A 113518-nucleotide genomic window follows, 5' to 3' on the forward strand; every position below is an offset into this window, starting at 1 on the left:
CACAAGTTCCAGCAGATGGCCCGGGACGGACGGCTGCAGCTCTCCGCTCGTGATGTCGACGACTGGACCAACGCCGTCAACACGGTCAGCGCCGCGACCGACCGCCTCTTCGCTCTGCTCGTCAAGGACGACAATCTCAGGCGATGGATCAGCGTCGACTACTTCAGCGCCTTCACCCTCCACAACCTGCTGCTGGACAGCTGGTTCCCGGGGCGGAAGGAGGGCGAACGCCCGCCTGCGGCGGCCCGGGCGCTGGACGGTGCGCTCGGCCGGTTCCGCGACGACCCGCTGCACGAGCAGCAGAGCACGGGAGACAAGGACGAAGAGACAGCCTTGGTGAACACCTTCGTTCACCTCACCCTGGAGCTCCTGCACGCTCCCCAGGGAGCACGGACGCGTGAGAGGCTGCGCGACACGCTCACTGTCATCGTCGGAAACGACAGTACGGTGCTCGCGGACGCTGACCTCCAGGCCCGCCGCTTCGAGTTCACCCTGCTCCTTTCCGCCCTGCACAGCCGTCTCGACTTCATGACCACGCTGTGGCCGCGCGTCGAGGCCGCCCTCAATCTCGAGAGCGCCTCGAACGTGCTCTCCCGCAGGCCACCGAAGGACTACGAGGCGGTCATCCCCGAGTCGCCCATGGGCAACGTGCTCGGCTTCCAGTTCCGTCACGACGACCGTGAGCGCGATGGTGACCGCAGCGGTGAGCTCCGTTTCTTCCATTGCAACGGTGTGGGCCGCGAACTGCTCATGCGACTCGGTGACCTGTGCGCCGTGGACGGCCGTCCGGGCCCGCACGTTCTGCTCATGTCCGCAACGAGCTGGGCGGGCACCTCGAGCAGGTACCACGTGCACGCCGAGGTCGGTGCTGTTCTGCGGCCTCATGACGAGGAAGTCGAAGCCGTCCTGGGAAGCGAGTTCCGCAAGGAGTTCCTGTACTGGCCCGGGAACGACCGGCCCAAGCCGCTGCGCCTGTCCGGCTGCGATCCCGAGGAGCGGCCACAGGCCCTTCTCCACATGCTGCACCAGCTCGCGGTGCCCGACCGGAGCCTGCCCGACGCCGAGAGCATGCTGGACACCGAGCTGAAGGAGATCGACGATCCGGACCGCCGCCGCATCCTGCTGCTCGTCGGCAGCTACGACGAGGCACGCCGGGCCGCCGAGTACCTCAACCAGATCCCTGAGTGGAACGGCCGCGTCACCCGACTCGTGTCCGACGACGCGGACTCCGACACCGCTTGGACCCGGCTGCCGGAGGACTCCGCCGCACGAACGCTGCCGCGCGGTGACGTGAGGGCCTTTCCCTCGGTCGGCGGCGACATTCTCGTCGCTCCGCTGCTCGCCGTGGAGCGGGGACACAACATCGTGTTGCGTGGTGGTAAGGCGGCCATCGGCACGGTTTACTTCCTGGCACGCCCACACCCTCGGCCCGACGACATCTCACTCGCCATTCAGTCCATCAACGACTGGGCCGTACGCCAACTCCGCGACGCAGACGGGTCCTTCCGGCACAGCGCGCTCGCCGCTGCCACACCCGACCAGGCAGCCGTGGCGTTCCGCAGCCGCGCACGTCATCAGTGGAACCGCTTCCTCACCCGGCGACTGGCCTGGACCAGCCTGCGGGACGAGGAGAAGGCGGCATTCACCTGGGATCAGCTCGTCGTCATGTGGCAGGTCATCGGTCGTCTGGTGCGCGGCGGCGTGCCGGCCCGCGTCGTCTTCGTCGACGCGGCTTTCTCCCCCCGAGAAGCCGGATTCCAGGCCGCGGACACACCCGACACCAGCCTGCTGGTGAGTATGCGTGAGGTGCTCGCCCCCTACTTCGAGGACGGGACCGCAGCGGAGGGGAGCCCTGCCCCGATCGACAGGTCTCTCGTCCGTGAACTGTACGAACCGCTGTACCGCGCCTTGGTGGACATGGGCTGACGCTACCCGTCATCACACCGCCAACGCGCCCCCGCACCACGTACTCGAGCCCCTGCGCCTTGTTCCAAGGAGAACCAGACCCGTGGAGTACCAGTACAACCGGCCTGCGGCCTACGTGCTCAGCCCGACACAGGGATCCTTCGTCGTCCCGATGCACACCCTTTCGCTGCCCGCCCACTGGGAGGAACCACTCCTGCGCCAGTACCACGCCGGGATGACCGACCGGCAGGCGGAGCGGCGCCGCCGCGTACCGACGGCGGCCGTCAACCAGCTGATGCGCGCCACCGCACCGGACATCGTGACGGTCGACTCCACGGCGCGGTTCGGATCGGACCACCCCTGGCTGTACTGCCAGGACGCGTACCCGATGGCGGTGACGAACCTCTACATCGCCACCTGGCTCAAGAGCCTCCAGCAGGACGCCGACGATCCCGAGACGCCGTCCCTGCTGATGGACTGCTTCCACGACCTGGACACGGCAGCCCTCCGCTGGCGTCCTGGCATGGTCGACCTCCTCCAACAAGACGTGTCACCCGGGGGAACCGCCCTGCCCGCGCCTCACGTGTACCGGCTGCTCCCTGACGTCCTCGCGGCAAGGATCGCGCGTCAGGAGCCGTACGAACACAACGGACAGCAGTTGGTGTTCCGCCAGGTTGCCGGTCTTCCCGGGGCCAGGGGCCAGGGAAGCGGGGGCGCCGAGCTGATGTCGAACCCCATCGAGTACGTGCCCAGGCGGCGCGGTGGCGGTGACGGCAGGCCGGCGTACTACGCGGCGACCATCCGCGTCACCGTGCGTACTGTGCCCTTCTCGCCTGTCCCACGGATCCACCTGGCCGCCGGCGTGCGCCGGTTCGTCACCGGCAAGGTCTACATGCCGTACCGCAAGGGCGTGTCCGCGTATCTGCTGCCGGACAATTCCCTCGTGCACAACGGCCCACAGCCTCAGCGCTATGCGGTCGCCATGCTGGAGTGGAAGAACGGCAGCACGGACTGGCGCCAAGGCGGGGTGGAAGGAATGCTCGCACGGATCAGCGCGCTCGACGCCCTGCCGTCCCCGGACCGGGTGGTGAAGGAAGCCGACCACTGGCTGCACGGCCGGGACGGCATCCGGATCGCCGTCGGACATCAGGCGGCCATGGGCAAGCACACGATCGGTACCGGACTGATGCCAAGTGAGCGCCGTCGGCTCATCGAGTGGGCGGAACAGGCGATCGCACCCGAGTTCGTGCCCATTCCGAAACTTGAGCGCAGCGCATATGCCCGGCCTCCCAAAAAGCAACTTAAAAAGCTGCCGTCCATTCCCAAGAACAAGGAGGACAAGGATCCGGAAGACCTCGCGGTCATTCTGAACAAGCGCGAGCTGAATGCGGCCCACAATGCACAGGTACTGCGGGCACGCCTTGCCGAAGCCCTCGAAGGGGAAGACCTGGGAGCAGTCGTGCTCTACCAGAACGACACCATTCGTGATCGGCTGGTCGCCGCTGCGGAGAAGGGGCTGGGGCTGGCCGGGCACCGGCGCGAACAGGGGCCCGACACCTGGACGTGGGAGGCGGAGGAACTGACCGTCCGGCTGCACGCGCGACCCCTGGGAGATCTGGGAGCACCGCTGGGAGGTGACAGCGTGCCGCGTCGCGGCCAGGAACACGACAAGGCTATCGAGGAGCGTCGTACCCGCGTCGGCCGTGCCATGGCTGCGCTGCGCGCGACTGTTCCCAGCGTGCGGTTGGCCTTTGTGGAGCTCGACGGACAGGACGCCTTCCGCCATACCAAGCGGCGGAGCGACCCCAAGCACGCGATCCGCCTCGGCTGCGCGGACGCCGGCCTGGTGACCCAGTTCATCCGTCCGCCGGACACTGATCTGGAGACGGAGGAGGCCCTCACGGATGCCGGACTGCGTGCAGCTGCGGCCTGGTCGGACGGCCTGCGTCAGACTGGCATGCGGCTGGTACCCCAGCACACACTCGGCGACGCCCTCATCCCTGCGGAACTGAATCAAGTCGCCTTCCACCTCGTGGAACGTCGCCTTGACGGCCCCACGGGCAAGCAGCAGTTCACGCCGATCGCGGTGCTCATCCGCCCGGGTGCGAAGTGCGTCCTGGGCAAGTCCGCCGACATGAACGAATGGGTGCCGTACCCCGAGCTCCTCAAGGCATTGACGGGACGTGTCGAGGGCAGGAGGAACAGCACGGAGCAGTCGGCCCTTATGGCGGCCTTCGTCAAGAAGACGCTCGCGCAGCTGCGTAGCACCCCGACGCTGGTCCTGGCTCATGCCCAGGACGTCCGAAAGCGGTGGCCGTGGCTGAGGAACGACGGTCTGGAACGGGACAAGCTCGGCCTCGACGGAGGTCCCGTTCAGCGGATCGGTCTGTACGGCAAGCGGCTCCGTGTCGTCCGGATCGCGGACGGCAGCCGAGACGAGACGCCGGCGTGCTGGGCTGAGCGGGAGGAGCTCTCTCCCGAACTGGAGGGCAAGCAGCGCGGGGGCATCGCGATGGGGCTGTGGCGGTCCGGGGCACGGGGCGACTCCGACCGCGTCTTCTACAGCACGATCGGCAAGTCCAGCACCCAGACGAAGCTCACGAACGACGACGCCAAGCTGACTCCGCACACCAACGCCTCAGGCAACAGCGCTTATCGACCGACGGTGAACGCTTGGAACCCGGACCTCCTCGAACTGACCGTTGCGTGCCTCCAGCCGGGTGACGACGCGGAAGTATGGGCAGCCTTCGTCCACCAGCAGCGTTTCAGCGAGGACTACCGCGATGGTCGCGATGGGCTGGCTCTGCCTCTGATCCTTCATCTTGCGCAGCTCGCGGACGACTACGCTCTCCCTCACGAGATCGAGGACGTCCTGGACCCGACGGAGCCCCAGGCCGCGGCCGCGCCGGAGGATGTTCTGTCAGGCCAGTTGGCCTTCGACTTCGACCTGGATGACAGGGCTGACGACGAGTGACCTACACGCTGGGTGGGATAGGTGGTAGCCGTTCGGGGAGGGCGTTCGGGGCCGGAGTTCCGAGGCTAACGAACGCCGTGTCGTGGCGGTAGCGAGCACGATCTGCCGGGCGCTTGCGGGCGCTCCCGTGTGCGGGGTGTGATCCGGTGCGGGAAGGCGCGGCCCGGCATGACATCCATGGTGGGTAGTGGCCGTCACTCGTCGCCGTCCAGCGCGGCCACCGCCTCCTCGGCCGCCTGGATGGCGCCCTTGTTCATCGTGTCCGTCCCCGGGGCCTTCCTGGTCTCGAAGTCGCTGCCGTTGTACGTGACGACGACCAGGGCGTTGGACGCGCGCGCGATCACGACGGCCTCGCGTGTCTGCTGCCCGTCCTCGGTGCTCGTGTTCACGACGGAGTAGGCCTCGTCACCGAGTCCGGGCACCGCCCCGCCGCCCTCCTTCTCCCCGGTGCGCTCCGCGTAGGAGGCGCCGGCCTCGTCGTCGGACTCCTTGATCTCGTACGACACGTCGAGCCAGCGGTAGTCGTAGCCCTCGAGCGCGTTCCAGGAGCAGGTGCGGCGCACGGACTCGTCCGTGGACGGTATCTCCTCGCCCGCCGCGTCGGCGCCCGGCACGAGCGAGCCGAGCGTCTTCCCGGCGAGGCTGCCGCAGGGGTCGGGCGCGGTCGGGTACGTACGGGTCGCGGCCGTGGCCGTGGCCGTGGCCGACGGTGCCGGCGGGGAGGTGGAGGGCGAGGCGGCCGTCTCCGGTTTCCGTGCCGCGTCCTGTCCCGTGGGCTCTGCGGCGAACGGCCCGGACGTCATCGCCCAGCCCCCGCCGGCCAGCAGGGCGACCGGCAGCAGACGCGCGGTGAGGGCGAGCGGCAGAGGGAGATCACGCACGGCGCACTTCTCAGGGGAGTCGGTGCGGAGGGGTCCGCAGGCGGTGGGGACGACAGTGTCACATGACTCCCTGTGAGGCGGAAGGGAGAAGTTCTCGCGTCGCCCCGCGGTCACCGGAACTTCATCTCCGGCTCACAGCGGACGGGAGGATTCCGGTGCCGCGGTGCCATGATCGGCGCATGCATCCGATACGCCGCCGTACCGCTTCCCCGGCCCTGGCGTCCGTGGCCGTCGCCCTCGCCGTGGGCGGTTGCGCCGCCCCGGCCGAGCCGGACCCCGTCCGTACGAGCTCCGCGCCCCCGCCGTCCCCCTCCGCCGCCTGCCCCGCCTCCGGCGTGCGGATCCAGCCGGGCCCCGTCGAGGCCGCCATGGGCCTGCGCGCGATGGGCGTGACCCTCACCAACTGCGGTGAGCGGCCGTACTCCCTCAACGGCTACCCGGACCTCCAGGTGCTCGACGAGCAGCGCGAACCCCTGGACGTCGAGGTCCTCGAGGGCACGGACCCGATCACGTCCGGCCTCGGCGACCGGGGCCCGCACCCCGTCACCCTGGAGCCCGGCGAGTCGGCCCGGACCGTGCTGGCCTGGCGCAACACGGTCACCGATCCCACCACGGTCGCCGTGAACGGCCCCTACCTGCGGGTCACCCCCACAAAGGGCGGCCCCTCCGAGGTCATCGCGCCCGACGGCGGCCTCGACGTCGGCAACACCGGCCGCCTCGGGACCACCGCCTGGGACAAGGAGCAGGATGTCAGTGGGCCGTGATCTGATGGTGCCATGATCGGAGATCCGGCAACCGTCGACACCTTCCTCGCCCGGCACGCCCCCGACGTCGAGGAGGCCGTCCGCAAGGCCGCCGCCACCGAGATCATGCCCCGCTTCCGGCAGCTCGCCGCGCACGAGGTGCAGCAGAAGAGCGCGCCGCACGACCTGGTGACGGACGCCGACCGCAAGGCCGAGCTGTACCTGACCGAGGCGCTGCCCGCGCTGCTGCCCGGCTCGGTGGTGGTCGGCGAGGAGGCCGTGCACGCGAACCCGGCGTCGTACGAGGCGATCCGCGGCGACGCGCCGGTGTGGATCGTCGACCCGGTCGACGGCACCCGTCAGTTCGTCCACGGCAGCACCGGCTTCTGCACCCTGGTCGCGCTCGCCCGGCACGGCGTCGTGCACGCCTCCTGGACGTACGCCCCGGCCCTCGACCGGCTCGCGGTGGCGGTGCGGGGCCAGGGCGCCCTCCTCGACGGCGAGCCCCTGCGCGCGGGATCGCCCGAGCCGGGCCGCGACCTGGAGGTGGCCACCTCCCACCCGGACTACACCACCGAGGAACAGAAGCGCGCCCTGCTCGGCCTGCGCACCGACGGCGTCGCCCCGCGCCCGTGCGGCTCGGCCGGGCTGGAGTACCTGAACATCGCGCGCGGCGAACTCGACGCCACCGCCTTCACCTGGGAGGCGGCCTGGGACCACGCGGCCGGCCTGCTGCTGGTGGAGGAGGCGGGCGGCACGCACCTGACCCGCGCGGGCGAGCCGTTCGGCATCACCGGGGGAAACGCCCTGCCGTTCACCGCGGCCCGGGACGCGGCGACGGCCCGCCGGGTCGTGGACCTGCTCGCCGACGGCACCCGGTCCGGGCGGGCGGCCCCCGGCATATCCTGAGCCCGAGAGGCCACGGGCTGACGAAGGAGTCGAGAGGTGCCGGCGATGCTGGACGCTGTCGTGGTGGGTGCGGGCCCGAACGGACTGACGGCCGCCGTGGAACTGGCCCGCCGCGGCTTCTCCGTGGCCGTGTTCGAGGCGTGCGGCACCGTCGGCGGAGGAGCCCGCACCGAGGAGCTCACCCTGCCGGGCTTCCGGCACGACCCCTGCTCGGCCGCGCACCCGCTCGGCGTCAACTCACCCGTCTTCAGGACGATGCCGCTCGACCGGTACGGGCTTCGATGGCTGCACGCCGACCTGCCGATGGCGCACCCGTTCACCGACGGCACGGCCGCGGTGCTGTCCCGGTCGGTCGCCGAGACGGCGGCCTCGTTCGGGCCGCGTGACGCGGGCACCTACCGCAGGCTCGTCGAGCCCTTCGTGCCCCGGTGGGACACCCTGCTGCGGGACTTCATGTCGCTGCCGTCGACGGCGCTGCCCCGCGACCCGGTCACCCTCGCCCGCTTCGGCCTCGCCGGGCTGCCGCCCGCCACCTGGCTGCTGCGCCGCTTCCGCGACGAGCGCGCCAAGGCCCTCCTGTCCGGACTCGTCGCCCACGTCATCGCGCCCCTCGACGGACTCGCCACCGGCGCCGTCGGACTGGTCTTCGCACTGGCCGCGCACGCGCGCGGCTGGCCGGTCGTGCGCGGCGGCTCCCAGTCCCTCTCCGACGCGCTCGCCGCGTACCTGAAGGACCTCGGCGGCGCCGTCCACACCGACTACGAGGTCAAGCGGCTGGACGACCTGCCGCCCGCGCGCGCGTACGTCTTCGACACCTCACCCGCCGCCCTGGCCCGGATCGCGGGCTTCGGGCACCACTACGAGTCGTACCGCTACGGCGCCGGCGTCTTCAAGGTCGACTACGCGCTGGACGGTCCCGTGCCGTGGACGGCGAAGGAGGCGCGCGCCGCGGGCACCGTGCAGGTCGCCGCGGACCACGAGGAGATCGGCACCGCCCTGCACGCGGCCTCGCGCGCGGGCCGCGCCCCCGAGGTGCCCTTCCTGATCACCGTGCAGCCCAGCACCGTCGACCCCACCCGGGCCCCCGACGGCAAGCACGTCTTCTGGGCCTACGGCCACGTCCCGAACGGCTGGTCCGGCGACCTCACCGACGCGATCGAACGCCAGCTGGAGCGCTTCGCACCGGGTTTCCGCGACCGCGTCCTCGCCCGCGCCACCGCGGGACCGCCGCAGCTCGCCGCCCGCAACGCCAACTACGTCGGCGGCGACATCGCCTGCGGCGCCGCGTCGGGGCTGCAGCTCCTGCTCCGCCCCAAGCTCTCCCTCTTCCCCTACAACACCCCGCACCCGGCGGTCTTCCTCTGCTCGTCCGCCACCCCGCCGGGTCCCGGGGTGCACGGCATGCCGGGGCACAACGCGGCCAAGGCGGTGTGGCGGCACCTGCACCGGACACCCGCCGGCCGCGCGGCCGGGGAGCGGGTGGCCGGGGAGCGGACGGAGAAGCGCGCATGACCACCCTCACGTTGGTCCAGGGCGACATCACCCGGCAGTCCGCCGACGCCATCGTCAACGCGGCGAACTCCTCGCTCCTCGGCGGCGGGGGCGTCGACGGCGCCGTCCACCGCCGGGGCGGCCCCGCGATCCTCGCCGAGTGCCGTGCCCTGCGCGCATCGAGGTACGGCCGGGGCCTGCCCACCGGCCAGGCGGTCGCCACCACGGCCGGCGAGCTGGACGCACGCTGGGTCATCCACACCGTGGGCCCGGTGTTCTCGGCGGACGAGGACCGCTCCGCGCTGCTCGCCTCCTGCTACCGCGAGTCCCTCCGCGTCGCCGACGGACTCGGCGCCCGCACGGTCGCGTTCCCCGCCGTGTCCACGGGTGTCTACCGATGGCCGCTGGAGGACGCCGCGCGCATCGCGGTGGACACGGTGCGGGCCACGGAGACGGAGGTCGAACGGGTCACGTTCGTGCTCTTCGACGAGCGGGCCCACGCGGCGTTCGCCGCGCGGCTCTAAGCCCGGCCCGCGGGTCCGTCCGCGGCCGTGAGCCGGATCCCCGTGACCAGATCGGGACGGATGCGGACCGCGTAGTCCATGGTCCGCTCCACCCAGGGATGGAGCAGTGCCCGGTAGCGGGCCAGCTCCCGCGGGTCGGTGACCAGACGGGCGTACCCGGTGACGACCACGCTCCAGCCGAGGTGCGTGGCCGGGTCGATGGCGTCGGCCTCGTAGGCGACGACGACCCCGGAGCCCTCCCCGTGCCGGGTGTGCGACGTCAGGGCCGAGCCCTCGTGGGTGCGGATGACGATGCCGCCGTCGTCGAGGACGTGGTTGACCGGACGGACGGTCGGGAGCGCCTGCCGGGTGAAGACGATCCGCCCCAGGGAGACGCTGCCGAGCAGGCGCAGGGCTTCGCAGTCGTCGAGTGCCACGCTCCGCCGTGGTCCGACGGCGGGGGACGGGAAGCTGTTGACCTTCATGGTGTGTCCGTAGGGGTTCGTCGCGCGGTGCGGGACCGGTGGCCGAGGGGGCCGCCGCGGCCGTCGGAGGCGTCCGCCACGGGCCACGGGCAGGCTGGGTCAGCTCATTGGACGGCTCGCGGCGGCACCGGCGGTAGGGCCGTTCGGCCCTGGCCCCGCGGCCCGGGGACGGGAAGCATCTCGCACGACGGAGCCGGTCGGCGTGCGGGCGCTCGGTGCGACGGTGACCGTCCGGCCCGGGGAGGGAGAGCACGTGGAGACCGTCGCGTACGGCGTCCTCGCGGACGAGGAGGCCCTGCTCCGGGAGGCGTTCGGCCGGAGGTGCGCCGGCCGTCATGAGCTGCGCTGTCTGCGGCTGTTCCTGGACGCGGACACGGTGCCCACCGCCGCCGGCCACGAGGTCGTGCTCAGCGGCGTGAACGACCGCCTGGACGCGCGGGTGCTGCGGGCCCTGGCGGAGGGCGGGACCAGGATGATCTCCCAGCGCTCCACCGGCTACAACAGCATCGACCTGTCCGCCGCCGGGAAACTGGGCCTGACGGTGGCCCGGGTCTCGTACTCCTCACCGCACTCGGTCGCCGAGTTCGCCTGGGCGCTGGCGCTCGCCGTCGACCGCGGGATCGTCCGGGCCGCCCACCGCACCCGCGAGTTCGACTTCCGGCTGGACGGTCCGATGGGCCGTGACCTGCACGGCCGGACGGCCGGGGTGGTGGGCACCGGCAGGATCGGCGCCGCGTTCGCCCGGATCGCCCACGGCTTCGGAATGCGGCTGCTGGGCTGGGACATCACCGAGGACCCCGACTGCCTCGCCCTCGGCATGAAGTATGTGGGACGCGAGCGGCTGTTCGCGGAGTCCGACCTGGTCAGCCTGCACGTCCCGCTGGTGGCGGACACGCACCACATGGTGGACGCCGCCGCCCTCGCCCTGATGAAGGACGACGCCGTCCTGGTCAACTCCAGCCGCGGCGGCCTCGTCGACACCGACGCCCTGCTGGCCACCCTGCGCGCGGGGCGGCTGAGCGGGGTCGGCCTCGACGTGTACGAGGAGGAGGCGGGCGTGTTCCTCCTCGACAAGTCCCTGGAGGTGATGACCGACGAGCGGCTCGCCCGGCTCATGACCTTCCCCGACGTCCTGGTCACCTCGCACCAGGCGTACTTCACCCGCGACGCGGTCGGCCGGATCGCGGAGACGACGGCGGCCGACGTCGACGCCTACCTCGCGGGCCGTACGGGTGACGACAACGTCCTCGTGGGACGGCCCGAGGCGGACCCGGGAGCGGTCTGAGGCGGACCCGGTTGGCGGCCGAGGCAGGCGCGGGGTGCGCCGCCACCGGGTCCATGGGCGCGGCGGGGGCGGGCACGCGGCTCAGGTACCGGGACGTCGTCGCCGGAGAGCGCGCCGCACGAGCAGCGCGGCCGCCGAAGCGACGAGCAGCGTGCCGGCGGCCGACGCGGCGCGGCGGGCGGCGGGGCTGTCCACCGGTGCCAGGTCCCGCAGCCGGTCGAAGCCGCTCAGCGGCACCCCCAGCACGGCGTTGCCCGGCGGGCGCCGGGGGACGGCCGGGTGCGGGTGGGTGGGCGCGGTGCGGCGTACGGCTTCCCAGGCGGCGCCGACACGGCGCAGCCGCCGGTCGCTCAGGGTCTCGCGGAGACGCGGCAGGAGTTCGTCCTCCTCGTCGCGGATGTCCTCGCGTATGAGGGCGAAGGCCTCCTGGGCCCACGCCTCGCGCCGCGGGTCGTCCCGGCCGGCCCGCTCCATCTTCGCGATCAGGCCGTTGATGGCCTGGTGCTCCTCCTCCACCCGGGCGGTGAGCCGCTCGCCCGTGCGGGTGACGTGCCGCAGCAGGGGCCACAGGACGGTCTCCTCCGCGAAGGCGTGGCTGAAGACCAGCTGCACGATGTCCTGCCAGAGCCGCTCGCGGTGCGGGTCCGTCGCGTCGGCCGCGAGCCAGGCGTTCATCAGCCGGTCGAGCTCGACGTGGTCGCGGCGCTGCCTCAGCAGAATGCTGCCTTCGCCCCCCAGCTCGGCAGCACTCCGCCCGGCGATGGACAGGGTCATGACGTCTTTCCGGCCGCCGGGCCGTCACCCCGCGACTTGCCCTCGTCACCGCTCCGCGTCGGCTGTCCGCCGGGCTTCGGGCGGCCCTCCTCCTCCGGGTGGACGTCCCGCTCTCCCGTGACCTGCTCCAGGGGGTGGCTCTTGTCCTGGTCCTTCGCTTCGGACATGGCGGACTCCTTACCTGTGTCGGTGGTGCGTGGTGGCGAGTCACCACGGAAGCGGGAGGTCAATCCCCCCGGTCCCCTCGATCCCCTCGTCCCCTCGATCCGGAGGTCGTACGGTGCCCCTGCCGTCCCGGCTCCTCCGTGCCCCACGTCCCGGGCCGGGGGCCGCCCGGCCCCGGCGGGGGGAACACCCGGCCCCGCCCCGGTACCGTCCCCTTCCGGCGGACCGCTACCGTGACCGGGTCGGGAACGGCCGGTCGGGGCACGTCGAGGAAGTGCGGAGGATCACTGGTGGGAAGCTCCGGGGAGGCCCGCATACGGTTGCCCCAGCTGAGGCTGGACGAGCTGCTGGAAGAGCTGCAGGCCCGCCTGGACGCGGCCCGCGGCACGCGCGACCGGGTGCACAGCCTGCTGGAGGCGGTCCTCTCGGTGGGCCGGGAGCTGGACCTGGAGCAGGCGCTGCGCGGCATCGTGCAGGCCGCGGCGGTGCTGGTGGACGCCGAGTACGCCGCGCTGGGCGTCATCGGCCCGGACGGCAGGGGACTGTCGGACTTCCTCACGGTCGGCATCACCGAGGAGCAGATCGCCAGGATCGGCCCCTACCCGGAGGGGCACGGCATCCTGGGGGAGCTGATCCGCCACCCGGAGCCGCTGCGGCTGGCGAGACTCTCCGAGCACCCGTCCTCGTACGGCGTCCCGGCCCACCACCCGCCGATGCACACCTTCCTCGGCGTCCCGATCCGGGTGCGGGGCCAGGTCTTCGGCAACCTGTACCTGACCGAGAAACGCGGCGGGGCGCAGTTCGACGAAGAGGACGAGGCGGTGCTGTCCACCCTGGCGGTGGCGGCCGGTGTGGCGATCGACAACGCCCGGCTGTACGAGGAGTCCCGGCTGCGCGAGCGCTGGCTGCGGGCGAGCGCGGAGATCACCCACAGCCTGATGTCCGGCAGCGACCGCGGCGAGGTCCTCGCGCTGATCGCCGAACGGGCCAGGGAGATCACCGGGGCGGCGCTGGCCGTGGTGGCGGTGCCCATGGCGGACACCGGCTCCCTCACGGTGGAACTGGCCATCGGGCGGGAGGCCGAGGCCCACCGCGGGCTGGTACTGCCCGCGGACAGCGGCCTGATCGGCGAGGCGTTCTCCCGTGCGGTGCCCGTCTCCAGCACGGACGTCGCGCGCGACGGGCTCGTCCGCGCCGGGCCGCCGCGCTTCTCGGGGCTCGGTCCGGCCGTGGCCGTCCCCATCGGCACCGGCGACGGCGTACGGGGTGTCGTCCTGCTGGTCCGGGAGACGGGCCGGACGGCGTTCTCCGAGAAGGAGAACGAGCCGCTGCGGGGTTTCGCCGCGCAGGCCGCGGTGACGATGGAGCTGGCCGAGCGCCGCCGGGACGCGGAGCGGATCGCCGTGCTCCAGGACCGTGACCGGATCGCCCGGGACCTGCACGACCTGGCGATCCAGCGGCTCTTCGCGACCGGCATGACGCTGCAGAGCGCGGGCCGCTTCATCGACCACCCGGAGGCCTCGGAGCGCGTGCTGCGCGCGGTGGACGACCTGGACGAGACCATCAAGATCATCAGGTCGACCATCTTCGGGCTGCGCTCGCGTGACGAGTCCGCCGGGCCCGGCCTGCGGGCGCGGGCGGTGCGCGTGGTCGGCGAGGCCGCGCCCGTGCTGGGGTTCGCGGCCGGGCTGCGGATGGGCGGCCTGCTCGACACCCATGTGCCGAAGGAGACCGCCGACCACCTGGTGGCCGTCCTCTCCGAGGCCCTGACCAACGTCGCCCGGCACGCGCGGGCGAGCCGGGCCGAGGTCACGCTCGAGACCGACGGCCGCAGCGTGCGGCTGGAGGTGTCCGACGACGGCGTGGGCGTCCCGGCCGGCGGCCGCCGCAGCGGGCTGCGCAACATGGCCGAGAGGGCCCAGCAGCTCGGCGGCACACTGGAGCTGACCCGTCCGCCCGACGGGGGGACCACCTTGGTGTGGCGGGTGCCGGTCACGGACCGCTGACACCCTCGCCGCCCGCTCCACCCCTGGCCGGGACCTTCGGCCCCCGGAAGCGCGGGACCGTTCGGCCCTGTCGACGCCCAGCACCGCGGACGAGCATGAGTCGCAGCCGGGAAGGACCGCTTCCCCCGCGTGTCATCTGGTCCTTCCCGGCTGATCGAGTTCGGTACCAGAGGTGGAGGTCGCGTCCAGGTGGACGTCAATCACGCGTACGGCCAACAGCGCCCGGAGAGTGAACGGGGCGCCGTGGCGGTGGCCGGCGGCAGTGGAGCGGAGCCGGTCGTCCGGGCGCGGACCAGAGGCGTCGTGGTGGAGTGGCTGACGACCACCGACCACAAGAGGATCGGGACGATGTACCTGGTCTCGGCCTTCGCCTTCTTCCTGGTGGGCGGTGCGCTCGCCCTGGTGATGCGGGCCGAACTCGCCCGCCCCGGCACGCAGATCGTGTCCAACGAGCAGTTCAACCAGGCGTTCACGATGCACGGCTCGGTCATGCTGCTGCTGTTCGCGATGCCGTTGTTCACCGGTTTCGCCAACTGGCTGATGCCGCTGCAGATCGGCGCCCCGGACGTCGCCTTCCCCCGGCTGAACATGCTCGCCTACTGGCTGTTCCTGTTCGGTTCGCTCATCGCCGCGGGCGGCTTCCTCACCCCGCAGGGCGCCGCCGGCTTCGGCTGGTTCCTGTACGCGCCGCTGTCGAACGAGGTGTTCTCGCCGGGCATCGGCGCCGACATGTGGATCATGGGCGTGGCGCTCTCGGGCTTCGGCAGCATCCTCGGCGCGGTCAACTTCATCACCACGATCATCTGCATGCGCGCCCCCGGCATGACGATGTTCCGGATGCCGATCTTCACCTGGAACGTCCTGCTCACCGGCGTACTGGTCCTGATGATCTTCCCGGTGCTCGCCGCGGCCCTCTTCGCCCTGGAGTGCGACCGCCGGTTCGGCAGCCACGTCTTCGACGCGTCCAACGGCGGCGCCCTGCTGTGGCAGCACCTGTTCTGGTTCTTCGGCCATCCGGAGGTGTACGTCCTGGCGTTGCCGTTCTTCGGCGTCGTCAGCGAGGTCATCCCGGTCTTCGCCCGCAAGCCGATGTTCGGCTACATGGGACTGGTCGCGGCGACCATGGCCATCGCCGGTCTGTCGGTGACGGTGTGGGCGCACCACATGTACACCACCGGTGGCGTGCTGCTGCCCTTCTTCTCCTTCATGACGTTCCTGATCGGCGTCCCGACCGGGGTGAAGTTCTTCAACTGGATCGGCACGATGTGGCGGGGCTCGCTGTCCTTCGAGACACCGATGCTGTGGGCGGCCGGCTTCCTGGTGACGTTCCTGTTCGGCGGGCTCACGGGCGTGATCCTGGCCTCCCCGCCGCTGGACTTCCACGTCTCCGACTCGTACTTCGTCGTCGCCCACTTCCACTACACGCTCTTCGGCACGGTCGTGTACGCCATGTTCGCCGGCTTCCACTTCTGGTGGCCGAAGTGGACGGGCCGGATGCTCGACGAACGCCTCGGCAGGATCACCTTCTGGACGCTGACGGTCGGCTTCAACCTCACCTTCCTCGTCCAGCACTGGCTCGGCATCGAGGGCATGCCGCGCCGGTACGCGGACTACCTCGCCGCCGACGGCTTCACCGGCCTGAACATGCTGTCCACGATCGGCTCCTTCCTGCTCGGTCTGTCGATCCTGCCGTTCCTCTACAACGTCTGGCGGACCGCCAGGTACGGCAGGAAGGTCGACGCCGACGACCCGTGGGGCTACGGCCGGTCGCTGGAGTGGGCGACCTCCTGCCCGCCCCCGCGGCACAACTTCGTCCGCCTTCCCGTCATCCGCTCCGAGTCCCCGGCGTTCGACCTGCACCATCCGGAGGTCGCCGCACTCGACGCGGCACGGCACACCGAGCTCGACGGGGCACGGAACTGAGCGGGCGGAGCGGAACGGAAGGGGAAGGGGAGCGGATCATGCCCAACGGTGTCCTGGCCCTCGGAACCGCCGCGCTGTGCGCCTCCGGCAGCGTCTGGTACCTGCCCGCCGTGGCGGACGTCCGGGCGGGTGCCGACCGGCCCCGGTCGCAGCGGCTGGCGGCCCTCGCGTGCCTCGTCGCGTGGGGCACGGTCGCGGCCGTCGGTGTCCTGCTGCTCACGCCCGTGCCGTGGACCGGCACGGCCGTGACGGCGGCGGGCCTGACCGCCGCCGCCGGGCTGCGGGTGTGCTCCCGCCGGCAGCACGCACGCGAACAGGCCGAGGAGAGACGGCGGTGGGCGCACCTGGGACCGGTGGGGCGGGCGGTACCCGCACCGGCCCACGCCGCCGCGGTGTTCGTCGCCTGGGTCCTGTCGGCATCGTTCCTGGCCCTCACGGCCGCCGCGACCGTCCTGCTGGCCGGCGGCCCCGACTGACCCCCGCGGATCACGACCGCGGGCCCGGTCGTCGCCCTGGACTTCGTGGGGACTGTTCCAGGGCGGCAGAAAGGCCGGTCCGGGGGCGCTTACGGTCGAGCGTCCCCGGACCGGTCCCGTCCAGGCACCACCGGTCCCGTACGGCTACGCGGGTCCGTGCCGGATCTCTCCCGCGACGTAGGTACGGGTACGGGTGCGGGGAACGAACCCCAGGGACCCGTACAGCCGCTTCGGCACGGGACACGCGGCGTCCCGGCGGCACCGGACGACGGCGCGGCGCCCGCCCGCGTCGGCGAAGGCGTGCAGCACGGCGGTGCAGACGGCACGGGCCAGGCCCGGCCGTCGGTGGTCCGGACGGGTGCCGACCGGCTCGGACTCACCCACGCCGGCCGCCTCGTCGTACCGGCCCTGGCGGTAGGCGACGACGTCACCGCCGGGGGAGACGACGACGAGATCGGTTTCGGGACGGTAGGGCCAGATGCGCCTCATACGGGCACGACGCTCGGCGGTGACCCGCGCCGAACCGAACGCGCCGCGGTGCGCCGCCGCCCCTCCGGCCACGTCGTCCGCGTCCGGGGCCCGGTCCGGCCCCCGAGCGACCGCGCCTCAGCCGACCCGGTAGCCGTTCTCCAGCTCCACCGTCCCCGAGCCCTCCGCCAGCACCTCCAGCGCGGCGACGACCCGGCGGCCGAGCGAGCCCCGCAGCAGCTCGGCCAGCTCCTCGTGCGAGGCGAGCCGCCAGGACAGCAGCTCCTCCTCCTGCAGCCGGATCGCCGCGAGGTCGTCCTCGCCGAGGACACCGCCGTCGTACAGGTACGCCACCAGCGGCGGGCGCCCGGGACCGGTCACCCAGTCCACCGCGAGCAGCCGGCCCAGCTCGATGTCGAGGCCGATCTCCTCGGCGGTCTCGCGCCGCGCGCCCTGGCGCGGGCTCTCCCCGTCGTCCGACTCGACCGTGCCGCCGGGCAGCGCCCAGCCCTCCCGGTAGTTCGGCTCGACGAGCAGCACCCGCCCCTCGGCGTCCCGGAAGAGCGCGGCGGCGCCGGCGAGCACGCGGGGGAGGCCCGCGATGTAGGTGGCGAAGTCCTGGGTGGTGTTCGAGGTGGTCATCGGGAAAGGGTATCCAGCCACGGCGGCGGCCCACCTCCCGCTCACCGGCCGGTCCCGGCGGAGCCGGAGCGGCGCTCCCGGCCGGTATAGGCGCGCACGGCGTCCCACAGGTGCGTGCGGTCGGCGTCGGGCCACAGGGTGTCGAGGAAGACCAGCTCGGCGCAGGCGGCCTGCCAGGGCAGGAAGTCCGAGGTGCGCCGCTCCCCGGCCGTACGCACCAGCAGGTCGACGTCCGGCAGCTCGGGCTGGTGCAGATGGCGGCCCACGTGCCGGGCGGTGATCCGGTCGGGGGCGAGCTCACCGCGCACCGCCCGCCGGGCCAGCGCCCGGGCCGCGAGGGCGATCTCGTCGCGGCCCCCGTAGTTGAAGCACAGGTTGAGGGTGAGGCCGGCGCGGTCCCGGGTGGCGTGCACCGTCTCCCGCAGGTCCCGCACCACGTCGGCGGGCAGTCCGTCGGCCGAGCCGGACCACAGCAACCGCACGTCGCGCCGCCACAGTTCCTCGGTGCGCAGGTCCAGCCCGGTCCGCAGCGCGCGCAGGATGTTCTCGGTCTCCGCCGTGGTGCGGGACCAGTTCTCGGTGGACAGCGCGTACACGCTCAGGCAGGGCAGGCCGATCTCCAGCGCGCCGTGGACGATGTCGCGCAGGGCCCGCCCGCCGGCGCCGTGCCCCTCGCCGCGGGGCAGCCCGCGGTCGGCGGCCCAGCGTCCGTTGCCGTCCATGACGATCGCCACGTGCCGGGGCAGCCGGTGGGCGGGCAGCCGGGGCGGCCGGACGCCGTCCGGATGCGGCAGGGGCGGCAACGGGACGGCACGGGCGGCCGGGGGGTCCGCCGGGGCGGGCCGGGGCACGGGGAGCGGCGGGGGAGCGGGAGGTGCGACGGCCGCCGTCCGCGCGCGTCGCCAGGCCCGGGCGACACGCAGCCGGCCGCCCAGCAGCAGGCACTGGAAGCGGACGTGGTCCGCCGTGCGCCGCAGCCCTCGCGGACGGCGCCGCAGCCCGTCGAGTTCGAGCCGCTGCAGCGCCACGAGCGTGCGCCAGGCCGCCGCCGCCGGCGGGTGCTGGGCACCGAGGCGCGCGGCCTGCGCCAGCCACGCGTCGGCCCGGTCCGCCAGGGCGCGCACCAGGGCGGTGACCCGTTCGCTCCGCTGTGGCCGCCGCAGGTCGTCGGCGGTCACCCCGTACTCGTCCAGCACGTCGTGCGGCAGCTCGACGGAGCCCTGCCGGGCGTCCTCGCACAGCTCGCGCAGGGCGCCGACGAGGCGGTGGGCGTCGCCCCAGCGGCGCAGCGCGTCGGCGTCCGCGGCGGTGAGGGACAGCCCCGGGCCGGTGAGCAGGGCCAGCAGCCGGGAGATCCCGAAGGGGAACGACAGCCTGTCCCCGTACGCCTGCCAGTCCGCCCAGGTGAGCAGGCGGGTCTCGCGCGTCGTGTCGGTCCGGTGCCCGGCGGCCGTGACCGGCAGCCCGTCCCCCGGCAGGTCCCACCGCCAGACCGCGTCGACCAGCGCCGCGCGCACCGGGTCGGTGCTGTGGCCGCGCCGCAGCTCGGTCTCCAGGGCCCGGCTGTGCGCGGCCACCCGCTCCGCGCGCCGCCGCGGGGTGTCGTCCGGGGCGCCGGCGAGGGCGTCGACGGTCCGGGCGTGGCCGTGCACCGCCCACAGCAGCGGCCGCAGCCCCGCCGGGAGGAGCAGGCCGACCGCACGGTCCAGCCGGCCCGAATCCCGCACCAGCCGACGGCAGGCCTCGTACCCGGCGCGCACCGCCGGGTCGGTGATCCCGGCCGCCCGGTAGACCCGCCCCGGTCCCGGACGGCGCCACGGCACCCGTACGACGGCGGGCGGCGCCGGCGGCGGTTCGCTCACGGCGCGGACCTGCCCCGGCACGCCCCCGGCCCGCACCGAGCCGCCCCGCATCCGGTCGCCGGGCGAACGTTCCCGCGCACCGCCGTCACGTGCGCGTCCCCGCGTGGCCGGCGGACCCCCGCGGCCGCGGGCGCGCACGGCCGGGACGAGCAGCCCGGCCAGGGACAGCGCGGCCGCCCAGCCCATCCCCAGCAGCAGGTGCCGCCACGGGGTGCCGCCGGTACCGACGGCCGCGACGGCGGACTGCATCGCGCCGTACGCCGGCAGCAGGCTCAGCAGCGGGGCGTCCGCCCAGGGGCCGGCGACCGGGTTCTGCAGGGTCAGGTCGACGAACCCGACCGACGTCACCATGAACAGGCCCGCCGCCTCGCTGCGCGTCACCGAGGCCAGCAGGACGCCGGCGGCGCCGTAGACCAGGGCACCGACGCAGAGCGCGAGCGCGAGCGCCGGCACGTCGATCCGCTCCGGCCGCCCGAAGACGCACACCCACGCGGTGGCGTACCCGGCGGCCGACACCGCCCACAGCAGCAGCACGGAACCCTGGGCCGGCGCCAGGCAGGCACGTGGGCAGCCGGCCCTGGCCAGGTGCCCGTAGAAGACCGCGCACCGGCTGGTGGACAGGAACATCATGAAGCCGACGACCAGGGTGAGCGAGTGCAGCGCCCCCGACAGCCCGGCGACCTCGTTCGCGGCGAGCCGCACCGTGCGGTCCGCCGCGCGCAGCGGGAACCGCACCGGGTCCGCGGGCAGCACCAGATGGGCCAGTCCCAGCCACAGCGGCACGATCAGCACCGCCGGCACCAGCGCCGCACGGTTGCGCGCCTGCTCCCGCACCGCGTACCGGACCGCCGTACGCAGACACCGCCACCAGTGGCTCACGGCGCTCCCGTCGTCCCCTCGCAGCCGCCCGGCACCACCGCGCCACCGTTCCCGCTCCTCGGCCGTCACGGGCTGGCCAACGAAGTACGCGCACGGCGGTGTCGCGACGCCCGTGACGACCGCTCGAAACAGCGACGCGCCATCAGTTCGAGCCCGGACGGGAGCAGCCGCCCGGCCCCGGTCACCCCTCCGGCCCGGCCAGCCGCACCGTCCGCTCGGCCAGTTCGCTGATCCGTACCCCGTCGAAGCCGAACACCGCGCTGCGCACCGTGTCCCGCAACGGCTCCGTCCACTGCGGCGGTATCGCCCCCGCCCCGCACAGCACGCCGGCCACCGAGCCCGCCGTCGCGCCGTTGGAGTCGGTGTCGAGCCCGCCGCGCACGGTGAGGGCGACCGTCCTGGTGAAGTCCCCGTCGCCGTACAGGAGTCCGGCCGTCAGCACCGCGGCGTTCGGCACCGTGTGGATCCAGCCCAGCCCGGCGGTCTCCCCGGACAGGGTGTCCAGCGTCTCCGCCCAGCCGAGCCCGGCCTCGTGCAGGGAGAGCACCCGGCGCACGGCGCGGGCGAGGCGGCTGCCCGCCGGGATCACCATGAGGGCCGCCTCGACGGCGTGGCGCGCGTCCGGCGCGGTGAACGCGTCCGCGATCAGCGCCGCCGCCCACATCGCGCCGTACACCCCGTTCCCGGTGTGCGAGAGCACCGCGTCCCGGCGCGCCGACGCCGCCGCGCGCCGGGGGTCGCCGGGATGCGTCCAGCCGTGGATGTCGGCACGGATGAGGGCGCCGATCCACTCCTGGTACGGGTTGTCGTACGTGGCCGTGAGCGGGGGTTTGAGGCCGGCCGTGAGATTGCGGTACGCGGCCCGCTCCGCCGTGAACGTCTGGAGGTACGGCAGCCGCAGCAGCCACAGCTCGCCGACCTGCTCGGTGGTGAAGCCGAAGCCGTGCCTCTCCAGCAGGTCCAGGCCGAGGATCGCGTAGTCCACGTCGTCGTCGCGGCAACTGCCGTCGACCCGGCCGCGGACACAGGCGCGCCACTCGGGGCGCAAGCCGAGTTCGTCGCTCTCGTCGGCGGGTTCCGGGAGGTAGTCGGTGAGCGGCAGGGCGCCGGCCCGCCGCAGGTAACGGTCGATGCGCTCCCGCGTCCAGTGGTCGCCGCGCTCGACCGGTTTGCCGAGCATGTTGCCCGCGATCCGGCCCAGCCAGCCGCCGAGGACGCGGTCGGCGAGTTCGGTGCCCTCAAGGGTCATGTTCCAGTCATACCCCCGGCGCGCCCGTTCGGGGCGACCGCGTGCGCCCGCCCGGGCCGGAGGCCTCGCCCGCGTCAACCCACGGGCGACCGAGGCGTCAACCTTGGTCCGCTTCCGCACCAGCATGAGATGTTCGTCTGGTTTACTGCCGCACGTCCGCTTGGTTCCCCTCGCCTCCCCAGGAGAGTCATGAACAAGCTGCGCCGTGCGCTCGTGCTCGCCGCCTCGTGTTTCACCGTCCTCCTCCCCGCCGTCCACGCCGTCCCCGCGCACGCGAAGCCGCCCGCGCCCGTCGTCGAGACCGGTGACGTGACCGTCCTGACCGGGGACTACGACATCCTGGAGGACGTGCTGGAACACATCACCATCAGGCGTGGCAACGGTCCCACGGCGCATCAGATCTACGACCACTCCCGGGGCGAGGCCCTCCCGGAGTGAGCCCCGGGCCGGACGCGGCAGCCCTGGGCAGCGGCACCCCCCTGCGGTTAAGGTCGCAGCGGCGCGACTGCCTTGACGTGCGCAAGGCCCGAGGAGCGAGGGGATGCAAGGTGAGCGTGCTGATAGCCGCTGACAAGTTCAAGGGTTCGCTGACCGCCGTACAGGTCGCCGAGCGGATCACCGCGGGACTGCGCCGGGTCGTACCCGGGATCGCCGTCGAGGCGCTGCCCGTGGCCGACGGCGGCGACGGCACCGTGGCCGCGGCGGTCGCGGCCGGTTTCGAACGGCGCGAGACGACGGTCGCCGGGCCGCTCGGCGACCCCGTCACGGCGGCGTACGCCCTGCGCGACGGCACCGCCGTGGTGGAGATGGCCGAGGCCAGCGGCCTGCAGCGGCTGCCCGGGGGCGTCCTCGCACCGCTCACCGCGTCCACGTACGGATCGGGCGAGCTGCTGCGCGCCGCGCTCGACGCCGGGGCCACGACGATCGTCTTCGGCGTGGGCGGCAGCGCCACCACCGACGGCGGCGCCGGGATGCTCGCCGCGCTCGGGGCGCGCTTCCTGGACGCGGACGGGAAGCCGGTCGGGCCCGGGGGCGGCGGGCTGCGCGAGCTGGCGACCGCCGACCTGTCCGGGCTCGACCCCCGGCTCGCCGGCATCGGGTTCGTGCTCGCGAGCGACGTCGACAACCCGCTGACCGGTCCCAAGGGCGCGCCCGCCGTGTACGGGCCGCAGAAGGGGGCGGGCCCGGAGGACGTGGCGGTGCTCGACGCGGCGCTGTGCCGCTACGCGGAGGTCCTGGAGCGGGCGACGGGCCCCGAGGCCGCCGAGTACGCCCTCGCGCCCGGGGCCGGCGCCGCCGGCGGGATCGGCTACGGCGCGCTCGTCCTCGGTGCCCGCTTCCGGCCCGGCATCGAGGTCATGCTCGACGTCCTGGGCTTCGCGCCGGCGCTGGAGCGGGCCACGCTGGTGATCACCGGCGAGGGCTCCCTCGACGAGCAGACCCTGCACGGCAAGGCCCCCGCGGGGGTCGCAGCCGCCGCGCGGGCCGCCGGCAAGGAGGTCGTCGCGGTCTGCGGGCGTCTGGCACTGGCCCCGGACGCGCTCGCCCGGGCCGGCATCCGCCGCGCCTATCCGCTCACCGACGTCGAGCCGGACGTCGGGCGGTGCATCGCCGAGGCGGGCCCGATCCTGGAGGACGTGGCGGAACGGATCGCGCGGGACTTCCTGAGCTGAGCGGGGAACGGCCGGACACGGGTGTGGGCCCGAGCCGGAAGGCTCGGGCCCACACCCGTGTCTCGTTCCCGTCCGCGTTACGGCAGCTGCGCCGCGCGCGCCTCGCGCCGGTTGTCGCGGAAGTTGTTCACCCGCCGGGCCGTGGCGAAGAGCGGGATCACCGCGCCCAGCACGAGCTGCAGGGCGCAGCCGGTCTGCAGCAGCAGCTGGCCGCCGGGGGCGTCGAAGGCCCAGGCCGCCAGCAGGCCCATGGAGGTGACGATCCAGGAGAGCATCGCCACGGCGAGCGGGCCCCGCGGCTTCGGGTACTCCACCCGGCTCACCATCAGCCACGCCGTGCCGAGGATCGCCAGCAGCGTCGCCACGAAGGGCAGCTCGAGGAGCACGATCGAGACGACGGTGAGCGCGCCGAACGGCGAGGGCATGCCCTGGAAGGTGCCGTCCTTCACCGTCACGCAACTGAACCGCGCGAGCCGCAGCACCACCGCCAGCAGCACCACGATGGCCCCGACGGCCGCGACCCGCTGGTGCGCGTCGTCCGCGACCATGCCGTAGACCAGCACGAAGTACGCCGGCGCCAGACCGAAGCTGATCAGGTCGGAGAGGTTGTCGAGCTCCGCGCCCATCGGTGAGGAACGCAGCTTGCGCGCCACCAGGCCGTCGAAGAGGTCGAAGACCGCCGCGCAGAGCATCAGGATGACCGCCGTGGCCGCGCTGTGGCGGGCCATGCCGGTCTCCTGGCTGCCCTGGAGGTGCGGGATCAGGATGCCGGTGGTGGTGAAGTACACCGCCATGAAGCCGCACGTGGCGTTGCCGAGCGTGAGGGTGTCCGCTATCGAGAGACGGAGGGAGAGCGGCATCTCCTCCTCTTCTTCGTCCTCGACCGCCTCGGGCGCCCAGCCCGGCTTCGTATCGGGATCAATCACGGTCAATGCGAGTCACCCCAGCCACGGTCTTCTGACCGACCTCGACGGCGACCTCGACACCTTCGGGGAGGTAGATGTCGACTCGGGAACCGAAACGGATCAGGCCGATCCGGTCTCCCTGCTCCACCTTGGTGCCCTGAGGCACGTACGGAACGATACGGCGGGCGACGGCGCCGGCGATCTGTACCATCTCGATGTCACCGAGCTCGGTGTCGAAGTGCCAGACGACGCGCTCGTTGTTCTCGCTCTCCTTGTTGAAAGCCGGAACGAACCCGCCCGGGATGTGCTCGACTGAGGTGACCGTGCCGGAGAGCGGGGCGCGGTTCACGTGGACGTTGAGCGGGCTCATGAAGATGGCGACGCGGGTGCGCCCGTCCTTCCACGGCATGATGCTCTGCACCACGCCGTCGGCGGGCGAGATGACCCGACCCTGGGCGATCTCGCGCTCGGGGTCGCGGAAGAACCACAGCATGCCCGCCGCGAGCGCGGTGGTGGGCACGGCCACGGCCTTCGCGACGCCCGAGCGGCGGGCGCGGGCGAGGCTGAGGGCTGCGGTGGCCACGGTCGGGATGAGCCACGGCGATGCTCCGCGCGCAAGACGTACGCCGGCCTGGCGATCGCGAGGTGCAGGGGTTTGGCTGTGGGGCATGGATGACCTTCGTAGCGGATGATGCCGCGCATGAACGGGGGACGGCGGCTTTCTATCGGATCGTACCGGGCGCGGGCCACAACTGGGCAAGCCAGGAAGCCGAGTCGGCGCCCCGGAACGGTTGACGGGGTGTGATCTTCTTCTCGAAGAAAACACCCCTAAACCGCCACGAACGCGACATCTATCCTTCGAAGCGGTACTCCTCGAGCAGTCGCCGACCGATGATCATTTTCTGGATTTCGGCGGTACCTTCACCGATCAGCAGCATCGGCGCCTCCCGGTAGAGGCGCTCGATCTCGTACTCCTTCGAGAAACCGTAGCCGCCGTGGATGCGGAAGGCGTCCTCCACGACCTCCTTGCAGTACTCGGATGCGAGGTACTTCGCCATCCCCGCCTCCAGGTCGTTTCGTTCCCCGGAGTCCTTTTTGCGGGCCGCGTTCACCATCATCGCGTGGGCGGCCTCCACCTTGGTGGCCATCTCCGCGAGCTTGAACTGGATGGCCTGGTGCTGGGCGATCGGCTTGCCGAAGGTGTGCCGCTGCTGGGCGTACCGGATGCCGAGCTCGAACGCGCGCCGGGCCACGCCGCAGCCGCGCGCGGCCACGTTGACCCGGCCCACCTCCACGCCGTCCATCATTTGGTAAAACCCTCGGCCGGTGGTCCCGCCGAGCACCCGATCGGCCGGTACGCGCAGTCCGTCCATGATGAGCTCGGTGGTGTCGACGCCCTTGTAGCCCATCTTGTCGATCTTCCCGGGAACGGTGAGACCGGGGCGGACCTCCCCGAACCCGGGCTCCTTCTCGACCAGGAACGTCGTCATCGACCGGTGCGGGGGCGCATCCCGCGGGTGTCCTTCGTCACTCCGCACCAGAACGGCGACGAGCGTGGACGTTCCACCGTTGGTCAGCCACATCTTCTGACCGTTCAGGACGTAATCGTCACCGTCTTTGACTGCTTTCGACGTGATCGCGGACACGTCGGAGCCCAGCGCCGGCTCCGACATGGAGAAGGCGCCCCGCACCTCGCCGAGCGCCATCCGCGGCAGGAAGTGCTCCTTCTGTTCCTCCGTGCCGTGCTGCCTGAGCATGTAGGCCACGATGAAGTGGGTGTTGACGATGCCGGAGACGGACATCCAGCCGCGGGCGATCTCCTCCACGCACAGCGCGTACGTGAGCAGGGACTCGCCCAGACCGCCGTACTCCTCGGGGATCATCAGCCCGAACAGGCCCAGCTCCTTGAGCCCGTCGACGATGCGCTGCGGATACTCGTCGCGGTGCTCCAGCTCGGTCGCGACGGGGAGGATCTCCTTGTCCACGAAGTCCCGGACGGTCGCGAGGATCTCCTGCTGCACGTCCGTCAGTCCGTACGTCTGGGCGAGTCGGGCCATGGCTACCTCTCCTGCTGCTTCGGCTGAGGACGGCCCGGCTGCTCGCCGCCCCGCTCCTTGACGTACGACTCCGTCGGCACCATCACCTTGCGCCGGAACACGCAGACCAGCGTGCCGTCCTGCTTGTGGCCCCTGGTCTCCACGTACACGATCCCGCGGTCGCCCTTCGACTTCGACGGCCACTTGTCCAGCACGGTCGTCTCCCCGTACACCGTGTCGCCGTGGAAGGTCGGCGCCACGTGCCTCAGCGACTCGACCTCCAGGTTGGCGATGGCCTTGCCGGAGACGTCCGGGACGGACATGCCGAGCAGGAGGGAGTAGACGTAGTTCCCGACGACCACGTTCCTGCCGAAGTCCGTCGTCCGCTCCGCGTAGTTGGCGTCCAGGTGGAGCGGGTGGTGGTTCATGGTGAGGAGGCAGAACAGGTGGTCGTCGTACTCGGTGACCGTCTTCCCGGGCCAGTGCTTGTAGACGGCCCCGACCTCGAACTCCTCGTAGGTGCGTCCGAACTGCATGGCGGTCAGGCCTCCGGGGCTTCGAACCTGGACGTGCGCTGCATGCCGGCGGCCCGGCCCTTGCCCGCGACGACCAGCGCCATCTTCCGGCTGGCCTCGTCGATCATCTCGTCGCCGAGCATCGCGGAGCCCTTCTTGCCGCCCGCCTCGGACGTGTAGTACGCGTACGCGTCCAGGATCAGCTCCGCCCGGTCGTAGTCCTCCTGCGAGGGCGAGAAGATCTCGTTGGAGGCCTCGACCTGGCCGGGGTGCAGCACCCACTTGCCGTCGAAGCCGAGCGCGGCGGCACGGCCGGCGACCTCGCGGAAACCGTCGACGTTGCGGATCTGCAGGTAGGGGCCGTCGATCGCCTGGAGGTCGTTGGCACGGGCCGCCATCAGGATCTTCATCAGGATGTAGTGGTAGGCGTCCGCCGGGTAGCCGGGCGGCTGCTCGCCGACGACCAGCGACTTCATGTTGATGGAGGCCATGAAGTCGGCCGGGCCGAAGACGATCGTCTCCAGGCGCTGCGACGCCTCGGCGATCTCGTCGACGTTGTTCAGGCCCCGCGCGTTCTCGATCTGCGCCTCGATGCCGATCCGGCCGACCTCGAAGCCCATCGTCCTCTCGATCTGGGTGAGGAGCAGGTCGAGCGCCACGATCTGCTGCGCGTCCTGCACCTTCGGCAGCATGACGCAGTCCAGGTTCTGCCCGGCGCCCTCGACGACGGTGACGACGTCGCGGTACGTCCACTCCGTCGTCCAGTCGTTGACCCGCACGACCCGCGTCTTGCCGGTCCAGTCGCCCTCGTTGAGGAACTTCACGATCGTGTGCCGCGCCTCCGGCTTGGCGAGCGGGGCGCACGCGTCCTCCAGGTCGAGGAACACCTGGTCGGCCGGGAGACCCTGGGCCTTCTCCAGAAAGCGGGGGTTGCTGCCCGGCACGGCCAGGCACGAGCGGCGCGGGCGGAGCCGGTTCACCTGTGGAACAGGGCTGGTCATGCGGGGACCTCCAAGGGGTCGAGCTTGTTCGCCTTCCGGATCTCGTCGACGATACGGCCGATGATTCCGGTGATGTCGAAGTCCTTCGGGGTGAAGACGGCGGCCACTCCCGCGGCCCTGAGCCGCCGGGCGTCGCCGTTCGGGATGATCCCGCCGGCGATCACTGGGATGTCGCCCGCGCCGGCCTCGCGCAGCCGCTCCAGCACGTCCGGCACCAGCCGCGCGTGCGAGCCGGACAGGACGGACAGGCCCACCGCGTGCACGTCCTCGGCGAGGGCGGCGTCCACGATCTGCTCGGGCGTCAGCCGGATGCCCTGGTAGACCACCTCGAACCCGGCGTCACGGGCCCGCACGGCGATCTGCTCGGCGCCGTTGGAGTGCCCGTCCAGGCCCGGCTTGCCGACCAGGAAGCGCAGCTTGCCGACGCCCAGGTCACGGGCGGTGAGGCGCACCCGGCGGCGCACCTCCGCCAGCGCGGTGCCCTCCTCGGCGGCGACCGCGACCGGCGCGGACGAGACCCCGGTCGGCGCGCGGTACTCGCCGAACACCTCGCGCAGGGCCCCGGCCCACTCGCCGGTCGTGACCCCGGCGCGGGCGCACTCCAGGGTGGCCGCCATCAGGTTCTCCGTGCCCCGCGCCGTCTCCTTCAGCCGCTCCAGCGCGTCCCGGGAGCGCCGCCCGTCGCGGGTGTCCCGCCAGTCCCGCAGGCTCTGCACCACCCGGTCCTCGACCGCCGGGTCGACCGTGTGGACGGCGGTGTCCAGATCGGCCGTCAGCGGGTTCGGCTCGGTCGTCCCGTAGACGTTGACGCCGACGATCTTCTCCTCGCCGGACTCGATCCGGGCCCTGCGCTCGGCGTGCGAGGCGACCAGCCGCGACTTCAGGTAGCCCGACTCCACGGCGGCCAGCGCGCCGCCCATCTGCCGGATGCGGTCCATCTCGTCCCACGCGTCCCCGGCGAGCTCGGTCACCTTCGCCTCGACGACGTGCGAGCCGTCGAAGATGTCCTCGTACTCCAGCAGGTCGCTCTCGTGGGCGAGGACCTGCTGGATGCGCAGCGACCACTGCTGGTCCCAGGGCCGGGGCAGGCCCAGCGCCTCGTTCCAGGCGGGGAGCTGCACGGCACGCGCGCGTGCGTCCTTGGAGAGGGTGACCCCCAGCATCTCCAGCACGATGCGCTGGACGTTGTTCTCCGGCTGCGCCTCGGTCAGCCCGAGGGAGTTGACCTGGACGCCGTACCGGAACCGCCGCTGCCGCACGTCCGTGATGCCGTACCGCTCCCGCGTGACGCGGTCCCAGATGCGGCCGAAGGCGCGCATCTTGCACATCTCCTCGACGAAGCGGACGCCCGCGTTCACGAAGAAGGAGATCCGGGCGACGACGTCGCCCATCCGCTCCCGCGGCACCTGCCCGCCGTCGCGCACCGCGTCCAGGACGGCGATCGCGGTGGACATCGCGTACGCGATCTCCTGGACCGGGGTGGCCCCGGCCTCCTGCAGGTGGTAGCTGCAGATGTTGATCGGGTTCCACTTGGGGATGCGGGAGACCGTGTACGCGATCATGTCCGTGGTCAGCCGGAGCGAGGGCCCCGGCGGGAACACGTGCGTGCCCCGGGACAGGTACTCCTTCACGATGTCGTTCTGGGTCGTCCCCTGCAGCCGGGCGACGTCCGCGCCCTGTTCCTCGGCGACCACCTGGTAGAGCGCCAGCAGCCACATGGCCGTGGCGTTGATGGTCATCGAGGTGTTCATCCGCTCCAGCGGGATGTCCTCGAACAGCCGGCGCATGTCCCCGAGGTGCGAGACCGGCACCCCGACCCGGCCCACCTCCCCGCGCGCGAGGACGTGGTCGGGGTCGTACCCCGTCTGCGTCGGCAGGTCGAACGCGACGGACAGTCCGGTCTGGCCCTTGGCGAGGTTGCGCCGGTACAGCTCGTTGGAGGCCTCGGCGGTGGAGTGGCCGGCGTAGGTGCGCATGAGCCACGGACGGTCTTTCTGGCGGCCTGTCATCTGTGGCTCTCAGACGTTCCGGAAGCGGTTGATGGCGTCGATGTGCCGCGCGCGCTTCTCCGCGTCACGGACGCCGAGCCCCTCCTCGGGGGCGAGGCACAGGACGCCGACCTTGCCCTGGTGGGCGTTGCGGTGCACGTCGTGCGCCGCCTGGCCGGTCTCGTGCAGCGGGTACACCTTCGACAGCGTCGGGTGGATCTTCCCCTTGGCGATGAGCCGGTTGGCCTCCCAGGCCTCCCGGTAGTTGGCGAAGTGCGAGCCGATGATGCGCTTCAGCGACATCCACAGGTAGCGGTTGTCGTACTCGTGGCGGTAGCCGGAGGTCGAGGCACAGGTGACGACGGTGCCGCCCTTGCGGGTGACGTAGACGCTGGCGCCGAAGGTCTCGCGGCCCGGATGCTCGAAGACGATGTCGACGTCCTCGCCGCCGGTCAGCTCGCGGATGCGCTTGCCGAACCGCTTCCACTCGCGCGGGTCCTGGTGGTCCTCGTCCTTCCAGAACCGGTAGCCCTCGGCCGTGCGGTCGATGACCGCCTCGGCGCCCATGGCCCGGCAGATCTCGGCCTTCCGGTCGCTGCTCACGACACAGATGGGGGTGGCGCCGCCGGCGAGCGCGAACTGCGTGGCGTAACTGCCGAGGCCGCCGCTCGCGCCCCAGATGAGCACGTTGTCGCCCTGCTTCATGCCGGCGCCGTTCCGTGACACCAGCTGCCGGTACGCGGTGGAGTTCACCAGGCCCGGAGCGGCGGCCTCCTCCCAGCTCAGGTGGTCCGGCTTCGGCATCAGCTGGTTGGACTTCACGAGCGCCAGCTCCGCCAGGCCGCCGAAGTTCGTCTCGAACCCCCAGATCCGCTGCTCCGGGTCGAGCATCGTGTCGTTGTGCCCGTCGCTCGACTCCAGCTCCACGGACAGGCAGTGCGCGACCACCTCGTCACCGGGGTGCCAGGCGTGCACGCCCGGGCCGGTGCGCAGGACGACGCCCGCGAGGTCGGAGCCGATGATGTGGTACGGCAGGTCGTGGCGCGCGGCGAGTTCGCTGAGCCGGCCGTAGCGCTCCAGGAAACCGAAGGTCGGCAGCGGCTCGAAGATGGAGGTCCAGACCGAGTTGTAGTTGACCGAGGAGGCCATGACGGCCACCAGCGCCTCGCCCGGGCCGAGTTCCGGGACCGGCACCCGGTCCAGGTGGATCGACTTGCGGGGGTCCTTGTCGCGGGTGGCGAGGCCCGCGAACATCTCCGTCTCGTCCTTGTGCACGGTGACCGCGCGGTACGACTCGGGCAGCGGCAGGGCGGCGAAGTCGGCGGGCGTCGCGTCCGGCGACTGGATGGCGTCCAGGATGTCCTTCACGGTGGTGCCTTCCGGCGAGATGTGTGAGGGATGCCGTCGGTTCGGCGGGGGTGGTGCGGCAGCGCTTCGTGGCGCGGAGGGTGCCTGTGACGCAGGCGTCCGGGCGCGCTCGCCATGGGGGCTCGCGGGGACAGCCGACGTGCGGCGCGGGTTCGTGCACGCCGGCCGCCCGGACAACATCAACGTATGGCACGGCGTGACAGGTGACAAGGCACTGCGTGCCAAATAATGAGCTCAGATGAAATCTTTACTCGACAGATGAGCGATGATCGATCAGTGGCGGCCGGCTGGGACATGAAAAACGGCCACCCCACGGGGTGGCCGTCCGCACGACGACGCCTCAGCGGTCCCGCAGCGCCTGTTCGATCGTCCGCATGATGTCGTCGAGCGGGGCGTCCGTCCGGGCCACCGTCACCAGCACCTCGCCCTGCGAGGCGACGGACGCCGGGGACGGGGCGGCGGGCTGCGGCGCGGCCGTGCGGCCCGCGCCGATGCCCGTCCCGAACGTTCTGCGGACGATCGCGAAGGCGTGGTCGAGCTGGTTCTCCACGTCGCCCTGCCCGTCGGCCCGCAGCCAGCGCCGCAGCACGTGGTTGTGCGCGGTGACGACCGCCGACGCGGCGACCTCCGCCAGCAGCGGGTCGTCGTTGGCGTCGTCGTCGTGCGCGTGCTCGTCGAAGTGGCCCAGCAGGTACCGGGTGAAGAGCCGCTCGTAACGGGCCACCGAGGCGATCTCGGCCTCGCGCAGGGTGGGGACCTCCCGTGTGAGCCGGTAGCGCTGCACGGAGATCTCCGGCTGCGCCGCGTACATCCGCATGACCTCCTTGATGCCGCGGCACACGGTGTCGAGCGGGTGCTCGTGCGCCGGGGCGGCGTTGAGCACCGCCTCCGCGCGGACCAGGGTGTCGTCGTGGTCGGGGAAGATCGCCTCTTCCTTGGAGCGGAAGTGGCGGAAGAAGGTGCGGCGGGCCACCCCCGCCGCCGCGGCGATCTCGTCGACGGTGGTCGCCTCGTACCCCTTCGTCGCGAAGAGCTCCATGGCCGCGGCCGCCAGTTCCCGGCGCATCTTGAGGCGTTGCGCGGCGGCACGGCTGCCCGCGGCGCTCTCCGGAGCGTCGGACGTGGCTGGTGTACGTGAGGACTTCGCGGCCTGGGACATGCCCTGAACGTACTGCATGTGTGCGAAGGAGTGTGCAGGTCCGCCGGTTCCCCCGGCCGCCGGGGGCGGGGGACGGCCGGCCGGGTCGAGGAGCCCGCCCCAGCCGGCGCCGCCCGGGAACCAGTCGCCGGGCCTCTCAGCGCTTGCCATGCTCGCGGAAGCCGCGGCCGGTCTTGCGGCCGAGGCAGCCCGCGGCCACCAGATGTTCGAGGAGCGGCGCCGGGGCGAGACCCGGGTCGCGGAACTCGCGGTGCAGCACCCGCTCGATGGCGAGCGAGACGTCGAGCCCGACCACGTCCAGCAGTTCGAACGGGCCCATCGGGTAGCCGCCGCCGAGCTTCATCGCCGTGTCGATGTCGTCCGGCGACGCGTAGTGCTCCTGCACCATCTTCACCGCGTTGTTCAGGTACGGGAACAGCAGCGCGTTCACGATGAAGCCGGCCCGGTCCCCGCAGTCCACCGGGTGCTTGCGCACGGCCGCGCACAGTCCGCGGACCGTGCTGTGCACGTCGTCCGCGGTCAGGACGGTGCGGACCACCTCGACCAGCTTCATCGCCGGGGCCGGGTTGAAGAAGTGCACGCCGATCACGTCCTGCGGGCGCGAGGTGGCCCGGGCGAGGGCCACGACGGGCAGCGAGGAGGTGGTGGTGGCGAGGATCGCGCCCGGCCTGCACACCTTGTCGAACACGGCGAACAGCTGCCGTTTGACCTCCAGGTCCTCGACGACGGCCTCCAGGGCCAGGTCGACGTCCGCGAAGGCGTCGTACGAGCCGGCGCAGGCGATCCGGTCCAGCGCCTCGGCCGCCGCCTCCGCCGTCATCCGTCCCCTGCCGACGGAGCGGGACAGCGACGTGCCGATCCGGGCCTTCGCCTCCCGCGCCTTCTCCGCACCGCGCGCGGCGAGCACGACACCGTACCCGGCTTTCGCGAACACCTCGGCGATGCCCGACGCCATCGTGCCCGAACCCGCGATCCCGACGGATCGGACGACGCGCCCGGGCACCGCCGAACCGCCCTCGCGCGGGGTCAGCGCGTCCGGCACGACGGTGGAACTGCCCGCGGCCGCGTACGTGTAGAAGCCGCGTCCCGCCTTGCGGCCGGTCAAGCCCGCCTCGCTGAGCTGCTTGAGGAGGGGCGCGGGGGCGTGCAGCCGGTCGTGCGAGGCGGCGTACATGGCCTCCAGGACCGTACGCGCCGTGTCGATGCCGATCAGGTCGAGCAGGGTGAGGGGACCCATCGGGAGCCCGCAGCCGAGCCGCATCGCCGCGTCGATGTCCTCCCTCGACGCGTACCGGGCCTCGTACATCGCGGCGGCCTGGTTGAGGTAGCCGAACAGCAGTCCGTCGGCGACGAACCCGGGCCGGTCGCCCACCGCGACGGGCTCCTTGCCCAGTTCCAGGGCGAGGTCCGTGACCGCGGCGACGGCCTCGGGCGCGGTCAGCACGGACGAGACCACCTCGACGAGCCGCATCGCCGGGGCCGGGTTGAAGAAGTGCATGCCCAGCACCCGCTCGGGACGGGCCGACTCGGCGGCCAGCCGGGTCACGGACAGCGCGTTGGTGCCGGTCGCGAGGACCGCCCCGGGACGGACGATCCCGTCCAGCTCGCGGAAGACCTGCTGCTTGATCTCGTACGACTCCGGCACGAGCTCGATCACCAGGTCGGCGGCGGCCGCGGCCTGCAGGTCGGTGAAGGTGCGGAAGCGGGCGAGGACGTCGCCGCGCTGCTCCTCGGTGATCCGCCCGCGGCCGACGGCGCGGGCGGTCGAGGACTCCAGGGCGGCGGCGGCCCGTGCGGCCGCCGTCTCGCTGACGTCGATGCCGACGACCTCGCGGCCGGACCGGGCCAGGACCTCGGCGACACCGGTGCCCATGGTGCCGAGGCCGACCACGGCGACGGTCTGGAACGGGGAGGGGAGGGGGGAGGTGCCGGACTGGACGGTGGCCATCGCGGGACTCCAGGAATGAGGGTGACGACTGGGAGCGCGCCCGGGCGCCGGCGGGCGCGCCGGGGCGGCGAAGATGGCCGGCCCTGTCCCGGAGCCGGGTCGTTCTGCGGTACATGAGGTACCGAACCGACTGCTCTCCCGCCGCCTCGGGGAGCGGGAGGTGTCCCCGGCGGCGGCTGCGTCACCAGGCCGCCGCGAGGAGGTGCGAGCGGGTGGCTCGCTCGGATGAGCTTAACCGGTGGGTAATGAGCGCGCCAGCCCCTCTCCGTACCGCGGTCGTCCGCCCCTCAGCCGGCGGCCGCGAACAGCTCACCGGCCTCGGTGACCGCCCGCGCCAGGGCTTCCGGCTCCGGCCGCAGCCGGCTCACGATCCCGTCGAGGTCCCGCAGCCCCGCCCGCTCCAGGAGCCGCTTCTCGTTGGTGACCCACTCGCCGCGCGCCGCCAGCACCGCGTGCGCCGTCTCCGCGGCGGCGGTGGCCAGCGCGCCCGCGATCTCGGTGACCCGGCCGTGCCGGACGTGTGCCGCCTCGGCGTACTGCAAGGTCATGGCCGCCCGGCCGTGCCAGAAGCGCGGCGCCGCCTCGCGCAGTGCCTCCGGGTACCCGGGGCGGGGCAGGGCGCCGCTCAGCACCCGGTTGACGCCGAGCTCGGCGACCACCAGGTAGCTGGGGATGCCCGCGAGGTGGAACATCAGCGGCTCCCAGTGGAAGCGGCCCCGCCGGGCCTCCGCGAGCTCGTGCTCGACGACGTCGAGGTCGCGGTAGTGGACGTCGACGCGCCGGCCGTCGACGGTGAGCCAGGCGCCCCCGTTGAAGACGCCCCCGCCCCAGCCGCCGATCTCGGAGACCTCGCCCTCCCAGCCCACGGCCCGCAGGTCCGCCGGGTCGAAGCCGCCGCGGTAGTACACGGCCAGGTCCCAGTCGCTCTCCGGGGTGTGGGTCCCCTCCGCGCGCGAGCCGCCGAGGGCGACGGCGCGCACGGCGGGGAGGGCGGCGAGCCGGTCCGCGACGTGCTCGAGGAACTTCTCGTCATTCATGGGAGCACGATAGTGAGCCGTGACCGCGCGCTCCCCGTATGTCACCGCCGGCTTGGTCATGTACGCCCCCAACGGCGCGACGCGCCCCTAGGCTCGTGCCATGGGCGAAGAGGTGCGAGCACTCACCGAGCGCATACGGCGCGAATCGGGGGCGCCGCCGGCGTACGACCGGCTCGCGGCCACCGACGACCTCGACGAACTGGCCGGTGTGCTCACCGCCCCCGGGCAGCCGCTGTGGGCGCGGGAACTGGCCGCCTTCCGGCTCGGTGTCGCCGGGGACCGGAGAGCCTTCGAGTCGCTGGTCCTGTTCCTCAACCACCGTGACCCGCAGCGCTGCGCCTCCGCCGCCCACGCCCTGGCGCGGCTCGGCGACCCGCGCACGGCCCGGGCCGCCGCAGCGCTCGCCACCAACGAGCTCCGGGTCGCCTACGCCCTGCACCCCGTACGGCTCCTGGTGGCGCTGCGCGCCCCCGAGTCCGTGCCCGCGCTGATCACCACCCTGGAGCGGCGGCTGCGGCCGCACGACCCGTACCGCAAGGTCGCCCTCGCCTGCGTGGAGGGCCTGGGCGACCTGGGCGACGTACGGGCGCGGCGCGTCCTGACCGAGGCGCTGGCACACCCCGCGCTGGCCCAGGCGGCGGCCGGCGCGCTGAAGCGGCTGCCGGCGGCACGGTGAGCGCGCGGCCGCGCGGCGTCAGCCCCGGTGGCCCAGCAGTTCGTGCAGCGCCTCGCCCGGCGCGGAGCCGGACGCGCCCCGCGTGGCCGTCGGTTGCGGATCGGGCAGGGGCGCGCACCGCGCGTCGACCCCGTCGGTGCCGCGCGGCACCGTGCCGTCGGCCAGGTAGGCCGCCAGGTGCCGGTCCAGGCAGGCGTTGCCGCTCAGCGTGATGCCGTGATTGCCGCCGCCGTCCTCCACCACCAGGCGGGAGCCGCGCAGCAGCCGGCGCAGGGCGGCGGCGCCGGGATACGGGGTGGCCCCGTCGTGCGTCGACTGGAAGAGCAGCACCGGCGGCAGGGCGTCGTTCGAGACGTCCGGCGGGCGCAGCGGGCGGACCGGCCAGGACGCGCACGGTGCGTTGTACCAGGCGTTGTTCCAGGTGATGAACGGCGCCTCCTCGTACCCGGCCCAGGTGTCGCGGCGCCACCTGGACCAGTCGCGGGGCCAGGGCGCGTCGTGGCACTGCACCGCGGTGTAGACGCTGTAGGCGTTCTCGCCCGCCGCGTCGACGGCGGCGAGGTCCCGGTACGCGGCCAGGAGCGGAGCGCCGTCCCCGCGGCGCGCGTACGCCGCGAACACCTCGGCCAGGCGGGGCCAGTGGCCGTCGAAGTAGCTCGCGGGCAGGAAGGTGTCCTCCAGTTCGGCGGCGCCGACGGTGCCGCCCGCGGGCTTCTTCGCGAGCGCCGCGCGCATCGCGTACCACGAGGCCTCGACCCGCTCCGGTCCGGTGCCGAGCCGGTAGGCCGCGTCGTGCCGCGCGACCCAGGCCAGGAACGCCCGGTGGCGCTCGTCGAACGCCCGGTTCTGCAGGAGGTTGCTGGCGTACCACACGCGCGCGGGGTCGACGACGGAGTCCAGCGCCATGCGCCGCACGCGGTCCGGGTGCAGCTTCGCGTAGACGGCGCCCAGGTACGTGCCGTACGAGTACCCGAAGTAGTTGATCTTCTGGGCGCCGAGCGCGCGGCGGATCACGTCCATGTCCCGCGCCGCGCTCACCGTGCCGATGTACGGCAGCACGTCCCCGTGTCTTCGCGCGCAGCCCTCGGCGAAGGCCGCGGCGCGTGCGCGGCCCGCCGCCTCGGCGGCCGGCGAGGCCGGCAGCGGGTCGGGCCGCACCGGTGCGAAGTGCCCGGGCAGGCAGTTCAGGGCCGGACCGCTGGCCCCGACGCCCCGCGGGTCGAAGCCGATGACGTCGTACCGGGCCGCCACCCGCCGCGGCAGCGCGGAGGCGACGTACCCCGCCAGCGCCCGGCCGCTGCCGCCCGGCCCGCCCGGGTTGACCAGCAGCGGGCCCTGGTAGGGGCGCGCGGTGTGCGGGACGCGGGTCAGGGCGAGCGTGATCTGCCGGCCGCCGGGGTCCGCGTGGTCGAGGGGCGCCCGCACGGTCGCGCACTGGAGCGTCGGGTGCTCGCGGGTGGCGCACGCCGTCCAGGCCGCACGCTGCACGACGGGCCCCGAGCGCGCCGCCGGGGTGGGATCGGCGCCCGCCGCGAACGGGAACGCCATGATCGTTCCGGCTGTCACGGCGGCGCACAGGGCGGCTGCGCGTTTCCTCATCGGGTGCCTTCCGGGCGCAGGATGCCGAGCCGCGCAGGTCACGGCTCCGGTCGCATCCGTCCCGGCGGACAGCGGCGGAGCAACGTGTCCGACGGCGACGTGACCCGATCGGACCGAGGGAAGCGCCCGGATGCGCCGGTGCGGCCGGCCTGCTCAGAGCAGCGTGAGCTGGGTGGGCGCGGCCTGCGCCGCCGGCTGCGGCCGGGGCCCGGGGATCCTGCGCGGCAGCCCCGGGCGCGAGGGGCCGATGCCGTACTCCCGGGCCAGCTCGTGGACCTGTCCGGTGATCCGGCGCTGGTACCAGGTCGGCGCGTAGGCGCCCTGCGCGTAGAGGCGTTCGTACCGCTGGACGAGGTGCGGGTGGTGGTGGCGCAGCCAGTCCATGAACCACTCGCGGGCCCCCGGCCGCAGATGCAGTACCAGGGGCGTCACCGAGGTGGCGCCGGAGGCCGCGATGGCCCGTACCGTCTCGCGCAGCCGGTCCGGGTGGTCGCTCAGGAACGGGATCACGGGCGCCATCAGGACGCCGCAGCCGATGCCGTGATCCGTGAGGGCGCGTACGACGTCCAGGCGGCGCTCCGGGGCGGGCGCGCCGGGCTCCACCGTGCGCCACAGCTCCCGGTCGGTGAAGCCGACCGAGACGGAGATCCCCACCTCGGTGACCCGGGAGGCCTGCACGAGCAGGTCCAGGTCGCGCAGGAGCAGCGTGCCCTTGGTCAGGATCGAGAAGGGGTTCGCGTGGTCGCGCAGGGCCGCGATGATGCCCGGCATCAGCCGGTAACGGCCCTCCGCGCGCTGGTAGCAGTCCACGTTGGTGCCCATCGCGATGTGCTCCCCGTGCCAGCGGGGGGAGGCGAGCCGGTGGCGGAGCAGCTCCGGCGCGTTCACCTTGACCACGATCTGGGAATCGAAGCCGAGGCCCGTGTCGAGGTCCAGGTAGCCGTGGGTCTTGCGCGCGAAACAGTAGACGCACGCGTGCGTGCAGCCGCGGTACGGATTCACCGTCCATTCGAAGGGCATGCGCGAGGCCCCCGGCACCCGGTTCACGATCGATCTCGCCCGGACCTCGTGGAAGGTGATGCCGCGGAACTCCGGAGTGTCGAAGGTGCGGGTGGTCACCGCGTCCGCGCCGAACAGCGCGGCGTCCCGGGGCGCGGCGGAGCCCACCGGACCTGCGGGAGTCCCGTTGCCCCCGGCGTTCCCGGGATTCTCGGGGTTCTCGCGATGCTCGGGGTTCTCGGCCAGATGGTCCCAGCGCATGGGCGCCTCCTTGGTTGCACTGGCCACAGAATAGAACACATGTTCCCTTGATCGTGCGAACGGGTATTCGGGCATCGTCCGGGGGCGCTACCCGTCCCGGACCCTGATTTGGGCGGCCCGGCAGCCTGATGGTTGGCTTTCCGCCAACACGAGCCCACAAGTGCTGGAGGAAGTGCGCATGGCACAGGTAGAAGCCACCACGGAGCGCATCGTCGCCGGGGACGCGGACACGGTGTTCGACACCCTGGCCGACTACAGCGGCACCCGCGCGAAGCTGCTGCCCGAGCACTTCAGCGAGTACGAGGTCCGCGAGGGCGGTGACGGCGAGGGCACGCTCGTCCACTGGAAGCTCCAGGCCACCAGCAAGCGCGTCCGTGACTGTCTGCTGGAGGTGACCGAGCCGACCGACGGTGAGCTCGTCGAGAAGGACCGCAACTCCTCGATGGTCACCACCTGGCGGGTCACGCCGGCCGGGGAGGGCAGGTCCCGCGTCGCCGTGACCACCGTCTGGAACGGCGCGGGCGGCATCGGCGGCTTCTTCGAGAAGACCTTCGCCCCCAAGGGCCTCGCCCGTATCTACGACACCGTCCTCGCCAACCTCTCCGCCGAGATCGAGAAGTAACCGCTCCCCCCGGGACCCGCCGCCACCTCACCGGTTCGAGTGGACCTGGCGTGGCATGCGGCGTTTCTCCGTAACTCGTCGCAACTGCCGGAAGTTGTCGCACAACGCGAGAACCGCACGGCAGGTGCGACGAGGGGAGCGGCACATGAGCGGCATCACGCTGGCGCAGGGCGAACCGGTCACCGCGCCCCCACCGGACGCCGCCCCGCCCCCCACCGCACCCGTGCCGCTCGGCTCCCGGCGGCTGCGGCTGGTCCTGACCGGGCTCCTGCTCGCGCTGCTGCTCGCCGCGCTGGACCAGCTGGCCGTCGCCACCGCCCTCCCGCGGATCGCCGGCGAACTGCACGGCACGGACCGGATGTCCTGGGCGATCACCGCCTACCTGCTCACCGCCGCCGTGGGAGTCCCCGTCCTCGGCGGACTCGGCGACCGGTACGGCCACAAGGGCGTCCTGGTGCTCGCGCTCGGCGTCTTCGTCGTCGGCTCGGCGCTCGCGGGCTGGTCGCGCACCATGGACCAGCTCATCGCCTTCCGGGCGCTCCAGGGCATCGGCGCGGGCGGACTCATGACCGGGGCGCAGGCGATCGCCGCCGGCATCGCGCCCGCGCGGGGACGCGCCCGCGTCATGGGGGTGGCCGGCGCCGTCTTCGGCCTCGGCTCCCTCGCCGGCCCCCTGCTGGGCGGCCTGCTCACGGACCACCTCTCCTGGCGGTGGTGCTTCCACCTCAACGTCCCCCTCGGGCTCGCCGCTCTCGCCCTCGTCATGGCGGCGCCGCGGGCGGCGAGGCCCCGTGACAAGGCACGCCCCGACGTCCTCGGGGCGCTGCTGCTCACGGTCGCGTCGGCCTGTCTGGTGCTGCTGAGCGGCCTGGCCGGCACCGCGTACGGGCGGGACTCGTACGTCGTCCCGGGGCTCGCCGTCACAGCCGTGGCCGCCGGCGCCCTCTTCCTCCTCGCCGAGCACCGCGCGGCCGACCCCCTCGTACCGCTCAGACTGTTCAAGGACCCCGTCGTCGCCGTCACCGGCGCCGTGGGCCTCGCGGCCGGTGTCGCGCTGCACGCGGCGGCCACCCACCTGCCGGCCTTCCTGCAACTGGCCGGGGGGATGTCGGCGACCGGAGCCGGACTGCTCATGCTGCCGATGACGGGCGGCCTCGTCGGCGCGTCGGTCGTCGTCGGCGAGCTCGTCGTCCGCACCGGGCACCACCGGACGTACCCCGTCCTCGGCACCGCCCTCGCCGCCGTCGGCATGTGGCTGCTGACCGGGCTGGAGACGGACACGCCCCGGTTGTACTTCGGCATCTGGACGGCCGTCCTCGGCGCCGGCATCGGCATGGTCACGCCCGTCCTGGTCCTCACCGCGCAGAACGCGGTCCGTCCCGCCGACGCCGGCACCGTGACCGGCACCGCGGACTACGCCCGGCAGCTCGGCGGCGGCATCGGCGTGGCCGCCTTCGGCGCGCTCCTCGCGGACCGGCTCGCCGGCCGTCCGCCCACCCGCGCGGGCGCCGGACTGCCGGACCCCGCCTCCCTCACCCCGGACGTCGTGCAGGCGCTGCCCGCCGCGCTGCGCCACGACTACGACGCCTACGTCGCGGCGTACGCCGGCGCCATGCCGGGGATCTTCCTCTACCTGGTGCCGGTGCTCGTCCTCGGCCTTCTTCTCGCCCTCCTCCTGCTCAGGAGCGGTCCCCTGGTGTCCCTCGACGTCCCCGCCGGGTCCGTCCCGGTTCCGCCGCAGCGCCCCGCGCAGGGAGCCGGGGCGGCCGTGCGCGGCATCGTGCGGCAGCACGACGGACCGGCCGTGGCGCGGGCCGTGCTGACCCTCGTCGACGGCACGGGGCAGCAGATCGGACGGGGCACGGGGGGCGAGGACGGCCGGTACGAACTGGTTCCGCCCGGCCCGGGGGCGTACGTGCTGATCGCCGCGGCCGACGGCCACCAGCCGCACGCGGTGACCGTCAGCGTCGGCGAGGGCCCCGTACGGGTCGACATGGTGCTGGGCGGCCCCGGACGGCTGACCGGCCGGGTGGTCACCCACGACGGGAGCCCCCTGCCGGACGCGGCCGTCACGCTCACCGACGTCCACGGCCAGGCCGTCGCCACCACCCGCAGCGGACCGGGGGGCGACTACGCCGTCACCGACGTGGCCGCGGGCGAGTACACCCTCGCGGTGGGCGCCCACTCCTTCCGCCCGGCCGCCTGCCCCGTCACCGTCCGGCCCGCGCACGAGACCCGGCAGGACGTCGAGCTGATGGGCGGCGAGGTGCTGCGCGGCACCGTGCGCGCCGGCGCCGGGCGGCCCGTCGAGGACGCCCACGTCACCCTGCTCGACGTCACGGGAAACGTTGTCGGCACCCTGGTCACCGGGTCCGACGGGGCGTACCGCTTCGCCGACCTCCCCGTCGGCGAGTACACCGTCGTGGCCAGCGGCTACCCGCCCGCCGCGACGGTCCTCCAGGTCGCGGGCGGCAACGGCACCGAACGGGACGTGCACCTGCGACACGAGGACCACGGTGGGCACGGGGACCACGGTGAGGACGGGGCCTGAGGGGCACGGCCGGCACGGCCGGAGGGCGGCTGGGACGCGGGCGTGCGCCGGTGGGAGAGCGCCGGTGGCGCCCCCTGGCGAATTCGTCCGATGCCGCACATCGCCGCCGTTCCCGGCCCTACGGTGGTGACGACGGCACACGCCGCGCGGAACCGTGGGAGAAAGGGCCGGGGCCATGGACCGTGGCGCAGCGAGCGGCACACCTCCCGGCCGGGCGGGCGGGGAGCGGACGGCGGCGGAGCACGCCGCGGGCCGCATCCCCCTGGCCGTGGTCGTGGTGGACCGCGACGGACGCGTCTCGCACTGGAGCAGCGGCGCGCGCCGGCTGTTCAGGGTCACCAAGGAGGACGCGGTGGGCCGCCTCGCCGTGGACCTGCTGCCCGTGTCCGGTGCGCTGCCCGAGACCCTCGACGAGCCCGCGGACGCCGCGGTCCCCGCCGGCGACGCGGCGCCCCGCGGGGCGTACGCCGTGGAGGAACCGGGTCCCGCCCTGGACGCCTCGCTGGAGAGCGGGCTGTCCTATCCGGCCGCCGGACGGGCCCGCCTTACGGTGCCGGGGCAGGGCCGGGACGGCGCCCGTGTCGACGTGCTCTGGTGGGCGTACCCCCTCGTCGGGCCCGGGCAGGGGCGGCTGCTGGTCCTCGCCGCGGACGCGGGGGCGCTGCGGCAGGGAGAGGACGGCGGTGACGGCGGTGACGGCGGTGACGTGGAGCGGATCGCCCCCGGCTTCGCCCTGCACACCGACTTCCCCGGCGCCGAGGACCTCGCCCGCCGCCTCCCCGAGATCCTGCCGAGCATGAGCGTCGGCGACAGCGCCCGCATCGTCTCGCAGGTCCTCGAACTCGGTTACCCGGTCCTGGAGTTCAGCCGCCAGGACCGGGTGCCGGTCACCCCCGACTGGGGCGTCCCGCGCCGGGCGGAGCGACGGGAGCGCCGCGAGCGGGCCGCCCGCGCCGCCGCCGAGGGGCGGCCCGTACCGGAGGACCTGCGCGACGAGGGCGAGGACCTCGAGTACGCCGCCGTGCGTGAGCACCTGGAGTTCCTCAACGAGGTCAGCTCCCGCATCGGCAGCTCCCTCGACCTCTCCCGGACCGTCGTCGAGGTCAGCCGGGCGGTCGTGCCGCGGTTCACCGACGTCGCGGGCACCTACCTGCGCGAACAGGTCGTCGCCGGCGAGGGCTTCCCCGAGGGCGTGCCCGACACCACCACCCTGTGGCACCGGGTCGCCGTCGAGCACACGGACGAACCGGGCCGCTGGGACGACGTCGTCCCGGTCGGGGAGGCCATGCCGTTCCCCGCGCACACGCCGTTCTTCCAGTGCATGACCAGCGGCGATCCCGTCCTCGTGCCGCGCATCAGCGAGGAGATGGGGCACGCGATCGCCGCCCAGTTCGAGAAGCGCGACATCCGGCCGCTGATCACCCACCGCTCCATGCTGGTCGTGCCCCTCAAGGCGCGGAACGTGGTGCTCGGCTTCATGATCCTGCTGCGTCACCCCGAGCGCGCCGAGTTCAACGACATGGACCGGGTCACCGGCGCCGAACTCGCCGCCCGCGCGGGCCTCGTCCTCGACAACGCGCGCATGTACACCTACCAGGAGAGCGTCGCCGAGACGCTGCAGGACAGCATGCTGCCGCACATCCCGCCGCACCGGGCGGGCTGCGACATCGCCACCCGCTACCTGCCCGGCACACTGCTCGGGCGCGTCGGCGGCGACTGGTTCGACTCGGTGAAGCTGCCCGGAGCCCGTACCGCCCTCGTCGTCGGCGACGTGATGGGACACGGGCTCAACTCGGCCGCGATGATGGGGCAGCTGCGCACGGCCGTGCAGACCATGGCTGCGCTCGACCTGCCGCCCGCGCAGCTCCTGCGCAACCTCGACGACCTCGCCCAGCGCCTCGGCGAGCACTACCTCGCCACCTGCCTGTACGCCGTCTACGACCCCGTGGCCGGCGATCTGCACCTCGCGAACGCCGGCCACATACCGCCGGTGCTGGTGCGGGCGGCGGACGGCCGCAGCGAGCTGCTCGACCTGCCCACGGGCGCGCCCATCGGTGTCGGCGGTGTCGCGTTCGAGGCGGTACGCGTGCGCGTGGCGCCCGGCGACCGCCTCGTGATGTGCACCGACGGGCTGGTCGAGGTGCGCGGCGAGGACATCGGTGTCGGCCTCGCCACGCTCTGCGAGTCCGCCGCCCATCCGGCCGCGTCCATGGACGACGCCTGCGACACCATCATCCGCTCCCTCAACACCCGGGGCGGACGCAAGGACGACGTGGCCCTGCTGATGGCCCGTCTGAGCGGCATCGAGCCCGAGGACGTCGCCGAGTGGTCGTTCGCCCACACCCCGGCGGAGGCCGGGCGGGCCCGGGCGGCGGTCCGCGAGCAGCTGCACGTCTGGGGCCTGGCGGCGCTCGCGGACAACGCCGCGCTGCTGGCCGGCGAACTGGTCACCAACGCCGTACGGCACGCGCGCGGGCGGCGGATCGAGCTGCGGCTGGTCCGGGGCGACACGCTGCTGTGCGAGGTCGACGACGACGATCCCACGCTGCCGACGCTGCTCGGCGCGGGCACCGCCGACGAGTTCGGGCGGGGGCTCAGGGTGGTCAGCACCCTGGCGCGCGAGTGGGGGACCAGCCGGACCGGCGGGGGCAAGACCGTGTGGTTCGAGCTGCCGCTGCCGCGCCGCCGGCCGACGGAGGTGTGATCCTCCGGAACGGCCGGTGGGGAACGGCCGGTCGGGAACGGCCGGTGGGAAACGGCGGGAACGGTCGGGAACGGTCGGGGACGGGAGCCCCGGGCCGCGTGCGACGGGCCGGAAGGGGCGCGTGCGGCGCTCGACGGCGTGCGCTGGCGGTTCGGGCGTCAACGAAGGGCGCACGGTGCTTGTCGGTCCCCTTCCACCGCGGTACACCCGTGGTCTGGCCCGCCGCCCCCGGCGGACCGCGGTCGCACCCGGGGAGTCGGCATGAGCGTGACGAGTCGGTACAGGCAGGCATGGGAGGGGTTCTGGAGCGAGGCCCCCGAGGAACAGGGGGCCGTCTTCTGGGACAGCGACCCCATGGCGACCGTCGGCGTGCACCTCGCCCTCTTCGAGCCGTACCTGGCCCACCCCGGCCTGCCGGTCGTGGACGTCGGCTGCGGCAACGGCACGCAGACCCGGTTCCTGGCCGACCGCTACCGGCACGTCCTCGGCGTCGACCTGTCGGCCGCCGCACTGGACCACGCCCGGCGCGCCGACCCCGCGGGACGGGCCGGGTACCGGCTGCTCGACGCCGCCGAGACGGCACAGGTGACCGCGCTGCACGCGGAACTCGGCGACGCGAACGTCTACATGCGGGGCGTGCTGCACCAGTGCGAGCCCGAGGACCGGCAGCCCCTCGTCGACGCCCTGGCCACCCTGGTGGGGGAACGGGGGCGCGCCTTCCTCGTCGAGCTCTCCCAGGCCGCCCGGCCGCTGCTGCTGGGCCTGGCCGAGGGCGCCGACGGGCCGCCCGCCAAGCTGGCCTCCGTCCTGCGGCACGGCATCGCACCGGGCGAGGTCCCCGACGACGCCGTGCCCGGCCTCCTGCGCACGGCCGGCCTCACGGTCCTCGCGAGCGGCCGGCTGCCCCTCGTCACCACGGAGCACGGGCCCGACGGCACCCGGATCGAACTGCCGTCGAAATGGCAGGTGGCGGGGCGCGCGGGCTGAGGTGTGGCGTGGGGGCGCCGGGTGGCGGACGAGGAGGTGGCTCGAACGGACGTACGTTACCGGTCCGGGGAAGCGGGAGTTCTCCACAGGCCTGGTCCGGTGACGGCGCGGCCACGTACGGTTCTGACATGAAGATCCTCATCAGCGCGGACATGGAGGGCGCCACGGGCGTGACCTGGCCCGCCGACGTCCTGCCGGGCACGCCCCAGTGGGAGCGGTGCCGTGCCATGTTCACCTCCGACGTCAACGCCGCCGTGCTCGGCTTCTTCGACGGCGGCGCCGACGAGGTGCTCATCAACGAGGCGCACTGGACCATGCGCAATCTGCTTCTGGAGCGCCTCGACGAGCGGGCCGAGATGCTCACCGGCCGCCACAAGGCGCTGTCCATGGTGGAGGGCGTGCAGCACGGGGACGTGGACGGCATAGCGTTCGTCGGCTACCACGCGGGCGCCGGCATGGAGGGCGTCCTCGCGCACACCTACCTGGCCAACTCCATCACCGGCGTGTGGGTCAACGACGTACGGGCCAGCGAGGGCCTGCTGAACGCACACGTCGTCGCGGAGTACGGCGTTCCGGTCGTCCTCGTCACCGGCGACGACGTGACCTGCGAGGACGCCCTCGGCTACGCGCCCGGGGCGCTGAAGGTCGCCGTCAAGGACCATGTCTCCCGCTACGCGGCGGTGTGCCGGACGCCCGCCCGGACGGCCGCCGACATCCGCGCGGCGGCCGAGGAGGCGGCGGCGCTCGCGGTGCGCACCGCACCGGTCGAGGCGGGACCGCACACGGTGGCGCTGGAGTTCGACGCCGAGCACCTGGCGATGGCGGCCACCGTGGTGCCGGGCGTCGACCGTGTCGGGGAGCGCAGGGTCGCCTACACCAGCCCGACGATGTACGAGGGCATCCGTACGTTCAAGGCCGTGACCACGATCGTCTCGGCCGCAGTGGAGGAGCAGTATGGCTGAGCAGACCGACGAGCAGTCCCTGGACGAGGTCGTCCGTTTCACCTCCGACCTCATCCGTGTCGACACCACCAACCACGGTGGCGGGGACTGCTGGGAGCGGCCGGCCGCCGAGTACGCCGCCGAGCAGCTGGCCGGAGCCGGTCTGGAACCCGTCCTGCTGGAGCGCTCCAGAGGCAGGACGAACGTGGTCGCCCGGATCGAGGGCACCGACCCGTCGGCCGACGCGCTGCTCCTCCACGGCCATCTCGACGTGGTGCCCGCGCGGGCGGACGACTGGAGCGTGCACCCGTTCTCCGGGGAGGTCCGCGACGGGGTGGTCTGGGGCCGGGGCGCCGTCGACATGAAGAACATGGACGCGATGATCCTCGCGGTCGTCCGGGCGTGGGCGCGGCTCGGGGTGCGGCCCCGGCGCGACATCGTCGTCGCGTTCACGGCCGACGAGGAGGCGAGCGCCGAGGACGGCTCCGGATTCCTGGCCGACAAGCACGGCGAGCTGTTCGAGGGGTGCACGGAGGGCGTCAGCGAGTCGGGTGCGTACACCTTCCACGACGGGGCGGGCCGGCAGATCTACCCGATCGCGGCGGGCGAGCGCGGCACCGGCTGGCTGCGGCTCACCGCCCGCGGGCGGGCCGGGCACGGCTCCAAGGTGAACCGCGACAACGCGGTGACCAGGCTGGCCGCCGCGGTCGCGCGCATCGGCCACCACGAGTGGCCCGTCCGGCTCACCCCCACCGTGCGGGCCGCCCTGCTGGAGCTGTCCGCCCTGTACGGCATCGACGACCTGAAACCCGCCGGCCCCGTCGGCCTCGTCGACTCCGGCGGTCCCGTCGACGTGGACGCGCTCCTCGACCGGATCGGCCCCGCCGCGGCTCTGGTCGAGTCGACCGTCCGGAGCAGCGCCAACCCGACGATGATGGACGCCGGTTACAAGGTCAACGTGATTCCGGGGGAAGCCGTGGCGTACGTGGACGGCCGGTATCCGCCCGGCGGCGACGACGAGTTCGCCGAGACCCTCGACCGGCTCACCGGACCGGGGGTGGAATGGGAGTTCCACCACCGCGAGGTGGCCCTCCAGGCGCCGGTGGACTCGGTGACGTTCGCGCGGATGCGGGCGGCCGTGGAGGAGTTCGCGCCCGAGGGGCACGTCGTGCCGTTCTGTATGTCCGGCGGCACGGACGCCAAGCAGTTCTCCCGGCTCGGCATCACCGGTTACGGCTTCACGCCGTTGAAGCTGCCGCCGGGCTTCGACTACAACGCGCTGTTCCACGGCGTCGACGAGCGGGTGCCGGTCGAGGCGCTCCACTTCGGGGTCCGCGTCCTCGACCGCTTCCTGCGGACGGCCTAGGAATGGGGGACGAGGTGCAGACCCTGGAGTACGGTTCGTGGCCCTCGCCGATCGACGCGGCGCTCGCGGCCCGGCACGACGGGCACGCCGAGTTCGCGGGCTTCGTCGGCGAGGAGGCGTGGTGGACCGAGCCGCGGCCCACCGAGGGCGGCCGGCGCGCCCTGGTCCGGCGCCGGACCGACGGCACGGAGGAGACGGTGCTGCCGGCCCCGTGGGACGTGCGCAGCCGGGTCGTCGAGTACGGCGGCCACCCGTGGACGGGCACCATGACGGCCGGCGGCCCGCTGGTGGTGTTCGTGAACTTCGCCGACCAGCGGCTCTACCGGTACGAGCCCGGCAGCGAGCCCCGGCCGCTCACCCCGGTGTCCCCGGTGGGCGGCGGACTGCGCTGGGTCGACGCGCGGCTGCGGCCCGGCCGGGACGAGGTGTGGTGCGTCCTGGAGGAGTTCACCGGGGACGGACCCACGGACGTGCGGCGCGTCCTCGCCGCCGTGCCGCTGGACGGGTCGGCGGCCGAGGACCGGGACGCCGTACGGGAGCTGACCGGCCCCCGCCACCGCTTCGTGACCGGGCCCCGGCTCTCGCCCGACGGCGCGCGGGTGGCCTGGCTGGCCTGGGACCATCCGCGGATGCCGTGGGACGGCACCGAACTGCTCGTCGCCGAGGTCACCGGGGACGGCACGTTCGGCGAGCCGCGCACCGTGGCCGGCGGCCCCGAGGAGTCCGTCGCCCAGGCCGACTGGGCCGCCGACGGGACGCTCCTGTACACCAGCGACCGCAGCGGCTGGTGGAACCTGTACGCACGTGACCCGGACGGCCGCGACAGGGCGCTGTGCCCGCGCGAGGAGGAGTTCGGCGGGCCGCTGTGGAAGATCGGATGGCGCTGGTTCGCGCCGCTGGACAACGGGCTCGTCGCCGTCGTGCACGGGCGCGGCACCACCTGCCTCGGCGTGCTCGACCCGGTGACCGGCGAGGTCGTCGACGCGGCCGGACCGTGGACCGAGTTCGCCCCGTCCCTCGCCGTGCACGGCACCCGCATCCTCGGTATCGGGGCGAGCCCCCGCAGCGCGTACGAGGTCGTCGAGCTGGACGCCCGCACCGGCCACGCGCGCGTGATCGGCGCCGCCCACGACGACCCGGTCGACCCCTCCTACTACCCCGAGCCGCAGATCCGCACCTTCGCCGGCCCCGACGGACGCGAGATCCACGCGCACGTCTATCCGCCGCACCACCCCGGCCACGTCGCACCGGACGACGAACTGCCGCCGTACGTCATCTGGGCGCACGGCGGCCCCACCAGCCGCGCACCGCTGGTCCTCGACCTGGCCATCGCCTACTTCACCTCCCGCGGCATCGGCGTCGCCGAGGTCAACTACGGCGGCTCCACCGGTCACGGGCGCGAGTACCGCAACCGGCTGCGCGAGCAGTGGGGCGTCGTGGACGTCGAGGACTGCGCGGCCGTCGCGCTCGCCCTCGCCGGGGAGGGCACCGCCGACCGGGGACGGCTCGCCATCCGGGGCGGCAGCGCCGGCGGCTGGACCGCCGCCGCGTCGCTGGCCGCGACCGACGTCTACGCGTGCGGCACGATCCTCTACCCGATCCTCGACCTCACGGGCTGGGGCTCGGGGGAGACCCACGACTTCGAGTCGCAGTACCTGGAGTCACTGGTCGGGCCGCTCGCCGAGGTGCCCGGCCGGTACGCGGAACGGTCGCCCGCCGGGCACGCCGACCGGATCACCGTCCCGTTCCTGCTGCTCCAGGGACTCGACGACGTCATCTGCCCGCCCGCGCAGTGCGAACGGTTCCTGGCCGAGATGGAGGGCAGGCGGGTTCCGCACGCCTACCTGACCTTCGCGGGCGAGGGGCACGGCTTCCGGCGGGCCGACACGATGGTGCGGGCACTGGAGTCCGAACTGTCCCTGTACGCGCTCGTCTTCGGCCTCAACCCGCCCGGCATCCCCACCCTGGAGCTCACCAAGTGACACAGTCCGTCCCGTCCGCCCCGCTCACCCGGCCCGCCCGTCTCGCCCCCGGCGCCCGCGTCGCCGTCGTCGCCCCCAGCGGACCGGTCCCCGAGGAGCGGCTGAGCGCCGGACTCGACCTCCTCCGCGGCTGGGACCTCGACCCCGTGGTGGCGCCCCATGTGCTGGACCGGCACCCCGACTTCGCCTACCTCGCGGGCACCGACGCCGACCGGGCCGCCGACCTCCAGGCCGCCTGGTGCGACCCGGACGTCGACGCGGTGCTGTGCGCCCGCGGCGGCTACGGGGCGCAGCGGATGGTGGACCTGCTCGACTGGGACGCGATACGGGCCGCGGGCCCCAAGGTGTTCGTCGGGTTCAGCGACATCACGGCGCTGCACGAGGCGTTCGCCGTCCGGGCCGGTTTCGTCACCCTGCACGGACCGATGACGGCGGGTGTCGACTTCCTCAAGAACGCGCGGGCCCAGGACCATCTGCGGGCCACTCTCCTCGCGCCGGAGACGGCCTTGACGATCACCGCCGGGCGGGCGGCGCCGCTGGTGCCCGGGCGGGCCCGGGGCGTCCTGCTCGGCGGCTGCCTCAGCCTCCTCGCGGCCGGACTGGGCGCCCCGCACGCCCGGCCCTCCGCGCGGGGCGGACTGCTCTGCCTGGAGGACGTCGGAGAGGAGACGTACCGCCTGGACCGCTACCTCACCCAGCTGCTGCGCGCGGGCTGGCTCGACGGTGTCAACGGCGTCGTCCTCGGCTCCTGGGCGGACTGCTCCCCGTACAGCGAGATACGCCCGATGCTCGCCGACCGGCTGGGCGGACTCGGCGTGCCGGTCGTCGAGGAGCTCGGCTTCGGGCACGGGGAGGGCGCGCCGACGATCCCGTTCGGGGTGACGGCGGAGCTGGACGCGGGGGAGGGGACGCTGACGCTGGACGAACCGGCGCTGCTCTGAGGCGGCGTACCGTGACGGGATGACCGCCTCCGCACCCGTCACCTCGCCGGAGGCCCCCGTGTCGGCATCCGGCACATCACCCCCGGCGACGGCGCCGAGTTCACCAGCGGGGGCGTCGCCGGGTCCGTCGACATCGACGGCATCGTCGAGGGTGCCTTCCTGAGCGGCGCCCTCGGGTACGGGCCTTCGCGCACGCCGCGGGGCGGGGACTGACGACCGAGGGGCTGCGCCTCGTCGTCGGCCACGCCTTCACGGTGCTCGGACTGCACCGGCTGGAGATCGACGTGCGGCCCCGGCCCCGCAACACCGCGTCCATCGCGCCGGCCCGGCGCTGTGGGACCCGGCTGGAGGGCTTCTCGCCCGAGTTCCTCCTCGTCGACGGTTCCCCCGAGCTCTCGGCTTCGCTCGAGCTCTCGGCCTCGCTCGAGCGGGGAGGTGCCCCCACGGCGGGACCACGAGCGGTGGGCGGTCACCGCGTGGGTGCCCCGGTGACCGTGCCACCCTCGTGGGCGTCCCCGCGGTGATCTTCTCCGGCCGGGCGGGACTTAAGCGGCCCGCGACGGGGAACCCGGCTGGTCGTAAGGCATGGCCGCACGTAGCGACGGAAGGAGGCGGACACCATGAGCCGCAGGCCGCACGATCCCGGGGCCGACCCCGAGGACGAGGGCATTCCGGACCTGCAGGACGGCACACCGGAGCAGCAGTGGTCCTCGGACCCGCAGCAGGAGTCCGTGCCCGGGGACGAGCCCACGGCAGCGATGGCACACGGCACCACCGCGAACGAGGCCCGGGAGGGCGAGTCGCTGGACGAACGGCTGGCGGAGGAGGAGCCCGAGCCCGACCCCACCGTTCCGCCGGGACCGCCCGACGAGGCGGCCGGGCTGCTGTACGACGAGCCGGACCCCGACCGGCCGCGGGAACAGGACGTCTACTCCCAGGAGGGGACGACGCACGGGTTGTCGGCGGAGGAGGACGCGGTGCGCATCCGCGACGAGAACGACTTCGCGGAGGACCAGCTCGCCTGGCGGGCGGACCGGCCCTGACGCCGACGGGCCGCCGACGGGCCGCCGAGGGGTCAGGCCCCCTCGGCGGCCCGTCGGTCCGCGTACTCGTACACCGTGCCGTCCGGGTGCAGCGCTATCAGGTTGCGGCCCGCGGGCGTCGCCACCGGGCCCGCGAGGACCTGGGCGCCGGAGGCGGTGAGCACCCGGTGGGCCTCCTCCACGTCACTGACGGCGATGGTCGCCGACACCTTGCGGAGCACTTCCAGTTCGGCCTCGGGACCGCTCATCAGGAGGAAGCAGCCGACGGCGGCCACCTGGACGCCGCCGCGTTCGAAACGCAGCGCGGGACTGCCGACGAGCCGTTCGTAGAAGGGGACCGTGGTCTCCAGGTCGTCGACGCAGATGCGCAGCGTGGCTCCCAGAATGTCCATGCGGCCGAGCCTAATCGGGGCCGGCCGGAGAAGTGATCGTTTCCACAGGATCTCCCCGCCGGCCGGCCCCTGTCGGACCGTGTCAGCCCATCGCCTTGCGGATCGCGTCACGCGTGCGGTCGATGACGGACGCGACCGGACCCACCGCCAGGTTCTTCACGGCGGTGTCGGTACCCGGGTGCGGGCGGGTCGGTGCGACGGTCTCGGCGGCCTTCACCGCGCGGGCCAGGTTCTCCAGCTTCCCGCGGTCGGTCACCTTCGCCAGCTGTGCGAACTCGTACTTCTCCTCCGCCTCCGCGTGCGCCAGCACGTCCTTCCGCAACTCCTTGAACTGGCTCAGGAACTGGGGCGATTCGGTGTCCATGTCGTCGAGGCGGGACAGCACCTCCTTGGCGCGCTCCTCCTCCTGGATGCGCTCCGCGACGATCTGTTCACCGTTGTCGATGTTCTTGCGGGCGAAGGGATGGACGACCTCTTCCTCGGCGGTCTCGTGCACCGCGAGGAGGCGGACGAGGTCGTGGAAGTGCTGCTTCCGCTCCTCGCCCTTGGTCGCCGCCACCTCGTCGAGCAGGTCCCGTATCCGCGTGTGCTGCGCCTTCAACAGCTCCACGACGTCGGTGCGTTCGGTCATCCTGGCTTCCTCTTCTCCGGCTCCGTCTGTGTGTTGGAGTCGTACGGCCGAGGCGGGTACCCGGGGCGGCCGGTGCTACGCCCGCCGTCGCGTCACGTGTCCTGTCGCGGGGGTACCCGGGCCGCATGAAGCGTCTGGATCACCTGGAACATCTGGACAGACAACTGGTCGACGAACTGGCGCAGGTGGCCCGCGAGACCGTGCGCGAGGAACTGCGCGAGCAGACCCGCAAGCAGCGCCGCACGGCCGCGCTCTACGCGGCGTCCGGGGCCGCGGCCCTCTACGCGGGCGCCGCGCTCGCCCTCGGTATCGGCCTGGTGCTCGCGCTGGGGCTGCCCGGCTGGGCCGCCGCGCTGATCATGGCGGCCGTGCTCGCCGCCGTCGCGTACGCGCTGCGCCGCGCGGCCCGGCCGTCCGCCTCCCGCCCCCCGGCCGTCGGCCGTGCCGCCGACGGTACGGACCGGGCGGCGCCCGGCGGTACGTCCGGCGGCGTGGTGCCCGGAGTGCCGACCGCGCGGCAGGGCGCCGCCGTTCCGCCGGTGCCGCCGGTCCGGCCCCGCGTACCCGGCACCGGCGACTCCGCCGACCCCGGCCGCAGGGCCGGAGCACCGGACGCGGCGGACGGCCGTCCGTTCGGCGCGCCCGGTACCGGCACGACGCCGCCGCCGGGACCTGCGGACCCCGAGGCACCCGGGCATCACCGGTCGTGAGCGCGGCGCGCGGCGTGACGTCTCACCGCGGCAGCTGCGGCAGCACCTTCGTCCGGTAGAAGTCGAAGAAGCCCCGCTGGCCGGGACCGATCTGGTTCACGTAGATCCGGTCGAAGCCCGCGTCCGCGAAGGCACCGAGCGCCGCGACGTGTTCGTCGGCGTCGTCGCCGCACACCATGTTCTCGCGCACCATGTCCTCCGTGACGAGCGCCTCCGCCTGCTCGAAGTGGCGGGGCGTGGGCAGGATCTGGCCCAGTTCGCCGGGGAGCAGGTCGCTGTACCAGAGCCGGCGCGCCGTGCGGACGGCCTCGTCGCGGTCCGGGCCGCAGCACACCTTCATCCCGCCGCTCACCAGCCCCGCGCCCCCGCCGCCCTTGCGGTACCGGGTCACCATCGCCTCGTCGGGCGTCATCGTGATGTAGCCGTCCCCGACGCGCGACGCGAGCGCGGTCGCCTTGGGTCCGAAGGCGGAGACGTCGATCGGTACGGGCTCGTCCGGGACTGTGTAGAGGCGGGCGTTCTCGACGGTGTAGTGGGTGCCGCGGTGGTTGACCGTCCTGCCGGTGAACAGGTGCCGCATGACCTGCACGGCCTCTTCCAGCATCTCCAGGCGGACGTGCGCCGGCGGCCAGTGGTCCCCGAGGATGTGCTCGTTCAGTGCCTCGCCCGAGCCCACGCCGAGCCGGAAGCGGCCCCCGGCCATCACCGAGGCCGTGGCCGCGGCCTGGGCCAGCACCGCCGGATGGATCCGCACGGTCGGGCAGGTCACCGCCGTCTGGACGGGCAGCGACACGGCCTCGGAGAGGGCCCCGATCACCGACCACACGAACGGGCTCTGGCCCTGTTCGCCGTTCCACGGATGGTAGTGGTCGGAGATCCACAGGCACTGGAAACCGGCCTGCTCGGCCATGCGCGCCTGCTCGACCAGATCGGCGGGGCCCCATTCCTCGGTCGACAGGAAGCAGCCGTACTCGGGCATGGAGGGCGCCTCCGTTTCGTTCGGGCTCACTCGGGTCAGTCGGTCGGCGGCCGGGTAACCCGGCCTCGCGCGCGCGAAACGCCGGGGAACCACGCGTTTGGCCGCCCTGACCAGGGGGACGCGGAAGACCCGTACGTACGTGAGCCGTACGCGGGACAGGAGTGCGTACGGCCGCTGACCGGCGCCCGTACGCGGGGACACGGAAAACCAGTCCCGGACGGACCGGGATCCCGTACGCGACCAGTGCCGGAGGACAACAGTGAGTCGACCCCGCATCGTGATCGTCGGCGGAGGATTCGCCGGCTACCGGACGGCCAGCACCCTCTCCCGGCTGAGCAAGGGCAAAGCCGACATCGTCCTGCTGAACCCGACCGACTACTTCCTCTACCTGCCGCTGCTGCCCCAGGTCGCCGCCGGCATCCTGGAGCCGCGCCGCGTCACCATCTCCCTCTCCGGGCTGCGCCACGTGCGCCTGGTGCTGGGGGAGGCCGACGGCATCGACCTCGAGGGCCGCACCGTCCGGTACACGGGCCCCGAGGGCGAGACCGGCTCGCTGCGCTACGACCGGCTGGTGCTCGCCGCGGGCAGCGTCAACAAGCTGCTGCCCATCCCGGGCGTCGCCGAGCACGCGCACGGCTTCCGCGGCCTGCCCGAGGCGCTGTACCTGCGCGACCACGTCACCCGGCAGGTGGAGCTCGCGGCCGCCTCCGACGACCCCGAGGCGTGCCGGGCGCGCTGCACCTTCGTGGTGGTGGGCGCCGGTTACACCGGTACCGAGGTGGCGGCCCAGGGAAAGATGTTCACCGACGAACTGGTGCGCCAGCACCCGCTGCGGGAGGGCCTCGAACCCCGTTGGCTGCTGCTCGACATCGCCGACCGGGTCCTGCCCGAACTGGACGAGAAGCTCTCCCGCACCGCGGACCGGGTGCTGCGCGAGCGGGGCGTCGAGGTGCGCATGGGCACCTCCGTGAAGGAGGCGACCCGCGAGGGAGTGCTGCTGACCGACGGCGAGTTCGTCGGGACGAACACCGTGGTGTGGTGCGTCGGCGTACGGCCCGACCCGCTCGCGGAGTCCCTCGGGCTGCCGATGGAGCGCGGCCGGCTGCTCGTCGAGCCCTCGCTCCAGGTCCCCGGCCACCCCGAGGTGTTCGCGGCCGGGGACGCGGCGGCCGTGCCCGACCTGGAGCACCCCGGCAAGTACCACCCGATGACGGCGCAGCACGCCTGGCGGCAGGGCAAGGTGGCCGCGCACAACGTGGCCGCCTCGCTCGGGGGCGGCACCCGTCGCCCCTACCGCCACAAGGACATGGGCTTCGTCGTCGACCTGGGCGGGGTGAAGGCCGCCGCCAACCCGCTCGGCGTGCACCTGTCGGGCCTGGCGGCCGGCGCGGTCACCCGCGGGTACCACCTCGCCGCGATGCCCGGCAACCGCGTCCGGGTGGCCGCCGACTGGCTGCTGGACGCCGTACTGCCGCGCCAGGGCGTGCAGCTGGGGCTCGTACGGTCCGGTTCGGTGCCGCTGGACACCGCCTCGCCCGAGGTGGCGCGGGTGGTGGGCGGCCCGGAGAAGCCCCGGCCGGAGGACGGGACGCGGGACCGGCGGGAACCCGCCGGGGCACCCGCCAAGCCGGGACCCGCGGCGATCCCCGGGGACACGACGCCCGCCGGTGCGGGACCGGGCGCCCCCGGCGCCGGCGACAAGCCGGGCCCGGTGAAGGTCACGGACCCCGCACCGGACCCGTCCCGGCAGCCGGACACCGGGAAGGACGCATGACCGAACGAGAGAAAGGACCACACGAGCGTGAGTGACCATCAACTGTCCGAACTGGCCCAGCAGCTGCGCGTGGACAGCGTCCGTGCCGCCGCCGCGGCGGGCTCCGGACACCCCACTTCCTCCATGTCGGCCGCCGAGCTGGCGGCCGTCCTGTTCGCCCGGCACTTCCGCTACGACTTCGAGCGCCCCGACCACCCCGGCAACGACCGCTTCGTGCTGTCCAAGGGGCACGCCTCACCGCTGATGTACTCCGTGTACAAGGCGGCCGGCGCGATCACCGACGAGGAGCTGCTGACCTTCCGCGAGCTCGGCAGCCGGCTCGAGGGGCACCCCACCCCCCAGCGGCTGCCGTGGGTGGAGACCGCCACCGGCTCGCTCGGCCAGGGCCTCCCCGTCGGCGTCGGCATAGCGCTGTCCGGCAAGCGCCTCGACCGCACCGGATACCGGGTGTGGGTGCTGTGCGGCGACAGCGAGCTCGCGGAGGGCTCGATCTGGGAGGCGGCGGAGCAGGCGGGCTTCGAGGACCTGGACAACCTCACCGCGATCGTCGACGTCAACCGGCTCGGCCAGCGCGGCGAGACCCGGCACGGGCACGACCTGGACGCGTACGCCCGCCGCTTCCGGGCCTTCGGCTGGCACGTCGTGGAGGTCGGCGACGGCCACGACGTGGACGCCGTGGACCGCGCCTACGGCGAGGCCCTCTCCACCGCCGGCCAGCCCACCGTGATCCTCGCCCGCACCCTCAAGGGCAAGGGCGTCGCGGCCACGGAGGACAAGGAGGGCCTGCACGGCAAGCCGCTGAAGGACGCGGACGAGGCGATCGAGGAGCTCGGCGGCATCCGCGACCTGCGCATCGAGGTGCACCGGCCGGACGAGGCGCAGGAGCCGCGCCCCGCCTCCGCGGGCCACCTGCAGCTCCCGCGCTTCGAGCTCGGCGAGGAGGCCGCCACCCGCGACGCCTTCGGCCAGGCCCTCGCGGCGCTCGGCTCCGCGCGCGGCGACGTCGTCGCCCTGGACGGCGAGGTCGGCGACTCCACGCGCGCCGAGTACTTCGCCAAGGAGCACCCGGAGCGCTTCTTCGAGGCCTACATCGCGGAGCAGCAGATGGTCGCGAACGCGGTCGGGCTCGCCTCGCGCGGCTGGGTGCCGTACGCGTCCACGTTCGCCGCGTTCCTCACCCGGGCCCACGACTTCGTGCGCATGGCCGCGGTCAGCGGGGCCGGGCTCAACCTCGTCGGCTCGCACGCGGGCGTCGCCATCGGCCAGGACGGGCCCTCGCAGATGGGCCTGGAGGACCTGGCGATGCTCCGCTCGGTGCACGGCTCCACCGTGCTGTACCCGTGCGACGCCAACCAGACGGCGAAGCTGGTCGCCACGATGGCGGACCTCGACGGCATCCGCTACCTGCGCACCTCGCGCGGCAAGAACAAGGTGATCTACGGCCCGGACGAGGAGTTCCCGGTCGGCGGAGCCAAGGTGCTGCGGTCCTCCGACAGCGACCGGATCACGCTGGTCGCGGCCGGGGTCACCCTCCACGAGGCCCTCGCCGCCGCCGACGCGCTCGAGGGCGAGGGCATCCGCGCCCGGGTGATCGACCTGTACTCGGTCAAGCCCGTCGACCGTGACACCCTGCGCGAGGCCGCCGAGCAGACCGGCTGCCTGCTCACGGTGGAGGACCACCACGAGGAGGGCGGCCTCGGCGACGCGGTGCTCGACGCCTTCACCGACGGGCGCCCCGTACCCCGTCTGGTGCGCCTGGCCGTCCGTACGATGCCGGGTTCGGCGAGCCCCGAGGAGCAGCTGCACGCGGCGGGCATCGACGCCGGGTCGATCGCGGCGGCGGCCCGGCTGCTGGTGGAGCACGCGGTGGCACCGTGACCGCGGGCACCGGCGACCGGCCCGTACCGGAAGGGAGTTGAGACGATGACCGGCACCCGTACGGTACGGGCCGGCCGCCGCACCGTGGAGATCCACCGGCCGGACAAGGTGCTCTTCCCGGGCGGTGCGCACGGCACGGAGATCACCAAGGCCGACCTGGTGGCCTACCACCGTGCCGTCGCCCCGTACCTCCTGCCGCAGCTGCGCGGCCGGCCCCTGATGCTGGAACGGCACCCGGACGGGATCGACGGGCCCCGGTTCATGCAGAAGAACGCCTCCGAGCACTACCCGGACTGGATCCGGCGCGTGGAGGTGACCAAGGAGGGCGGCACCGTCCACCACGTCGTGTGCGACGACACCGCCACCCTCCTCTACCTCGTCGACCAGGCGTGCCTGACCCTGCACCGCTGGCTCTCCCGGGCCGCTTCGGTCGACCGGCCCGACCGGCTGGTCTTCGACCTCGACCCGGCGGGGGAGGGCGACTTCGAGGAGGTCCGCCGGGCCGCGCACGACCTGGGTGAGCTCCTCGACGAACTGCGGCTGCCGTTCGGCCTGATGACCACCGGCTCGCGCGGGGTGCACGTCGTGGTCCCGCTGAGAGGTGACGACGACTTCGACGGTGTGCGCGCATTCGCCCACGACGTCGCCGAGTGGCTCGCCGGGCGGCACCCGGACCGGCTCACCACCGCCGCCCGCAAGAAGGACCGCGGCGACCGGCTGTACCTGGACGTGCAGCGCAACGCCTACGCCCAGACCGCCGTCGCGCCCTTCACGGTGCGCGCCATGCCGGGCGCCCCCGTCGCGACCCCGTTCACCCGGGAGCAGTTGGACGACCCCGCGCTGCACGCCCGGCGCTGGACCGTCGCCGACGCCGTCGAGCAGGCCCGCACCAAGCCCTGGGCGGGGCTGCCGGACCGGGCCCGCGCGCTCGGCCCCGCGCGGCGGCGTCTGGAGGCGCTGCGCGGCTGAGGCGACGGGGCGCGCACGGAACCGGCCACGCGGTGCGCGACACGCTGCGTGGCCGGTACACGCATGTCTGGTGGTTTCGTCAACGCGACTGTGAGCACCCGGTGTTCGAGGTGGCCATGACGAACACATCACAGTCATCGAAGCCGCGGAAGTCCCACACATCCTCTGCGGACGACGAAGAGCAGCAAGAGATCCAAGAGAACCCGGACAACACAGAGAACCCAGACAGCACAGAGAGCGAAGAGAGGGCGGCGAAGCCCCGGCGGCCCCGTCCCATGGAGGTGCTGCGCAACGCGCGCACGCAGCTCGCCGAGCTCACCGGCCTGGTGCCGGAGTCCGTGTCGACCTTCGAACAGAGCGAGGACGGCTGGACGTTGGAGGTCGAGGTCCTGGAACTGGAACGGGTCCCGGACACGATGAGCCTCATGGCGAGCTACCTGGTCGAACTCGACCAGGACGGCGAGCTCACCGGCTACCGGCGCGTCCGCCGTTACGAACGCGGGAGGGCGGACCCGCGCCGCTCCGGCGGCCAGTAGGCCGCCGTCCCGCACATCCCTACCACACAGGCAAGGAGGAACGGCAGGCATGACGGTAGTCCCTGCACAGCAGACCGGCGGAGGAGGCGGCAGCAGCGGCCTGTACGACGTCCTGGAGCTCGTCCTCGACCGAGGGCTCGTGATCGACGCCTTCGTGCGGGTCTCCCTCGTCGGCATTGAGATTTTGAAGATCGACGTACGTGTCGTCGTCGCCAGCGTCGACACCTACCTGCGCTTCGCCGAGGCGTGCAACCGCCTCGACCTGGAGTCGGGGCCGCGCAAGAGCCCCGGCCTGCCCGACCTGGTCGGTGAGATCACCGAGTCCGGTGCCCGCGGCAAGTCCAAGGGTGCCCTGTCCGGGGCGGCGCAGACGATCTCGGACGCCTTCTCGCAGGCACGTGAGGAGAGCCAGTCGGAGTCGAGGCCGCGGGCCCGCAAGACCGCCGCGCGCAAGAGGGGGGACGACGAGTGAGCACGTACGTCTACGGCATCGCGGCCCGCTCGCACCCCTCGCTCCCCCGGGACATGGAGGGGGTCGGCACCCCGGCCCTCAAGGTGCGCGTCCTGGAGGAGGGCGAGCTGGCGGCCATCGTCAGCGACGCCCCCGAGGACCTGCGCCCCAAGCGCAAGGACCTGCTCGCCCACCAGAACGTGCTGAACGAGGCGGGCGCCGGCGGCGCCGTGCTGCCCATGCGGTTCGGCAGCGTGGCCCCGGACGACGCGTCCGTCACCGGGGTGCTCGCCGAGCGCGCAGAGCACTACCTGGAGCGGCTGAAGGCCCTGGACGGCAAGGTCGAGTACAACGTCAAGGCCAGCCACGACCAGGAGGCCGTGCTGCACCGCGTGATGTCCGACAACCCGGAGCTGCGCGCCCTCGCGCAGTCCAACCGGCAGTCGGGCGGCGGGAGTTACGAGGACAAGCTGCGGCTCGGCGAGATGGTGGCGGCCGCGGTGCAGAACCGGGAGGCCGAGGACGCGGCGCTGCTGCGGCAGGCGCTGGAGAACACCGCCGCGGCCGAGAGCGTCGGCCCGGACTCGACCGGCTGGCTCGCCAACGTGTCGTTCCTGGTGGAACGGGCGAAGGCGGAGGAGTTCCTGGCCGGCGTGGAGCGGGTGCGCCAGGAGTACCCGCACCTGGAGGTGCGGGTGAACGGGCCGCTGCCGCCGTACAGCTTCGTGGAGCCGGCGCCGTCCGAGCCCGCGGAGGCGAGGGTGTGACCGGCCGCGCCGACATGAGCGACGGCGGGAACGTGTGAGGAACGACGACCGGACGGGTCCGGACACCGGGCACGGGTGAGGACGGATGGCATGGGACTGATCGGTGAGGTGCTGCTGCTGCCGTTCGCACCCGTGCGTGGCGGCTTCTGGGCGATACGACAGGTACTCGCCGAGGCCGAGCGCCAGTACTACGACCCGGGCACCATCCGGGCCGAGCTCGCCCGCCTCGAACAGCTCCTGGAGGCGGGAGAGATCGACGAGGAGGAGTTCGACCGGCAGGAGGACGTGCTCCTGGACCGGCTGGAGATCAGCGCGCAAAGGGGCGCGGGAACGGGCAACGGGACGACAGGATGAATCGACTGGGACTGGGCCTCGCCGTCGGGGCCGGATATCTGCTCGGGCGGACGAAGAAGATGAAACTGGCGTTCGCCGTCGGGACCATGGTGGCGGGCAAGCGGATGAACCTGAGCCCGCGCGGGATCGCGGACCTGGTCTCCCAGCAGCTGCAGAACAACCCGCAGTTCAAGGAGATCGGCGACCAGATCCGCGACGATCTGCGCGGTGTCGGCAAGGCGGCCTCCGGGGCGCTGGTCGAGCGGCAGATCGAGGGGCTGGCCGACCGGCTGCACGGCAGGACCGCCCAGGTGCGCGACCAGCTCGCCGGGGTGACCCCCGACCTGCCCGGCCGCTCCCGCGACGACGACGAGCCGTACGACGACGAGCCGTACGACGAGGACGACCACGACGCGTACGACGACGGCGACGAGCGAAACCGCCGCGCCGGGCGTGACGAGCGCGACGAGCGCGACGAGCGCGAGAACGAGCCGGAACCGCGGGACCAGGACCGGGACGAGGAACCGGAACGGCCCCGGGCGAAGGCGCCGGCGAAGAAGGCCGCGTCCAGGAAGCCGTCCGGAGAGGGCGACGCCAAGACGGCGGCCGGCAAGGTTCCGGCGCAGAAGAAGGCCGCGGCGAGGAAGACCGCGAAGAAGGCCCCCGCCAAGAAGACGGCCGTGGCCAGGCAGGCCGCCTCCGGGACCCGTTCCCGGTCGCAGCGCGAGGGCGGTGACCGATGACCGAGACCGTGCGTTCCGCGGCGAACGGCGCCAAGGACGGCCCACTGGCCGGACTGGCGAAGAGCGAGGCGGCCGACCGGCTGAAGGCCGAGGTGCAGGACTACCTCGCCGCGCAGGCGACGCGCCTGCTGACCGGTGTCGGCCGCAAGCTCGGCGAGACCACCGGCAAGCTCAACGACATCGCCGAGGGCAACAGCCCGGGCTTCGCCAAGCTCGCCCTCGACGGCGGCCGCAAGCTCGCCGAGGGCAAGGGCCCCCTGCGGTCCGCCGTGGAGATCGGCGCCTCGCGCGCCAAGGACAACGTGGTGGGCGCGCTGAAGAACCTCGGCGGAGGCAAGGGCGGGCGCAAGGGCGGTGCCGGCCAGAAACCCACCGTCATCATCGAGTCCATCGACGTGGGCGTCTCGCTGCGCACCGCCTACGACCAGTGGACCCAGTACCAGACCTTCAGCACCTTCGCCAAGGGCGTGAAGAGCGCGAACCGGGCCGACGACACGCACTCCGACTGGCAGATGAAGATCTTCTGGTCCAGCCGGAGCTGGAAGGCCCACACCACCGAGCAGGCTCCGGACGACCGGATCGTGTGGACCTCGGAGGGCGCGAAGGGCACCACCAAGGGCGTGGTCTCCTTCCACGAGCTCGCCGAGAACCTCACGCGCGTCATCCTGGTGATCGAGTACTACCCGAAGGGCCTGTTCGAGAAGACCGGCAACATCTGGCGGGCCCAGGGCCGCCGGGCCCGTCTCGACCTGAAGAACTTCGCCCGGTTCATCATGATGCGCGGCGAGGCGGAGGACGGCTGGCGCGGCGAGATCCGTGACGGCGAGGTGGTCCGCACGCACGAGGACGCCGTCGCGGAGGAGCAGCAGGAACAGGAACAGCAGGAACAGGAACAGCAGGGCGAGGACCCCGAGGCGTCCGACGAGGCCCACGAGTCCGGGGAACCGGACGAGCCGGACCAGCCGGAGGAGGAGGAGTCCCCGGAGCAGGAGTCCGAGGAGCCCGCTCAGGAGGCCGAGGACGAGTACGACGGCGAGTACGGCGACGAGGAGGAGTACGAAGGGGACGAAGAGGCCCCGGAGGACGCTGCCGAGGAGGTGCCGGAGGAGGAGCCGGAGGGCGCGCCGGAGGAGGAGTACGAGGACGAGTACGGCGACGAGTACGAGGACGAGGACGAGGGCGACCGGGCCCCCGCGGGCGGTGGCCGGCGGTGACGTTCCCCGGCGGTGGCCGAGCCCCTGAGCCGTTCGGGCAGAGCGGCGGGGCCAACCTCGCCGACGTCCTCGAACGCGTCCTCGACAAGGGACTCGTCATCGCGGGGGACATCCGCGTCAACCTGCTCGACATCGAGCTGCTCACCATCAAGCTCCGCCTCGTCGTCGCATCCGTCGACAAGGCCAGGGAGATGGGTATCGACTGGTGGGAGACCGACCCCGCCCTGTCCTCGCGCGCGCACCGCGACGAACTCGCGCACCGCGACGAGCTCGCCCGTGAGAACGCCGCGTTGCGCGCGCGGCTCGCCGAACTGGAACGCGGCCGGGGCCAGGGGGGCACCTCCCGGAAGCGTGTGGCACGCCGGGAGGGCGCCCCCCTGGAGCGCGGCCGCGTCCGAGAGGAGCCGTCATGACCGCCGGCCTGCGCTACGTCTACGCCATCTGCCGTCCCTTCGGCGCCGCCCTCCAGGCCCAGCTGACGGGGGTGGCGGGCGTGCCGCCGAAGCTGTTGTCCCACCACGGGCTGGTCGCCGTGCTCAGCGAGGTGCCGGAGGACGACTTCGCGGAGGGTCCGCTGCGGGCCCATCTGGAGGACCTGGACTGGCTCGGCTCGACCGCCCGCGCCCATCAGGGCGTGATCGACGCGCTCACCACCGTCACCACTCCGCTGCCGCTGCGGCTCGGCACCGTGTTCCGGGACGACAGCGGCCTGCGGACGATGATCGAGGCCCGGGAGGCCGAGTTCCGGCGCACGCTCGACCGGCTGGAGGGGCGGGTGGAATGGGGCGTCAAGGTCTACCTGGACACGGAGCCCGCCGCGCCCGCACCGGCGGAGAAGGCCGCCTCGGGCCGTGACTACCTGCGGCAGCGGCAGGTACGGACCCGCTCGCGGGACGAGATGTGGGAGGCCGCCGAGACCTTCGCCCGCGCTCTGCACCGATCGCTCGCCGGGCGCGCCGAGGATCACCGGATGCACGCGCCGCAGAACTCCGTGCTGTCCGGCGCCGCGGGGCAGAACGTGATGAACGCCGCCTATCTGGTGCCGCGGGGAGGATCGGAGGAGTTCGTGGAGCTCGTGGACCGCGCCAAGGACGACACCCCCGGACTGCGCGTCGAGCTCACCGGGCCCTGGGCGCCGTACTCCTTCACCGAGGACACCGAGGACACCGAGGACACCGAGAACACAGAGAACACCGAGGAGGAGCGGGCGTGACGGTCGTGGAACGCCGCGAGATCGCCCTCGTGGACCTGCTCGACCGGCTGCTCGCGGGCGGTGTCGTCATCACCGGTGACCTCACCCTGCGCATCGCCGACGTCGACCTGGTCCGCGTCGACCTGAACGCGCTGATCAGTTCGGTGAACGGGAAGGTGCCCCCGCCGTGGCAGGAGACACCGCGGGAGGAGACGCCGTGAACCGGCTGGAACTGGAGCCGGACACGGTGGAGCGCGATCTCGTCAAGCTCGTGCTCACCGTCGTCGAACTGCTCCGTCAGCTCATGGAGCGCCAGGCCGTGCGCCGTTTCGACACCGGGGAGCTGACCGAGGAGCAGGAGGAGCGCATCGGACTCACCCTGATGCTGCTGGACGACCGCATGACCGAACTGCGGGAGCGGTACGGACTGCGGCCCGAGGACCTGAACCTGGACCTCGGGCCGCTGGGACCGCTGCTCCCGCGGCACTGATCCCGCCGGTGTGCTCCGTACCGGCTACCAGCGGTACCAGCGTCCGCGTGTCCCGGAGGCGCTCGTGCCGCGCAGCAGGAAGCCGAGCGCCCAGAGGACGACGACGGCCAGGGCGATCCAGAAGAAGACCTTCGCCACGAATCCCAGACCGAACAGGATGACGGCCAGAAGCAGGACGATCAAAAGGGGAACCATGATGCCACCTCCTGCTCTCCGTATGACCCGAAATCCTTGAATCAGGCATCACCCGGCTGTTTATTCACCGCTCGCGCGGCCCGTGCGGGACCAGCGGCCGGTACACCGTCAGCGCCTCGGGGAGCTTGGACAGGCGCAGCTCGCCCGCCACGTCGGTGACCTCACCGTCGTACGCGAGGAGGGTGCCCGGGGCGAGGCCCTCCACCTGGAGCCGTGGCACGCGCACCGCGGCGTGCGCGGGGGAGCGGGTCAGCGGGCCGGCCAGGGCCGCCGCCACCAGCCGCAGGGCCGGGCGGCGGCCGCCGTGCACCACGCGGACGTCGAGCTGCCCGTCCGCGAGGCCGGAGCGGCGGCCCGGGGTGAGCCCCATGCGGTGGTACGTGCCGTTGCCGGCGAACAGCAGCCACACCGGGTGCGGCCGGTCCTGGAACCGGGTGCGCAGCGGATGGCGGTCCGCTCGCAGCACGCGCAGCGCACCGAGCACACCGGCGGGCCAGCCGCCGATCCGCTCCTCCCGGTGCTCCCGCTCGCGCACCAGCTCCGGGTAGACGCCCAGGCTGCACGTGTTGAGGAAGATCCCCTCCTTCTCCGGGCCTTCCTCCGCGCCCTCCTCGGGGCCAGAGGCGAACCGTCCGACGTCCACCTTGACGGCCTCGCCCTTCCGCACGGCGTGGCCGAGGGCCCGCGCGTCCTCGACGCCGAGGTCCGCCGCGAAGTGGTTGAGGGTCCCGCCCGGGAGGACCGCGAGGGGCAGGCCGTGGCGCAGCGCGGCCCCGGCGGCCGCGTTCACCGTGCCGTCGCCGCCGCACACACCGAGCACCCGCGCACGGGCGGCCGCCTTCTCCAGCGCGTCCGGCAGGTCCTGCGGCTCGCACTCCACGGTCTCGGCGCGCGGCAGGACCTCCTGCAGGGCGCTGACGCGGTCGGCGGTGCCCGCGCCCCGGTTGACCACCACGACGAGGCCCTCCCCGTCGGGCAGTGCGGGCGCCTCGGCCCGCGGGTACCCGGACGACGGGAGCCGGTCGCGGGCCGGCACCAGACCGCGTACGACATAGGCGGCGCCCACGCCGAGGGCCGCGCCCGCGAGCACGTCGCTCGGGTAGTGCACCCCCGTGTACACGCGCGAGAGCGCGACCGCGGCGGCCATCGGCGCCACCGCGGCGCCCAGGCCGCGGGTCTCCAGGGCGACACCCGCCGCGAAGGCCGCCGCCGACGCGGAGTGGCCCGAGGGGAACGAGGTGGTGATCGGCTGTCGCTTCAGCTGCCGCACCAGCGGCACCTTGTCCAGGACCGGCCGCGGCCGGCGGACCGAGCGCTTGCCCACGGTGTTGATGGCGGCCGAGGCCAGCGTCAGCGAGGCCAGGCCCCGGACGGCGGCCCGGCGGGCCCGCGGGCTGCCGGTCGCGGCGAGGCCGGCCGCCACGGCGAACCAGAGCTTGCCGTGGTTCGCGGCCCGGGTCAGCCGGGGGAGCACGTGGTCGCCGCCCGGCCAGTGACGGGTCGCCACCGCCTCGAACAGGCGGCAGTCCAGGGCGAGGAAACGGTCCCGTAGGACGTGGGGGCCCGGCGGGCGGACGGTGAGGTCGACGTCTGCGGTCATGGATCACACGTACCCCGGGGCGGCCCTTTTCTGCCAGCGCCACAGGTCGCGCGGGCCGACGGCGACACGCCCGCCGGACGGGGGAAGGACTCGGCCGGTGGCCGGCCCCGCAAAACGGATTGCGGGGCGGTATCGGCCACCCGGACAATGCGTGCCCATGGGACATCTGGAAGCCGCACACCTCGAGTACCACCTCCCCGACGGGAGGACCCTGCTCGGCGACGTGTCCTTCCGGGTGGGGGAGGGCAGCGTCACGGCCCTCGTCGGGCCCAACGGCGCGGGCAAGACCACCCTCCTGCGGCTGCTCTCGGGCGAGCTGAAACCGCACGGCGGGACGGTCACCGTGAGCGGCGGCCTCGGTGTGATGCGGCAGTTCGTGGGGTCCGTACGGGACGAGTCGACCGTACGGGACCTGCTGGTCTCCGTGGCGCCGCCCCGCATCCGGGAGGCGGCCCGGGCCGTCGACCGCGCCGAGCACGCCATCCTGACCGTGGACGACGAGGCCGCCCAGCTGGCCTACGCGCAGGCCCTCTCCGACTGGGCCGAGGCACGCGGCTACGAGGCCGAGACGCTGTGGGACATCTGCACCACGGCCGCGCTGGGCGTGCCGTACGAGAAGGCGCAGTGGCGGCAGGTGCGCACGCTCTCCGGCGGCGAGCAGAAGCGCCTGGTCCTGGAGGCCCTGCTGCGCGGCACGGACGAGGTGCTGCTCCTCGACGAGCCCGACAACTACCTCGACGTCCCCGGCAAGCGCTGGCTGGAGGAGCGGCTGGCGGAGACCCGCAAGACCGTGCTGTTCGTCTCCCACGACCGGGAGCTGCTGGCGCGTGCCGCCGAGCGGGTCGTCAGCGTGGAACCCGGCCCGGCGGGCGCGGACGCGTGGGTGCACGGCGGCGGTTTCGCCACCTACCACGAGGCCCGGCGGGAACGCTTCGCCCGCTTCGAGGAGCTGCGGCGCCGCTGGGACGAGAAGCACGCCCAGCTGAAGAAGCTGGTGCTGACCCTGCGGCAGGCGGCGGGGGTCAGCGACGACATGGCGTCCCGCTACCGCGCCGCGCAGACCCGGCTGCGCAAGTTCGAGGAGGCCGGACCGCCGCCGGAACCGCCGCGCGAGCAGGACATCACCATGCGGCTCAAGGGCGGCCGCACCGGCGTACGGGCCGTCACCTGCGCCGGGCTGGAACTGACCGGCCTGATGAAACCCTTCGACCTGGAGGTCTTCTACGGCGAACGGGTCGCCGTCCTCGGCTCCAACGGCTCCGGCAAGTCCCACTTCCTGCGCCTGCTCGCGGGCGAGGACGTGGCGCACACCGGGCAGTGGAAGCTCGGGGCGCGCGTCGTCCCCGGGCACTTCGCCCAGACGCACGCCCACCCCGAGCTGGAGGGCCGCACCCTCCTCGACATCCTGTGGGCCGAGCACGCCCAGGACCGCGGCGCCGCGATGTCGCGGCTGCGGCGGTACGAGCTGACGAACCAGGCCGAGCAGGTCTTCGACCGGCTCTCGGGCGGCCAGCAGGCCCGCTTCCAGATCCTGTTGCTGGAACTCCAGGGCGTGACCGCGCTGCTCCTCGACGAGCCGACGGACAACCTGGACCTGGAGTCGGCGGAGGCGCTCCAGGACGGCCTGGAGGCCTTCGAGGGAACGGTCCTCGCGGTCACGCACGACCGCTGGTTCGCCCGCTCCTTCGACCGCTTCCTCGTCTTCGGCTCCGACGGCCGCGTACGCGAGACGGCGGAGCCGGTGTGGGACGAGCGGCGGGTGGAACGGGCCCGCTGACGCTCCGCTTCCCGTCCTGCTGAGGGTCGTGGGTCACGTCCAGCGCAGCAGCGCGCCCAGACCGCCCACCGGCGCGTCGGTGTCGTCGACCACGGTCACCGAGACGGCCGGGGCGCCCGTCGCCACCATGGCGCGTACCAGCGCGTCGTCCGCGCGGGCCGGCCACGCCTCCCGCTCGCCGAAGGCGCGCAGGTCGCCGCGGCGCACCGCGAGCTGGTCGGGGTCCTCGCCGACCCACACCTCGGTGTGCGCGTCGGAGCCGTCCAGCCGGACCAGGAGCTCGTCGATGCGGTGCTCACGGGCCGCCTCGATCACCGCGGGCACGCCCTCCACGGCCCGGGCGCGCCCGTCGGGGCCCGGCGCCCGCGCGGCCAGGAACCGCCCGAGGTCGTCCGCCGCCCGCTGCCGTACGTGCTCCTCGCGGATGCGCTCCACGTCGCCGTCCAGCAGCCTGCTGCCGGCCCCGTGCCCGGTCTCCGTCACACGGTCCCGCAGGTGCCTGGGCAGCAGCTCGTGCACCGACCGCCGCTCCCGGACGTCCCCGACCAGGATCAGCAGGTCGGCCCGGGTCTCCTCCTGGCAGGCGGCGAGCGCCTCGGCGACCTCCGCCGTGTTGTGCTCCCAGGTGTTCTCCACCTTCAGCTGGAAGTGCCGCTCGGACCATGCGGCCGAGCCGGTCTCGCGCAGTGGCCACTGCCGGCCGGTCACCGTGCCGGCGTCCCGGCTGCCCAGCGCGGAGCTGCGCAGTTCGAAGTCCGCGCCCCGCCGGTCGATGTACGCCACCAGGCACAGCGGGTCCTCGCCCGCCAGCTCCAGCAGCGGCGCGGTGTGCGGCAGCGGTGACCAGTGGGCGGTGCTGCCGACCGCCGGACGCCGGGCCAGCGGGGTGTCGAGGACCACCCGGCCGTCGCGGGCGAACAGCGCCCGCCCGTGCGGATCGGTCGCGTGGCGCAGGTCGTGCACCGCGTCGCGCACGGCCCGGCACGTCCGCTCGTCGGCACCCTGGGCGGCCAGCTGTCCGGACAGGGCGTCGGCCGTCAGCGTGCGCTCGTGGGCCATGTTCTCCGTGTGCCGGGAGAGATCGACGTACACGGAGGCCCAGGGCCCGGGGTGTTCGTACAGGGGGTCGAGAAAGGCGAGCTCCATGGCTCCCTCCCGGGGGCTGCTCGGGGTAACGCTTGCGGGGCGGGTACCCGGACCGCATGAAGGAACACGACGAGCGGGGTACCACCATGACCGGAGTCGACCCCCGTCAGCTGGACGACCAGCAGCTGATGAAGGAGCTGGAGACCATCCACCGCACCCGGCACGACACGCTCCTGCACGGTTCGAACGACGCGCTGCGGGTGCACAACGAGCGCATGGCGGAGCTGGAGGGCGAGTACCTGCGCCGCAACCCGCGCCGTGTCGTGGCGGCCGGCCGCACGCGCGAGGGCGCGCGCGAACGGGAGGCCGAGGACTGAGACACCCGCACACACCGCGACGGCTGCCGTGACGGACATTCGGTCCGTCACGGCAGCCGCCGCCGTGTGTGCGGTGCCGGGCTCCGGCGGCTCAGCCGTTCCGGCGGGACGCCTCCTCGCCGAACACGCTCAGGAGGGAGTCGCAGAACGCCTTCAGGTCGTCCGGCTTGCGGCTGGTGACCAGCTTGTTGGGGCCGCCCTCGCAGATCTTCACCTGCTCGTCGACCCACTCGGCGCCCGCGTTGCGCAGGTCCGTCCGCAGGCTCGGCCAGGAGGTCAGCGTCCGGCCGCGGACGACGTCCGCCTCGATCAGCGTCCACGGGGCGTGGCAGATCGCCGCGACCGGGAGGCCCTGGTCGAAGAAGTCACGGACGAACGCCACGGCCTTCTCGTCGGTCCGCAGGGCGTCCGGATTGGCCACGCCGCCCGGCAGGACGAGCCCGTCGAAGTCCCCGGCGGAGGCTTCCGCGACCACCTGGTCCACGCGGAACGTGTCCGCCTTGTCCAGATGGTCGAAGCCCTGCACCTCGCCGCTCTGCGTGGACACGAGCACCGGCTCGTGGCCCGCGTCGGCCACGGCCTTCCACGGCTCGGTGAGCTCGACCTGCTCGACGCCCTCGGGGGCGGTCAGAAACGCGATACGCATGAGATCCTCACTGTCCTTTCCGTGCGCGCCGGCGGGCCCTGCCCGCCCGGGACCGGGCCCTCCTCCCGGCGCGCTTCCTCTCGTTCCTCGCCGTACGGAGACAGCGCCTGAGCTCCTCGCCGTACGGCAGCACCACACAGGTGCCGATCGCCAGCCCGATGCCCGCGAGGTACCCGGGCGGCAGCGGCCGGCGGCGCGGTAACAGGCGCCACGCGCCGGGATCCGCGCCCCCGCCCGCCAGCAGCGACCTCACCTGGTCCGCGTGCAGGCACATCAGCGACGCGAGCGCCGCGAACGGCAGCGACTCCAGGAAACTGTGGACGTGCTGCTCGGCGGGCGTGACCTCGCGGCCGCTGTCGACGGCGGTCCGCACGTCCCACAGCGCCGTCGCCTCGTGCGCCGCCGCCCCCGCGAGCTGCACCGACAGCAGCAGGGGATTGACCTCGTAGCGCAGCGTCAGCGCGATGGGCACGCCGATCTCGGTCATCATCAGGGCGTGGATCAGGGACTCCTTGGTCCCCGACGTCTCCTCGATGCGGGTGCGCCGGTGCATCACCCAGTCGGCCACCCCGGGGACGAACCACGACGGCAGCAGCCCGTACATCAGGTACCGGGTCGTCGCCTCGCCCACGTCGACCGTGGTGGACGGACCGGTCCGGGCCGTCCGGTGCGGGCGCACCCCACCCGCGGTCACGACGGGGCCGGTCGTCGCGGGCCCGGTGATCACGGAGCCGGCCGTGGCGGACGCGGTCATAAGAGGCCTCCGTCCGGCCAGCCGTCCGGCTCGGCCCGGCTGATGTCGGCCAGCGCCGACGCCGGGTCCTCGGCCAGGGCCAGGTCGCCGAGGCTGACCATGCCGACCGGATGACCGTCCTCGACGACCGGCAGCCGCCGTACGGCGTGGTCGCGCATCAGCCCGACGGCGGCGGACACCGCGTCGTCGGGGCCCACGACCACCGGGTCCGGCGTGCACACGGCCTGGGCGCTCACCGTCAACGGGTCCGCGCCGTCGGCGACGGCGCGGAGGGTGATGTCGCGGTCGGTCAGCACGCCGACGAGCCGGTTGCCGGTCGTGACGAGGACGTCTCCGATGTCCTGCGCCCGCATCAGCTGCGCCGCTTCCACGAGCGAGGTGTCCGGCCGGACCGTGACGACCCCGGGCGTCATGACCTCCCTGACGTAATCAGCCATGGTCGTGGCCTCCCCTTCTCGCGTTCTCGCGCTTCCGCGCCGACGCACGCGATCCGATGCGTACGCCTGCTCGACAGTCGAAAGTGACGTCGCCGCAGTACCCCGGAGCGGGGCACCCATGCTTCGGCGTCCGCCCGGGAGGCCGGTACGCGTCAGGCGCTCTCCGTCGTCCCCACGACCGCCTCCGCGAGGGCGTGCACGGTGGGGTACCGCTCGTCCTCCGGCAGCCCTTCGACGGCCTCGACGAGTCCGTCCGGGACGCGCTTGTCCCGCAGCTCCCCGACCAGCTCGCGGGGGCCGGCGGGGAACGCGGTGCGTCCCAGCGCGCGCGCCAGCTCCAGACGCACCGCCTCCAGCCGGGCGGCCGGGGTGCGGCCGGGGGCCACCGGGTTCTGCCAGACCTCGGGATCGTCCTCGGCGGTCGGCTCCGGGTCGTGCCACTCCTCGCTGCGCGTGGGGTGGCCGGACCGGAGCAGGCCCTGCAGTTCGTGCTTCATCTCGTCGTCGCGGTGGACGTTCAGCCGGTCGCTGCCTCGCTGCATCTCTCGCTCCACTCCGAATCTACGCAGGTGGCGACCGCGTACCCGTGAGGCGGGCATCAACACGGATTCCACCGCGGTGCTCCTGGCCGGACCGCGGGGAGAGTGCCGGAACAGCGTGCGGACGGGGCGTGGGCGGGGCACGCACACCACAGGACACGGTGCACCGGCGGGTGCGCCGGAAAACCTCCCGGGGCGTTTGCCGGGGACACCCCGGGGCAGGCGCACACTCAGTGCTTCGGACAGGAGGCACGTCCGTGGGAGCGGCGCACCGCCGCCACGGGTGTGCCCCGCCGATCAGGCCGCGCTTCCACGGTGACCGTCCATCCCAGAGCACCCCTCGAGGGAGTTGCGACGCACCATGCGTACACAGGCACAGGCACACGCCAGGCACTCGCACGACGACGCACCCGACACCGCGGCGGCGTTCCGCCGGCTCGCCGCACTGCCCCCGGGGCGACAGCGCGACGAACTCCGCGAGCGCATCGTGACGGCGTGGCTGCCCATGGCCGAACGGCTCGCGGGCCGGTTCCGCAGCCGAGGGGAGAGCTTCGAGGACCTGCGGCAGGTCGCGGCCCTCGGCCTGGTCAAGGCCGTCGACCGGTACGACCCCGACCGCGGCAACGCCTTCGAGAGCTATGCCGTCCCCACCGTCACCGGCGAGATCAAGCGTCACTTCCGCGACCACATGTGGACCCTGCACGTGCCGCGGCGCGTCCAGGACCTGCGCAACCGGGTGCGGTTCGCCTGCCAGGACCTGTCCCAGAGCACCCCCGGCCGGCGGCCCACCGTCGCGGAGATCGCCGAGCACACGGGCCTGGGCGAGGAGGACGTGCAGGCCGGCCTGGAGGCACTGGAGAGCTTCACCGCGCTCTCCCTCGACGCGGAACTGCCCGGCAGCGATGACGGCTACTCGCTCGGCGACGCCCTCGGCTCGCCCGACCCCGCGCTCGACACCGTCGTCGACCGTGAGGCGGTCAGGCCCCGGCTCGCGGCCCTGCCGGAGCGCGAGCGCGCCATCCTCTACATGCGCTTCTTCAACGACATGACCCAGAGCCGGATCGCCGAGCAGCTGGGCATCTCCCAGATGCACGTCTCCCGGCTGATCAGCCGCTGCTGCGACCGGCTGCGGGAACAGGTGCTGCGGGACGCGTCCTAGGCCGTGGCCCCGCCGCCCATGGCCAGCGCGAGGTGACGGGACATCATGTCCACGGCCTGGGCCTCGGCCAGGGAGAACGCCGGCCGGGCGCCCGAGCGGAACAGGGTGAGCACGCCCCGCACGGGGCCGTCCGGAACGGCCAGCGGCACGCACAGCAGCGAGGTGACGTCGGCCCGGACGAGGACCGGCGCCCCCGAGGCGTCCCGGCCGAAGGCGTCCGGATCGGCCGGCCGCACCCTGAGGACCGGGGAACCGCCGCGCGCCGCCTCGACGACCAGCGGGCACGTCGCCGGATCCTGCGCGGCGACGGCCGCGGCCGCGGGCTCCGACGGCCCGAGCACGACCGTACGGGCCGGCCGGCCGCCCCCGGCGGCACAGGGACGGCAGTCGTCCAGCACGTGACCGGTGTCGGCCACCACCCAGTCCGCGAACCGCCCGTGCAGCACGCGCGCGGCCCGCCCGAGGGCGCCGTCCGCGGGCCCGTCGAGCAGGGCCGTGGTCATCGCGTCCACCAGGTCCAGGAGTGCCGCGTGCCTGGTCGTCTCGGCGAGGTCGGGCACCGGGCGCGCGGACGGCCCGGCCGCCGGGCCGTCGGGCGCCGCGGGCTGGAGCAGTACCAGCACCACCGTCCGCGGCTCGCCGCTCGGCCGCAGCGCGGTCAGGGTCGCCCGCACCGGGGCCGAGGGGCACTGCTGGAGATGGACGGTGAGACTGCGGTCGCCCTCCCCGCGGGCCACCGCCGCCGCCTGGGTGCGGAACGCCACCCGGTCGGCGTGCGCCAGGAACCCGGTCATCGGCCGTCCCGTGGCGTAGCCCGCCCGCACGCCGGTGAAGGAGCTCGCCGCCGCGTTCATCCGGCGCACCACCGTCTCGCGGTCCACCAGCGCGACGGGCAGCGGCAGCCGCTGGAGGGCCCCCTTCAGCAGCTGCAGTTCCTGGTGCTCCCCGGTGCCCCCGCCGGGCGCGGCCGACGAGAAGAGCCGCTCGTATCCGGGCCACAGCCGGTCGGCCACGTGATCGAGCTCGAAGATCGCCGCGTCCAGCACGGTGGGCAGATCGTCCCTGGGCACCGACCGGGCGGCCTTGAGCTCCGCGACACGGCGTACGAAATCCGCGAGTTCCTCACCGAACTCGTCCGTCTGCGCCATGCCCCGAACCTAACGCCGACGGCCGCGCAGGGACCGGCGGATGCGGCGCCCTGGCCGGACCGGGGGGCCGTGGACGAGGTCGTCGTGCTCGCCGGTGGACGGATCGTCCAGCGGGGTCCGTACACGGAACCTACGGCGGTGGAGGGACCACTGCGGGACACGGCCGCCCGCGAGGCGGCCGGAGAGCTGCCGGCCGGCCTCGCCGTTTCCGCCGGGGGCGAGCGGGCAGGCGCCCGGGGAGGAGGCGTGCACATGCCGGAGAACGCTCACTTACGCCGCCTGGGTCCGGAGTCCCCGGAGTCCTCACTGCCGGGGCGCAGGCTCTTCGAACTCTCCGAGGAGGCCGCCCGCTGCACCAGCGCCTGCTGCGGAGCCAGCAGCACGGTGACCGGGGGCGGCGGGGAACGGCCCGCGGCGGTCACCCACCCCGACCTGGCCGGACTGGTCTCCGTCCAGCTCCGTTCCGGTGACGGGCCGATACCGGCCGCGGTGCGCGGCGGTGAGCCGGTCGACGCGGCGGACCTGCTGCGGGAGGACCGCTGGCCGGAGTACCGCGCGGTCGCCCTGAACGCGGGGGTGCGCTCCAGCGTGACCCTCCCGTTCCGGCGCTCGGGACTGACCGTCACGCTCAGCCTCTACAGTTTCCGGCCCGGCACCCTGCGGGACGCCCCGCACGGGCCCGCCCGCACGCTCGGCGACCTGGCCGCGGCCTGTCTGCTGCGGGACCGTTCCTACCGGGCCGCGCTGACGGAACTGGACCAGATGGGCACCGCACTGCGCTCCCGGCCGGTCGTCGACCAGGCCTGCGGCATCGTCATGCACGTGCTGGGCTGCGACGCGGACGCCGCGTTCGGGATCCTGCGCCGGGTTTCGCAGGGCACCCACCGCAAACTGACGGACGTCGCCTCGGCCGTCGTGGACAAGCGGGGGCGGGGGCTGGAGAGGGAGCTGGCGCTGCTGTCCGGGTGACGGGGACTCCGTGCGTCCGGCGTTGTGTGGGGGGCGGGGTGGCCCGTACGTCCGGCGGGGCGCGCCGGTGGTGGTGTGTCACCCGCTCGGCGGCGGGCGTCCCGCGAATGGTGCCCGGCGGCGCGCGGCGCGGTGCCGGGCGGGCTGTGATGGAGCGCGGGGCACGACGGCCGTCGTGTCCCTGGGCCCAGCCCGCCGGAGTCCGCCGAAGGAGCCCCGCCCATGCACCGCAGCGCCCGCGCCCTGTCCGTCGCCGTCCTGTCGGCGACCGCACTCTCCACCACCGTCCTGTCCGCCGCGGCCCTCTCCGGTCCCGCCCCGATCGGGGACGGCCCGTCCGCCCGGGTCGGCCCGCGCGCCGTCGACCCGGACGGCTCGACCACCGTCTCGGTCTCCTGCACCCCGGCCGGCGGCCCGCTCCCCGAGACCGTCGAGGCGTACTCCGAGGCGTTCGCGGGGGGTACGGCCCGGCTGCACCGGGTCCCCGGGAGGGACGACACCGCCGGCCCCGCCTACCGGGGCTCCGCCCGCATCGCGCCCGCCGGCGACCTCGCGACCGGTCGCGGGCCCGAGGAGGGAGGTTCCTCCGCGTGGTCCGTCCTGGGCACCTGCCCGGCGGGACCCGACGGGCACGGCGAGCGGTGGAACACCACGGTCACGGTCTTCCCGCGCGGTGACCGGCACGGCGGGGGCACCCGGGGCGAAGTCCGGGGAACCCTCCTCCGGGCCGGGACCGGGGAGCCGTACGGGGACGACCCCGGCGCGGAGTCGCCGCCCGACGAGGGCGCGTACGAGGGCGGCGGCGATCCGCACGCCGAGGGGATGGACGACGGGGCCGACCCCGGCGAGGACTCCCACGGTGGGGACGGCCGTGAGGAGGGCGCCCACAGGGAGGACCCGCACGACTCCCAGGGCTCCCACGAACACGGGCACGAGCACGAGCACGAGCACGAGCAAGCGGAGTCGCGAGGCGAGGGAGACAGGGAAGGGGAAGGGGAAGGGGAAGGGGACAGCGAGAGGGAAGGGGACAGGGAGAGGGAAGGGGGGAGCGGGAGGGACAGGGACCCGCACGACGGCGACTCCCACCTGCCGGTGACCGACCCGCCGGCGATGGACCGCGGTGTCCGCGCGGGCGAGGGCGGCGCGTTCACCGACTCCGTCCCGGCCCTGGCCGCCGGCGGCCTGCTCGTCGCGGGCGCCGTCGGTGCCGCCGTCCAGCGGCTGCGCCCGCGCCGCCGGGGACGCTCCGCGCACCGCTGACGCAGTGACCGGCGCAACGCGGCCGGACGCCCATGACGACGCGGAACCCTGGGTACTCAGTGGCCGAGGAAGCGATCGGCACCAAACGGGACGGGTTGGCTTGCTGCGGGTGGCGCACCCGCACCGGGACTCGCGCGGAGGCACTCATGCGGCGTCGGACGCAGCCGGAGGGGCACGGTCCCGTCCGTTACGGCCCGCCCCTCCCCGACCAGGGACTTCCCGTACTGCCCGGCCTCGTCGCCCGGCTCTGCGCCGCCGCCGAGCGTCCCGCCGCCGAACCCGTCGGCGGGGGACCGGAGCTCCTCGAGGCCGCCAGTGGCTACTGGGACCGGCGGGGCCTGCCCACCGGACCCGACCGGGTGGCCGCCGCCCCCGGCGCGCCCGCGCTGCTCCTCGCGCTGGCCACCGCGGTCGGCGGGGACGTCCTGATCCCGCGTCCGTGCGCCGCGTGGTGGGCGCCGGGCACCCGGGCGTCCGGGAGGTCGCCGTTCCCCGTGCCGACGCCGGCCGAGTGCGGTGGCGTCCCGGACCCGTACGCCCTGCTGGAGACGGTGCGCCGGGTGCGCGTGGAGGGGGGTGACCCGCGGCTGCTGGTGCTCTGCGTCGCGGACGATCCCACCGCCACCGTCGCGCCGCCCGAACTCGTGCACGAGACCCTTGAGGCGGCCGTGAGCGAGGGACTGCACGTGGTCAGCGACGAGACCTGGCGCGACACCGTGCACGCACCGCACGACACCGTTCTGCTCGGCCCGGCCGAGATGCTCCCCGGCCGCGTCACCGTGGTCACCGACCTGGTCGGCTCCTTCCTGCCGCCCGGCTGGCCCGCCGCCGTCGCGCGCTTCCCGGACGACGACATGGGGGGCGCGCTGCGGGCGAGGGTCCTGGACGTGCTCACCGGGCTCGGTGCCCACGTCGCCACCCCGGTCGCGGCGGTGGCCGCCCACGCGCTGGGCGAGCCCGCCGAGGTGACGGCCCGGCTCACCGCCGCGGTACGGCTGCACGCGCGCGTGGCCGGGGCCCTGCACCGCGCGGTGGTCGCCGCCGGGGCACTCGCCCCGCCGCCGGTGGCCGGCCGGCACGTCTACGCGGACCTCGGCCCGCTCCGCCCGGCGCTCGCCCGGTACGGCGTGGGGGACGCGCAGGAACTGGAGGACTTCCTCGCCTTCCGCCTCGACATGCCCGCCCCCGGCGGCCACCGGTTCGGCGACGACCTCGGGGCACTGCGCGTCCGGCTCTCCACGAGCCCCCTGCTCGGCACCACCGCCGAGGAGCGCGCGGCGTCCCTCACGGCCCCCGACCCGCTGGAACTCCCGCACGTCGAACGCGCGTTGAGCGAGTTCGCATCAGCCTTCGAGGACCTCGACGACAACACCAGGCGACGGGAGCCCCGTCGATGACACCCCGCCCCACCCCGCCCGACGCCCCGGACGGTGACCCACCGGCCGGACGGGCCACGGGCACGGCCGGAACCCCGCCCACGGCCCCGGGGCCCCCGGGCACCGCACCCCCGCCGGGCGGTGCCGTCGACGGGGCCGGCGCAGCCGGGGCGGTGCGGCCGGCCGGGGAGCGGCGGGTCTGGCCGCGGTCGTTCGAGGACCGGCTCACGACGCCGCTGCCGGGCATCAGAGCCTTCGCCCGGTTCGCGCGCGAGGGCGCGCTGCGCCCGCGCCGTGAGGGTCTCGCCGACATCGCGCGGATCCCGTACGACCCCGAGCCGCTGCCGGAGGTGGACGCCCGTACCCCGGCCGTGTCCTGGGCGGGGCACGCCAGCTGGGTGATCCGGATCGGTGGGTTGACCGTGCTCACCGACCCGGTGTGGTCCCGCCGCATCCTCGGCACGCCGCCCCGGATCACCCCGGTCGGTGTCGCCTGGTGCACCCTGCCGCGTGTCGACGCCGTCGTCATCAGCCACAACCACTACGACCACCTCGACGCGCCCACGCTCGCCCGGCTCCCGCGCGACACCCCGCTGTTCGTCCCCGCGGGGCTCGGACGCTGGTTCCTGCGCCGCAGGTTCACCCGCGTCACCGAACTGGACTGGTGGGAGGGCGCCGGGCTCGGCGGTATCCGTCTCGACTTCGTGCCGTCCCACCACTGGTCCAAGCGCTCCCTGACCGACGCCTGCCGTTCGCTCTGGGGCGGCTGGGTGCTGACCGACCGCGACGGGCACCGCGTCTACTTCGCGGGCGACACCGGCTACGGCCACTGGTTCTCCCGCATCGGCCGCCGCCATCCGGGCATCGACCTCGCGCTGCTGCCGATCGGCGCGTACGAGCCGCGGTGGTGGCTCGCGGACGTCCACTGCGACCCGGAGGAGGCGGTGCGCGCCTTCCAGGACCTCGGCGCCCGCCGCATGGCCCCGATGCACTGGGGCACCTTCCTGCTGTCGGCCGAGCCGGTCCTCGAACCGCTGCTGCGGGTGCGGGCCGCCTGGGAGCGGGCGGGCCTGCCCCGCGAGGCGCTGTGGGACCTCCCCGTGGGAGGGGCCCGGGCGCTGGACCGGCTCGCGGGCCCCGTCACCGGACGAACCGGATGACGGGACGCCCGCCGTGATCCGCGCGAGCCGGGTCCCCGGTCTACCGGGCCCGCGCCCCGCGCACCCTGCGCCACACACTCGGCACCGTGCTGATCAGCAGCGTCAGTACGACCGCCGCCAGCACGCCCTCCCACGGCTCGTGGAACAGGGAGCCGCCGAGGATGCCGATGAGCTGGTAGGTGACGGCCCAGGCGAGACACGCCGGGAGGTTCCCGCGGGCGAAGCGGCGCATCGGCATCTCCGCCATCAGGCAGGCCAGCATCACCGGGATGCGGCCGGCCGGGACGAGCCGGGACAGGACCAGGACGGTCACCCCGTGGTCGTGCAGCTTCCCGCGGGCCTGTGCGAGCCGGTCCTCCGGAGCGCGCCGCCGGATCGCCTCCAGCCAGCGCGAACCGTTCTTCGAGTGCATTCCGCGCCGGCCCAGCCAGTACAGCGCGATGTCCCCGAGGAACGCGGCGCCGGCCGCCACCCCGAAGAGCAGCAGCAGCGAGACGGGCGCCGAGTCGTGGAAGGCGACCACGGCGGCCGAGCTGACCAGTGCCCCGGTCGGCACCACCGGCAGCAGCGCCCCGACCAGCACCAGCAGGAACAGCGTCGGATACCCGATCGCCTGGTGCGCGGACGCGGTCGGCACGACCGCGTCCGCCACGGCGAGCAACCTCACGCGACACCCCCCGGGGCGCCGGTACCCGCCATCGGCGCGCCCGCCATCGGCGCGCCCGACCCCGGTGTCGAGCCCGATATGCGCATGCCCGGCTCCGGCGGCGGAGCCGACACGTACCACCCCGCCGCGCGGCGCGGACGACCGCTCACCGCGCCACCTCCGGCCGTACCCGCTCCCCGTGCTCCGGCCGGTGCACGGTCACCCCGCGCGCGTGTTCCGCGGCGAGCCGTACGAACTCGTGACCCGGGGCGTGGAACTCGTGGGGACGTACGGCGTCCATGCCGATCGGCCAGTACGTGCCGTAGTGCACCGGTACGGCGCTGCGCGGCTTGAGCAGCGCGAGCGCCTCGGCCGCGCGCCCCGCGTCCAGGTGCCCCGCACCGAGGTGCGGTCCCCAGCCGCCGACCGGCAGCAGGGCCACGTCGACCGGCCCGACCTCGTCCGCCATCGAATCGAACAGCCCGGTGTCCCCGGCGAAGTACGTCCGCGCGGTGCCCTCGATGACATAGCCGAGGGCCGGCGAGAGGTGCGGCCCGACCGGCAGCCGGCGGCCGTCGTGCCGCGCGGGGACGACGCGCACCAGCAGGGCACCGACCTGAATCTCGTCCCCGGGCACCACCTCGGTGAGCCGCAGATGGGCGAGCCGGCGCAGGGAGGGCACCTGGCGCCGCGCGCCTCTGGGCACGAGCAGCCGGGTGCCGGGCGCGAGCCGCGCCAGCGAGGGTACGTGCAGGTGATCGGCGTGCAGATGCGAGACGAGCGCCACGTCCGCCACGGCCGCCTCGGGAGGCGGCGGCGCCCCCCGGCGCCTGCGCAGATGCGCGAGCCGGCGCGCGAAGAGCGGATCGGTGAGCACGCGCGTGCCGGAGTCCTCGACGGTACAGGTGGCATGCCCCCACCACGTGATCTCCACGAGCGCTCCTTCCGCGTCCCCTCGCGATCCCTTCGCGCGACTCCCCCGAGCCTACGGGCAGGAGTAGGGTCTGCGGCGACATCCGGAGGCGAGGGGGACCCATGGGAGACGTGAGCGACGCCCCCGGCAGGCCGTACGTGGTGCGGGTCGCCGCGATCGCCAGCCTGACCCCGCTGGAGGAACTCGACGCCGAGCCCTTCCTGGTCGATTCCCGCGGCCAGCACGCCATGTGCGCCCGCTGGGCGGCCGAGCGCGGCTACGTGGTCACCCGCGAGCTCCTCGTCCGCGCCCTGCGCCCCGACCACACCGTGCTCTGGTCCGACGTGGAGGCGGGCATGGTCGACGTGTTCGTCGCGCCCAGCCGCCGGGTCCTGGAGCGGGCGCTGGCCTCCGTCGAGCAGTTCTCCGCCGAGTGCGCGCGGCGCGGCGTACGGCTGGAGACGGTCGGCTCGGCGGAGCCGGCGTACGACGCCCGGATGAAGGCCCGGGTGCACCGGCGGCTGTCCATGCCGACCGCGGGGTACGACGGCCGCTGACCGGTGACCGGGCCGCGCGCCGGCCACCGAACCCGTGAACGAACATCCCGGCCCCCTGTGACAGGCTGGGGCGAGTCCCGCGGACCGGGCGGGCCAGGACGCGAGGTGCATGGAGAGTGGGCGGCGGGCGATGGCGGCGCGTAGCGAGCGGAGTGTGGCGCAGCGTCACCGTGTGGGCCGTGTCCACCGTGACCATGCTGCTGCTCGCGGGCGCCCTGCCCGACTTCCGGCTGCAGTCCGGGACCGGTGACGACGCCACCACGATCGCCGTCACCGCGGCCTTCGGCGCCGGCGCCTTCGGTCTGCTGTCCGCGCTGGTGTGGCCGCTGCTCGTGCGGCTGCTGCTCCTCGTCCCCGCCCTGGTCCTCGGCCTGCTGGTGTTCTTCCTGAACGGGTCGCTGCTGCTGCTCGCGCTGCGGCTCAACCCCTCCGGACGCGGTGAGGTCGCCCCGGAGACCGCCGTCCTCGTGGCCGCCGTGATGTCCGCCGTCGCCTCCGCCACCGGCGCCGCCCTCGCCGTACGGGACGACGACGCCTACCGGAGGCGGCTGTACCGCCTCTCCGACCGGCGCCGCCTCTCCGCCCGCCGTGGACGGCGGCCCGTCGCCGGTCCGGGCCCGGCCGGCCCCGGCACGGTCTTCCTCCAGCTCGACGGCGTCGGCCACGACGTGCTGGAGGCCGCCGTCGCCGAGGGGCTGATGCCCACCGTGGCCCGCTGGCTGGGCCACGGCTCCGCGGGGCCGCCCACCCACCGCCTCACCCCCTGGCGCACCGACTGGTCCAGCCAGACCGGCTCCAGCCAGCTCGGCATCCTGCACGGCAGCAACCACGACGTCCCGGCCTTCCGGTGGTACGAGAAGGACACCCAGGAGGTCATGGTCAGCAACCGGCCCTCCAGCGCCGCCGAGCTCCAGCGCCGCGCCGTCGAGCGCACCGGCGACGGGGGACTGCTCGCCGACGACGGGGCGAGCCGCGGCAACCTCTTCAGCGGCGGCGCCGAGCAGCTCGCCCTGGTGCTGTCCATCGCCGCGCGGCGCGACCGCACGACCCGCTCCCGGGCCGGTTACTTCGCCTACTTCAGCGACCCCGCCAACGCCGTCCGCACCGCCATGTCCTTCGTCGCGGAGGTCTTCCGCGAGATCGGGCAGTCCCTGCGCGCCCGGTTGCGCAAGGAGCGGCCGCGCGTGGGCCGCGGCGGTCTCTACCCGTTCATCCGCGCCTTCGCCACCGTCGTCGAACGCGACGTCGTCGTCGCGGCGGTCATCGGCGACATGCTCGCCGGGCGCTCCGCGATCTACGCCGACCTGGTGGCCTACGACGAGGTGGCGCACCACTCGGGGCCGCACGGCCGGGACGCCGGAAAGGTCCTCGAACGGCTCGACCGCTCCCTGGCGCTGATCGAGCGGGTCACCGAGCACGCCCCGCGCGCGTACCGCATCGTCCTGCTGTCCGACCACGGCCAGAGCCCCGGCGAGACCTTCCTCGGCCGCTACGGCCTCACCCTCGGCCAGCTCGTCCGGGCCGGCTGCGGGCTGCCCGTGCCGCGCCGGGCGCGCCGCACCCACAGCGGGTCCGAGGCCCGCGCCGCCGTCCGGGCCGCGCTGCGCCGGCCCGTCGAGGAGGGCGCGGAGGAGCACCGGCCCCCGCGCCACTCGGAACCGGTCGTGCTCGCCTCCGGGAACCTCGGGCTCGTGTCCTTCCCCGACGTGCCCCACCGGATGAGCAAGGAGGAGATCGACCGGCGCCATCCCGCGCTGCTCTCCACGCTCGCCAACCACCCCGGCATCGGCTTCCTCCTCGTCCGCAGCGAGGAGCACGGCGGCGTCGTCCTCGCCGCGCACGGGGCGGAGGTCCCGCTGGACGAACTGGACGACGACCACCCGGGTCCGCTCGCCGACTTCGGCCCGGGCGCCGCCGCGGCCGTACGGCGCACGCACGGGTTCCCGCACGTCGCCGACATCATGGTCAACTCCGCGTACGACCCGGCCGACGGGGAGGTCCTCGCCTTCGAGGAACAGATCGGCTCCCACGGCGGCCTCGGCGGCGCCCAGGGCCGCCCGTTCCTGCTGTCGCCCCTGGCGCTGTCGGCGCCGGTCGGGGACGGCGGGGAACTCGTCGGCGCGGAGCAGGTGCACCGCGTCCTGCGGCGCTGGCTGCGCGAGTCGCACGGCCCGCAGGTGCCGCAGGCGGCCGGGCGACAGGACCGGCGGGCCGCCTGACCCCCCGGCCGGACCGGGGGTTCCGGCTCCGGTAACCCCTCCTGCGCCTACGAGTGCCTTGGATGTGATCGGATGGGGCACACGGACCCCGGGCAACGGGACCACACGCGAAAGGAAGAACCGTGGCTACCACGCGCTCCGCACACACCGTCTGGGAAGGCAACCTGACCGAGGGCAAGGGCGTCGTCACCTTCGACTCCTCCGGCATCGGCGAGCAGCCGGTGTCGTGGCCGTCGCGCGCCGAGCAGGCGAACGGCAGGACCAGCCCGGAGGAGCTCATCGCCGCCGCCCACTCCAGCTGCTTCTCGATGGCCCTCTCCCACGGCCTGAACGGCGCCGGCACCCCGCCCACCAAGCTCGTCACCTCCGCCGACGTGACGTTCCAGCCGGGTGAGGGCATCACCGGTATCCACCTCACCGTCGAGGGCACCGTTCCGGGCCTCGACGAGGACGGCTTCGTGGCCGCCGCCGAGGACGCCAAGAAGAACTGCCCGGTCAGCCAGGCGCTGACCGGTACGACGATCACGCTGACGGCGAAGCTCGCCTGACGACGCGACGTCCCCCTCCGGTGCCGCGGTCCGTACGGGCCGCGGCACCGGTCGCGTCGGGCACCGGCCATTCGCGGGCACCCGGCGCACCCCGCTCCCTTGACAGACGGGCACTCAAGTTTTGTGCTGGAAGCGGGAGAACCCTCCGGAGGGTCGCCGGGCGGAACAGGCGGAAGGGGACAGCGATGGCACGCGCGGTCGGGATCGACCTCGGTACGACGAACTCGGTGGTGGCCGTTCTGGAGGGCGGTGAGCCGACCGTCGTCGCCAACGCGGAGGGCGCGCGGACCACCCCCTCCGTCGTCGCCTTCGCCAAGAACGGCGAGGTCCTCGTCGGCGAGGTCGCCAAACGGCAGGCCGTGACGAACGTGGACCGCACCGCGCGCTCCGTCAAACGCCACATGGGCGACGCCGCCTGGCGCTTCCCGGAGCACGGCACGGTCGACGGCACCCGCTACCGGGCGCAGGAACTCTCCGCGCGGGTGCTGCAGAAGCTGAAGCGGGACGCCGAGTCCTACCTCGGCGAGGACGTGACGGACGCGGTCATCACCGTGCCCGCCTACTTCGACGACGCCCAGCGGCAGGCCACCAAGGAGGCCGGGGAGATCGCCGGCCTGAACGTCCTGCGCATCATCAACGAGCCCACCGCCGCGGCCCTCGCGTACGGCCTCGACCGCGGCGACGAGCAGACCGTGCTGGTCTTCGACCTCGGCGGCGGCACCTTCGACGTCTCCCTGCTGGAGATCGGTGACGGTGTCATCGAGGTCAAGGCCACCAACGGCGACACCCACCTCGGCGGCGACGACTGGGACCAGCGGATCGTCGAGCACCTCGTCAAGCGCTTCAAGGGCCAGTACGGCGTCGATCTCGGCAACGACAGGATGGCCCTGCAGCGACTGCGCGAGGGCGCCGAGAAGGCCAAGATCGAGCTGTCCAGCTCCTCCGAGACGACGGTCAACCTGCCCTACATCACCGCCTCCGCCGAAGGCCCCCTCCACCTGGACGAGAAGCTGACGCGCGCCCAGTTCCAGGAGCTCACCGCCGACCTGCTCGACCGGTGCAGGACCCCCTTCCACCAGGCCGTCAAGGACGCGGGCGTGAAGCTGTCCGCCGTCGACCACGTGATCCTCGTCGGCGGCTCCACCCGCATGCCCGCCGTCACCGACCTGGTGAAGGAGCTGACGGGCAAGGAACCGCACAAGGGCGTCAACCCGGACGAGGTCGTGGCCCTGGGCGCCGCCCTCCAGGCCGGTGTCATCCGCGGCGACGTCAAGGACGTCCTGCTCCTCGACGTCACCCCGCTGTCCCTCGGCATCGAGACCAAGGGCGGCATCATGACCAGGCTCATCGAGCGCAACACCACCATCCCGACGCGTCGTTCGGAGATCTTCACCACCGCCGCCGACAACCAGCCCTCGGTCGGCATCCAGGTGTACCAGGGCGAACGCGAGATCGCCGCGTACAACAAGAAGCTCGGCGTCTTCGACCTCACCGGGCTGCCGCCCGCACCCCGCGGGGTGCCGCAGATCGAGGTCGCCTTCGACATCGACGCCAACGGCATCATGCACGTCTCGGCCAAGGACCTCGCCACGGGCCGCGAGCAGAAGATGACGGTGACCGGCGGCTCGGCCCTGCCCAAGGACGACATCGACCGCATGGTGCGGGAGGCCGAGAAGCACGCCGAGGAGGACCGGGAGCGGCGCGAGGCGGCCGAGGCCCGCAACCAGGCCGAGCAACTCGTGTACCAGACCGAGAAGTTCCTCCGCGAGAACGACGAGCGGGTGCCCCAGGAGACGAAGGGCGAGGTCGAGTCGGCCGTCGCCGAACTGAAGCGGCTGCTGGAGGACCAGGCGGGCACGGCACCGCTGCGCGCCGGGATCGACCGGCTCGCCTCGGTCAGCCAGAAGATGGGGCAGGCGATGTACGCGCAGGCCCAGGCGCCGTCCGGCACGGCGGATGCCGGAGGACCCGCCGGGGAGCGGGGCGCGCCGGACGACGAGGGAGTGGTGGACGCGGAGATCGTGGACGACGACAAGGGGGGCGCCGCGTAGGGCGCCCCGAGGGGGCGCGTGGGGGCCCGGCGGAGCCCTCAGTACCGGTCCCGGTACTCCTTCAGCAGCTCCCTGGTGCGGTCGGCCGTCGCCGCGTGGGCGGCCATGTGGTCCAGCACCTCCAGGTGCGCGGCCACCTCGGCGCGCGAGTCGAGGTACAGCGCGCCCGTCAGGTACTCGCTGTACACCATGTCCGGCAGCTCGGGCTCCGCGAAGCGGAACAGGACGAACGGCGCGTACGTCCCCGGGTGCGGGCCCGACGCGAACTCGGCGATCTGCAGGGTGATGTGGTCGCGCTCCGTCATGCCGAGGAGCTTGTCCACCTGGTCGCGCATCACCGCGGCCCGGACGCTCACCGGACGCGCCAGCGCGGTCTCGTCCATGACGACCCACAGGTGGGGCGGGTTCTCCCGGGCCAGCAGCTTCTGCCGGGCCATCCGCAGCGCCACGTGCCGGTCGATCACCTCGGACCCCTCCAGGCCGGCCGTCCCGGCCTCCAGGACGGCGCGTGCGTAGTCCTCGGTCTGGAGCAGTCCGGGCACGTAGTGCGGCTCGTACTGCCGGAGCACCCGCGCCGCGCCCTCCAGGCTGACGTACATGCTGAACCAGTCGGGCAGCACGTCGTGGTACCGCTGCCACCAGCCGGGCCGGTTGGCCTCCTCGGCGAGCTGGACGAAGGCGGCGGTCTCGTCCGCCGGCACCCCGTACGCGGTCAGCAGTATCTGGATGTAGGGAATGCGCAGCGCGGTCTCGGCCGACTCCATGCGCCGGACGGTCGCCGGGGCCACCCGGAGCACCTGCGCCGCCTCCTCCCGCCGCAGCCCGGCCGCCTCCCGCAGCTCCTGCAGCCGCTTCCCGAGCACCACCTGGCCCACCGTGGGGGCCAGCCGCCGCTGGCTCACGCCGCGCCTCCCCGCTCGTGCAGGTACGCGGCGGTCGCCGCGTCGGCCGGGAGGAAGGTCTCGACGGCCAGCTCGGCGACGGTGACGTCCATCGGGGTGTTGAAGGTGGCGACGGACGACACGAAGCTCAGCACGCGGCCGTCGTGCTCGACGCGCAGGGGGAGCGCGAAGTACGGCACGGGCGCACCGGACCCGGCCTCGCCGTCGGGGTCCCGGTCGGGCACCGGATAGGCCGCGACCTCCTCGTACAGGGCGCGCAGGGCGTCCGACCGCTGGAGGGCGATCTGCCGGGTCATCTGGGCGAGCAGGTGGTCGCGCCACGCGCGGAGGTTGCGGATGCGCGGGGCCAGTCCCTCGGGGTGCAGCGTCAGGCGCATCGCGTTCGGCGGGGGTGCGAGCAGCCTCTCGGACACGCCCTCCAGCAGCGTCAGCAGGCCCCGGTTCGCGGCGATCACGTCGTGGACGGCGTCGACGACCAGCGCCGGGTACGGCTCGTAGCCCTTCAGCAGCCGCTCCACGCCCTCGCGCAGGGTGCCCATGGCCGGGTCGTCGAGCGGGGTCCGCGGGTAGTGCGGCGCGTATCCGGCCGCCAGCAGCAGCTCGTTGCGCTCCCGCACGGGGACGTCGAGGTGCTCGGCCAGGCGCAGCACCATCTCCTCGCTCGGCCGGGCGCGGCCCGTCTCGACGAAGCTGATGTGCCGGGCCGAGGATCCCGCCCGCAGCGCGAGGTCGAGCTGGCTGACCCCGCGCCGCTCCCGCCAGGCCCGCAGCAGCGGACCGGCACCGGCGTCGGGGCGAAGGGCGGGGGATCCCGAGGACGCGGAGAACGCGGAGAACGCGGAGGAAGCGGGGGAGGCGGGGAGCGCCGGGGACGCCGGTGAAGCGGGGGACATGGCGGCGGAGGAGGCGGACGGGACGGAGGCCATGGCGATCACCGTAGCCGAGGACGGCGCCCGGGTGACCCCCGCACCCGGCCCGGCGCCTGCCCGCATCGCGGCCAAAAACGCCTCCGCCGTCCGCCCCGCGCCGTCCGGCCAGGAATGGAACGGACCGTTCGTGGCACGCTGTGGGCGACCACACGGCGACAACCGGCCGACGAAGCAGAAGGAGCGAGCCCATGCCCGTGGAACCCCTGTCGCGGAAGGACATCGAGGACCGGCTGGCGGAGCTGCCCGGCTGGTCGCTGGACGGGGACCGGCTCGCCCGCTCGTACCGGCTGGACTCGCACTTCGCGGCGACCGCCATGGTGGTCCACATCGCCCAGGTGCAGGAGGAGCTCGACCACCACTCGGACCTGACCCTCGGCTACGACACCGTCTCGCTGACGGTCCACACCCACAGCGCCGGCGGGGCCGTGACCGCGCGCGACTTCGAGCTCGCCCACCGGGTGGAGAAGCTGGCGCCCGGCCACGGTGCGAGCTGACCGAGGTGCTGGACTACGACGAGGAGGCCGAGCGGTACGACGTGCTGCGCGGGGGCGAGCCCCGGGCGGCGGCGGCCGCCGCGGCACTGCTGGGTCTCCTGCCGCACGGTGCCCGCAGCCTGCTCGACGTGGGGTGCGGCACCGGCATCGTCACCCGGCTCCTCGCGGCCGGACGGGACGGGCTGCGGGTCACCGGCGCCGACCTGACGTGGGGGATGGCCCGCCGGGCCGCCGCCCGGCTGCCCGGCGCCGTCGTGCTCGGGGACGGCCGCCGGCTGCCCTTCCGCGACGCGCGGTTCGACGCCGTCACCAGCGTGTGGCTGCTCCACCTCGTCGCCGGGCCCGAGGACGCGCGGACCGTCGTCGGGGAGTGTGCCCGTGTCCTGCGGCCCGGCGGTGTGTACGTCACGACCGTCGACAAGGCCGCCTCCCACAACGTGGGCAGCGACATCGACGCCGTCCTCGCCGCACGTCCGCGCAACCCGGCCACGGACGCCGCGGCGGACGTCGAACGGTACGCCCTCGAGCACGGTCTGCGCCCGGCCGGACGGGCGTGGTTCCCGGGCCGCGGCCAGGGCCGCAGCCCCCGCCGCACCCTCACCGACCTGCGGCGCGGCTGGTTCGTCACCCTGCCGCCGGACGGCCCGCTCACCGAACGGCTCGCCGCGCGGATCGCGGCGCTGCCCGACCAGGACAGGCCGCGCCCGGACCCGGTGTTCGCGTTGCGGGCGTTCCGCAAGACATGAGCGCCGCCGCCGCGGCAACTTCCCGGTGAACGGCGGCGACTGGGAGGACGGAACCCGCCCGTCCCCCAGGAGGTACCCCGTGCGACACCCGCGCAAGCACCGCAGACACCGGGCCGGCATCGCGGCCGCGGCCGCCGTGGCGACGCTGGCCGGTGCCGGCCTGACCACGCTCTCCACCGACACCGCCGAGGCGGCCACCGCGAGACAGGTCGAGGGGCTCGACCGCGGCGTCGTCAGCGTGCACACCGGCAGCGGCAACCTGGTCAGCTGGCGCTGGCTCGCCACCGATCCGAACGACGTGTCGTTCAACGTCTACCGAGGCGATCTGAAGGTCAACTCGTCTCCGGTCACCGGCTCCACGAACTACTACCACGCGGGCGCGCCCAACTCCGCCGACTACCGGGTCCGGGCCGTCGTGAACGGTGTGGAACAGGGCTTCTCCGAGCACGCGATCCAGTTCCGCCCGGGCTACAAGGACGTCCCGGTCTCCGCGCCCGCCGGCGGCACCACCCCGGACGGCGTCGCCTACACCTACGAGGCCAACGACGCCTCCGTCGGCGACCTCGACGGCGACGGCGCCCTGGAGTTCGTGCTCAAGTGGCAGCCCACCAACGCCAAGGACAACTCCCAGTCCGGCTACACCGGCAACACCGTCGTCGACGGCATCGAGCTGGACGGCACCCGCCTGTGGCGCATCGACCTGGGCCGCAACATCCGCTCGGGCGCGCACTACACGCAGTTCCAGGTGTACGACTACGACGGCGACGGCAGGGCCGAGGTCGCCATGAAGACGTCCGACGGCACCAAGGACGGCACGGGCGCGGTCATCGGCAGCTCCTCCGCCGACCACCGCAACTCCAGCGGCTACGTGCTGTCCGGCCCCGAGTACCTGACCATGTTCAACGGCCTGACCGGCAAGGCGATGAGTTCCGTGGACTACGTCCCGGCCCGCGGCACCGTCTCCTCCTGGGGCGACAACTACGGCAACCGCGTGGACCGCTTCCTCGCGGGCACCGCGTACCTGGACGGCGCCCGCCCCTCCCTGATCATGGCGCGCGGCTACTACACGCGCAGCGTCGTCGCGGCCTGGGACTGGCGGAACGGCCAGTTCACCCGCCGCTGGACGTTCGACACCAACTCCTCCACCAACAGCGGAAGGGGTTACGACGGCCAGGGCTCGCACAGCCTCTCCGTCGGCGACGTCGACAACGACGGCAAGGACGAGATCGTGTACGGCTCGATGGCCGTCGACGACAACGGCAACGGCCTGTGGACCACGAGGACCGGCCACGGCGACGCCCAGCACCTCGGGGACCTCGACCCGTCCACCGGCGGTCTGGAGTACTTCAAGGTCTCCGAGTCCACCTCCCAGCCCTCCGAGCTGTACATCGACCCCGCCAACGGCTCCATCCGCTGGAAGCTCGACGCCTGCTGCGACAACGGCCGCGGCGTCGCGGGCGACATCCACGCGGGCAACGACGGCGCCGAGGTGTGGTCCGCCTCCGACACGTACATCCGCGACGAGGCCGGCGCCACCAAGGGCCGCGAGCCGTCCTCGGCGAACTTCCTGGTCTGGTGGGACGGCGACACCACCCGTGAGCTCCTGGACCAGACCCGCATCGACAAGTACGGCACGTCCTCGGACACCCGTCTGCTGACCGGCTCCGGCGTCGCCTCCAACAACGGCACCAAGGCCACCCCGGCCCTCTCCGGCGACATCCTCGGCGACTGGCGCGAGGAGGTCGTCTGGCGGACCAGTGACAACAAGAACCTGCGCATCTACTCGACCCCGCACGAGACCGGCACGAAGATCACCACCCTGCTCCACGACACGATGTACCGCACGGGCATCGCATGGCAGAACACCGCCTACAACCAGCCCCCGCACCCGGGCTTCTTCCTCGGCGACAAGATGCCGACGGCCCCGCGGCCCTCGGTGTACACACCGTGACCCGCTGAGACGACGCACGAAGAGGGCGCGTGCCGTGTGCGGCACGCGCCCTCCTCATGTGTCCCGCGCGGTGTGTCAGTTCACCGCACAGGACCGCTCACCCAGCCGGAAGGCGGCCGGTCTGGCGTTGCTGCCGGTCCAGCTCCCCGTGAAGCCGAAGGCCACCGAGGCGCCGGGCGCGACGTTCGCGTTCCAGGCGACGTTCTTCGCCGTGACCGAGGCACCGGAGCGTGTGTGCTCGGCGTTCCACATCTGTGCGACCGTCTGGCCGTTCGGGAAGGTCCAGTCCAGGGACCAGCCGGACCAGGCACTCGTCCCGGTGTTGGTGAGCCGCACGTCCGCCTGGAATCCGCCCGACCACTGGTTGGTGACCTCGTACGTCACGGCGCAGGCGCCCGTCGGCTCCGGGTCCGGGTCGGGATCCGGGTTGCCACCGCCCGCGTCCGACGTGTCGCCGTAGACGATCCCGCGGCCGTTCGTCGCCACGTACACCCGCCCGTACACCCGCGGGTCGCCCGTGATCGCCGCACCCGTCCAGCCCCACTGGTGGGCGTCGTCGTTGATCCGGGTCCAGGTCGCGCCCTGGTCCGTGGAGCGGAAGATGCCGCGTACGCCGCCGATCTTCGCGCTGGTGTAGAGGGTCTGGTACGAGGCGCCGGGCGCCGCCTTGCCGAAGCCGACCGTGTCCGCCTGCTCGACGTTCGGCAGCTTGCTGAAGCTCGCGCCGCCGTCGGTCGAGTGCCACAGGCCGTACGCGCCGTCCGGGGCCCCGCCCGCCAGCCAGATGTCGCCCTTCGCGCCGGGCAGCGCCTTGAACCGCACGCTGTCGCCGCTCGGCAGCCCGGTCGCGGCCGACGCCGTGAAGGTCGCGCCGCCGTCCGTGCTGACGTAGAACTTCCCCGACTTGAAGCCGTAGAAGGTCCTCGGGTCCACCCGGTCGGACTCCACGATCGCGCCCGCCGGGATGCCGCTCGACGCCGACCAGGAGGTCCCGAAGCCCGTCGTGTGGTGCACGCCCGCGCCGTCCGGGCTCCACACGAAGCGGCCGCCGTCCGCCGCCGCGGCGACCGTGCCGCCGCCGCTCACCCCTGCGGGGTCGGTGCCGGCGAACCAGTGGGCGCCGTTGTCCGTCGAGAACGCGATGTGCGGGCCCGCGTCCAGGTTGCCGACGCGGACCACCGTGTCCGGGTCGCTCTCCGCGTAGTCCAGGCTCGTCGACGACGTGAAGGTGGGCGAGGTGAACATCATCGACGGGACCTTCGTCAGGTCGGTGTGCCGGAAGCCGTCGACGTCGCCGAGCGCGCTGAGCAGCGGGGCGCCCGACGGGGGCGAGACGAGGTCGTTGACCGCCGTCTCCTCCAGGCCCTGCACCATGGGCTCGACGGTGAACTTGCCGCCGCTGTCCCAGTTCTCCAGGTTCTCCGTGCCGTAGATCGTCGCGCCCGTCCCGTACATCATCCGGTTCGAGTCGAACGGGTCGATCTCCAGCGCCTCCGTCATCCAGCCCAGCTTCGGCGTCTGCTCCGGCGGTGACGGGTTCGCGCCCCAGGTCAGCCAGGGCACGGACGAGACGTCCATCGTGTAGCGGTTCTCGCGGGCCGGGTACGACGTGTACTCCCACGCCTGCGTCCAGGTCGCGCCGCTGTCCGTGGAGCGGAAGATCTGCGTGTCCGGCCACCAGGAGCTGTACGCCGTCGCCATCACCGTGCCCGGGTTCTGCCGGTCGACGGTCAGCCCGCTGTAGCCGAAGTAGGTGTCGGCCTCCGCGACGGGGCTGATGTCCGTCCAGGTGCCGGTGGCCGTCGCGTACCGCCACAGCGCGCCCTTGCCGCCGTCGTACGGGCCGCCCTTGTCGCTGTACGCGACGTACAGGTAGCCGTTCTCCGCGTCCAGGACGCCCTTGTGGGGGAGGTACCCGGTGGGCTGGCCGGCGAGACGGGTCCACGTCGCGCCCGCGTCCGTCGAGCGGTACACCGCGTTCTCCTGGTCGGCGACCCCGACGTAGACGGTGCGTGTCGCACTGCCGGAGGTGCCCGTCGACTCGTCGAAGGTGACCCAGGCGATGCCCTGGTTGTCGGCGGCGTACCCGCTGCTGTCGGTCGGGTCCTGCACGTAGTTCCCGGGGTTCGGGAAGCTCGTCACCTGCGACCAGGTGGCGCCGGAGTCCGTCGACCGCCACAGTCCCCTGCCGCTGGGCGCGCCCAGGTACAGCACGCTGTTCCTGTTCGGGTCGATCGCCAGGCGCTCGCCCATGCCGCGCCCCGGCATGTTGCCGCCCAGCTTGAACGGCAGGTCCGCCTTCCGCCAGGTGGCGCCCCGGTCGGCGGACCGGAGCACGGCGCCGTTCCCCGGGTCCCAGTCGTTGGTGTACGTGCCGACCGCCGCGTACACCCGGTCCGGGTCGACGGAGTCGGAGGCGACGCTGACGACGCCCGTGTGCCCCCAGTCGTCCCAGCCGACGTGGTCGAGGAGCGGCGTCCAGGTCTTCGTCGACTGCTGCCAGCGGTAGGCGCCGCCGATGTCGGTGCGGGCGTAGGCGAGGTTCTTCTCGGTGCGGTTGAAGACGATGCCGGGGACGAAGCCGCCGCCGTCGATGCGGGCGTTCTTCCAGGTGTAGGTGTCCGCGGCGAGCGGCACCTGCGCGGGCTCGTCACCGGTGGCGGCCAGGGCGGGCGGGCCGCCCGCGAGCAGGCCGGCCGCCAGCGCGAACACGGCCGTCAGGGTGCGGGTTCTTCGCACGGTGTGGCTGTCCTCTCCGTGGCTGCGGGGGGATGGCGGGGAGGGGATACGGAGGAACGGAGCGCCGGGCGGACCCGATGGGGGCGGGCCCGCCCGGCGTGGTCCCGCCGTCTCGTGGGCGGCGGGACCGGTGTGCGCGGAGCCGTGGCGGGGACTATTCGAGCAGCTCCGCGTACGAACCCATGGCGGTGGCGATGTCCACCTGGGCCCAGAACCGGTGGTACGTGAAGGTGGGCGCGGCGCCGCCCGCCAGATAGGACTCGATCTTCGACCAGGCCGGGTCGTCCTGGTAGAAGGAGCGGATCGACTCGAAGGTGGACGAGGAGTCGATCACGTCGCCGTTGGGCATGGTGCCGGTCCAGCCGCTCGGCACGTACACGGGGTCGTCGAAGCGGTTGTAGTCGGCGCGGGTCTCCGGGACGGAGATGCCGAGGTCGGTGCGGTGGTTCTCCCACATGCCGTCGAGCAGTGCCTTCGCCACCCGGGCCGCCTCGGTGTCACCGGAGCGGTCGGCGTAGTACGTCAGGGTCTTGGCGTACGAGCCGGCCACGCCCACGTCGTTCGTGTAGTCGGCGACGGTGACGTGCAGGCCGCTGTTGGCACCCGGGTTCGCCGCGTTCCAGGTGTCGGGGGCGCCCGACCACTGGAGCGTCGACGGGATGCGGAAGGTGCCGTCCGGGTTCACGGTCGTCTCGGACAGCGCCCAGTCCACCCACTTGTCGAGGACGGCCTTGGCGCCGGCGTTCCCCGACTGCTGGTAGTACTCGGCGACGCGCTCCATGGACCAGGCCTGGAAGCCGAACCACTGGTTGGACGGCGGGTCGTGGTACACGGGCTTCTCGTCGTAGTACATGCCGTGGAAGGTCGGCTTGCCCGCCGGCGGGGTGGCGTACCGGCCCGCCCAGCTGTTGGTCGCGCCGCCCGCGATGGCACCCTCGTCGGACTGGAGCCAGCGGTAGAACTCGATCTGCCGCTCCAGTGACTTCGCCCAGTCCGCCTGCCCGGTCGCCGACTTCGGCTTCAGCGCGGCGTACTGGCTGAGCGCGTACGCCGCGAACGGGTTTTGGTAGCCGCTGTGCGCGTGGCTGGAGCCGATGCGCCAGGCCCAGCCCGCCGAGGTGTCGACGGCGCCGCCCCACGCGTAGTACCAGGAGAGCAGGTAGTGCGAGGAGTCCTTGCCGGTGCCGGCCGGGCAGGTGGTCGGCCCCACGCAGTTGCCGATCTTCTTGAAGTACTTGTCGTACATGGCGTACCGCAGGTAGTCGCCCATCTTGGCCGCCTTGGAGACGGTCCCGGAGACCTCTCCGCCCTTGCCCTGCTGCTTGGCCCACACGTCCGCCCAGTACGCGGCCTGCACGGCGCGCGCGTCGGCGTCGGGCGCGTTGGTGTACTTCCACTGCTTGGCGTAGGACGCGTCACGGGTGAACAGGTCCTGGTAGCCGTTGCGGCCGCCGTACTTGAAGGCGTCGCAGGTCGGATGCGGGATCGTCTCCCACACCGACTCCTGCGGGCCGCGCTGGAAGGTGTTGATGTACGACGGGCCGGTGTCGGACGGGCCCGCCTCGCACTTGCCGGGCGAGTTGCCGTAGCCGTAGACGTTGTCGACGTCCTGCAGCCAGTGCATGCCGTACACGTCGTCCGTGCCGTACGCGCTCCTCAGCTCCGCCGCGATCGGGTCCGGACCGACCGGGACCGCGCCGTCGAGCTGCGACGGGTACTCGTTCGGGGTGTCGTACTCGGACGCGTACGTCGCGGGCTTCGAGGCGTTGTAGGAGGAGTTGGTCGGCTGGTCGGCGTGGGTGGGGATCATGTACTTCTCCATGAGCTCCCACGCGCCGTTGAACCGCGACCAGTCACCCGTCACCTTGCCGTACATGGCCTGGAGCCACAGGAGGTAGCTGTACGCCTCCGAGGTGGTCTCGTGGCCGTGGTCCGGCGCCTCGACGATCAGCGTCTCCACCGAGTGGTAGGGGATGCCCTCGGGGGAGAAGTAGCCGTTCGCCGGGTCGGTGATCTGCCCGTACAGCTCCAGGAACCGGCCGTCGTACTCGCTCTGCGCACCGAGCTGCGTCACGGTCACCGAGGCCTTCGCGTGCCCGGTCGCCGCCGAGTCGAAGACGGCCGTACCGGTGCCGGAGGAGTTCGCGGCGATGGTCACCCGTTGCGCGGTGTTCCAGTTCGACGGGGTGAAGGTGAGGCTCCCGCCGCCGCTGACCGTGAGACCGGTGTTGCCGCTCGCGCGGGTGGTCGTGACCGTCACGTTCGACGCCGGCCGCGTCGAAAGTTTCACCTCGTAGGAGCCCGACTGCCCGCTCTGCACGCCGAGTTGGGACGGCGCGGCGACCACGGCGGGACCCGAGGCGACCGTGATGCCCACCGGCGTGGAGTCACCCGACGCGCCCAGGCTGTCGTACGCCTTCGCCACCAGGGAGTGACTGCCCACGGACAGGTCGGAGACCGAGAGCGAGTACGGCGCGCTCGTGTCCGTGCCCAGCAGCCGGGTGTCGTCGTAGAACTCGACCCGGGTGACACTCGCCCCGTCGGCCGCAGCGGCCGTGGCGGCGAGCGGCACCGCGTCCCCCTGCGTGTAGACGGCGCCCGCGGCCGGGCTGGTCAGCACGGTGACCGGCGGCTGGTGGGCGCCGGTGCACGGGGTGCCGTTGATCGCGAAGTTGGTCGGGGCGGCGTTGGTGCCGCTGTAGGTGAACTGGGCGCCGGTCGTCACGGCCGCGTTCGCCGCGATCGTGCCGTTCCAGGACGCGTTCTTCACGGTCACGGTCCGGCCGGACTGGGCCCAGGTGCCGCTCCAGCCGCTGCTGAGCCGCTGGTTGCCCGTGTAGTCGTAGGTCAGGGTCCAGCCGGAGATCGTCTCCGTGCCCCGGTTGGTGATCGTGAGCTCGGCGGTGAAGCCGGAGCCCCAGTCGTTGGTCTCGTAGTCGACGCCGCACTGGACCGCGGCCGCCTGCGCGGGAGTCGAACCCGTGCCCAGCATGGTCAGGGGCAGTGCGAGGGCCGCCACGACGGCTGTCCACAACCGTCGTGCGGCGGAAGATCTCCGTCTCCGTCCGGTGCGCATGCGCTGGTCCTCCTTGCGGCTCGGAGGGGGGTGGGGGGAGGAGCGACAAGCCTTGAACCAGTGGGAGCGCTCCCATATTGAAGAGGGGGGTGAGGGGGGTCAAGGTTTGCGGTAAGTCGAAAAGATTCGATGGATGCATGCCCGCAGCACCCCTGTTCTTTACCGTCACTTGGCGCTACCTTCGCCTGCACCAGTGGGAGCGATTCCATCAGTCGGCGCGCCTGGCACGGCGCACCCGAACTGCAAGGAGTCGCTCATGCGACACCCCCCGCGTTCAGGTCTTTTACGAGCCGCTGCGCTGACCTGCGCCCATCCCGAGATCGGCACCCACGGCGGTACGTCCACGCCGTTCGGCACCGGGCCGCGCGGGCACCTGCGCGCCCTCGACGGATAAGGAACCCGCACCATGAGCCGTACCAAACCCATGTCCCTGAGCCGTATGAGCCGCGGCCGGCGGAACCGGACCGCGCTGCTCGCCTCGCTGGCCCTGGTCGGCGGAACCGCAGGGACCGCGCTCGCGGCCGTCCCCGCCGACGACGCCGGCACGAGAGCCGTCCCCTGCGCCGTGGACTACAAGGTGCAGAACCAGTGGGACACCGGCTTCACCGTCGCCGTCACGGTCACCAACAACGGCGCCGCGAAGTCGTCGTGGGCCCTGAAGTGGGCCTACGCCGGCAACCAGAAGGTCACCAGCGGCTGGAACGCGCGCCTGAGCCAGAGCGGCACCCAGGTGACGGCCTCCAACGAGACCTACAACGGCACGCTGTCGACCGGGAGTTCGATCAGCTTCGGGTTCAACGGCACCTACAGCGGCACGAACGCCCTCCCGTCCGCCTTCACGCTCGACGGTGTGACCTGCAACGTCGACGACGGCGGCAGCGGCCCGGGCCCCGACCCCGACCCGGACCCGGGGACCGGCGCGAAGGTGAACAACCCGTACTCCGGCGCCAAGGTGTACGTGAACCCCGAGTGGTCCGCGAACGCCGCCGCCGAGCCGGGCGGCAGCCGGATCGCCAACCAGCCCACCGGCGTCTGGCTCGACCGCACCGCGGCCATCAACGGCGCGGGCGGCAAGATGGGCCTGCGCGCCCACCTCGACGAGGCCCTGCGGCAGAAGGGCTCCGGCGAGCTGGTGGTCCAGCTCGTCATCTACAACCTGCCCGGACGCGACTGCTCGGCCCTCGCCTCCAACGGAGAGCTCGGCCCGACGGAGATCGACAAGTACAAGACGCAGTACATCGACCCGATCGCCGCGATCCTCGCCGACTCCAAGTACGCGGGCCTGCGGATCGTCACCACGGTCGAGATCGACTCGCTGCCGAACCTGGTCACCAACGTCACGCCGCGGCCGACCGCCACGCCCAACTGCGACGTGATGAAGGCGAACGGCAACTACCAGAAGGGCGTCGGCTACGCGCTGAACAAGCTCGGCGCGATCGGCAACGTCTACAACTACGTGGACGCCGGTCACCACGGCTGGCTCGGCTGGGACGACAACTTCGCCCCGTCGGCCGCCATGTTCAAGGAGGCCGCCACCACCGAGGGCGCGACCCTCAGCGACGTGCACGGCTTCATCGTCAACACGGCCAACTACAGCGCGTTGAAGGAGGACAACTTCTCCATCAACGACACGGTCAACGGCACCTCCGTGCGCCAGTCGAAGTGGGTGGACTGGAACCGGTACACCGACGAGCTGTCGTACGCCCAGGCCATGCGCAACCAGCTGGTCTCCATCGGCTTCGACAGCAACATCGGCATGCTGATCGACACCTCCCGCAACGGCTGGGGCGGCGCCGCACGGCCCGCCGGCCCGGGCGCCAGGACCAACGTGGACACCTACGTCGACGGCGGCCGCTACGACCGCCGCATCCACCCCGGCAACTGGTGCAACCAGGCGGGCGCCGGTCTCGGCGAGCGACCGAAGGCCGCCCCTGCCGCCGGTATCGACGCGTACGTGTGGATGAAGCCGCCGGGGGAGTCGGACGGGTCCAGCAAGGAGATCCCGAACGACGAGGGCAAGGGCTTCGACCGGATGTGCGACCCGACCTACGAGGGCAACCCGCGCAACAACAACAACATGTCGGGCGCCCTGGCGGACGCCCCGATCTCCGGGCAGTGGTTCTCGGCGCAGTTCCAGGAACTGATGAAGAACGCGTACCCGGCGCTGTGACCGGCCTCGTGTGAGGCCGACGGGCTGACATCCGCCGGGACGGGCATGTGCGTGCCCGTCCCGGCGGACCGTGTCCCTTCCCTGGTGGCACCGCCAATATTTGCCGTACCGGCAACCTTACTTGCTGTTTTCCTGGCGATCGGCGCACTCTTGGCTCCGTGATCGGACGAGAGGCGCACGTCATGGGACAGCATCAGCACGCATCCGCCCGCCCCGGGCACCACGGGCACGGCCCTCACGAGGTCGACTGGGCCGGGATGGTGGCGCACCTGGAGACCGAGGCGGAGCTCTACACGCCGCTGTACGCGCAGGCCGCGGCCTGGCTCGCGGCGCGGCGGCCCGACCCGGGCCTGGTCGTCGACGCGGGCAGCGGCCCCGGTGTCGTGACCGGGGTGCTGGCCGACGCGTTCCCGGACGCGCGGATCGTCGCCGTGGACGGCTCGGGACCCCTGCTGGAGCGGGCCCGCGCGCGTGCCGGGCGCAACGGGTTCGCCGACCGCTTCGGCACCCTGGAGGCCGGCCTGCCGGACGGGCTCGACGACCTCGCGTACCCGGCTGACCTGCTGTGGGCGAGCAGGAGCCTGCACCACATGGGCGACCAGCGGGCGGCCCTCGCCGCCTTCGCCGGGCGGCTCGCCCCCGGCGGCACCCTGGCGGTCCTCGAAGGCGGTCTGCCCGCCCGGTACCTGCCCCGCGACATCGGCATCGGGCGTCCCGGCCTGCAGGAACGCCTGGACGCCGTGCACGCCGAGCGGTTCACCGCCATGCGGGCCGAGCTGCCCGGCGCCGTCGAGGTGGCCGAGGACTATCCGGGCCTGCTCACCGACGTGGGCCTGCGGAACGCCACCAGCCGCACCTTCCTGCTCGACCTGCCCGCACCGCTGCCGGACCGGGCACGGGCGTTCGTCGTCTCCGGCTTCCGGCGGCTGCGGGAGGCCGTCGCGGACTCCCTGGACGCCACCGACCTCGCCACCCTCGACCGGCTCCTGGACCCGGACGACAGGGCGAGCCTGCACCGCCGTCCGGACGTTTTCGTCCTGACGGCCCTCACCCTCCATGTGGCACAGGCGCGCGCGTGAAGCGGTAGGGGCGGACCCGGAGAACGCGTGAACGGCGATATGTCCGGACTGTTGCACAGGTGTCATACAACTGGGTAATCGCGACGATCGAGTAGGTTCGTGGGGTAGCATCGAAATGCGCGGCTAATTCACGGCGGAGGAATCCGAAAAACGGGGGCTCGGAGCTGGCTGTGCCCGCGTGTGACGGATCTTTCGCTCGCGTTCCGGGCGAACCGAAGGATCATCGATGCTGTCCAGGATAAAAGTTCTGCTGGTCGACGACGAGCAGATCGTTCTCGAGGGTTTACGCACCCTTCTCGAAGGTTTCAGCGAATTCAGCGTGGTCGGCACGGCACGCGACGGCGCCTCGGCGCTGCGCCTGATGCGCGCCGGCCGGCCGCAGATCGTCCTCATCGGGCTGCGGCAGCCGGGCATGGGCGGCGTCGCCGTCACCCGCGCCCTGCGACGCGAGTCCGTCCACGTCAGAATCGTCTTCCTCGCCTCCCACCAGCAGCCCGTGTACGTCCGGGAGGCCTTCCAGGCGGGAGCCAACGCCTATCTGTCCCGCACCACCATCAGCGCCACCGAACTCCACGACGCCCTGCTCACCGTCTACCGCGAGGGCGCCGTCTTCTCGCCGGCCATCGCCGGCCACCTCCTCCAGCTCGTCTCCGGACAGGGCGGAGAGGAATTCGACTCCCCGTTCGCCCGGCTCACCGGGCGGGAACGGCAGATCCTCTCGATGGTCGCCGACGACCACGAAACCGGTCACATCGCCACCTCCCTCGGCATCAGCCCGAAGACCGTACGCAATTACCTGAGCCGGATCTACGCCAAGCTGGGTACGCCCGGCCGGGTGCAGACCGCGCTCTACGCGAAGCGCTCCCTCGGATATCACGGAACAGCTCAGTCAGCGGAGTCAATACAGACGGAATGACGGACGGAATGACGGACGGGAGCTGTTCCGGACGGTGCGGGAAACAGCGGCGGAACACCGCTGGGAACCGAGCCGCCGTCCGGTGCGGCCACTGCCCGGACTCCACGCCCGGGGCGTCCGGCGGGGACGGACGGGCAGGGACAGGCCGACGTACCCCACGGCAGGTACTCCCGGAGGTGTCCGGTTCCGTTCCCTAGACCTCCCGCGAGGTGTCCCGGGCGGGCCCCGCGGCCGCGGCCAGCACCGGGCTCAGGGCGTGGGCCGCCCGCCTGCCGTACGTGGTGAGCAGCCGCCGGTACAGCCGGCGGCGGTCCACCGTGTACTCCTGCGGACCCGCCGCGTCCAGCGCCAGCGAGGCCAGCGCGCAGCCGAGGCGTGCCGCGCCGACGGCGTCCACACCGCCCGCGAGGCCCGCCAGGACGCCCGCGCGCAGCGCGTCCCCGGCGCCCGACGGCCCGGTGGGGACGACGTCCGGCACCGCGGGCACCACCACGGGACGCCGGCCGGAACGCTCGACGAGCACCCCCGACGGGCCCAGCGTGGTGAACCGGGTGCCGACGCGCTCCAGCACGCCGAGCGCGCTCCAGCCGGTCACGTCGTGCAGCAGCGCGGCGTCCTCCTCGCCGGTGAACAGCATCCGGGCGCCGTCGACGAGGAACCGCGCGTCCGCCCGGCCCAGTCCGGCGATCCGGCGCCGGGGATCGGCGGCGAACGGGACGCCCCCGGCCCGGCACTCCTCGGTGTGCCGCAGCATCGCCTCCGTGTCGTCCGAGGAGACCAGCACCAGGTCGAGGGTGCCGACCCGCTCGGACACCGAACGCAGCGAGATCGTGCGGGCGGCCTCGCGGGCTCCGGCGTGGAAGGAGCAGATCTCGTGGCCGTCCGCGTCGACCGTCCGCACGGAACGCGCCGTCCGACGGTCCGGCACGACCAGCACGGAGTCCGCGTCGACGCCGTGCCGCTTCAGCCACAGGTGGTACTCGGTGAAGTCGGCGCCCGCCGCGCCCACCAGGACGGGCGAGAGCCCCAGCTGGCCCAGCCCGTACGCGACGTTCGCCCCCGCGCCCGAGTAGCGGACCGTCAGCCGGTCCACCAGGAAGAACAGGGTGGCGGCCGGCAGCCCCTCGGGCACCAGCCGTTCGGTCAGACGGCCCGGGAAGGCCATGAGGTGGTCCGTCGTGATGGAACCGGTGACGGCGATCCGCACGTGTCGCTCCCCCCTGTCGTGCGCAGTGCGCCGACGGGCCGGGCCCGGCCGGAGGTTCTCGCCCCCCGCCGGGCCCGGCCGGTCAGGCGGCCCGGACGGCGCCGGACTCGATGATCCGCCGGATCCCGGCCTGGTTCCTCCGCGTGTGGACCTGCATGCGCTCGACCATGGACTCCAGCGGCACGTCGAAGCCGTCGGCCGGCTCGAAGTCCTGGACCCAGGTCATCTCGGTGCCGCCCGCCACCGCCCGGTAGGACCAGCGCAGGTGCATGTAGCGGAACGGGAAGAGCGGGTCGCGCCGCTCGGCGTACACGACCAGCTCCCGGTGGTCCAGGAGCCGCCAGGAACGCCAGCTGCGGCCCTCGTGGTCGGTCAGCTCGAAGACGATCTCCGTCCAGCGGCCGTCCCGCTCGCGGGTGACGACCTCGGCGGCGCTGTACTCGTCGAAGATCTCCGACCAGCGGTCGATGTCGTTGGTGATGTCGAAGACCTTCCGCGGGTCCTCGGCGATGACGACGCTGTTCTCGATCCTGGGCATCCCGCTCAGCCCTCCCGCACGGACATCAGGCGGTCGGCGCAGGCCACCAGGTCCCCGAAGGTCCGGAAGGCGCCCTCCTCGTCCATGTCGACACGGATGCCGAAGTGCTGCTCCAGGGCGACCACGATCTCGACCAGCTCGGTCGAGTCGATGCCGAGGTCGGCGGCGAGCACGGTGCCGTCGGTCAGCTCGTCGTCACGGAACCCGATCCCCCGCAGTACGGTGACCACTTCCTCGCGGATGTTCATGCCATTCCCCCAGTTCGTCCTTCTCGTTCAGTCCGCCGTCGCCACGGCCACGGCCACGTCGGGCTCGTGGCTGATGCTCAGGCGCAGCCGGGTGAACCCGGCCTGCCGCAGGGCCCGTTCGGCCCGGGCGGACAGATGTGGTACGGGCTCGCCGTGAGCCCCCCGGCGGACCTCGACGTCCTGCCAGCCGAGCCCCTCGCCGTGCGCGCCGAGCGTCTTGCGCACCGCTTCCTTGGCGGCGACGCGGCCCGCCAGGCACTGCAGCCGGTGGCGGCCAGAACGCCCCCGGCACAGCTCCCGTTCCTCCGGTGTCAGCAGCCGCTCGGCCAGTGCGTCCCCCCGCCGGAGCACGGCCGCACGCAGGCGCGTCACCTGCACGATGTCCACGCCGAGGCCGGGAGCCGGGCCCGGGACCCGCGCGGCGGCGCCGGGTGCCGGCAGCTCCGCGGGCGGCGCGGTCAGCGCTTCAGGAGCAGACACGCGTTGACACCTCCCAGGCCGCGCGAGACGACGAGGGTGCTGCGCCAGTCCCCGGCCGGGCGGGCCTCGCCGCGGACGAGGTCCAGGCCGATGCCGGGCACCGGACGGTCGAGGTTGACCGTGGGCGGCACCAGGTCCTCGGGCATGGCGCGCAGGGCGAGGGCCGCGTCGGCGGCCGCGGCGCCGCCCAGCAGGTGGCCGAAGCCCGACTTGGGCGCCGTCACCGGCAGCCGGCCGGCCCCGGCGCCGTACGCCTCGTGCAGCGCGTACCCCTCCGTGACGTCCTCGGAGGGGATGCCGGAACCGTGCGCGAAGACCACGTCGGGTGCCTCGGGGCTGGCCTCGCGCATCGCCCGGGCGAGCACCCGGCCGGTCGGCTCGACCGTGTGGTACGGCATGTACCCGTCCGTGCTGACGCCCCAGCCGGCCAGTTCGCCGAGGATGCGCGCGCCCCGGGCCTCCGCGTGCTCCCGGCGCTCCAGCACCAGGAAGACGGCGCCCTCGGCGAACACGCTGCCGTCGTGACCCGCGTCGAACGGCCGGTACAGCTCGCCGGGACCGAGGGCCCCGCGCTGCTTGGCGGCCAGACCGCTGGTCTCCAGGCACAGCCATCCGTACGGCGACAGCGGGGCCTCCACCCCGCCCGCGAGCACCAGGTCGGCGTGGCCGCGCAGCAGCGCCTGGGCGCCGCCGATCAGCGCGTACGCGCCGCTCGCCCGGTCGGCCGCGAAGGTGCGGGCCGGGCCCCTGATGCCCTGGTCGATGCAGATGTTGCCCTGCGGGGCGGCCGAGAACCAGGCGGTGGCCTGATAGGGGCTGACCGCGCGGATGCCGTCCGTCCAGAGCTTGCGCAGCTCCCGCTCGCCGAACTCCCAGCCGGGCAGGACGTTGCCGACCATGACTCCGGTGCGGTCCGCCGCGACGGTGTCGCCGACCCTCACCTCCGCGTCGGCGAGCGCCTCGCGCGCGGTGTGCACCGCGAGGTGCGTGAACCGGTCGGTGCGCTTGACGAACCGTTCCGGGAGATGGTCGAGCGGGTCGAAGTCCGTCTGTCCCCCGGCCGGGCAGGCGTAGGCGGAGGCGTCGAAGCGGTCGATGGCGGTGATGCGCGTCGCGCCGTCGCGCGCGCTCTCCCAGAGCGCCTCCGGGCCGTTCCCGGCCGGGGTCGTGGCGCCGACGCCGGTGACGACCACGGAGGTCGCTTCGCTGTTCGTCATGCCGCCTCCTCGCGCGGGGACCGCGCCACCATCGCCGCGTGGAGCCCCGCGAACCCGCTGGCGTCCTTGAGGATCGCGCCGCCCTTCCACGGACGGCCGTCGCCCGGCACATAGTCCAGGTCACAACTGGGGTCGGGCGTCTCGTAGTTGGCGGTCGGATGGACGAAGCGCCGCTCGCAGGCGAGGGCGCACAGCACGAGCTCGACGGCGCTCGCCGCGGCCAGCGCGTGGCCGAGCATCGACTTCGCCGAGTTGACGGGGATGTCGTAGGCGTGGTCGCCGAGCGCCAGCTTCAGGGCGCTGGTCTCGCAGGTGTCGTTCTGCGGCGTCGAACTGCCGTGCGAGCTGGCGTGGGTGATGTCCTGGGGCCGCAGTCCCGACCGGCCGACCGCCAGTGTCATGGCGCGGGTCAGGTCCTCGCCGTCGGAGAGCAGGTCGGTCATGTGCGCGGCGTTCGAGGTGTGCGCGAAGCCGTTGATCTCCATGTACACCTTCGCGCCCCGGCGCAGCGCGTGCTCCTTCTCCTCCAGCACCAGCATGCCGCACGCCTCGCCCAGCACGAACCCGTCGCGCCCCGCGTCGTACGGCCGGGAGGCGGCCTCGGGGCGGTCCCGGTGGACCCGGCTGAGACAGTTGATGATCTCGAACGAGGCCACCGTGATCGGGGTGATCGGCGCCTCGCTGGCACCCGCGATCATCACGTCGGCGTCCCCGTACGCGATGGCCTCGAAGGCGTGACCGACCGCGTCGATGCCGCCGATGCAGCCCGTGGACAGCGTCACGCACGGCCCCTGGGCGCCGAGCATCGCCGACAGCAGCGCACCCGGCGTGTTCGCCATCGATGCCAGGTACAGGTCACGGTCCGCCCTGGACGGATCGATCGGCTTGCGGGCCTCGTCGGTCACCGCCAGGAACTCCTCCTCCATCTTGGGAGTCCCGCAGATCGCGGTGGACAGCGAGACGCCGGTGCGCTCCGGTGCGGAGGAGCCGGCCGACAGCCCGGCGTCCTCGACGGCCTGCAGCGCGGCGGCCACGGCGAACTGCACGTAGCGGTCGAGCCGCCGCACCTCCACCGGCAGCGTCGCCGCCTGCTCCTCGAAGCCGGGGACCTCGGCGATCGCGTCGGACAGGAACTCGAAATCCCCGAAGAGCGGCGAACTGGTGATGTCGGTGAGTGATTTGGTGACGCTCTTTCCCGCCGAGACGGTGCGCCAGAGCTGTTCCTTACCTATGCCGGCCGGACTGATGACACCCAGTCCGGTGACGACCACTTCTCGCATTTCTACTGCCTCTCTTGTTTCTCACCCGTGAGGGTGGTCAGAATTCCCCGGGCGACGGTTTCCCCGGGCGTCACTCCTGCCTCCTTCATCAGGGCGCGCAGCGTCGCGGCCCGGGGCAGGCCGCCCTCGGCGGTGTTCACGAACAGGCTGAGGTCGAGCATCGGCCGGTGCAGCGGATCGCCTCCCGGCTCGGGCCGCATGACGTCGGCGACCAGCAGCGTGCCGCCGGTACGCAGCAGCCGGGCGGCCTCCCCGACGAGCCGTACGGTCGCGTCGTGCCCCGCGAAGCGGGCGGCGTGCGCGAGGACGACGGTGTCGAACGAGGCGTCGGCGAAGGCCGCGGACCGGCCGTCACGGGCCGCCCGGAAGATGAACCGCGAGGCCACGCCGAACCGTTCGGCCCGGGCCCGCACGCCCGGCAGCAACTCCTCGTCGTCGTGGGCGACGACCACCGCGTCCGGGTCGGCGGCGGCCAGCGCGATGCCCCACTCGCCGCCGCCGGCGACCAGGTCGAGCACCCGTCCCGCGGGGCGCGGCCCGACCGCGTCGACGACGGCGCACGCAGCGTGCACGGTGACGGGGAAGGCGCCCCCGAAGAACCCGGGACGCGACCCGCGCCGCGGCGCTGCGGAGGGCCGCCGGCCGCCGCGCACGACGTCGGTGAGCGCAGCCCACGCGTCCCACTGGTCGAGCACCTCGGCGAAGTGGCCGCCCAGCCAGCCCGGTGCGTCCTCGACCAGGTGGGCGGCGGCGAGCGCGGTCGGCCGCCGCCCGGTGTCGTCGTCGCCCTCCACCAGGCCCAGCTCGGCCAGGGCGGCGAGGAGCCGGCGCAGCCCCTCGCCGTCGCAGTCCAGATCGTCGGCGAGCCGCCGGGCCGGGCGCGGGGCCCGGGCCAGTTCGGTGAAGAGGCCGAGTTCCAGGGCCGTGCCGAGCACCCTGGCCCGTGCGAAACCGAAGTTGAGGGCGAGCAGCGGTGCCGGACCGGCCGCCGTGGCGGTCACGCGCCCTCCCGCGCTCGCGTGTACTCCGGCCGCCGCGGACACGTGCCCTGCGGGACGAGGACGGCGTGGACGGAACCGTCCGCTCCGTCCGGGGTGTCGACGACTGTCCGGCGGAGTATTTCCCCGGCCCCCGGCTCGCGGACGGTTCCGGCCCTCACATCGTTCCTGTGCACCCGCTTCATGAGCAGCCTCTCGCAGGATTTCCCGGTCGTCCGAGTACGACCGATGCGTGCGAATCTAGGCGAGAGGTAGGGACCATTTCGATGGGCACCGGTCACCGGAAGAACGGGGAATACGCCCGGCCGTGACCGGGACGTCCGCCCAGTCCGCCGGGACACCTGCCCAGGGGAGTGACCCGGGACACGGGACCGGACAGGTGCCCGGAAAGCGCGTTTCGCCCTGGTCGGTACCGCCGGGCGGCCGCACACACGACGGTGCCGCCGCCCGGCGAATGCGGGCGGCGGCACCGTCGTACAGGGTGTGACGCTCCCGCCGGGGGCGTCACGGGGCCCGGAGGCCGGAGATCACTCGTTGACGTCGGCCGGGTTCGGGCCGATGCGGCGGTCCTCGTTCAGGGCGCTGATCGCGGCCATGTCCTCGTCGTCCAGGGAGAAGCCGAACACGTCGATGTTCTCCTTGATGCGCGACGGGGTGACCGACTTCGGGATCACCACGTTGCCGGTCTGGAGGTGCCAGCGCAGGACGACCTGCGCCGGGCTGACGCCGTGCTTCTGCGCGATGGCGACGATCGCCGGGACCTCCAGCAGACCCTTGCCCTGGCCGAGCGGCGACCAGGCCTCGGTGGCGATGCCCTTCTCCGCGTGGTACTCGCGCAGCGCGCGCTGCTGCAGGTGCGGGTGCAGCTCGATCTGGTTGACCGCGGGGACCACGGAGGTCTCCCCGGCCAGCCGCTCAAGGTGCTCCGGCAGGAAGTTCGAGACGCCGATGGCCCGGGCGCGGCCGTCCGCGTACAGCTTCTCGAGCGCCTTGTACGTGTCGATGTACTTGTCCTTGGCGGGAACCGGCCAGTGGATCAGGTACAGGTCCACGAACTCCAGGCCGAGCTTGTCCAGCGACGCGTCGAAGGCGCGCAGCGTGGAGTCGTAGCCCTGCTCGGAGTTCCAGAGCTTCGTGGTGACGAAGAGCTCCTCACGGGCTATGCCGGAGGCGGCGATCGCCTTGCCGGTGCCCTCCTCGTTGCCGTAGATCGCGGCTGTGTCGATGCTGCGGTACCCGTTCTCCAACGCGGTGGCGACAGCCTTCTCCGCCTCGTCGTCGGGCACCTGCCAGACGCCGAAGCCCAGCTGGGGCATCTCGACGCCGTTGTTCAGGATGATCGGGGGGACCTTGCTGCTCACGAGCTCTCGATCCTTCGGTCGGTCGGGTGGTACTCACCGGATCAACAATCACGGCTTACGCCGCATTCCTCACCGGTGAGCAGGGCTTCCGAAACGTGAATTGACTTCCGCATCGTAGATTGACCGGAAACGCGCACCTCACACGTACTGTTCGCGCCGCGCGCCGGGGATGCGGCCCCCGGGCCGCGGGCCCTCAGCCGGCCCGCCCCCGCTGCAGCCGGTCCCCGGCGGTCAGGATCGCCCCCGCCAGCGCGTCCGCGGGCCCCTGCGCGGAGGGCCGCCGCCTGCCGTGGACGAGGGCGAAGTCCACCTCGCCCAGCTCGGGCAGGCCCGCCCGGTCGGGCACGCGCGCCAGGCCCGGGGGCACCAGCCCGCGGGCGTGCGCCATCACCCCGAGGCCGGCCCGGGCCGCCGCGACCAGCCCGCTCAGGCTGCCGCTCGTGCACGCCACGCGCCAGGGACGGCCCGCGCGCTCCAGCGCCTCGAAGGCCCGCGCGCGCGTGACCCCCGGCGCCGGATAGACGATCAGCGGCACCGGACGGCCGGGGTCCAGACGCAGCCGCTCCGCGCCGATCCACACCAGCCGGTCGCGCCAGACCAGCTCCCCGCGCGGGCCCTCGGGGCGCCGTTTCGCCAGCACCAGGTCGAGCCTGCCCGCGGCCAGCATCTCGTGCAGCGTCCCCGACAGCTCCACCGTCAGCTCCAGGTCCACCTCGGGATGGTCGCTGCGGAAACGCTCCAGGATCTCCGGGAGCCGGGTCAGCACGAAGTCCTCCGAGGCGCCGAACCGCAGCCGGCCGCGCAGCCGGGTACCCGTGAAGAACGCCGTCGCCTGCTCGTGCACCTCCAGAAGCCGGCGCGCGAAGCCGAGCATCGCCTCACCGTCCTCCGTCAGCTCCACCGAGTGGGTGTCCCGGGAGAAGAGCTGCCGCCCGGCGGCCTCCTCCAGGCGCCGCACGTGCTGGCTGACCGTGGACTGCCGCAGCCCGAGCCGCCGCGCGGCCTGCGTGAAGCTCAGCGTCTGGGCGACCGCCAGGAAGGTGCGCAGCTGGGAGGGGTCGTACATGCATCCAGGCTAACCGGTCATCGCGATCCGTGATGACAGTCAGAGCCGTGTACGGGATTCCCGATCAAGGCGAACAGGAGGACGATGGAGAGGGCACGACCCGTGCCCCGGAGTGCCGGACCGGGCGAACCGAGCCGCACCGTACCGAGCCGGACCGGACCGGACCGAACCGAGCAAGTGGAGCACCGTGAAGCGCCTGCAGTGGCCGAGTTGGATGCCGATCGACCCGTACATCCTGCTGTTGCTCGGGACGGTGGGCCTCGCCGCCCTCCTCCCGGCGCGGGGCACGGCCGCCGACGTCGCCTCCGGGGCGTCCACGGCCGCGATCGCTTTCCTGTTCTTCCTCTACGGGGCCCGGCTCTCCACCCGGGAGGCGCTCGACGGGCTCCGGCACTGGCGGCTCCACGTCACCGTCCTCGCCTGCACCTTCGTCGTCTTCCCGCTGCTGGGCCTCGCCGCGCGCGGGCTGGAGCCGGTGCTGCTGACCCACTCCCTGTACACCGGGCTGCTCTTCTGCACCCTCGTGCCGTCGACCATCCAGTCGTCGATCGCCTTCACCTCCATCGCGCGCGGCAACGTACCCGCCGCCATCTGTGCGGGCTCCTTCTCCTCCCTGGCCGGCATAGTGCTCACCCCGCTGCTCGCGGCGGCCCTGCTGGGCGGCAGCGCGGGCGGGTTCTCCGCCGACTCGCTCGTGGAGATCGTGCTGCAGCTGCTGGTGCCGTTCGTCGCGGGGCAGGTCACGCGGCGCTGGATCGGCGGCTTCGTCGTCCGGCACAAGAAGGCGCTCGGGCTCGTCGACCGCGGCTCGATCCTCCTCGTCGTCTATGTCGCGTTCAGCGAGGGCATGGTGCGCGGCATCTGGTCGCAGGTCAGCCCCGTACAGCTGGCCGGCCTGCTCGCGGTGGAGGCGGTGCTGCTCGCCGTGATGCTCGCGATCACCTGGTACGGCGGGAAGGCGCTGCGGTTCGGCCGGGCGGACCGGATCGCCCTCCAGTTCGCCGGGTCGAAGAAGTCCCTCGCCGCCGGGCTCCCCATGGCGAGCGTGCTGTTCGGCGCGGAGGCCTCGCTGGCCGTGCTGCCGCTGATGCTGTTCCACCAGATGCAGCTCATGGTGTGCGCGGTGATCGCCAAGCGCCGCTCCCGCGACCCGCTGGAGCCGGACGAGGTCACCCGGGAGCGAGACGCAGCGACACGAACCGCGGTCGGTACAGGGACACGTTCCGACTGAGGTGGTGCTGGGCCGCCGCCGCGTCCGCGTCCAGCCGGTTCACGTCGTAGCTCAGGACCAGCCCGCCGGCCGCACCGCCCCCGCCGCCGAGCGCCTCGTGGGCCTGCGGGTTGTACGCCGCCGTGCCGTCCCCGGGCAGCGGTGGCGTGAAGCCTGCCGCCGGCCCGTGCCAGGGGCCGGTGGGGGAGCAGGACCAGTACGAGGTCACGGTGGTCAGGCCCGCGGCGCCCGCGGCCATCGTGAACAGCACATGGGTCGGCCCGTCGCGGACGACCGTGAACGCGCTGCCCACCCCGGTGCGCCGGCCGTCCCCGAGCACCGGCGCCGGCCGGCCGCGCACCGTCCACCGCGCTCCGTCCCAGTACTCCCACGCACCCGCCGCGCCGAGCCGGCCGCGCGGCACCCGTGCCACGTACGCCTCGGAGACCGGACGGGAGGCGGCCTGCGCGTCGTTCCCGCCGAACACGTAAGCCCACTCACCCGCGTCGACCGCCGTCGTACCGAACAGCACCCGCCGCGCCGGATCGCGCACCGACCGCTGGTCCAGCACCGTCGTGACGCCCTCCGGGCGCAGGTCCGGCAGCGAGAGCGTGGCGACCTCGGTGGCGACCGGCACCCCGTATATCCACGGCGCCCCGCCCTGCGCACGCCGCCACAGCAGCACCCGCACGACCTGCTCGGCGGAGCCCGGCGACCGCGCCTCGACCCGGGCCGCGACCGGCCAGCGCCACTGCCCCGGTGCCGGGTCGGGGAAGAGGGGAGCGGGCAGTGTGGACAGCAGCCGGCCCGACCCCGACATCAGCACGGCCGAGTTGCGCACCAGCGGCGTCGCGGTGTCCCGCCAGGCCACGGACTCGCCGGCCGGGTTGGGCGGCGCGTGCACCCGGCCCAGGAAAGTGTCCGAGAACAGCCACAGCACCCGCCCGTCCGGCAGCCGCACCGAGTGCGTGCCGTCCCCTCCGGTCCAGTCGTCCGTGCGGGTGCCGTCGTCGCCGTACCGCGCGAACTCGTCCGTCAGCGCGCTGTGCTCGGCCCACGACCGCACCGTACGGGGCGCGCAACGGCCGCCGCCCTCCCGGTCGTCCGGGAGGGCGGTGAGCAGCACGGCCGCGAGGACCAGGGCGAGCGCGAAGCCCAGCCCGACCCCCGCGCGCCGTCGTGCGCGCAAGCCGTCGCGCGTACCTATGTCACCGGGCGTACCTATGTCGTCGGGCACGGACGGGACGTTAACGGGCCCCGTCCACGCGGTCCATGGGCAGCCGGAGGATCGTGCCGCTGGCCGGCGCCCCGTCCCGGTCACGCAGGTCGGCGACCTCGTCGTCGCTCAGCGCCCGGTCGTGGACGCGCACCTCGTCGATCGCGCCGGTGAAGTGCGCCCGGCCGTCCGGCTTCTGCCCGACGTGCACCCCGAACGGGGCGGTACGGCTGACCGACCCCGGCACGTCCGCGGTGCCGGCCGCCTCCCTCCCGTCGACGAACAGCGTGAGTCTGCCCCCGCCCCGCCGCAGCGCGACGTGGTGCCACTGGCCGTCGCCGTACGCGCCGGCCGCGCGCACGGAGAGACTGCGCGGCGGGGCGGCCCCGTCCCGCACGGTGATCAGCGCCTGGATCCGGTCGGAGGCGGGCTCGTCGCGCACCCACACCTGCGGCTGCGTCGACCCGACCCCGCCCATCCACAGCAGTGGCTGTTCCCCGTCCTGAGCGGTGTGCCGGAACCACAGCGAGACGGTGAACTCCCCGTCGTCCAACGGCAGTTGCCTGCGGAACGGCAGGCGTACCGCGTCGTCGGTGCCGTCGAACGCGAGGGCGCCGCCGGACACGCCGGGCGTCTCACGGGCACCGCCGAGGACCGCGGCGGGCCGGGCCCCCGGCGCCCGGTCGGGGGTCGTCGGGTCGGGACCGCGGCGCGGCGCCAGCCAGCTCTCGGAGAAGCGGGCGAAGCGGATCTCGTCCCGGGCGTCGGCGGTCCCGGCCTCGTACAGCAGCCCCACTGTGTTCTCGCCGTTCCCGCCGTCCCCGTCACCCCCGTCGATGTGCACCATGTCCGAGTAGCCGGACCAGTCCCGCGTCACCACCGTGCCGCGGTCCGCGCTCTCCCAGGTCCGCCCGCCGTCGTAGGAGGACCGGACCGCCATCGTCCGGCGGCGGTCCGGGTCGGCCGGGCCGGCCAGCAGCATCCGGTCCCCGAGCCGCAGCAGGGAGCCCTGCACCTGGGGCATGTAGAGGTCGGGAATCGCGCGGAAGGGCGCGGTGAAGCTGTCACCGCCGTCCCGGCTGACGGCCTGGGCACGGTGGCCGAGATCGGTGCCGTCCTGCTCGCGCCCGCTGACGAGGACCGAACCGTCGGCGCGCTCGGCGAGCGTCACCTCGGACGGCTTCTGCCGGAACGTGCCGTCCCGCGCCACGGGCCAGGTGTCCGTGGCGCCGATGCGCCAGCTGTCGCCGCCGTCGTCGCTGACGACGAGCGCGGCGTGGTTGGCGGTGATCCGGCG

At 73.2% G+C, this 113518-nt stretch carries 103 protein-coding genes and 1 pseudogene (2 of these 104 only partly in view); 55 read left to right on the plus strand and 49 right to left on the minus strand.

Features of this window, described 5'->3' with window-relative positions:
* Together IEZ04_RS07500 and IEZ04_RS07505 are read left to right on the plus strand one after the other, a co-directional pair.
* On the plus strand, positions 1-1926 hold the 3' portion of the coding sequence (locus IEZ04_RS07500) for a pPIWI_RE_Z domain-containing protein (RefSeq protein WP_189215888.1). It extends 1512 nt beyond the left edge of the window; the window shows 1926 of its 3438 coding nt (coding positions 1513-3438); the start codon falls outside the window, past its left edge; its stop codon occupies positions 1924-1926.
* Positions 1927-2008: 82 nt separating this feature from the next.
* Positions 2009-4879 (plus strand): pPIWI_RE module domain-containing protein, encoded by a 2871-nt coding sequence (locus IEZ04_RS07505; RefSeq protein WP_189215889.1) that lies wholly within the window; start codon positions 2009-2011, stop codon positions 4877-4879.
* 194 nt (positions 4880-5073) lie between these two features.
* Here IEZ04_RS07505 and IEZ04_RS07510 read toward each other — a convergent pair whose 3' ends face one another.
* A complete protein-coding gene (locus tag IEZ04_RS07510; RefSeq protein WP_189215890.1) occupies positions 5074-5760 on the minus strand; it encodes a hypothetical protein in 687 nt (228 codons plus the stop codon).
* A gap of 179 nt (positions 5761-5939) precedes the next feature.
* Between IEZ04_RS07510 and IEZ04_RS07515 the strand changes: the two genes are divergently transcribed.
* From IEZ04_RS07515 to IEZ04_RS07530, 4 genes are read left to right on the plus strand one after another with little or no spacing between them, the layout of a single operon-like run.
* Positions 5940-6524 (plus strand): DUF4232 domain-containing protein, encoded by a 585-nt coding sequence (locus IEZ04_RS07515; RefSeq protein WP_189215891.1) that lies wholly within the window; start codon positions 5940-5942, stop codon positions 6522-6524.
* Positions 6525-6536: 12 nt separating this feature from the next.
* Positions 6537-7412 (plus strand): inositol monophosphatase family protein, encoded by an 876-nt coding sequence (locus tag IEZ04_RS07520; protein WP_189215892.1) that lies wholly within the window; start codon positions 6537-6539, stop codon positions 7410-7412.
* A gap of 45 nt (positions 7413-7457) precedes the next feature.
* A complete protein-coding gene (locus IEZ04_RS07525) occupies positions 7458-8924 on the plus strand; it encodes a phytoene desaturase family protein (RefSeq protein WP_189215893.1) in 1467 nt (488 codons plus the stop codon).
* Entirely contained in the window at positions 8921-9427 is a 507-nt protein-coding gene (locus IEZ04_RS07530) for an O-acetyl-ADP-ribose deacetylase (RefSeq protein ID WP_189215894.1), read from the plus strand. Before IEZ04_RS07525 ends, IEZ04_RS07530 begins: the two co-directional genes overlap by 4 nt.
* Here the strand turns inward: IEZ04_RS07530 and IEZ04_RS07535 are convergent.
* Complete coding sequence (locus IEZ04_RS07535) at positions 9424-9891, minus strand: pyridoxamine 5'-phosphate oxidase family protein (RefSeq protein WP_189215895.1); 468 nt, start codon at positions 9889-9891, stop codon at positions 9424-9426. The two genes, IEZ04_RS07530 and IEZ04_RS07535, sit on opposite strands and share 4 nt — an antisense overlap.
* 253 nt (positions 9892-10144) lie before the next feature.
* Here IEZ04_RS07535 and IEZ04_RS07540 point away from each other — a divergent pair, with 253 nt between their 5' ends.
* Positions 10145-11176 carry a 2-hydroxyacid dehydrogenase gene (locus IEZ04_RS07540; protein ID WP_189215896.1) on the plus strand — a complete coding sequence of 344 codons (1032 nt, stop codon included), beginning with the start codon at positions 10145-10147 and terminating at the stop codon, positions 11174-11176.
* An 81-nt stretch (positions 11177-11257) separates the two neighbouring features.
* Here the strand turns inward: IEZ04_RS07540 and IEZ04_RS07545 are convergent, their stop codons facing one another.
* A complete protein-coding gene (locus tag IEZ04_RS07545; protein WP_189215897.1) occupies positions 11258-11950 on the minus strand; it encodes a hemerythrin domain-containing protein in 693 nt (230 codons plus the stop codon).
* Positions 11947-12117 carry a hypothetical protein gene (locus IEZ04_RS07550; protein ID WP_189215898.1) on the minus strand — a complete coding sequence of 57 codons (171 nt, stop codon included), beginning with the start codon at positions 12115-12117 and terminating at the stop codon, positions 11947-11949. Before IEZ04_RS07550 ends, IEZ04_RS07545 begins: the two co-directional genes overlap by 4 nt.
* A 288-nt stretch (positions 12118-12405) precedes the next feature.
* On the opposite strand from IEZ04_RS07550, the gene IEZ04_RS07555 reads away from it, so the two are divergent.
* The 3 genes from IEZ04_RS07555 to IEZ04_RS07565 all read left to right on the plus strand — a co-directional run bounded on the left by IEZ04_RS07555 (position 12406) and on the right by IEZ04_RS07565 (position 16520).
* Positions 12406-14121 carry a sensor histidine kinase gene (locus IEZ04_RS07555; protein WP_189215899.1) on the plus strand — a complete coding sequence of 572 codons (1716 nt, stop codon included), beginning with the start codon at positions 12406-12408 and terminating at the stop codon, positions 14119-14121.
* 243 nt (positions 14122-14364) lie between these two features.
* The gene (gene ctaD, locus IEZ04_RS07560; protein ID WP_428838043.1) at positions 14365-16044 is read left to right on the plus strand and encodes an aa3-type cytochrome oxidase subunit I; all 1680 of its coding nucleotides are present in this window, start codon (positions 14365-14367) and stop codon (positions 16042-16044) included.
* 38 nt (positions 16045-16082) lie between these two features.
* Positions 16083-16520 (plus strand): hypothetical protein, encoded by a 438-nt coding sequence (locus IEZ04_RS07565; protein WP_189216063.1) that lies wholly within the window; start codon positions 16083-16085, stop codon positions 16518-16520.
* A 144-nt stretch (positions 16521-16664) separates the two neighbouring features.
* Here IEZ04_RS07565 and IEZ04_RS07570 read toward each other — a convergent pair whose 3' ends face one another.
* From IEZ04_RS07570 to IEZ04_RS07585, 4 genes are all read right to left on the minus strand, one after another.
* Positions 16665-17009 (minus strand): GNAT family N-acetyltransferase, encoded by a 345-nt coding sequence (locus IEZ04_RS07570; protein WP_189215900.1) that lies wholly within the window; start codon positions 17007-17009, stop codon positions 16665-16667.
* Between the two features lie 117 nt (positions 17010-17126).
* A complete protein-coding gene (locus IEZ04_RS07575) occupies positions 17127-17630 on the minus strand; it encodes an NUDIX domain-containing protein (RefSeq protein WP_189215901.1) in 504 nt (167 codons plus the stop codon).
* Positions 17631-17671: 41 nt separating this feature from the next.
* The gene (gene uppS, locus IEZ04_RS07580; RefSeq protein WP_229820882.1) at positions 17672-20440 is read right to left on the minus strand and encodes a polyprenyl diphosphate synthase; all 2769 of its coding nucleotides are present in this window, start codon (positions 20438-20440) and stop codon (positions 17672-17674) included.
* Between the two features lie 112 nt (positions 20441-20552).
* Positions 20553-21620 carry an ADP-ribosylglycohydrolase family protein gene (locus tag IEZ04_RS07585; RefSeq protein ID WP_189215902.1) on the minus strand — a complete coding sequence of 356 codons (1068 nt, stop codon included), beginning with the start codon at positions 21618-21620 and terminating at the stop codon, positions 20553-20555.
* Positions 21621-21809: 189 nt separating this feature from the next.
* On the opposite strand from IEZ04_RS07585, the gene IEZ04_RS07590 reads away from it, so the two are divergent.
* On the plus strand, positions 21810-22058 hold the full coding sequence (locus IEZ04_RS07590; RefSeq protein ID WP_189215903.1) for a hypothetical protein: 249 nt from the start codon (positions 21810-21812) through the stop codon (positions 22056-22058).
* 116 nt (positions 22059-22174) lie between these two features.
* The gene (locus tag IEZ04_RS07595) at positions 22175-23293 is read left to right on the plus strand and encodes a glycerate kinase (RefSeq protein ID WP_189215904.1); all 1119 of its coding nucleotides are present in this window, start codon (positions 22175-22177) and stop codon (positions 23291-23293) included.
* Between the two features lie 77 nt (positions 23294-23370).
* On the opposite strand, the gene pssA is transcribed toward IEZ04_RS07595, so the two are convergent.
* From pssA to IEZ04_RS07645, 10 genes are all read right to left on the minus strand, one after another.
* Positions 23371-24153 carry a CDP-diacylglycerol--serine O-phosphatidyltransferase gene (gene pssA, locus IEZ04_RS07600; RefSeq protein ID WP_189216051.1) on the minus strand — a complete coding sequence of 261 codons (783 nt, stop codon included), beginning with the start codon at positions 24151-24153 and terminating at the stop codon, positions 23371-23373.
* A 58-nt stretch (positions 24154-24211) separates the two neighbouring features.
* Entirely contained in the window at positions 24212-24868 is a 657-nt protein-coding gene (locus IEZ04_RS07605; protein ID WP_189215905.1) for a phosphatidylserine decarboxylase, read from the minus strand.
* Positions 24869-25049: 181 nt separating this feature from the next.
* Positions 25050-26255: an acyl-CoA dehydrogenase family protein gene (locus IEZ04_RS07610; RefSeq protein WP_189215906.1), complete on the minus strand. Its 1206-nt coding sequence runs from the start codon at positions 26253-26255 to the stop codon at positions 25050-25052.
* A 2-nt stretch (positions 26256-26257) separates the two neighbouring features.
* Positions 26258-26770 (minus strand): MaoC family dehydratase, encoded by a 513-nt coding sequence (locus IEZ04_RS07615; protein WP_189215907.1) that lies wholly within the window; start codon positions 26768-26770, stop codon positions 26258-26260.
* 5 nt (positions 26771-26775) lie between these two features.
* Positions 26776-27750: an HpcH/HpaI aldolase/citrate lyase family protein gene (locus IEZ04_RS07620; RefSeq protein WP_189215908.1), complete on the minus strand. Its 975-nt coding sequence runs from the start codon at positions 27748-27750 to the stop codon at positions 26776-26778.
* Positions 27747-29759 carry an ethylmalonyl-CoA mutase gene (locus IEZ04_RS07625; protein ID WP_189215909.1) on the minus strand — a complete coding sequence of 671 codons (2013 nt, stop codon included), beginning with the start codon at positions 29757-29759 and terminating at the stop codon, positions 27747-27749. Before IEZ04_RS07625 ends, IEZ04_RS07620 begins: the two co-directional genes overlap by 4 nt.
* A gap of 9 nt (positions 29760-29768) precedes the next feature.
* A complete protein-coding gene (ccrA, locus tag IEZ04_RS07630) occupies positions 29769-31106 on the minus strand; it encodes a crotonyl-CoA carboxylase/reductase (RefSeq protein WP_189215910.1) in 1338 nt (445 codons plus the stop codon).
* 340 nt (positions 31107-31446) lie between these two features.
* Complete coding sequence (locus IEZ04_RS07635; RefSeq protein WP_189215911.1) at positions 31447-32265, minus strand: TetR family transcriptional regulator; 819 nt, start codon at positions 32263-32265, stop codon at positions 31447-31449.
* A gap of 136 nt (positions 32266-32401) precedes the next feature.
* Entirely contained in the window at positions 32402-34213 is a 1812-nt protein-coding gene (locus IEZ04_RS07640) for a 3-hydroxyacyl-CoA dehydrogenase family protein (protein WP_189215912.1), read from the minus strand.
* Between the two features lie 287 nt (positions 34214-34500).
* Positions 34501-35250 carry a nucleotidyltransferase domain-containing protein gene (locus tag IEZ04_RS07645; protein ID WP_189215913.1) on the minus strand — a complete coding sequence of 250 codons (750 nt, stop codon included), beginning with the start codon at positions 35248-35250 and terminating at the stop codon, positions 34501-34503.
* 100 nt (positions 35251-35350) lie between these two features.
* Here IEZ04_RS07645 and IEZ04_RS07650 point away from each other — a divergent pair, with 100 nt between their 5' ends.
* Positions 35351-35926 carry an adenylosuccinate lyase gene (locus IEZ04_RS07650; protein ID WP_189215914.1) on the plus strand — a complete coding sequence of 192 codons (576 nt, stop codon included), beginning with the start codon at positions 35351-35353 and terminating at the stop codon, positions 35924-35926.
* Positions 35927-35944: 18 nt separating this feature from the next.
* Here the strand turns inward: IEZ04_RS07650 and IEZ04_RS07655 are convergent, their stop codons facing one another.
* Together IEZ04_RS07655 and IEZ04_RS07660 are read right to left on the minus strand one after the other, a co-directional pair.
* Positions 35945-37525 (minus strand): alpha/beta hydrolase, encoded by a 1581-nt coding sequence (locus tag IEZ04_RS07655; RefSeq protein ID WP_189215915.1) that lies wholly within the window; start codon positions 37523-37525, stop codon positions 35945-35947.
* Positions 37526-37678: 153 nt separating this feature from the next.
* Complete coding sequence (locus IEZ04_RS07660) at positions 37679-38785, minus strand: Rv2578c family radical SAM protein (protein ID WP_189215916.1); 1107 nt, start codon at positions 38783-38785, stop codon at positions 37679-37681.
* A gap of 178 nt (positions 38786-38963) precedes the next feature.
* Here IEZ04_RS07660 and IEZ04_RS07665 point away from each other — a divergent pair, with 178 nt between their 5' ends.
* From IEZ04_RS07665 to IEZ04_RS07710, 10 genes and pseudogenes are all read left to right on the plus strand, one after another.
* The gene (locus IEZ04_RS07665) at positions 38964-39407 is read left to right on the plus strand and encodes an SRPBCC family protein (protein ID WP_189215917.1); all 444 of its coding nucleotides are present in this window, start codon (positions 38964-38966) and stop codon (positions 39405-39407) included.
* A gap of 145 nt (positions 39408-39552) precedes the next feature.
* Positions 39553-41958 (plus strand): MFS transporter, encoded by a 2406-nt coding sequence (locus IEZ04_RS07670; RefSeq protein WP_189215918.1) that lies wholly within the window; start codon positions 39553-39555, stop codon positions 41956-41958.
* A gap of 175 nt (positions 41959-42133) precedes the next feature.
* The gene (locus IEZ04_RS07675) at positions 42134-44662 is read left to right on the plus strand and encodes a SpoIIE family protein phosphatase (protein ID WP_189215919.1); all 2529 of its coding nucleotides are present in this window, start codon (positions 42134-42136) and stop codon (positions 44660-44662) included.
* 261 nt (positions 44663-44923) lie between these two features.
* A complete protein-coding gene (locus tag IEZ04_RS07680; protein ID WP_189215920.1) occupies positions 44924-45649 on the plus strand; it encodes a class I SAM-dependent methyltransferase in 726 nt (241 codons plus the stop codon).
* A 128-nt stretch (positions 45650-45777) separates the two neighbouring features.
* Complete coding sequence (locus tag IEZ04_RS07685; RefSeq protein ID WP_189215921.1) at positions 45778-46611, plus strand: M55 family metallopeptidase; 834 nt, start codon at positions 45778-45780, stop codon at positions 46609-46611.
* The gene (locus IEZ04_RS07690; RefSeq protein ID WP_189215922.1) at positions 46604-47956 is read left to right on the plus strand and encodes a M20/M25/M40 family metallo-hydrolase; all 1353 of its coding nucleotides are present in this window, start codon (positions 46604-46606) and stop codon (positions 47954-47956) included. The genes IEZ04_RS07685 and IEZ04_RS07690 overlap by 8 nt, the downstream gene beginning before the upstream one ends.
* A 2-nt stretch (positions 47957-47958) precedes the next feature.
* Complete coding sequence (locus IEZ04_RS07695) at positions 47959-49938, plus strand: S9 family peptidase (protein ID WP_189215923.1); 1980 nt, start codon at positions 47959-47961, stop codon at positions 49936-49938.
* The gene (locus IEZ04_RS07700; protein ID WP_189215924.1) at positions 49935-50879 is read left to right on the plus strand and encodes a S66 peptidase family protein; all 945 of its coding nucleotides are present in this window, start codon (positions 49935-49937) and stop codon (positions 50877-50879) included. The genes IEZ04_RS07695 and IEZ04_RS07700 overlap by 4 nt, the downstream gene beginning before the upstream one ends.
* Positions 50880-50954: 75 nt before the next feature.
* A pseudogene (locus tag IEZ04_RS07705) lies at positions 50955-51403 on the plus strand (GNAT family N-acetyltransferase).
* A 96-nt stretch (positions 51404-51499) separates the two neighbouring features.
* Positions 51500-51922 carry a DUF5709 domain-containing protein gene (locus tag IEZ04_RS07710; protein WP_189215925.1) on the plus strand — a complete coding sequence of 141 codons (423 nt, stop codon included), beginning with the start codon at positions 51500-51502 and terminating at the stop codon, positions 51920-51922.
* A 32-nt stretch (positions 51923-51954) separates the two neighbouring features.
* On the opposite strand, the gene IEZ04_RS07715 is transcribed toward IEZ04_RS07710, so the two are convergent.
* Entirely contained in the window at positions 51955-52314 is a 360-nt protein-coding gene (locus tag IEZ04_RS07715) for a VOC family protein (RefSeq protein WP_189215926.1), read from the minus strand.
* An 82-nt stretch (positions 52315-52396) separates the two neighbouring features.
* Entirely contained in the window at positions 52397-52945 is a 549-nt protein-coding gene (locus IEZ04_RS07720; protein WP_189215927.1) for a hemerythrin domain-containing protein, read from the minus strand.
* 125 nt (positions 52946-53070) lie between these two features.
* Between IEZ04_RS07720 and IEZ04_RS07725 the strand changes: the two genes are divergently transcribed.
* Positions 53071-53655 (plus strand): phage holin family protein, encoded by a 585-nt coding sequence (locus IEZ04_RS07725; RefSeq protein ID WP_189215928.1) that lies wholly within the window; start codon positions 53071-53073, stop codon positions 53653-53655.
* Positions 53656-53677: 22 nt separating this feature from the next.
* Here IEZ04_RS07725 and IEZ04_RS07730 read toward each other — a convergent pair whose 3' ends face one another.
* Positions 53678-54634, minus strand: a complete 957-nt coding sequence (locus tag IEZ04_RS07730; protein WP_189216052.1) for a TIGR03557 family F420-dependent LLM class oxidoreductase — start codon at positions 54632-54634, stop codon at positions 53678-53680.
* Between the two features lie 259 nt (positions 54635-54893).
* Between IEZ04_RS07730 and IEZ04_RS07735 the strand changes: the two genes are divergently transcribed.
* From IEZ04_RS07735 to IEZ04_RS07795, 13 genes are all read left to right on the plus strand, one after another.
* Complete coding sequence (locus tag IEZ04_RS07735; RefSeq protein WP_189215929.1) at positions 54894-56408, plus strand: NAD(P)/FAD-dependent oxidoreductase; 1515 nt, start codon at positions 54894-54896, stop codon at positions 56406-56408.
* Between the two features lie 27 nt (positions 56409-56435).
* On the plus strand, positions 56436-58286 hold the full coding sequence (locus IEZ04_RS07740) for a transketolase (protein ID WP_189215930.1): 1851 nt from the start codon (positions 56436-56438) through the stop codon (positions 58284-58286).
* Positions 58287-58331: 45 nt separating this feature from the next.
* Positions 58332-59255, plus strand: a complete 924-nt coding sequence (gene ligD / locus IEZ04_RS07745; protein WP_189215931.1) for a non-homologous end-joining DNA ligase — start codon at positions 58332-58334, stop codon at positions 59253-59255.
* Between the two features lie 116 nt (positions 59256-59371).
* On the plus strand, positions 59372-59791 hold the full coding sequence (locus IEZ04_RS07750) for a gas vesicle protein GvpO (RefSeq protein ID WP_189216053.1): 420 nt from the start codon (positions 59372-59374) through the stop codon (positions 59789-59791).
* Positions 59792-59840: 49 nt separating this feature from the next.
* A complete protein-coding gene (locus IEZ04_RS07755) occupies positions 59841-60263 on the plus strand; it encodes a gas vesicle structural protein GvpA (RefSeq protein ID WP_189215932.1) in 423 nt (140 codons plus the stop codon).
* The gene (locus IEZ04_RS07760) at positions 60260-61009 is read left to right on the plus strand and encodes a GvpL/GvpF family gas vesicle protein (protein ID WP_189215933.1); all 750 of its coding nucleotides are present in this window, start codon (positions 60260-60262) and stop codon (positions 61007-61009) included. Before IEZ04_RS07755 ends, IEZ04_RS07760 begins: the two co-directional genes overlap by 4 nt.
* A gap of 90 nt (positions 61010-61099) precedes the next feature.
* A complete protein-coding gene (locus IEZ04_RS07765) occupies positions 61100-61363 on the plus strand; it encodes a gas vesicle protein GvpG (RefSeq protein WP_189215934.1) in 264 nt (87 codons plus the stop codon).
* Positions 61360-62085, plus strand: a complete 726-nt coding sequence (locus IEZ04_RS07770) for a DNA primase (protein WP_189215935.1) — start codon at positions 61360-61362, stop codon at positions 62083-62085. The genes IEZ04_RS07765 and IEZ04_RS07770 overlap by 4 nt, the downstream gene beginning before the upstream one ends.
* The gene (locus IEZ04_RS07775) at positions 62082-63299 is read left to right on the plus strand and encodes an SRPBCC family protein (protein WP_189215936.1); all 1218 of its coding nucleotides are present in this window, start codon (positions 62082-62084) and stop codon (positions 63297-63299) included. The genes IEZ04_RS07770 and IEZ04_RS07775 overlap by 4 nt, the downstream gene beginning before the upstream one ends.
* Entirely contained in the window at positions 63296-63712 is a 417-nt protein-coding gene (locus IEZ04_RS07780; RefSeq protein ID WP_189215937.1) for a gas vesicle protein, read from the plus strand. Before IEZ04_RS07775 ends, IEZ04_RS07780 begins: the two co-directional genes overlap by 4 nt.
* Complete coding sequence (locus IEZ04_RS07785; protein ID WP_189215938.1) at positions 63709-64512, plus strand: GvpL/GvpF family gas vesicle protein; 804 nt, start codon at positions 63709-63711, stop codon at positions 64510-64512. Before IEZ04_RS07780 ends, IEZ04_RS07785 begins: the two co-directional genes overlap by 4 nt.
* Complete coding sequence (locus IEZ04_RS07790; protein ID WP_189215939.1) at positions 64509-64712, plus strand: gas vesicle protein; 204 nt, start codon at positions 64509-64511, stop codon at positions 64710-64712. Before IEZ04_RS07785 ends, IEZ04_RS07790 begins: the two co-directional genes overlap by 4 nt.
* Complete coding sequence (locus tag IEZ04_RS07795) at positions 64709-64981, plus strand: gas vesicle protein K (protein ID WP_189215940.1); 273 nt, start codon at positions 64709-64711, stop codon at positions 64979-64981. Before IEZ04_RS07790 ends, IEZ04_RS07795 begins: the two co-directional genes overlap by 4 nt.
* Before the next feature lie 24 nt (positions 64982-65005).
* Here IEZ04_RS07795 and IEZ04_RS07800 read toward each other — a convergent pair whose 3' ends face one another.
* Both IEZ04_RS07800 and IEZ04_RS07805 read right to left on the minus strand, forming a co-directional pair.
* Positions 65006-65176 carry a hydrophobic protein gene (locus IEZ04_RS07800; protein WP_189215941.1) on the minus strand — a complete coding sequence of 57 codons (171 nt, stop codon included), beginning with the start codon at positions 65174-65176 and terminating at the stop codon, positions 65006-65008.
* Between the two features lie 64 nt (positions 65177-65240).
* Positions 65241-66776: a bifunctional phosphatase PAP2/diacylglycerol kinase family protein gene (locus tag IEZ04_RS07805; protein ID WP_189215942.1), complete on the minus strand. Its 1536-nt coding sequence runs from the start codon at positions 66774-66776 to the stop codon at positions 65241-65243.
* Positions 66777-66933: 157 nt separating this feature from the next.
* On the opposite strand from IEZ04_RS07805, the gene IEZ04_RS07810 reads away from it, so the two are divergent.
* Positions 66934-68553 (plus strand): ABC-F family ATP-binding cassette domain-containing protein, encoded by a 1620-nt coding sequence (locus IEZ04_RS07810; protein WP_189215943.1) that lies wholly within the window; start codon positions 66934-66936, stop codon positions 68551-68553.
* A 33-nt stretch (positions 68554-68586) separates the two neighbouring features.
* Here IEZ04_RS07810 and IEZ04_RS07815 read toward each other — a convergent pair whose 3' ends face one another.
* The gene (locus IEZ04_RS07815; protein WP_189215944.1) at positions 68587-69699 is read right to left on the minus strand and encodes a baeRF2 domain-containing protein; all 1113 of its coding nucleotides are present in this window, start codon (positions 69697-69699) and stop codon (positions 68587-68589) included.
* Between the two features lie 56 nt (positions 69700-69755).
* Between IEZ04_RS07815 and IEZ04_RS07820 the strand changes: the two genes are divergently transcribed.
* A complete protein-coding gene (locus IEZ04_RS07820) occupies positions 69756-70016 on the plus strand; it encodes a DUF6158 family protein (protein WP_189215945.1) in 261 nt (86 codons plus the stop codon).
* Positions 70017-70107: 91 nt separating this feature from the next.
* Here the strand turns inward: IEZ04_RS07820 and IEZ04_RS07825 are convergent, their stop codons facing one another.
* The 4 genes from IEZ04_RS07825 to IEZ04_RS07840 all read right to left on the minus strand — a co-directional run bounded on the left by IEZ04_RS07825 (position 70108) and on the right by IEZ04_RS07840 (position 72395).
* A complete protein-coding gene (locus IEZ04_RS07825; RefSeq protein WP_189215946.1) occupies positions 70108-70662 on the minus strand; it encodes a type 1 glutamine amidotransferase domain-containing protein in 555 nt (184 codons plus the stop codon).
* 7 nt (positions 70663-70669) lie between these two features.
* Positions 70670-71266 (minus strand): diguanylate cyclase, encoded by a 597-nt coding sequence (locus tag IEZ04_RS07830; RefSeq protein WP_229820894.1) that lies wholly within the window; start codon positions 71264-71266, stop codon positions 70670-70672.
* Between the two features lie 146 nt (positions 71267-71412).
* Positions 71413-71853 (minus strand): CBS domain-containing protein, encoded by a 441-nt coding sequence (locus IEZ04_RS07835; protein WP_189215947.1) that lies wholly within the window; start codon positions 71851-71853, stop codon positions 71413-71415.
* A 152-nt stretch (positions 71854-72005) separates the two neighbouring features.
* Positions 72006-72395: a DUF2795 domain-containing protein gene (locus tag IEZ04_RS07840; protein WP_189215948.1), complete on the minus strand. Its 390-nt coding sequence runs from the start codon at positions 72393-72395 to the stop codon at positions 72006-72008.
* Positions 72396-72753: 358 nt separating this feature from the next.
* On the opposite strand from IEZ04_RS07840, the gene IEZ04_RS07845 reads away from it, so the two are divergent.
* On the plus strand, positions 72754-73551 hold the full coding sequence (locus tag IEZ04_RS07845) for an RNA polymerase sigma factor SigF (protein ID WP_189215949.1): 798 nt from the start codon (positions 72754-72756) through the stop codon (positions 73549-73551).
* On the opposite strand, the gene IEZ04_RS07850 is transcribed toward IEZ04_RS07845, so the two are convergent.
* Complete coding sequence (locus IEZ04_RS07850; protein ID WP_189215950.1) at positions 73548-74699, minus strand: PAS domain-containing protein; 1152 nt, start codon at positions 74697-74699, stop codon at positions 73548-73550. The genes IEZ04_RS07845 and IEZ04_RS07850 overlap by 4 nt on opposite strands.
* 9 nt (positions 74700-74708) lie before the next feature.
* A complete protein-coding gene (locus IEZ04_RS07855; protein WP_189215951.1) occupies positions 74709-74969 on the minus strand; it encodes a hypothetical protein in 261 nt (86 codons plus the stop codon).
* On the opposite strand from IEZ04_RS07855, the gene IEZ04_RS07860 reads away from it, so the two are divergent.
* The 4 genes from IEZ04_RS07860 to IEZ04_RS07875 all read left to right on the plus strand — a co-directional run bounded on the left by IEZ04_RS07860 (position 74952) and on the right by IEZ04_RS07875 (position 79464).
* Positions 74952-75668: an ANTAR domain-containing response regulator gene (locus tag IEZ04_RS07860; protein ID WP_189215952.1), complete on the plus strand. Its 717-nt coding sequence runs from the start codon at positions 74952-74954 to the stop codon at positions 75666-75668. The two genes, IEZ04_RS07855 and IEZ04_RS07860, sit on opposite strands and share 18 nt — an antisense overlap.
* A 222-nt stretch (positions 75669-75890) precedes the next feature.
* Positions 75891-76928, plus strand: a complete 1038-nt coding sequence (locus IEZ04_RS07865) for a hypothetical protein (RefSeq protein ID WP_189215953.1) — start codon at positions 75891-75893, stop codon at positions 76926-76928.
* A gap of 146 nt (positions 76929-77074) precedes the next feature.
* Positions 77075-78325 carry an aminotransferase class I/II-fold pyridoxal phosphate-dependent enzyme gene (locus tag IEZ04_RS07870; RefSeq protein WP_189215954.1) on the plus strand — a complete coding sequence of 417 codons (1251 nt, stop codon included), beginning with the start codon at positions 77075-77077 and terminating at the stop codon, positions 78323-78325.
* Positions 78322-79464, plus strand: a complete 1143-nt coding sequence (locus IEZ04_RS07875; protein WP_189215955.1) for an MBL fold metallo-hydrolase — start codon at positions 78322-78324, stop codon at positions 79462-79464. The genes IEZ04_RS07870 and IEZ04_RS07875 overlap by 4 nt, the downstream gene beginning before the upstream one ends.
* A 40-nt stretch (positions 79465-79504) precedes the next feature.
* On the opposite strand, the gene IEZ04_RS07880 is transcribed toward IEZ04_RS07875, so the two are convergent.
* Together IEZ04_RS07880 and IEZ04_RS07885 are read right to left on the minus strand one after the other, a co-directional pair.
* Entirely contained in the window at positions 79505-80131 is a 627-nt protein-coding gene (locus tag IEZ04_RS07880) for a DedA family protein (RefSeq protein WP_189215956.1), read from the minus strand.
* A gap of 145 nt (positions 80132-80276) precedes the next feature.
* The gene (locus IEZ04_RS07885) at positions 80277-81044 is read right to left on the minus strand and encodes an MBL fold metallo-hydrolase (RefSeq protein WP_189215957.1); all 768 of its coding nucleotides are present in this window, start codon (positions 81042-81044) and stop codon (positions 80277-80279) included.
* A 101-nt stretch (positions 81045-81145) separates the two neighbouring features.
* On the opposite strand from IEZ04_RS07885, the gene IEZ04_RS07890 reads away from it, so the two are divergent.
* The 4 genes from IEZ04_RS07890 to dnaK all read left to right on the plus strand — a co-directional run bounded on the left by IEZ04_RS07890 (position 81146) and on the right by dnaK (position 86398).
* The gene (locus IEZ04_RS07890) at positions 81146-81580 is read left to right on the plus strand and encodes a hypothetical protein (protein ID WP_189215958.1); all 435 of its coding nucleotides are present in this window, start codon (positions 81146-81148) and stop codon (positions 81578-81580) included.
* Positions 81581-81696: 116 nt separating this feature from the next.
* A complete protein-coding gene (locus IEZ04_RS07895; RefSeq protein WP_189215959.1) occupies positions 81697-83799 on the plus strand; it encodes a phage holin family protein in 2103 nt (700 codons plus the stop codon).
* A gap of 122 nt (positions 83800-83921) precedes the next feature.
* Positions 83922-84347, plus strand: a complete 426-nt coding sequence (locus IEZ04_RS07900; RefSeq protein WP_189215960.1) for an OsmC family protein — start codon at positions 83922-83924, stop codon at positions 84345-84347.
* Between the two features lie 185 nt (positions 84348-84532).
* Positions 84533-86398, plus strand: a complete 1866-nt coding sequence (dnaK, locus tag IEZ04_RS07905; protein WP_189215961.1) for a molecular chaperone DnaK — start codon at positions 84533-84535, stop codon at positions 86396-86398.
* 38 nt (positions 86399-86436) lie between these two features.
* Here dnaK and IEZ04_RS07910 read toward each other — a convergent pair whose 3' ends face one another.
* Together IEZ04_RS07910 and IEZ04_RS07915 are read right to left on the minus strand one after the other, a co-directional pair.
* Positions 86437-87300 (minus strand): Sco1979 family transcriptional regulator, encoded by an 864-nt coding sequence (locus tag IEZ04_RS07910; protein ID WP_189215962.1) that lies wholly within the window; start codon positions 87298-87300, stop codon positions 86437-86439.
* Positions 87297-88226: a helix-turn-helix domain-containing protein gene (locus tag IEZ04_RS07915; RefSeq protein ID WP_229820883.1), complete on the minus strand. Its 930-nt coding sequence runs from the start codon at positions 88224-88226 to the stop codon at positions 87297-87299. Before IEZ04_RS07915 ends, IEZ04_RS07910 begins: the two co-directional genes overlap by 4 nt.
* Positions 88227-88417: 191 nt before the next feature.
* Between IEZ04_RS07915 and IEZ04_RS07920 the strand changes: the two genes are divergently transcribed.
* The 3 genes from IEZ04_RS07920 to IEZ04_RS07930 all read left to right on the plus strand — a co-directional run bounded on the left by IEZ04_RS07920 (position 88418) and on the right by IEZ04_RS07930 (position 91420).
* Positions 88418-88723, plus strand: a complete 306-nt coding sequence (locus tag IEZ04_RS07920; RefSeq protein ID WP_189215963.1) for a 4a-hydroxytetrahydrobiopterin dehydratase — start codon at positions 88418-88420, stop codon at positions 88721-88723.
* Positions 88724-88728: 5 nt separating this feature from the next.
* Entirely contained in the window at positions 88729-89469 is a 741-nt protein-coding gene (locus tag IEZ04_RS07925) for a class I SAM-dependent methyltransferase (RefSeq protein ID WP_189215964.1), read from the plus strand.
* Between the two features lie 79 nt (positions 89470-89548).
* Entirely contained in the window at positions 89549-91420 is a 1872-nt protein-coding gene (locus tag IEZ04_RS07930) for a rhamnogalacturonan lyase (RefSeq protein ID WP_189215965.1), read from the plus strand.
* A gap of 75 nt (positions 91421-91495) precedes the next feature.
* Here the strand turns inward: IEZ04_RS07930 and IEZ04_RS07935 are convergent, their stop codons facing one another.
* Positions 91496-94159 carry a cellulose binding domain-containing protein gene (locus tag IEZ04_RS07935; RefSeq protein WP_189215966.1) on the minus strand — a complete coding sequence of 888 codons (2664 nt, stop codon included), beginning with the start codon at positions 94157-94159 and terminating at the stop codon, positions 91496-91498.
* Positions 94160-94313: 154 nt separating this feature from the next.
* Positions 94314-97235, minus strand: a complete 2922-nt coding sequence (locus tag IEZ04_RS07940; RefSeq protein WP_189215967.1) for a glycoside hydrolase family 48 protein — start codon at positions 97233-97235, stop codon at positions 94314-94316.
* 439 nt (positions 97236-97674) lie between these two features.
* Here IEZ04_RS07940 and IEZ04_RS07945 point away from each other — a divergent pair, with 439 nt between their 5' ends.
* The 3 genes from IEZ04_RS07945 to IEZ04_RS07955 all read left to right on the plus strand — a co-directional run bounded on the left by IEZ04_RS07945 (position 97675) and on the right by IEZ04_RS07955 (position 101400).
* The gene (locus IEZ04_RS07945; RefSeq protein WP_189216056.1) at positions 97675-99405 is read left to right on the plus strand and encodes a glycoside hydrolase family 6 protein; all 1731 of its coding nucleotides are present in this window, start codon (positions 97675-97677) and stop codon (positions 99403-99405) included.
* 182 nt (positions 99406-99587) lie between these two features.
* Positions 99588-100484, plus strand: coding sequence for a class I SAM-dependent methyltransferase (locus IEZ04_RS07950; RefSeq protein WP_189215968.1), 897 nt, complete (start codon positions 99588-99590; stop codon positions 100482-100484).
* A 226-nt stretch (positions 100485-100710) separates the two neighbouring features.
* Positions 100711-101400 (plus strand): response regulator transcription factor, encoded by a 690-nt coding sequence (locus IEZ04_RS07955; protein WP_189215969.1) that lies wholly within the window; start codon positions 100711-100713, stop codon positions 101398-101400.
* Positions 101401-101593: 193 nt separating this feature from the next.
* Here the strand turns inward: IEZ04_RS07955 and IEZ04_RS07960 are convergent, their stop codons facing one another.
* From IEZ04_RS07960 to IEZ04_RS08000, 9 genes are all read right to left on the minus strand, one after another.
* Positions 101594-102607 carry a PfkB family carbohydrate kinase gene (locus tag IEZ04_RS07960; protein WP_189215970.1) on the minus strand — a complete coding sequence of 338 codons (1014 nt, stop codon included), beginning with the start codon at positions 102605-102607 and terminating at the stop codon, positions 101594-101596.
* 82 nt (positions 102608-102689) lie between these two features.
* Positions 102690-103145, minus strand: coding sequence for an SRPBCC family protein (locus IEZ04_RS07965; RefSeq protein ID WP_189215971.1), 456 nt, complete (start codon positions 103143-103145; stop codon positions 102690-102692).
* Positions 103146-103150: 5 nt separating this feature from the next.
* Positions 103151-103393, minus strand: coding sequence for an acyl carrier protein (locus IEZ04_RS07970; RefSeq protein ID WP_189215972.1), 243 nt, complete (start codon positions 103391-103393; stop codon positions 103151-103153).
* Positions 103394-103420: 27 nt separating this feature from the next.
* Positions 103421-103873, minus strand: a complete 453-nt coding sequence (acpS, locus tag IEZ04_RS07975) for a holo-ACP synthase (RefSeq protein ID WP_189215973.1) — start codon at positions 103871-103873, stop codon at positions 103421-103423.
* Positions 103852-105090 (minus strand): beta-ketoacyl-[acyl-carrier-protein] synthase family protein, encoded by a 1239-nt coding sequence (locus IEZ04_RS07980; RefSeq protein WP_189215974.1) that lies wholly within the window; start codon positions 105088-105090, stop codon positions 103852-103854. The genes acpS and IEZ04_RS07980 overlap by 22 nt, the downstream gene beginning before the upstream one ends.
* A complete protein-coding gene (locus IEZ04_RS07985) occupies positions 105087-106370 on the minus strand; it encodes a beta-ketoacyl-[acyl-carrier-protein] synthase family protein (RefSeq protein WP_189215975.1) in 1284 nt (427 codons plus the stop codon). The genes IEZ04_RS07980 and IEZ04_RS07985 overlap by 4 nt, the downstream gene beginning before the upstream one ends.
* A gap of 2 nt (positions 106371-106372) precedes the next feature.
* Positions 106373-107371 carry a class I SAM-dependent methyltransferase gene (locus IEZ04_RS07990; protein ID WP_189215976.1) on the minus strand — a complete coding sequence of 333 codons (999 nt, stop codon included), beginning with the start codon at positions 107369-107371 and terminating at the stop codon, positions 106373-106375.
* Positions 107372-107895: 524 nt separating this feature from the next.
* Positions 107896-108729: an aldo/keto reductase gene (locus tag IEZ04_RS07995; RefSeq protein WP_308429785.1), complete on the minus strand. Its 834-nt coding sequence runs from the start codon at positions 108727-108729 to the stop codon at positions 107896-107898.
* A 193-nt stretch (positions 108730-108922) separates the two neighbouring features.
* Complete coding sequence (locus IEZ04_RS08000) at positions 108923-109795, minus strand: LysR substrate-binding domain-containing protein (RefSeq protein ID WP_189215977.1); 873 nt, start codon at positions 109793-109795, stop codon at positions 108923-108925.
* 187 nt (positions 109796-109982) lie between these two features.
* Between IEZ04_RS08000 and IEZ04_RS08005 the strand changes: the two genes are divergently transcribed.
* Entirely contained in the window at positions 109983-111026 is a 1044-nt protein-coding gene (locus IEZ04_RS08005) for a bile acid:sodium symporter family protein (protein WP_189215978.1), read from the plus strand.
* On the opposite strand, the gene IEZ04_RS08010 is transcribed toward IEZ04_RS08005, so the two are convergent.
* Both IEZ04_RS08010 and IEZ04_RS08015 read right to left on the minus strand, forming a co-directional pair.
* Positions 110965-112242, minus strand: a complete 1278-nt coding sequence (locus IEZ04_RS08010) for a DUF5005 domain-containing protein (RefSeq protein ID WP_229820884.1) — start codon at positions 112240-112242, stop codon at positions 110965-110967. The two genes, IEZ04_RS08005 and IEZ04_RS08010, sit on opposite strands and share 62 nt — an antisense overlap.
* A gap of 10 nt (positions 112243-112252) precedes the next feature.
* Positions 112253-113518, minus strand: partial view of a sialidase family protein gene (locus IEZ04_RS08015; RefSeq protein WP_189215979.1) — the 3' portion only. 651 nt of this gene lie beyond the right edge of the window; 1266 of the gene's 1917 nt are visible here — the last part of the coding sequence; its start codon lies beyond the right edge, outside the window; the stop codon is at positions 112253-112255.

The sequence above is a fragment of the Streptomyces ruber genome, assembly GCF_014648075.1.
Classification (GTDB): domain Bacteria; phylum Actinomycetota; class Actinomycetes; order Streptomycetales; family Streptomycetaceae; genus Streptomyces; species Streptomyces ruber.

Coding starts and splice junctions, on each gene's coding strand:
- IEZ04_RS07515 (WP_189215891.1), top strand. CDS start 5,940: ATGCATCCGATACGCCGCCGTACCGCTTCCCCGGCCCTGGCGTCCGTG.
- IEZ04_RS07520 (WP_189215892.1), top strand. CDS start 6,537: ATGATCGGAGATCCGGCAACCGTCGACACCTTCCTCGCCCGGCACGCC.
- IEZ04_RS07525 (WP_189215893.1), top strand. CDS start 7,458: ATGCTGGACGCTGTCGTGGTGGGTGCGGGCCCGAACGGACTGACGGCC.
- IEZ04_RS07530 (WP_189215894.1), top strand. CDS start 8,921: ATGACCACCCTCACGTTGGTCCAGGGCGACATCACCCGGCAGTCCGCC.
- IEZ04_RS07535 (WP_189215895.1), bottom strand. CDS start 9,891: ATGAAGGTCAACAGCTTCCCGTCCCCCGCCGTCGGACCACGGCGGAGC.
- IEZ04_RS07545 (WP_189215897.1), bottom strand. CDS start 11,950: ATGACCCTGTCCATCGCCGGGCGGAGTGCTGCCGAGCTGGGGGGCGAA.
- IEZ04_RS07550 (WP_189215898.1), bottom strand. CDS start 12,117: ATGTCCGAAGCGAAGGACCAGGACAAGAGCCACCCCCTGGAGCAGGTC.
- IEZ04_RS07565 (WP_189216063.1), top strand. CDS start 16,083: ATGCCCAACGGTGTCCTGGCCCTCGGAACCGCCGCGCTGTGCGCCTCC.
- IEZ04_RS07570 (WP_189215900.1), bottom strand. CDS start 17,009: ATGAGGCGCATCTGGCCCTACCGTCCCGAAACCGATCTCGTCGTCGTC.
- IEZ04_RS07575 (WP_189215901.1), bottom strand. CDS start 17,630: ATGACCACCTCGAACACCACCCAGGACTTCGCCACCTACATCGCGGGC.
- IEZ04_RS07585 (WP_189215902.1), bottom strand. CDS start 21,620: ATGACCCTTGAGGGCACCGAACTCGCCGACCGCGTCCTCGGCGGCTGG.
- IEZ04_RS07590 (WP_189215903.1), top strand. CDS start 21,810: ATGAACAAGCTGCGCCGTGCGCTCGTGCTCGCCGCCTCGTGTTTCACC.
- pssA (WP_189216051.1), bottom strand. CDS start 24,153: ATGCCGCTCTCCCTCCGTCTCTCGATAGCGGACACCCTCACGCTCGGC.
- IEZ04_RS07605 (WP_189215905.1), bottom strand. CDS start 24,868: ATGCCCCACAGCCAAACCCCTGCACCTCGCGATCGCCAGGCCGGCGTA.
- IEZ04_RS07610 (WP_189215906.1), bottom strand. CDS start 26,255: ATGGCCCGACTCGCCCAGACGTACGGACTGACGGACGTGCAGCAGGAG.
- IEZ04_RS07615 (WP_189215907.1), bottom strand. CDS start 26,770: ATGCAGTTCGGACGCACCTACGAGGAGTTCGAGGTCGGGGCCGTCTAC.
- IEZ04_RS07620 (WP_189215908.1), bottom strand. CDS start 27,750: ATGACCAGCCCTGTTCCACAGGTGAACCGGCTCCGCCCGCGCCGCTCG.
- IEZ04_RS07625 (WP_189215909.1), bottom strand. CDS start 29,759: ATGACAGGCCGCCAGAAAGACCGTCCGTGGCTCATGCGCACCTACGCC.
- IEZ04_RS07635 (WP_189215911.1), bottom strand. CDS start 32,265: ATGTCCCAGGCCGCGAAGTCCTCACGTACACCAGCCACGTCCGACGCT.
- IEZ04_RS07640 (WP_189215912.1), bottom strand. CDS start 34,213: ATGGCCACCGTCCAGTCCGGCACCTCCCCCCTCCCCTCCCCGTTCCAG.
- IEZ04_RS07645 (WP_189215913.1), bottom strand. CDS start 35,250: ATGAATGACGAGAAGTTCCTCGAGCACGTCGCGGACCGGCTCGCCGCC.
- IEZ04_RS07650 (WP_189215914.1), top strand. CDS start 35,351: ATGGGCGAAGAGGTGCGAGCACTCACCGAGCGCATACGGCGCGAATCG.
- IEZ04_RS07655 (WP_189215915.1), bottom strand. CDS start 37,525: ATGAGGAAACGCGCAGCCGCCCTGTGCGCCGCCGTGACAGCCGGAACG.
- IEZ04_RS07660 (WP_189215916.1), bottom strand. CDS start 38,785: ATGCGCTGGGACCATCTGGCCGAGAACCCCGAGCATCGCGAGAACCCC.
- IEZ04_RS07665 (WP_189215917.1), top strand. CDS start 38,964: ATGGCACAGGTAGAAGCCACCACGGAGCGCATCGTCGCCGGGGACGCG.
- IEZ04_RS07670 (WP_189215918.1), top strand. CDS start 39,553: ATGAGCGGCATCACGCTGGCGCAGGGCGAACCGGTCACCGCGCCCCCA.
- IEZ04_RS07675 (WP_189215919.1), top strand. CDS start 42,134: ATGGACCGTGGCGCAGCGAGCGGCACACCTCCCGGCCGGGCGGGCGGG.
- IEZ04_RS07680 (WP_189215920.1), top strand. CDS start 44,924: ATGAGCGTGACGAGTCGGTACAGGCAGGCATGGGAGGGGTTCTGGAGC.
- IEZ04_RS07685 (WP_189215921.1), top strand. CDS start 45,778: ATGAAGATCCTCATCAGCGCGGACATGGAGGGCGCCACGGGCGTGACC.
- IEZ04_RS07690 (WP_189215922.1), top strand. CDS start 46,604: ATGGCTGAGCAGACCGACGAGCAGTCCCTGGACGAGGTCGTCCGTTTC.
- IEZ04_RS07695 (WP_189215923.1), top strand. CDS start 47,959: ATGGGGGACGAGGTGCAGACCCTGGAGTACGGTTCGTGGCCCTCGCCG.
- IEZ04_RS07710 (WP_189215925.1), top strand. CDS start 51,500: ATGAGCCGCAGGCCGCACGATCCCGGGGCCGACCCCGAGGACGAGGGC.
- IEZ04_RS07715 (WP_189215926.1), bottom strand. CDS start 52,314: ATGGACATTCTGGGAGCCACGCTGCGCATCTGCGTCGACGACCTGGAG.
- IEZ04_RS07720 (WP_189215927.1), bottom strand. CDS start 52,945: ATGACCGAACGCACCGACGTCGTGGAGCTGTTGAAGGCGCAGCACACG.
- IEZ04_RS07725 (WP_189215928.1), top strand. CDS start 53,071: ATGAAGCGTCTGGATCACCTGGAACATCTGGACAGACAACTGGTCGAC.
- IEZ04_RS07730 (WP_189216052.1), bottom strand. CDS start 54,634: ATGCCCGAGTACGGCTGCTTCCTGTCGACCGAGGAATGGGGCCCCGCC.
- ligD (WP_189215931.1), top strand. CDS start 58,332: ATGACCGGCACCCGTACGGTACGGGCCGGCCGCCGCACCGTGGAGATC.
- IEZ04_RS07750 (WP_189216053.1), top strand. CDS start 59,372: ATGACGAACACATCACAGTCATCGAAGCCGCGGAAGTCCCACACATCC.
- IEZ04_RS07755 (WP_189215932.1), top strand. CDS start 59,841: ATGACGGTAGTCCCTGCACAGCAGACCGGCGGAGGAGGCGGCAGCAGC.
- IEZ04_RS07765 (WP_189215934.1), top strand. CDS start 61,100: ATGGGACTGATCGGTGAGGTGCTGCTGCTGCCGTTCGCACCCGTGCGT.
- IEZ04_RS07770 (WP_189215935.1), top strand. CDS start 61,360: ATGAATCGACTGGGACTGGGCCTCGCCGTCGGGGCCGGATATCTGCTC.
- IEZ04_RS07775 (WP_189215936.1), top strand. CDS start 62,082: ATGACCGAGACCGTGCGTTCCGCGGCGAACGGCGCCAAGGACGGCCCA.
- IEZ04_RS07785 (WP_189215938.1), top strand. CDS start 63,709: ATGACCGCCGGCCTGCGCTACGTCTACGCCATCTGCCGTCCCTTCGGC.
- IEZ04_RS07800 (WP_189215941.1), bottom strand. CDS start 65,176: ATGGTTCCCCTTTTGATCGTCCTGCTTCTGGCCGTCATCCTGTTCGGT.
- IEZ04_RS07805 (WP_189215942.1), bottom strand. CDS start 66,776: ATGACCGCAGACGTCGACCTCACCGTCCGCCCGCCGGGCCCCCACGTC.
- IEZ04_RS07810 (WP_189215943.1), top strand. CDS start 66,934: ATGGGACATCTGGAAGCCGCACACCTCGAGTACCACCTCCCCGACGGG.
- IEZ04_RS07815 (WP_189215944.1), bottom strand. CDS start 69,699: ATGGAGCTCGCCTTTCTCGACCCCCTGTACGAACACCCCGGGCCCTGG.
- IEZ04_RS07820 (WP_189215945.1), top strand. CDS start 69,756: ATGAAGGAACACGACGAGCGGGGTACCACCATGACCGGAGTCGACCCC.
- IEZ04_RS07825 (WP_189215946.1), bottom strand. CDS start 70,662: ATGCGTATCGCGTTTCTGACCGCCCCCGAGGGCGTCGAGCAGGTCGAG.
- IEZ04_RS07830 (WP_229820894.1), bottom strand. CDS start 71,266: ATGTACGGGCTGCTGCCGTCGTGGTTCGTCCCCGGGGTGGCCGACTGG.
- IEZ04_RS07835 (WP_189215947.1), bottom strand. CDS start 71,853: ATGGCTGATTACGTCAGGGAGGTCATGACGCCCGGGGTCGTCACGGTC.
- IEZ04_RS07840 (WP_189215948.1), bottom strand. CDS start 72,395: ATGCAGCGAGGCAGCGACCGGCTGAACGTCCACCGCGACGACGAGATG.
- IEZ04_RS07845 (WP_189215949.1), top strand. CDS start 72,754: ATGCGTACACAGGCACAGGCACACGCCAGGCACTCGCACGACGACGCA.
- IEZ04_RS07850 (WP_189215950.1), bottom strand. CDS start 74,699: ATGGCGCAGACGGACGAGTTCGGTGAGGAACTCGCGGATTTCGTACGC.
- IEZ04_RS07860 (WP_189215952.1), top strand. CDS start 74,952: ATGCCGGAGAACGCTCACTTACGCCGCCTGGGTCCGGAGTCCCCGGAG.
- IEZ04_RS07865 (WP_189215953.1), top strand. CDS start 75,891: ATGCACCGCAGCGCCCGCGCCCTGTCCGTCGCCGTCCTGTCGGCGACC.
- IEZ04_RS07870 (WP_189215954.1), top strand. CDS start 77,075: ATGCGGCGTCGGACGCAGCCGGAGGGGCACGGTCCCGTCCGTTACGGC.
- IEZ04_RS07875 (WP_189215955.1), top strand. CDS start 78,322: ATGACACCCCGCCCCACCCCGCCCGACGCCCCGGACGGTGACCCACCG.
- IEZ04_RS07890 (WP_189215958.1), top strand. CDS start 81,146: ATGGGAGACGTGAGCGACGCCCCCGGCAGGCCGTACGTGGTGCGGGTC.
- dnaK (WP_189215961.1), top strand. CDS start 84,533: ATGGCACGCGCGGTCGGGATCGACCTCGGTACGACGAACTCGGTGGTG.
- IEZ04_RS07915 (WP_229820883.1), bottom strand. CDS start 88,226: ATGGCCTCCGTCCCGTCCGCCTCCTCCGCCGCCATGTCCCCCGCTTCA.
- IEZ04_RS07920 (WP_189215963.1), top strand. CDS start 88,418: ATGCCCGTGGAACCCCTGTCGCGGAAGGACATCGAGGACCGGCTGGCG.
- IEZ04_RS07940 (WP_189215967.1), bottom strand. CDS start 97,235: ATGCGCACCGGACGGAGACGGAGATCTTCCGCCGCACGACGGTTGTGG.
- IEZ04_RS07945 (WP_189216056.1), top strand. CDS start 97,675: ATGAGCCGCGGCCGGCGGAACCGGACCGCGCTGCTCGCCTCGCTGGCC.
- IEZ04_RS07950 (WP_189215968.1), top strand. CDS start 99,588: ATGGGACAGCATCAGCACGCATCCGCCCGCCCCGGGCACCACGGGCAC.
- IEZ04_RS07955 (WP_189215969.1), top strand. CDS start 100,711: ATGCTGTCCAGGATAAAAGTTCTGCTGGTCGACGACGAGCAGATCGTT.
- IEZ04_RS07965 (WP_189215971.1), bottom strand. CDS start 103,145: ATGCCCAGGATCGAGAACAGCGTCGTCATCGCCGAGGACCCGCGGAAG.
- IEZ04_RS07970 (WP_189215972.1), bottom strand. CDS start 103,393: ATGAACATCCGCGAGGAAGTGGTCACCGTACTGCGGGGGATCGGGTTC.
- IEZ04_RS07980 (WP_189215974.1), bottom strand. CDS start 105,090: ATGACGAACAGCGAAGCGACCTCCGTGGTCGTCACCGGCGTCGGCGCC.
- IEZ04_RS07985 (WP_189215975.1), bottom strand. CDS start 106,370: ATGCGAGAAGTGGTCGTCACCGGACTGGGTGTCATCAGTCCGGCCGGC.
- IEZ04_RS08000 (WP_189215977.1), bottom strand. CDS start 109,795: ATGTACGACCCCTCCCAGCTGCGCACCTTCCTGGCGGTCGCCCAGACG.